The sequence below is a fragment of the Methanosarcina sp. 2.H.T.1A.6 genome (assembly GCF_000979455.1).
Lineage (GTDB): Archaea > Halobacteriota > Methanosarcinia > Methanosarcinales > Methanosarcinaceae > Methanosarcina.
The window spans coordinates 24,682-123,655 of sequence record NZ_JJOY01000038.1; the positions used below are offsets into that span (position 1 = coordinate 24,682).

The window sequence follows — 98,974 nt, forward strand, 5'->3', positions numbered from 1 at the left end:
TCAAAACATATGGATTTGTAAAGGTGTTTCGGATTGTTTCAAAAGATGGAGACACGCAACACCGGGTTACAGATGTGCAGGATATGGGTTAATCAAAACGTGAAGATTTGGCAAATGTAGGTGTCAGGGAACTTTCTTCAGGGCTTCACTGAAGAGCCTCTGCCAGTTTTTTACCCGCTTCAAACGCTTTCCTCAGAAGTTCTTCATCTCTAACCGCTCCCCTATGAAAATACCCGGTCACCGGAAACTTTTCCACTACCTCATAACCCAGAGATTCAAGGGGCATCCCGAGCGCTCCGAGCGTAAAACCCATTTCTTCGATTTCCAGCTGCTCGCAGACTGAAAAAACAATCGCCTTTCGTTCCTGCCCGGCAAGCCTGCTTGAATACCGCCTGGGGAGGTCGTTCGTGAAATTGTAGTAAGGATAGAGCCGGTCGATGAAGGCTTTCATCTGGGCGGTTACGTTGTAGTTGTAAGTGGGAGAGCCGAGGATAAGGCCTTTTGCAGCTTCGATCTCGGGATAAAGGAGTCCCATTCCGTCGTGGAACTTTATGCAGGTCCCGGCTTTCCTGCACGCTTCGCAGCCGATGCAGGGTTCGATCGAATATTCCCTTAACAGGACTTTTTTCGTTTCAGCTCCTGCCGATTCCGCTCCTTTCAAAAAGCTGTCAAGCAGGATGTCGGTATTTCCTCCTTTCCGGGGGCTTCCTCCGACTCCGAGAATTTTGACCTCATTCACCTTATTTCCCCATATTGTATCGGGGCTGGCAGGTTAAATAGGTTCCAGAAAGAAGTCCCATCCTGTTGTAGAACCTGAGTAGAAGTTCAAGTCAGGATTAATGAACCTGATTAAATCTCAGAACATTATTTATTATAAAACTCCAGATATTTATCTGGACAATTATCAGGTTTAAAAAACTAATTTTGAATGCAAATTCCGGATAATACAGTTTCAGTTACGAATCCGAATACCGGTGATTCTAATACTTATGGATGAGGCAAAAATGGCAAAAATGGCAAACACACTCAGAGACCTTGACAGATTCGCCGAGGAGAGCTACGGCAAAGCCAGGGTCTTTTTCCAGATGGGCAAATATGAAGAGGCTCTTGCTACTTATGGGAAAGCTGCTGATGCCTGGAATAAAATGGCAGACCTGCTTTTTGAAAAAGGGAAGGAGGACAGCGGACAAGAGTTCTTTGACAAGGTTATGGAGGTTCGGTCCTGTTGCGGAATGTCTCTTTTCAAGCTCGGAAGATATGAAGAAGCTCTTGAGATTGTTGATGCTCTCCTGGAAGTTAAACCAGACAGCCCGACCGAATGGTCCAACAGGGGTTTTGTGCTCTCTGCCCTCGGCAGGAATGAAGAAGCTCTTGAAGCCTTTGAAAAAGCGCTTTCCCTTGACCCAGCATCTCCCAAAATCCTGACCAGCAAGGGAGTTGTTTATTTCAGGATGGGGCTCCTCGAAAAAGCCCTGGAGACCTTCGATAAAGCCCTGTCAGCCAAACCCAAAAAGGCTTCTGACTGGGCATGCAAACTTCCAAGGTTCAGTTTCTTTTCCCGAAACAAGGCTCCCATCATGAGGCCTGACAATGCTGAGACCTGGCACTGGAAAGGCAATTTGTTTATGGAACTGGGGGAAAGAGAAAAAGCCCTGGACGCATACAAAAATGCTCTAGAAAGCGATCCTGACCACCTGAACTCCCTCTTCCGGGGTGGGGAACTCCTCTGCGAGATCGGGGAATATAAGGAAGCTTACAAGTGCTATGCGCGGACCCTTAAGTTAAGCCCCGGAAACGAGGTTGCAAAGAAGGGAAAAGAGCTCTGTGAAAAAAATATTACGTGAGCCTGGGAAGGAGGGAGAACTGTTATCCCGGAAAACATAGCTTCCTTTTTTCCGGATTATCTGTTAGCAGAGTTTTTCCGGATCATTCTGTAAGCACGGATTTCGTTTTTCAGGAAGAACAAAGCTTCCTTTCCGGCGGAGGTTTCTTTTTATGGCAAAAACAAGAGAAAACAAGGAGCTGATTTTAAGTAACAGGCTCCCTGTTTGACATCACTGCCTTAATCGGTTTGTATGTCAGCATTTGCTGCTGTTTTTTGTGCAACTTCTTTTGGGTCTTCCACTTTTGTCCTGTACCAGTAGAGGGGGAACACGAGTAACAGCACAAGAATTCCCGTAAGTACGTTTTTCCACCCGTAGGACATGCTGCCTACAACCAGGAAGATCATGTTGATTATCCCTATCAGGATGCTGACATAAACCATGTAGTCAGGGACCCGGTAGGGCCTGGGCAGGTCAGGGAAGTCTTTTCGCATGAAGTATATAGAGAAGTTGGACAGGATCACGGTTATGAAGTAGCCGATACTGCCTGCGACCACCATGAAGACAGGAGATTCCCCTGCAGATATTATAAGGCCCGAGTTAAGCAGCATGATGAAGAGCAGCGAGGTCGAAGGTGCCTGTTTTTCATTAAGCTTCATGAACCATTTTGGCATGTATCCGAGTTTTGAGGACTCAAACAGGACCCTTGAGGAAGCCACGTAACACATGTTGACGCCGTTCATAAGCCCTATGATTAGCAGGACCCCGAAAATTTTGGTAAACGCCGACCCGAAGACAGCTTCTGCAAGCGGAAGCAGGGGAGTGAAGGGGTCATTTAAGACCACATCGAGCGGCAGGTACCAGGTCATGGCCAGGCAGATTGCAACAGTCATGAGCATCATCAGAATTGCGCTGTAAGCGACCGCTTTTTTTGTGTCCTTTACCGGATCCTTGTATTCCGCCGTAAGGGTAAGTACGCATTCCAGGGCAAAAGCTGACCAGGCAACCAGGTAACAGGCCCCGAGGAAGGTCATAAGGTGGTTGGCCCCGGGCTGGTTGAAGTCCACCACACTGAAATCCGGGGACAGGACCGGAAGTTTTCCAAATGACCCGATAAGGAGGGCTACAGTGGTGATGATCAGCGGGACCATCAGGGACTGGGCTTTTCCTGAAGCCTCGATTCCCCTGCAGTTCAGGACATAGCAGGCAACAACAATTGCAATTGCTCCGAGTACGATATCGAACTCGGGAATGAAGAACTGGATGAAATATCCCGCAAAGGTTGCAATCGCAGCCACTGCAAGCCCCCAGCCCATCACGTAACCCCATTCTGAAATTGCTCCCGGGATGGGGCTGCGTTTTTTATACCCTTCCATCACGTACATGGCAAGCCCCCCGGCGCTGTCTTTGAACATGAGCGCCATTTCAAGGTATATGAAGCAGGAAATTGCCATGATCCCGACGGTAATGATCCAGGCAAGAGGAGCCCATTTTCCTACCATGGACACGGCCGGGCCGCTCAGGTAAGTCCAGTCCAGGATGCCTGTTGCAACCATGAACATGCCTATTTTCCAGGTAACGGCCCGTCTTAAGACGGGCTTGCCGGAATTTTCTTGTGACATAAGGTTTCCTCCTTTACCTCAATTTTTCCACGCAGGGGATCTCTATTCCCAGGATATCGGCGATCCTGGCTTTGGCCCTGAGCCCTTTTGCAGCCCCGGGGACAGCCATGACGGTGCCGATATCCAGTTCTTCCCGGACTTCCTTCATGCGGTACTCGTCCGAGAGTTCAGGGACGCCAACGCCGAGTTTCCCGGCCACGTACTCTTTTGCTTCCTTTATCTTCATGCCTTTCATTTCCATTCTCATGACCAGGTCCCCGGCCGTCCTCATCCCGTTCATCCCGGAGGCCATGCCGTGGGCCACTGCCATGCCCATGGGGTCTCCGACTCCGATCTATATGCCGTCGACTCCGGCAAGTTCCACCATTGCCTTAGAAGCTTTTGTCACAGCATCCAGAGGGGGCATTTCTGCCATCGGAAGCCCACCCACCCCCATTCCCATGTTCGGGTGGAGGGGGATGTTCGCAACCCTGCTGCATTCTTTAGTGAAAGTGATTGCCCTTGCAATGTTCCAGGGTGTTGACTGGCGGGTATTTGTGTTGACAACCGGACCGAAGATGTCCACTCCGGCTTTTTCAGCCATCTTCACCTGCTTGTGGGGATACATGCCAGCAAGCACATTGCCATCATATTCGAGCCCTCCGTGGATGCCCATTACGAACTCCGAAGCCATCCCCATTTCTATGGAAAGGCCGGTTTGCTTTTTCAGCTCTTCGCAGGCCTTAAGAGAGCTCAGGAAATCCCCGTCCCCGGCAGCTCCGGTAGTATCTATATTAATACAATCGACACCGACCCTGGTAAGCTGCTCGCTTACCCAGACGATATCCTCTTTTGCATGGTCCACGAGCCTTTCATAAACCTCCATGCCTTCCAGGATTTTACCTTCGGCCATGAGATCCCCGACGTTTTCGAAAGGCCCGTCAGGCTTGTAGTACCCTCCGAGGTTTGGCATTGCCCCGTAGATGCAGGGGCTGACCGTGTTCATAAGGATGGACTCAAGCTCCTGCTGGTGCTGGGTGATTACGGCTTTTGCGGCTTTGAAACAGAAGTCCAGCCAGCCGTAAAAGACCGAATCAAATCCAAGGGCCCTTTCCATCAGCATGTTTGCGGTAACGCTGTGGATAGGAAGCCCCACGCCCCCGGCTTCGCTAAAGTTGCCGTAGAGGCTGTGGCAGCCGTTATCCGTGCTGAACACCACCGTGTTTTCGGGCTCCACACTTGCAACCCTTTCCGGAGAGATCATGATGTCCAGGAGGCGTTCCTGGGCGTCTTCGCTCAGGGCAGAGATTTTACCCCTTTCGGCAGCATCATTGCATCCGGCTTCGATATCCCTTATCATCTCCTCTTTTGACATTTCGACTAATCGTCCATCTCCCATTCTTTCCTTATACGCCATGCTTTTCAACCTCCTTTGAAAATCTCCCTTTTTTCACTGTGCAGCCATCAGTTCCCTGGCTTTAGTTACGGCTTCGCTGGCGTTTTCGGCGTATGCGTTTGCCCCGATCTTGTCAGCCCAGTACTGGGTACAGGGAGCTCCTCCCACCATGGTTTTTACCCTGTCTCGGATGCCGGCTTCCTTCAGGAGTGTTTCCAGATCTCCCTGGGCCTGCATGGTTCCTGTCATCAAAGCGGATGAAGCCACAATGTTTGCATTGAACTCTTTTGCCTTTTCGACGAATCTGCTCAGCAGGGCATCTCTACCCAGGTCGTGGACTTCGAACCCGTTCACGGAAAGCAGGATCTTCACTATGTTCTTTCCTATGTCATGCACGTCCCCTTCCACGGTACCTATGATCACAACTCCATTCTTTTTAGTAGTCTGTTCAGGGGACATTTTATCCTGCAGGCTTTGCACGATCTGAGTCATCAGGCCTGCAGCCATCATGACCTGCGGTAAAAACAACTCTCCCCGCTCGAAGAGATCCCCCACTTTCTGCATTCCGGGAGACAGGCCTTTTTCAATGACCTCAATTGCTTGCAGCCCCTGGGCCAGCGCGCTTTCGACCGTCTGAACCGCGGTTTCCCGATCTACTTTCACAATAGATTCGCGGATGATTTCCAGTAAGTTTTCATTGCTCACTTTACATTCCCTCCATACTTCCTGATTTTTCAGAATTAGTTTCGGTTCGAACTCCTCAGGTTAAGTCTAAAATTTTCTGTAGATCCCGAACATCCCCGGTGGAATATGGGCCGAAGAGCGACAGCATCCGCTCGATAAATGCCTATTCCTACCCCTTTTCCTTCATTCCCTGTCCCTATTCCATAAGGGACGGCTCAACGCCCTGTCCGGAGCCCTTAGAAAGGGCAGGGGACATTGCACCTCGAAAAGAATTATATGGTGATGCAGAACCACAATACTTATTAAAAACCTTCTACATCACTTCATTTACTTGAGAAATTCCTTGTCTCGCCTGGCAACGAATGCCTCAAGGTCCTTTACCACATCCCTGTCTAGGCCGCAGGGGTTGTGGTTTTCCAGGATCCACTCTACTTTTTCATGGGCTGCAAGTGCAGCATCCTTTGCCCCATTTCTTTCCCAGGACCCGCGCATGTTGCGGTCGAAGATCAGGGGATTGGACTGCTCATTCATGTTTTTCCTTGTGGATGCCCTAGAAATGAAGTGTCCTCCTATCCCGACTTCTTCTATCTCGTCCAGAGACAGGCGGCTTTCCGTCACATGCATCCCCTTAAGCAGGTTTTTGATCATGCCGATTACGTCGTTGTCTATGACCAGCTGTTCCAGGGAAATCGTCTGCCCCATTTCCAGCAGGCCGCCTCCGAAGATCAGGTTGGCTCCGGCAAGGGCGGGAATCATTCCGGTCATGCCTTTTTCGAACCCTGCCTGGGCATCGGGGACCTTGCTGTCGGTCCAGCAGCCTGCCGCATCCCCGCAGGGAATGCCGTAGAACTGGGAGAGCCGGGCAACGGCAGCACTTAAAAGCGCCATTTCCGGAGCCCCGCCGGATGCGGTTCCCCTTCTCAGGTCCATGATGGTGGTTGCGGAACCGTAAGTCACAGGTGCCCCTTTGTTTGCAATCTGGGCGAGGGTTATGCCTGCCAGCACCTCCGCATTCTGGGTAAGGAGCGTGCCTTCCAGGGTGATCGGGCCCGTTCCGCCTGCCATAGACATGCTGATCACAACATCCGGGATCATGCGCCGTGCAGCTTTTATCGTAATCTGGGTGCTGTTTTCGCAGATCTGGAGAGGGCTTGTGGGACAGTTGCACACATTGATAAGCGGCCTCTTCCTGGCAAGTTCTTCATCCCCTCCGTATACGATCTTTGCCATTTCGAAATAGTCATCAAAACCATCGGACTCAGGTTCCCCGAAGGTAAAGGGCTTTGTGGTATTGCAAAGGGCAATCTGGACCTCATGCAGGTCGGCCCGCCCTTTCTCTGTCCAGTCCCTGGCTGCAATGGTGGGATCGGCTACGCTGAAACCGTCGCACCAGTCGCAGATGGTCATGGATTTCTTAAGGTCGGCTTCGGTGGAAGCCCGGACCTTGTGCTTCCCGTTTGCATCGAATTCCAGGCACTGGATCCCTACTCCGAAGGGCGCCCAGTTGACATAGGGCCCCGAGCGCAGGACAAGGTTCTTCTTTTTGTCGATAGCTGCAAGCCTCACCCTGCCAGGGGCGGACCGGAGAGCGTCTCCTACCAGATATTCCGGGATTTTGGCCACACACTTTTCAAAGTCCACTTCACAGCCCGCATCCGCATACAGCTGCAGGGCTTCAGGGTCTTTTGTTTCAATCCCTACATTCTCCAGCACGTCCATGGTAATTTCATTGATCAGCTTCAGGTCTGATTTATTTAGCATTTCAAGCCCGAGCCCTTCAATATGTTCCAGGCCGGCCGGAATGTTTGCCCTTAACATATTTTGTAACCTCCTTTTTATGCTACCAATGCCTTTGCTTTGGCAACGGCATCGTTTGCGTTTTCCGCATAGATATCCGCACCAATCTGGTCTGCCCATTTCTGGGTACAGGGAGCCCCTCCAACCATCGTTTTTACCTGGCCGCGGATTCCGGCTTCTTTTAGCTGTTCCTCAAGCTGGACCTGGCAGACCATAGTGGTGGTCATAAGGGCGGAGGAGGCAACAATATCCGGTTTGAACTTCTGTGCACTTTCAACGAACCTGGAAATTGCCACATCCTTTCCGAGGTCGATTACCTTAAACCCTGCAATCCCGAGCATCGAGGCCACAATTTCTTTTCCGATCGAGTGGATGTCGCCTTCGATCGTACCGATTACTACTTTGCCCAGGCTCTTACTTTCTTCAGACCGTTTTTCCATTTCGGGTTTCAATACGGCAATGCCCGCGTTCATGGCTTCCGAAGCTGCAAGCACATGCGGTAAAAAGAGCTCTCCTTTTTCGAACTGCCCGCCTATGAACTCCATTGCCGCAGTAAAGCCCTTTTCAATAACTTCAAGGGGGCTTATCCCCTCTTTAAGGGCTTCATGTGCTGCCTTTTCAGCCATATCCTCATCAAAGTCCAGAATCGAATTTTTTGCTTTTTCGATAATTTCGTCTTTTACTGTCATTTTTTCATATCCTGTTTAATCGATAGTTAAAATCCTCCTCAGACCAGCTGCCTGAGAAATTCTTTGTCTCGCCTGGCAATGAATGCCTCAAGTTCCTTTACCACGTCCCTGTCTAGGCCGCAGGGGTTATGGTTTTCCAGGATCCACTCTACTTTTTCATGGGCTGCAAGTGCAGCGTCCTTTTGCCCGTTTCTTTCCCAGGACCCGCGCATGTTGCGATCGAATATCAGGGGATTGGACTGTCCGTTCATGTTTTTCCTTGTGGATGCCCTGGATATGAAGTGCCCTCCGATTCCGACTTCCTCTATCTCGTCCAGAGACAGGCGGCTTTCCGTTACATTCATTCCCTTAAGCAGACTGTTGATCATGCAGATTATGTCGTTGTCTATGACCAGCTGTTCCAGGGATATCGTTTGCCCCATTTCCAGCATGCCACTGCCGTAAATCAGGTTTGCTCCCGCAAGGGCCGGTAACATTGCGGTCAGGCCTTTTTCAAACCCGGCCTGGGCGTCCGGCACCTTGCTGTCGGTCTAGGAACCGGCTACATCACTGCAGGGAATTCCGTAGAACTGGGAAAGCCGGGCAACAGCAGCTCCGATAAGGGCCATTTCAGGTGCTCCTACAGATGCGGTCCCTTTTCTCAGGTCCATGATGGTGGTCGAACAGCCGTATGTAACCGGGGCGCCCCTGTTTGTGATCTGGGCGAGGGTTATGCCTGCCAGCACTTCCGCATTCTGGACCACGAGGGTGCCTTCCAGGTTTACCGGACCCGTGCCTCCCGCAAGGGCCATGCTCAGCACACAGTTAGGGATGTTCTGCCTTGCGGAGTTGATAATCACCTGGGACCCATTGCTGCAGAACTCAAGAGGGCTTGTAGGGCAGTTGCACATGTTTATTAGAGGTCTTTTTCGGGCAAGTTCCTCGTCTCCCCCGTAGATTATCCTGTTTAGCTCAAAATAGTCATCAAAATGTGTTCCGTCGGCTTCCCCGTAGGTGAACGGCTTGGTGGTGTTGCAAAGAGCGGTGCCCAGTTCATGGAGGTCAGCCCTACCTTTTTCCAGCCAGTCTCTGGCCGTGACCGTGGGGTCTGCTACATTATAACCCTCACACCAGTCGCAGACCGTCATGGACTTTTTGAGGTCAGCTTCGGTGGAGGGCCGGACTTTATGGTTCCCACTGCGGTCGTATTCGAAGAACTGGATCCCTACCCCGAAAGGTGCCCAGTTTACGTAGGGTCCCGAGCGCAGGACAAGGTCCTTCTTTTTGTCGATGGCTGCAAGCCTCACCCTACTAGGGGCAGACCTAAGGGCCTTTTCAACCACATATTCCGGGATTTTTACCACATGCTTTTCAAAGTCTACCTCACAGCCCGCATCCGCATATAGCTGCAGGGCTTCGGGGTCAGTGGTTTCAATTCCGACGTTTTTCAGTACATCAAGGGTGGCTTCGTGAATGGCCTGCAGGTCCGATTTCGTTAATATGTTCAGGCCGAGCCCTTCAATATGCTCCAGGCCTGCAGGAGTGTTTGATCCTGGCGTTTTATCACCTCATTAGAATATACCCAAATCTATGCGTTGTGGTTTTTTCGTATTGTTTGGGATTTTAACACAGTTTGCTCATTCAGCCAGTTGTTTTCTGGCTGGTTACTATATTAGATATTTATATGTGTCCCGGGAGGATTAAACCTCGGTTCTTCGGGTATTTTTTCCACAAATATCATTTTCTGAATTATACTATATAAATATAACTTTTAAAAAAAAAGACATGCATATATAGATTTCGTTTTATCATTCAAAAGGTTTATATCAAATAAAAAGAAATTTAAATTTGTAGTCTGAAAAGCGAATCCTATAAATATCATAAAAAATTGAAAATGGTTTTGAGACCGAATTATCAGGCATAAGGAGAGATTTAAGATAGAAATTAACGAATTAAAGATCAGCTAACTAAGATTCATTGGTCATCGGTTAAGGAATTTTCTTGCCCGAAAGCTATCGATTTTGCACCAGAAGTCTACCTTAAGTTTTGGCCTATTAACATGAAATCGATACCCTGTCCCAGCTTACAATAGGATCAAATATTTAATAACTGTTGTGAAGTGGAGGCAATTTATTACGATTCCTCACTTAACCGAAGACGCATGAACTAAGATTAACTAAAGATCAGCTAACTAAAGATTAACTAAAGATCAGCTAACTAAAGAGATCGGGAACATGTACCATATAATAGAACAGATGTTGAACGGGGAAAAAAGAAAAGAAAATGAACACGATGAACTGATCTACAGAACCAGTTCGGAACTTGTCAAAACCCATGACATCTCCTTTGATCCCGGGCATCCGGTACCTTCGGATGTAAAAATGGCTGACAGGGTTTATACTGCAGCCCTTGAACTTCTGGAAAGGGTAGGCGTTTATTCGATAGATACCGGGAGGGTTATTAAACTCGAGAAGGATGAAATTATCAGCGGCATCCAGAATACCCGCAGTTCGTATATGATAGGAAATGGCATTGACAAAACCGATGTTTTCTTCAGGGAATTGCTTGACGACAGGAAACCCGTTATCATGGGTGGGCCCTGTGGAACTCCGATTTCGGTTGATTCCTATATCCCGGTTCACCGCTCCTATGCAAAGCTGAACTGTATTGATATCATAGCCCCGGCTACGATATATGAGACGTTTGACCCCCACCTTATGAAAACCCCTCTCAGCCTTTACACCGCCCACACTGCCGTTACACTCGTAAAAGAGGCGTGTGCCCTTGAAGGGCGCCCTGATATGGGTTTTACAGGACCACCTTCTATCTCGGATTTGAAAGCTGCAATGGCCATAACCCATCCCAGGTTCATGCGCGAATGGGATGTCCAGGAAATCTACCAGCAGCTTGACCTCAAAACCAATTTCGATGCCATCACAAAGGCTGTCCATTACAGGAGCATAGGCTGCGTTTATCTGTGCGACCAGGGTTTCATCCTGGGGGGCAGGACGACGGACAGGCCCGAACAGATGGCAATTGAAGTGGTGGCAGAGGCGTTGAAAGCCAGGCTCATCCACCAGGGACACATGTACTTTAAGCAGGTCGACGACCTTCGGACAGGAGCAGGGTCAACCCTGGAGGCCATGTGGGCTTCTTTCATAGGATCCATGGCTCTCACAAGGAATACCAGATACATCCATGGAACCGACATCAACAATTCGGCAGGCCCCTGCACAGCCATGATGATGTACGAGACTGCAGCCCAGACTATAGGCAACGTTACCTGCGGCACGGACATTCTTGCAGGCCCCATGCCGAATGAGGCCCATGTAATTGACCATGCCGGAGGCCTTGATGCCCAGTTGATGGCAGAAGTGGCCGAACTTGCAACAAGTTTGTCCCCGGAAGATGCAAACTTCCTGTGCCTTGAACTCTTCAAGCTGTACGAAAACAAGCTGAAAAGGCCGGATTACGGGATGCCCTTTGGGGAATGTTATAATCCCAAAACCCTCGAACCTTCCATGGAATACCTGGAAAAATACCGCCGGGTGCTGCAGGATATTTATGAGCTTGTGGGTATGGGTTCCGAGTGAGCCCAGACCTCCTACTCCCGATCCTCTCTAAAAAAAGGCAATTTTTCTTCGATTTGTGACTGACCACCAGGCAAGCTGACTAAGGCGCTTCTGACTAAGACGCTTATATGTACTGTGAATTGAAAAGTGGTTTCCGGGGGAAAGGAAAGTATTCTCTTAGACCGTGGGATTTTTTCAACATAATGCCTTTCTTACATAATGCCTTTCTTAATTGCGGCACCGGTTTTTCGATTGTTTTTTTAGCTGGTGGCAGGCCGGCCCAGTTCCGTGCAGTGCGGGGGGAGGAAATGATAAATCTCCTCCCGGATTCCGGAATAGATCAACCAATTAATCAGGGACCACCACATTTTTTGATCAGTATTTTTTGATCAGTGTTTTTTGATCAGTATTTTTTGATCAATGTTTTTAATCTGCATTGTCAGCACATTTTTCCGGACCTATCTGCTTTCCGGGCAGCGCCCCGTCTTAGACTGTATGGTGATGCACTGCTGAGATGGCAAAATAATAAATACAGGGATGCGCTCGTGTATACCGGATATAAAGGACAGAAAAAAAGGTGTAATCATGTGCGGAATAGCAGGTTTGTTCGGAACCCCTGACAGTAATATAAAAGTAAAGAAAATGCTTGCGGCCCTGGGACACAGGGGACCTGATGCCTGCGGAATCTATACGGCGGGAGACCTGAGCATAGGAAATACCCTGCTTAAAATAACAGGAGATATGCCCCAGCCCCTCACAGGGATAGGAGCTCTCGTACTCAACGGGGAGATATTCAATTTTCGCGAGCTTGCAGCCGAAATTAGGCTAAAAACCGATTCTGATACCGAACTGCTTTTTTCACTTATAGAAACAGGGGTAAAGGAGGGGAGCACGCCGATAAAAGCAGTCTTTTCCGCGCTTTCTAAAGTAAATGGGGACTATGCCCTTGCATATGCCTGCGGAGGAGAACTTGTACTTGCGAGAGACCCTTCAGGAGTAAAGCCTCTTTTTTATTGCTCCGGGGAAGGAGCAGAAAAGCCAGAGATAGCCTTTGCCTCCGAAAAAAAAGCCCTTACCTGCATTGGCAGAAAAGCAAGGCCCTTTCCTCAGGGAGGGATTCTGGGGTTCAATACCGAAAACGGGAAAATCAAAGAAAAAACCCCGGAAGGATACCTGAAGACAAAATCGCCTGAAAAGAGAATCCATGCAGAAGAAGAGGCTTTATTTCACCTGAGGGTAGCCCTTGAAAAGGCTGTGGAACTCAGGCTTACTCCAACTGCCGGAATTGCATTTTCAGGAGGAATCGACAGCACCTTTTTAGCAGCCCTTGCAAAGCGAATTGATCTTGATATTCCCCTTTATGCGGTTGGGCTTCCGGATTCCCATGACGTTGCCCAGGCAGAGAGCGCAGCTGAGGCTATCGGTATGAAGAGAAACCTGAAAGTTCATTTCCTTTCGCCTGAAGAAATAGAAGCTGCAGTCCCTCAGGTAATTTATGCAACCGGATCTACTGATCCGATGACGGTTGCAATAGGGCTTCCTCTTTACATAGTTGCAAAAACTGCAAGAGAAAATGGGAAACGGGTCCTTCTGACCGGGCAGGGTGCAGATGAACTCTTTGGAGGGTACAGGAGGCATGAAGGATTTCTCGAGCAGGGCCCTGATGTACTTGACAGGGAGATCTACTCTGACCTTGAAAGCATCTCAACAATCAACCTTGAAAGAGATGATATGGTTACAATGGCCAATTCCGTGGAACTCAGGGTGCCCTTCCTGGATAAAGAAGTAATTAAAATAGGGCTTGCAATAAGTCCGGAACTTAAGGTCCTGAAAAAAGGTGGCCTTTATACTCGAAAATATATCCTCAGGAAGGCGGCAGAAGGCCTGGTCTCTCCGGAAGTTCTCTGGAAAGAGAAAAAAGCAATGCAGTACGGGACAGGAGTACAGAAGGTACTCGACTGGCTTGCCAGGGATTCGGGCTTTTCTAAAAAGCAGGGGAACCATATAGAAAAATACCTCATGAAAATTGCTTCGGAAAAAACCGGTATAAATGAGTAAGTATAAACAGTTTGATGGTTATATCCGAGTAGAAAATTATTACGTTTAATTTATAATCTGATTAAGTTTAATTTATAATCTGATTAAGTTTCATTTAGAACCAAAGTTTCATTTAGAACCAAAGTTTCAGGGGGAATTCAAATAAAAATAGCAATTACCGGAAAAGGCGGCGTTGGAAAAACTACTCTCTCAGGTACTCTGGCAAGACTGTTTGCAAGGGACGGATACGAAGTCCTGGCAATAGATGCAGACCCGGATATGAACCTGGCATCTTCCCTGGGGATAGAAAACCCCCCAAAGCCCCTCACTGATTTCAAAGACCTTATCCAGGAAAGGGCAGGTACCGAAGGCGGGGCTTTTATCTATAACCCGAAAGTGGACGACATTGCAGGCAAATACGGAGTAATAGGGCCTGATGGAGTCAGGATGCTTGTTATGGGTACTGTGGATAAAGGAGGAAGCGGGTGCATGTGTCCGGCATCAGCTTTCCTCAGGGCTCTCCTCAGGCACCTGATGCTTAAGGAAAAGAGTGCAATTATCCTGGACATGGAAGCCGGAATCGAGCACCTTGGAAGAGGCACCACGCGCGGGATGGACCTTATGATTGTAGTGGTGGAGCCGGGAGCCAGGTCCCTTGAAACAGCCGAACGGATAAAAAAACTCTCTTCCGAGATCGGGATAAAACATATTGCTGCCGTAATTAACAAAGGAGGCGCCGGAAAAGTCAACGCCAGGCTTGAAGAGCTGGGCATCCCGGTACTTGGAGAAATTCCCTTTGACCAGCAGTTAATGCAGGCTGACCTGGAAAAAAGGGCTCCGATTGAAGCAGGCGGCGAAGCTGTTAATGCCATAGTGAAAATCAAAGAAAAACTCATGGAAACCGTTGAGGAAATCAGGAAAGAAAATGAGGCAAGTAAAAAGTAAAGGCTGAAAAACAGCCCTCTACACTTTTTTTACTCAATTTTCTTAATTTTCTTAATTTTCTCAAATTTTTTCCTGCAATTTTTTTATATTTTTCAGGCTCAGTTAAAATTGCTGTCCGGGGAATCTGTTAGAGTTCCTTTTTTATAAATAAGCCCCAGAAGCCTCATCTGTTTCTCCCTGATAAGGACATCAGTAGGGTCTATTTCCAGAGCTCTTTCATAAGATTTCATAGCCTCTCCGTATCTTCCAAGATTTTCCAGGACCGAGCCTTTCTGGTACCAGGAAAAAACATCTTCGGAGTTGACCTTAAGGACTTCGTCATAACACTCTATGGCTTTTTCAAAATCCTTCAAGTTATTGTAGGCAAAACCCTTGAGGCACTTTATTCCCAGGTGATCGGGATCGATTTCAAGAGCCCTATTGTAACAGGTCAGAGCTTCCTCAGACCTCCCTATCCTATCCAGGACAAAACCTTTCTGGAGCCAGGCATCAAGGTACATAGGGTCCAGATTTAAGGCTTGATCATAGAGCCTGAGTTTGTCTTCATAATTCTCAACTTTGCCTGCTGTGATAAGGAGCTGCCTGGGGTCCTCGGTTTCTTCGGTTTTTCCTGCCGCTTCCAGCTCCTTTTGCTTCATCTTAGCGCTTTCGGTGGTATTTTTTTCCTCTGCCATTTCGGAATCCTCCGTTTTCAGATAAAGATTTATTCGGGCCCCTTTCGGAATCATGTCCCATCCTTATTTTTTCCATCTTATGTATGGAATCAGGGTTAAACTGGTATTGAGCACTTTCGTTTTCAATGAGATATACCTTTTCTGATTCGAATTTTACTGGATACAAAGCAAGACATAAGTTTATGCAGAAAAAAGTTATCAAGAGTCACTGGCTTTTTGCCGGCTGATTCTCGAAAGGATTTCGATCTTGATTTCAAGAGCAGGAACAAAGCCCGGTTTCAATTCGAGGGCTCTGTTGCAGCTTTTCAGGGCTTCTTCTTGTTTGTTCATTTCTAAAAGGACAAGTCCCCTGCCTGCCCAGAGGCCGGGATCTTCCGGGGTAGACTGAAGAGCCGTATCGTATGCTGCCAGAGCCTCCTCAAACCTGCCCAGCCTGGAAAACAGGCTGCTGATACATTTCAGGGCTTCCAGGTAATCAGGCCTGATTTTGAGGGCTGAACTGTATGCTTCAAGGGCTTCTTCTTTCCGGTCAAGTGCAGAAAGGATTGAGCCTTTTCCTGCCCAGGCTTCGGCGTATTCGGGGTTCCTCTTGAGCACTTTTTCGTAGCCTTCAAGCGCTTCTTCAAGTCTGCCAAGCCTGGCAAGAATAACTCCTTTATTGTCCCATGCAATTTCAAAAGCCGGTTCAAGCTCAATTACCCTGTCATAAGCACCTATTGCTTCTTCAAGCCGCCCCATTTCCGAGAGGATTACACCCCTGTTGTACCAGACCCTGAAGTCATCAGGGACTATTTCAAGCACTTGCTCTGTAAGCTTCAGGGCAGCTTCAAACCTTCTTGCCTTATAGAGCAGTATGGCTTTCTGAAAGAGCGCTGTGGCGTTCTGAGAGTCCTTTTCAAGCATCTCAGTACAGGCCTGAAGTTCGTCGAAAAAAGGGAGGGAAGCATAAAGGTCCCTTACAGCCAGAAAAAGGGGAAGGAGTTCATACTTTTTTCCATCAACCATCAAGGTTTTTGTTCCGGGATCGTATGAAAAAACCGCTGGCTCCTGCTGGCTGGGGTTTTCTTCCAGGGAATTTCCTTCTATTCTTTTACTTTCTCCTTCTATTCTTTTACTGTCCCCTTCTATTCTTTTACCTTCTCCTTCTATTCTTTTACTGTCCCCTTCTATTCTTTTACCTTCCAGTGTACGTTCCATTTCTTTAAACACTGTTTCCAGTCCTGAGAAAGCAGCAGGGTAAAAGAGAGAATCGTTTTTAATATAAAGTACTGATCTCAGATATTTCCTGATCTTTTTATTATTGCTGCTCCAGAGGACCTTTGAGATGTCTTCTGCCTCCTTCAAAAACTTCTGCAGACAGAGTCTCAAGGATAAGAGACTTTCTGAACGCTCAAGGGTGTTGAAAGCTGAAATCGCTGCTCTGGAATGTTCTCTGAGTTCGCTCAGATAATTCTCTGTTCTGGAGGGATTAACTTCCATCTTAAAGCCCTTCTTACCCTTTTCTTAATCGTTGTCGGAAATATAGCTGCATACCGATTTTCTGTCAAGGGAGGGCAAAGACTTACCTTTTGATGCAACAACCAGCTTTACGGATGATCCTGCTGGCAGTTTTGTCCCTGGTTGTGGTTCCTGCCTGAGCACTTCCCCTGCCATAACTCCTATAGGTAAAACCTCTTTCTTTTCAACGACCTCTCCTGCTGAAAGCCCCGCCTCTTCCAGAGTTTTTCTGGCGTTTTCAAGGGGCTGCCTTATAACATTGGGAACCTCCACATTTCCTGTAAAAGTTCCGGGACTGGCTTTTATTTCCGGCCCCTGCGCACCTTCGCTTTCTCCGAGCACTTCTTCAAGCAAGTCGATTGCCCCACTGATCCTTAGAAGGGTTTCGCCCAGGGCTTTCTTCCTGTTTTCGAGTTCTGCAAGCTTTAAATCAATATCTTTGAGGATTTTCTGCCCGGATTCATATTCTGCTCTGAGCTCCACTAAACGCTTTTCAAGTTGTGCATCCATAGTGCTTGTAAACCCCTTTAAATTTGTTATTTTTATAGTAAATGCGAATCGGTCTTCAGTTTTCAATCAGTTTTCAGCTGTGGTTTATTATTGACATTTAGCTGTTTGCTTTCGACTTTTCCACTTTCTGCGGTTCTATATTCTCTTTTTCACGTTCTACGCTTCAATTAGTACTTAACCCATTTGTTTTATTCTCTTTACAATTTCAACCCAATACATTTTAAGTTTTATATTTTACACATGAGCGAGAATTTTATGGAAGTTAGTCAATTTCACCGCATGAGTCAGCCATACCCTGAATGATTTATACGGAAACAACCCGGTCCAGAAAACGGATCATCCGGCTTTCTCTTCTTCTGCCACACAGGTTGTGGCCGGCCTGCTGCCAGGTAAGAAAAAACAATGTCCGAACTTATTGGTAATACAATTAAGAGAACACGGATATCTTAAAAGAAGTAAAGGATTACAGGCAGTAAAATAACGCCCATTGCATGGGATTTCCTGACTTTCATAAAAGACGGGAGCATGCCTATGGGGGTAGAAATTACAAAGAGGAAGAGCCCGAAAAACCCTGTAAAAAGAAAGACCGTTATTGCAAGCCCTGCAAGGACACCGGCACAGAGTTTTGTGTAGTCAAGTTTTTGAAGCATATGGTGGGCGTTATTCCCTATCCAGACTGTGGAAAAATACGAAAACAGGGAGGTAAGGAGGATAGCGGTAAAAAAGAGCAGTATTACCTGAAAACCAAGTGACCCGATACCCAGGATTTCATTCACAGCAGCCATTGCACCGCTGCGGGTCTTTCCTATAACCAGGAGGGCTACCAGCCCGAAAATAGCATTTGAAGTATTTACTCCGGAAACCGAGACAATGAACTCCTTTGAGCTTTCAAGAGTTTGGCGATCTGCATAGGGGTCGGAAAAAAGAGAGGATTTTTGTCCTCCGGGCACAGGTTCGGAAGTTTCTTTATTTATGGACCTTCTGTCGAAGTCAGACCTTACAAAGAGCCCTGCCAGAAGGGCAGCAATAGCAGAAGAAACTCCGGGCAGCCAGGCTACAAGGGAACCTGCAGTGCTGCCAGTAAATACTCCTCTCAGGATCCTTTTTCGAGAAAGTTCAAATCTTGAGACGGATTCTTTGGGAATCTCGGAGCTTGTGAGGAGGCTTATAATGAGCTGGGATGCCCCGAAAAGTCCGCTGAGGAGAGGTAGGAGCACGGATGCCTGCCCAAGGCTTATGAAGGGAACCAGCAGGTTTTCTCTGGAAAAAGCAAAGAGCCCCAGAGCTCCTGTGATCAAAAACAGGAAGAGGGCAAAAGCTTTGGACCTGTATTTTGCAAGTGGGCCCTGCCCCTCTACTTCCTCGCCTTTCTCGCTCGCAAGCATGATAAATACAATCGTGAGCAGAACCCATGCCATATACTCTTGCAGGTAAGGGTAAATAGCCCCGAAGAAAAGAGAAAAAGGCAATACAAAGAGCATGGATGCAACCACCGAGCCTGCACTCCCGAGGGCAGAGAGACGTACCGCTTCTGCACCTGCGCCTTCAAGTAAAAGCCTGTGCCCTGGGAGGACTGCAAGCGCTGTGTCTCCGTCAGGTGCTCCTAAAAACACAGACGGAATTATGTCATGAAACGTATGTGAGACAGCGTTTGAGAGGATTATAAGGGCAATGTAAAAAGGGGCAATTCCTTTCTCAGCCAGAAAAGGCGCAAGAGCTACAAGTGCAAGTGCAAAATTATTTGTATGTATGCCAGGCAAAAGCCCTGAAAATATGCCAAGCAGATAGCCTGCAAGAACAGAACAAAGGAGCAAGAATAAAGAAACTTCTTCCACTCAGCAGGCACCCCAGAAAATAATCTCTTTAAAATCCAATCAACTTATTAGAAGACTTTATACACTTACTATTAATAATTAATCTTGCTACGGAATATATTTTGTTTCAGAGAATGTATATTTAAAGTCTGAAACGGTTTATTTGAAACTGATATACATATTCATACAGCGAAGAAATCAGAATAAATAAATTGTAAGAGAACAGAACTAATAAATAGAAAGAGATTGAACAGAGAATGAGAAACATAGAACATAAGAAAGAGATGAAAGAAGAAACAAGAAGAATCCGAAAAAATAACTTAAGTAAACTTGATCAAAATATAAATTTAAGAACAGAAATTTTGGATTTAATATTATAAATAGGTTTCCTTTATAATAATGCCCTTTTACTGGACGGATGGCTCTCCGGCGGAAGATATAAATAATAGGATTTGCCAGCGCAAACAATTTTAGTTTACCGATGCGATCAGCCACTTGAAAATTTTGAAGGTGCTTTATTACATCAAAGAAAAAGAAAAATCATTTCCACTTATGTTTTATATCTAACAGTTATACTATAACACGTAGTTCTAAATGCTAATATTGAATGGGGTTCATGAGAGCATTTAGCAAAAAACAGCAGATCAGGACAAATGAGGTTCGCCATTCCTCAATCCTGTTATGCGCAACCCGGAACCCTGCCCGTATGAGGTGACGATCGAGGTTTTTTGCCATTCCTCAGTCACCGACGCCGGGAGAGGTTTCACAGCCGGAAGCCGGTTGGGGTTCGCCATTCCTCAACCGGCCCCCGCAGATATCAGAAGCAACGGAGAAGTGAGAGGCAAATCCCTCTCCAAAACTATTTTTACCTCTCACTTCACCCTGTTTTCTAAACTATCCCACTCTGTTATTCTGACTGTGAAGTAAATCCTCTTTCTATTTCCAGATGTACGGCTTGCTCCGTAACCACATCCCATGATTTTTGCTTTCGGAAATTTCCTCAATCTTCAGCCTCGATCTTTCAATCTTTACACCTTTAGGTCAGTCTTCTTTTTGTTTTCTTTTATCTCCCTCTCTGATTACCTCTGCCTCTCCTGACTCTCCCCTGCCCGGATGCTCCTCTATAATATCACTACCTCTCCCAGGCAGTTTCTCTTTTTTGTCACTTCCCCTTCCCAGTTGATTATGCCTCTTCTCATCCCCTCTTTTCGGTCTTTTTACTTTATTCCCAGGATTTTTCCGATCTATTTTTTGTTCTATGATATTTTCTCTTACTCAAAAGAACTTATCCGGCTTCGATTCTTGCCGCTGTTCCAGAGAGTGCTTCTCTTTACCTGAAAGAATCTCTTTTTTCAGCTGCTTTCATCTTTTTGCCTGTTTTTTGGACCCTTGCCGGGGAACATCAATAAGGAAAAATTCTGCAGGCGTGCCGGAAGAAACAGCTTCCATATGGATAGCCTGTTCCAGGTCAATGCGAGCCTGATCTCCCTGTCCTATCCTCTGGCCATTGACAGAGAGCTCACCGGCAGAAATGTAAATAAAAATGCAGCGTTTCTCCTGTGAATTAAAGTGGATAATGTTCCCCTTTTCGAGACAGGATCGGAAAATTGTTGCATCGGCATTTATCTTCAGGGCGTGCTCAAAACCCTGACCTGAAGCAAGGGGAAGTAACTGGTTCTTCCACCCCGATTCCTCAAATTTTTTCTGCGAGTACGCAGGCTCAAGGCGGCTTCCTGAGGGTAAAATCCAGATCTGGTAAAAATGTAGAGGTTCCTTTCCTGTGTTCAGCTCAGAATGCTGTATTCCGGTACCTGCGGTAATGCACTGCACCTCTCCTTTTCCAAGGACTCCTTTATTCCCCATATTGTCTTCATGCGTTATCTCCCCTTCAAGCACAACCGATATAATTTCCATCTCGGAGTGCGGGTGAGTTGAAAAACCTCTGCCCTGCTGCACAGTATCGTCATTAAAAACGCACAGGCTTCCGAACCGGACATTATCCGGATCATAATAATTTGAAAAAGAAAAAAGCATGTAACTCTTCAGCCATCCGGAATCCTCAAGATGCCTGGTTTCTGCCGGAATGATTCTTATTATAAAGAAGCCCCCTTTCCTATTTCCCCTGTAATTATTTGAATACTGAGTAATAAGTAAGGTTTGATTGCTGAAAAGGATATACCTTTTGGAAACATAGTTTAGGAATTAAGTTGAGGAAGCCTTCTGAGGCAGATATAAAAAATACTTCGGCTTCTCCAAAAGGCACGTAAAAAACCATATATACGAGGTGTCCCTTTCCTAAAGCAGCCTGTCACAATTAAAATTCTTCATATCAATGAATAATTATTTAAAATGCTCCTAAATCTCTCTAAATACTCTTTAATCTCCCCAAACCTCTCTAAATACTCTTTAATCTCCCTAAATACCCTTTAATCTCCCTAAATACTCTTTAATCTCTCTAAATGTCCCTTAATATCTCTAAATGTCTCTAAATACGTACGGCTATTTATAAATGTGCCCTGTACATACGTATCTCCCGTTTTTTCCAGATTATTCATAAGTAGAAAAAAGGATTTCAAAAGGATTTCAAATGACAATTAAATGTAAAAAATGTAACCATGAAGCTGTTATTTTTCAAAAATACTCCGGTATGCATCTCTGCAAAAGACATTTTATAGAGGACGTTGAAAGGAAAATAAAGCTGACAATCCGGAAAGAGTACAACATCAAGAAAAATGATGTAATAGCCGTTGCTCTGAGTGGGGGAAAGGACAGCTCAGTTGCTCTCTATATAATGCATAAAATTCTGGGGGATAGGCCTGATATTCAGATCGTGGCAGTTTCAGTCGACGAGGGCATACACGGATATCGTCCCCACTCCCTTGAACTTGCAAAACAGCTTACAGAAACGCTCGGAGTCCGGCACATCATAAAGTCTTTTAAAGACGAACATGGGGTTACAATGGACGAACTGGCTGTAATGAACCGGGAAAAAGGTACATGCAGCTACTGCGGAGTTCTCAGGAAAAGCGTCCTTAACAGGGCAGCGCTTGAAATAGGGGCAACGAAACTGGTAACAGGGCACAACCTGGACGATGAAGCCCAGACCATTCTCCTCAACCACTTCAGGGGAGATATGGAACGAATGGTCAGGCTTTCTCCTTCTGCAGCAATCGAAGGGCTCGTAATGAGGGCAAAACCCCTGCGGAATATTCCTGAAAAGGAAGTGGCACTCTATGCCCTGATAAACTCCCTGCCTGTGGACTTCAGCGAGTGCCCGTATGCGGGAGAAGCCCTTCGAGGGGAAATCAGAGAACTGTTAAACAGCTTTGAGAAAAACCATCCCGGCACCAAGTATTCCCTTCTCCGCGGCTTTGACAAGCTCGTAGGAGCCCTTGCAAAGGAGCTCCCTCCTGCAAAAATCGACAAGTGCAGGATCTGCGGGGATACCTGCACCGAAGATATCTGCCAAGCGTGTAAACTGCTCGGCAGGACCTGAATAAAAGCAGAAAATATAGAAAGCAGAATAAATAGAAAAGAAAAAAAATCGAAAAAAAGCAGAAAAAAAGCAGAAAAAATAGAAAAGAAAAAAAATCGAAAAAAGTGTGGATTTCAGGAGCCTTTTAGAACCCATCCGGATCGGAAAGCAGGTCATAATGGTTATAAAGCTCCCTTTCCTCCCCGGCCAGGTAAAGGCGCGTCCACAGGACAGCAGTAAGCGGCTGCAGTACGAGCAGCGGGATGATATATGTAATTCCTGAGATCAGAGTGCTTTCCGAACCCAGAAGCTCCCCGACAAGACCATTGGCTAAAGCCAGCCCGACGGTAATTATCCAGATTAAGAAAACATCGAGTTTATTCTTCTTGAAAAACCTGTAACCTGCTTTTAGAGCGTCAAGAGGATCAAGTTCGTCGATCACGAGGGCGTAAGGGGCAAGGGAAAGTACGATATTTATGGTCAGGCTATAGATTCCCCAGACAAGGATTCCTATAGCGAGTGCTCCCATACCTTCCACAACTGCTTCCGGATTCATTATCAGACCGCTCAGGTCCCCGATTGTAAGGGCTCCAGGCACTATGAATACAATGCCCGCAAGAAGCATCAGGGTGACCAGCAGGCTTGTGAGGAAAAGCCTGAAAGCGTTTTTCGAACCGGACCTGAACATATCGGATAGTACGGTATCTCCGGTCTCAGAAGCCTTTTTTGCCATCCCGATTGCCCCTGCTGTGAAAAATGCCTGTAAGAACATGCCAAGCAGGGAAAAAACGATAATTGCCAGCACCGAGACTGCCATGTTGTCCCTAAATCCTTCCCAGAGCATATTATAAAGTTCTGCGGGAGGGAGAGTAGAAGGGTCAGCTATGCTTCCTGTGTTTGAGGCAAAGAGCAGGAAACCCATTAAACCAAAGAAAAAGACATAAACAATTAAACTAACAAAAAAATTAAGGATAAATGGAATACAAATGTTTAAATTCCTGGTCCAGGTCTTGAAGCCTCTGTTAAGTGTTGTTCCAAAATCTTCATGCATGTGAAATGACCTTCCGCTTATAAAGGCAGTGTTCCTGCCTGCCTCCTGGAATTCCGCTTTTACTTATTGTAAAAATCGGGCTGGTATGAAGGCTTACAGATACCATTTTCGGATACATATGCAGAAGATAAATATATAATCTCTTATTCAGGAAAAAACTAAATAAACAAACGCAGTAAGTGATTATATGAAAAAACTTGAATATTACAGAATTTCACAGGGCCATGAAAAATTCGAAACAAGCGACACTATTGATGAAGTTATTGTCGTTGGCCACTGCCTGCTTAACCCCCTTGCAAGACTCAAAGGAGCAAAACCCGCCACCCCGGTTGACCCCAAAGGCGCAAACGTGATCCAGCTCCCCTGCCCCGAATCCATGTACCTTGGAATGAGGCGCCGGGAAATCACGAAAGACCAGCTCGACCACCCCTCCTACAGGCGCTTCTGCCGAAAAATCTTCACCCCCCTTGCCGACATGCTTGAAGACCTCGCAGCCAACGGTATAAAGCTCAGGATTATCGGCGTCCCCAAAAGCCCCTCCTGCGGCGTATGTATTACAAGCGTCGGCGGCGAGCCAGGAAAAGGAACAGAATTCCACCACAGCCATGCCCCGGGACCGGGTGTGTTTATGGAAGAGATTATAAAAGAGCTTGAAAGGCGCAATGTAAAGTTTGAGATAGAGGATGCCCACCAGTAAAGAAATTGAGTAAAAATGCCAGCGTGAAAAATAATAATCCATTTTTACTTCAGTTCACCAGAACCACCGGAGTGAATCGGCTCGAAAAACCCCGGGCTCTCACCTGTTGTCGGAGGCGACCGGCTTTTCCTTGAAAATTTGCAGTCAATAAAGTAGAAGTCTGACCGTCCTTTTCACCTGAAGAAGTAAGGGAATGGCAGGGGTCTATTTTTCAAAGAGATTGATTTTTCAGATAAAAATGGTGAAACCAAATTACGCTTTTGATTATCTTAAGCAAACCATACTGATAATAGGTTAGAAGCCTTGCTTCGAAAAGTAAATCTTCCATTGAGACTTTTTATTATACAAATAATTAAATAAAAATCGAGTACAATTTTAAAATTCAGATGAACTTCAGTGGGGGAAACATGTCGTCTGATAATAATGACTTGGTCGCAAATGAGACGGTGACCGCAAATGAGATGGCGCTAAAAAAGCAAGGCCTAATTGTTTTTTTCTTAGTCATGTCGGTTATATCAATCGGAGGAACTCTTGCAATATACTATATCCCAGATGAGTCTGGTGACTTAGGAATAATTAAATTGGGATTTATATTGCTAGAAATCCTGGTTTTATCCCTACTCACGTTTGTAACTGTAAATTATCTGTCTCATCCAACCTGCTGGTCTGAAAAGATGGTCTGCAGAGGCCGTACTCTTGAATACCTTACTGTGATTTTAATAGTTGGAATCGTATTAGTGCTGGCTTTAATGCCAGATGAGGTTTTAAGCAGCGAGACTGTCGGAGCAATTCTTGCAGCAATCGCCGGCTATGTATTGGGGAGGTCGACCAGACCAAAAGAGGGGTCGGAAGAATTTGTGCCGAAATCAGGAAACCAGTGAATGGTCAGATCTGTAACTCAGTGCCGGATACGCCGGTTTCAAAGGCGTAATGTAAAGTTTGAGATAGAGGATGCCCATCAGTAAAGAAATTAAGTAAAAATGCCAGCATGAAAAATAAGATCCATTTTTTACTTCAGTAAGCCAGAATCACCGGAGTGAATCGGCTCGAAAAACCCCGGGTTCTCACCGGTCGTCGAAGGCGACCGGCTTTCTCATAAAAATACGTAGGCAAAAACGTAAAAACCGGAACATTCCAACTTCGCGGTTAATCTAACTTTTTTGTATGACAGCAGCCCGAATTACCGTATTTTCAAGACTGCCGCCTTTTCCGTTTAAGATATAATTTAACAATTCCACCAAGGTCCAACCCCACACCACAAAATGTGGGATTCACTGAAACAACACTACGATTTTTTTTCTAGCAGAGTTTCTTCAGTATAGATTTTTCTTTGAAGTCCCTGCATAAAAAAATAATTGAATTTGAAAAATAGAGAGGGTTGTCAGCTAAATACTGTTTATATTGTGTATCATAAATAGCGGAAAAGCCGCGCAAAGCGCGGGAAATGAACGGTTTGAGATGCTAATCAGGCTATTTCAGTAATTAGAAAACAGATCAACAACGTTTTACCGGAGTTTTATTACAGTTTCACTTTTTCCACCGCAGATCCAATCATACTCTCAAGATCTTCAACTGTGTTAATATTCGCAAAAGTCCTCAACTCAGGATCAATTTCCCTAATTTCCGAAACCTCAACAAAAACAACATTATGCATTTCAAAAACCGGCGCAAGCACTGAATGTTTACCTCTCTCAAAGGCTTTGTCGATTTCAGGAATCAATTTTCTGGAATAAACTGCATGCAGAGGCTCAAACATTTTCTCCTCCCACCTCGGGAGAGCAGCGTCATTACCTTCTGCTTTCTCAAACAGCAGGTCTACAACCCTGAAGTTTACAAAGGGCATATCCCCGGCGCAGACAAAAGAGTACTCTGACCATGATTCAAGCAGCCCTGCCCGGATGCCTTCCAGGGGACCGGCATCCTCTTTGGAATCAAAACAGAAACGGATTTCACGGGAAGGGAATTTTTCAAGCACAGGGATGAGTTTTTCTTTCTGAGCACTGTCTCGGACCGAGAGGATTACCTCATCCACAACCCGGAAGAGGTTTTCAAGCAGGCGTTCGAGAATCGTTTTTCCTTCGAATTCGAGGAGGGCTTTTTCGACCATACCCATCCGGCGGCCCCGGCCTCCTGCCAGCACGATCGCGCTTCTGGCTTTTGTTCTCCCCGGTTTAAGTTCTGTTTTTCCGCTCATTCAATTCCCTTCCCGGTTTTTGCTGCTTTTAGCTCTCGTTTTTAATCGGCTATTCTTCTCTTCTTCTCTTCTTCTTTTCTTTCTTCTCTTCCTGTTACATTTTGCATTCAGGCGTGTTCCCGGTCGTGGACCCAGAACTCTTCTTTTTCCGTGAACTCTTTTTTCCAGATCGGAGCTTCGGCTTTTACCCTCTCGATGGCTTCGCTGAGGGCTGGGAAAAGTTCGGTCCTGTGGGCGGATGCGATCACGATGTAGACTATGTCTTCTCCGGCTTCGATGACGCCGGTTTTGTGGTGGATCAGGACTTCGAGGATGCCTTCTTTTTTCTTGATTTCGTCACGGATTTTGTCCAGGGCCTTTGAGGCTTCGGGTTCGTATTTCTCAAACTCGAGCCGGGCTGTTTTCTCCTCTCCTGCAAGCTCGCGGACGATGCCTGTAAAGGTGCCGATTGCTCCTGCTTTCCGGATTGATGGGTTTTTCCTAGCTTTCTTTATAAGTGCGTCCAGGGTGTAGCGATCAGGCTGAGCAAGGGCCATTCCGACCAGGGAGGCTCTAAGTTCCTCATGAATATCGGAGTTTTCCGGAAGCCTCATAACGACGTTGGAGACGCCTTCAAGGTCGCCAAGTACGAATTTAGGGAGATTGCTTTCCTTAAACCCTTCCACAACCGCAAAATCAAGCCCCCGGTCGCAGAGCATATCAAGGGCATCTTCAAGGTCGGAGTCTCTGGAAAAGCTGACAAGTTCAGAGCCTGTAATCCCTATTACCGTGTCAGCCCCAGCATCAAAGTGTCTGCCGGTGTCGGTTTCCTCGGGGTTGAGGCGCTGTTCTCCCATGTGCTTTACAGTACCTACTGTCCCAAACCCGGAAAGTTCCCGGACCAGGGCTGAAACAAGGGTTGTCTTACCCGATTTCTTATACCCTACAACAGAAATGACCTTCATCAAAGAGCCTTATGGGCTTACCGGTATAAGTAAGGGTCGGCTCCTTTTCACCATCTCGGTTTAAAAATAACCATTTGAATGTCGAGAGATTATTCACAAGCTTCCAATTGGTAACATCAATGTGTTTTTTTGGACAAACTGGCCCATTTCCAAAAAGATTCAAATATTAAAAATGCCAATAATAATTGTTACTAATATAACTTACTGTAAGCCCGAACAGTTACTACCCATAAGGGCACAGTTTAGTGCTCTGCACAGATTAGTTGCTCTGTATACAGCAGGTATGCCAGTAAGGAGTACCTGTTCGGTCAGGATGAAAGAGGGGGATGGAATATGGAAGTAACAAAAATAAGGATTCATGACATTCCTGAGGAAGAGCGTCCCAGGGAGCGGCTTATTAAGAACGGACCGGAGTCCCTTTCAAACGCCGAACTTCTTGGGATAGTCCTGAGGACAGGGTCAAGGGAAGAAAATGTTGTCAGCCTGTGCAGCCGGATATTATCTGAATACAGTATCAAGCAGCTTAGCCTTGCAAATGTTTCAAGGCTTACCCAGGTCAAGGGGGTTGGAAAAGCAAAGGCTACCCAGATAGCTGCAGTTTTCGAACTTGCCAGAAGGCTTGAAACCTTTATAGAAGAGCCAAAAAGGAAAATCTGTTCTCCAAAGGATGTCTATACCCTGATGTATCCAAAAATGCGCGAACAAAAAAAAGAAAAATTTATAACACTGTATCTTGATACAAAAAACCAGATCCTTAAAGAAGAAGTGGTATCCATAGGCAGCCTGAATGCCAGCATCGTACATCCTCGTGAGGTTTTTAAGTCGGCTCTTCTTGAATCTTCTGCCTCTGTAATCATGGTCCATAATCACCCCTCCGGAGACCCGAGCCCGAGCAGGGAGGACATAATGGTTACTGAAAAACTGGTTGAGGGAGGAAAGCTCCTCGGGATCGACATCCTTGACCACATAATTATAGGGGATGGCAGGTACGTGAGCCTTAAAGATGAAGGGTTTGTAAGGTAAAAAATTTGAAATTGACGAGACTCTTAAAATACCGAAACCCTCAAAATACCGAAACCCTCAAAATACCGAAACCCTCAATGTACCGAAACCCTCAATGTACCGAAACCCTCAATGTACCAAAACTCTCTATAGAACTTATTTTTTGCAGAAGTCCACAAAAATCACTTATTTTTCTTAATACGGGAGTGTTAAAATCTCCCTACTTAATTTCAAAGAGTGGGGGGGGCTTGATTTTTTTCTGTTAATTTTTCTTTGTAAGGATGAACGGGAAAGTCTCATTGAAGTCTAAATCTGAAATAAATTAGTGATTAAAATAATTAAGCTATACTTTGTAATTAATAATCTCATTAGAGGGGTAGAAATTATAGCAAAACTATCTTATAAAAACCGTTTTAAGTCTTTTTTTGATTTTTTATGCCATTTTTGTAACTGATATATGACCCACATCTCTGGAATACTATCTAAATAATATTAGCTCAATGAGATAACTATTTATAATAAGTATATGTACTTTATATCAGGGTACAATCAAAAAAGAACTTTACAGTGGGGGAAAATCATGAGAATAAGAGTTGTCAGTTCCAGAGAAGAAATCTTTACACTTAATCCGAATGAGCGCGTTGTTCATCTTGCCTTCAGGCCTTCGAACAAGGACATCTTTGCACTGGTTGAGACCTGCCCGAAGATTGAGGTAATTCAGTTACCTAAATCTTACATGCATACAGTCTCAAAGTCCATAGAGATGTTCCTTCAGATGCAGAGGGTCCAGCTCCTCGAAGGAGATGTCTGGGGGCACAGGAAAGACATTAATGAATATTACGCAATTCCATCCTCAGTAATTGAAAAGATTAAGGAAATGAAAATAGAAGGTAAATCCGCTGAGGAGATTGAGAAAAAGATTTCAAGGGAAAGCAAGCTGAACTCTGGAATGGTTGCTTATATCATGATAAAAGAAACTCCTGCCTGAACTTAGCAGGATATGATGGGTTAGGGGTGTTTTACTGGAGATTAGAACGTACCGAAATAGGGGTATATCTGTCGTTCTCTAATCTCCAGCTTAATAGTGGGTGTACCTGAACTTTAGCAGGATATAACGGGTTAGTGGGTGTTTACTGGAGATTAGAACGTACTGAAATAGGGGTATATCTGTCGTTCTCTAATCTCCAGCTTAATAGTGGGGTATGTCTACTTTAGCGGGATATAACGGGTTAGTGGGTGTTTACTGGAGATTATAACGCACAGAAACAGGGGTATATCTGTCGTTCTCTAATCTCCAGCTTAAATCTTGCGACTTTTCTTTCGTTTATGGCTTTTTTGATCCCTGTTTCTTTCTTGAAATCGTGCACATGTAGATATCGCCGTTCCCATTGCGATAATCATCCCAAAATGTTCTGTTACCGTAGATCGCAGGGTATTCCTGTATTGATTCATTGGTAATCGGAGTTTCGGTGCAGGTAAAGAGATCGTGCATATATATATCTAAGCCTTCAGTTTCCCACACTATTCTGCCTTCATAGATTTCTCGCCTGTTGCAGCAATTCTTCGGGTGTTTTTCCAGGAAAACAGGTATAGTGTTGCACCGACATTAGATAGCTGCGGCGAGTGTTTTGCGAAGGATTTATATTGATAAGCCAATTTAATATTGTTTCAGCCGATTCTAACTCTTAAACTTTAAAATATATTATGTCATGTAAATCAGGTTAAAAATCCTGATATTTTAAATAATACCTTAATATACCTACATATATTTACAGGGAATGGGCTTTTCGATCAAACGATTCATCCTCCCACTTTCTATCTCCATAAAAAGGAGGTCTTCGGCATTACAAAACATATAAACGCCTGTGCACTGGATAACAGACAGACTGAAGAACTTACTCTGGACGACCCCTATACTGTGCCTTACCGGGGCATTTATGCGGTCTGTGACGCGAAAAACGAGTATGCGGAAATTATTGAACACTCCAACTGCTACAGCGGGGCAGCCTGGTCCCTTTACCATTATGCAAAAGCTCCTCTTATCCTGAAAGCCCGTTCAACGGGAAATATGATCCGCTATTTTATGAAAACCGGAACCTCAAACCTCGAACTCAAACCCTCGGTTGCAGCCGCAGGCATAGAATCAGTGATCGTGCAGGGAGACGAAGTGGAGATCACCTATGCAGGACTGGGAGGCGGAGGGGTTGGTGCAACCCGCTGCAGAGCACTTGCAGACGGAGTTCTGAGCTACAGGATTTCCGAATCCGGAGGAGAGCGCTGTGCTAAGGGGACAGTTGTGGTTCCCCGCAGGGATCGCGTCCTTATAGGCATAGATGACACAGATTCAAAGGACATCGGAGCCACCTGGACCCTGACCCATAACATCGCAAAGGAACTGGACTGCCAGGAAGCCGTTTACCTATCCCATGCCCTTGTCCAGCTCTTCCCTGTTCCGGAAAAAACCCAGAACTGCATGTCAACGGTCCTGGAATTTGGCTGTGTGGACGAAAAAGCGAAGTCAAGGCTCGTAGACTCTTTTAAAAAAGCCCTTGAAAAATACAGCGCGTCCAGAGAAACAGGGCTTGTAGTGCTATCTGATTTTTATGCAAAAGGGCTTTACTCGTACAGCAACCGCTGCCGGACCGAAAGGGTCTCGAAGGCAGACACCCTGCGCTGCGCCGAAGAAAATAATGTGGAAGTCCTGCTTGACGGCAACGGGGTAATAGGTGCTCTTGCCTCCCTGCCCTGGTTCGGAAGACCCGAAGAATCTATTGTCCCTGGAACCGAGATAAAGCCAATGAGCATGGAAAAAACGAATTAAAAACTTATTGAACACGAATTAAAAACGAATTAAACGGTACCGGAATCTACCGCAACTTCTATAATTCCCGGACGGGGGGGCCAACTTGAAAGAAGAAGCAACACTATGTAACGGGTTTGAAGCCCTTTATCTTGCAGCCATTGACAGTGATGTTACACTTATAACAGGAGTCCCCGGATATCCTGTTACCTCCCTGATGGAACTTTTTTTGAAAACAGATAACTCATCAACTGAAACAGATAATTCATCAACTAAAACAGATCACTCATCAACCAACGCCCACAGTTCAACTTATAGAGCCAGATGGCTTACAAACGAGAAAGTTGCGCTGGAAATAGCACTCGGAGCGTCGGTTTCAGGCAAAAGGGCTCTTGTGCTTGTAAAACACGTTGGGATGAATCTGCTTTCCGACCCCCTTATAACCTCAGTTACGCACACTATAGGTGCAGGTCTGGTAATCATTGCAGGAGACGACCCGGGTGTAAAAGGTTCTCAGAATGAGCAGGACTCCCGCTGGTATGGCAGGATAGCTGAAGTTGCGGTATTTGATCCGGCTGACCCCGATGCTGCATACAGGACTCTCAGGCGGGCTTACGAACTTTCGGAGGAAATCCGGGCTCCGGTAATTCTAAGGGTAACCGCAGGCCTGGAGAAAAGTAAAGGAAAAGTCCGTCGCCTTCCCGCATCTTCAGCTGTCCACCCCGGCTTTGACCGTTCTATCTGGGGACTCCGGATGGTGGAAAAACACCAGCATTTCCATTCTAAAGTTTATCCGGTACTTGAAGCAGAAGCCGAAAATACTGACCTTAACGAAATTAAAGAAGGAATAGAAGAGATCGAAGCGGAAGCACAGACTTCTGAACAGAAAAGAGTCGAACGGGTTAAAGGAATTAAACGGGTTGGAATTATCTCCTCGGGTTTTGCGGCTTCAATTGTGGAAGATACGCTGAAAAAATCAGGCTGTTATCATGGAGTTTCTCATCTTGTCCTCAACCTTGTAAATCCCCTTCCTCTGCAGAAAATAGGAAACTTCCTTAAAAATAACAGGAGAGTACTGGTAGCTGAAGAGTCAGAACCTTTCATAGAAGAGCAGATCCGGATTTCAGGCAACGTCTACGGTAAAAAGACGGGTCACCTCCCATACGGGCAAATAATGCCTGAAGATATCGAGTTTGCTCTTGAGCATATCGAAGAAGAAAATGTCTCAAAACCTGAGGATTTCAAACTTATTGAATCCAGAAAGAAAGGCAGGGCTTCAATCTGCGAAGACTGCCCCTATCTTCCTCTCTACAATTTCCTCCGCATACCTGACATTCAGGTCGCCGGAGATATGGGCTGCTCTGTCCGGAGCGCCCCAGAACCTCTTGCTGCAGTTGATGTCAGCTTTGCACTGGGCTCGGCAATTTCGGTTGCCTGCGGCTTTGAGAAAAAAGGCATAGCAGTAATCGGAGACTTTGCCCTTGCACATTCCGGCATCCTCGGGCTCTTAAATGCTGCAAGCGAAGGTTATGAAGTACTTGTGCTTGTGCTCCAGAACGAAGTCGCAGCCATGACAGGAGGGCAAAAAGTCCCTGCCCTCAGGAAAGTGGTAGAATCGATAGTGCCTGATGTGTCTTTTTTTGATTTAGATGGAGAATATGGAGAAGAAGGAAAAGAAGGCGGAGACAGAGAAAAAGAGGGTGAAAGTAATACCTGGCAGGAAACAGTAAAGGAGATGGAAAAGGAAGGAAAAAAGCTGACTCCCGGTTCAGAACTTTCGGACCTGATCCTGGAAAAACTCGCCCTTCCGGGAATTTCAGTTATTTTTATAAAAGGCCGGTGCAGAAAATATTGAGGCATCAGGCTCTTTAATTTTAACTTAAACTTTTTACATGTTGGCATGAAAGTACTGTAATTTGAAAAGTACTATCATTTATTTGTGCCTGTTATTTGAAGAATTTCATGTTTGTTTTTACTCAAAAACATCAACAATGTAAAGGTGGATGACCATACTTTTGGTGGATGACCATAATTTTAACCTGAATGAAATTATATGTTAGTAATCAGCATACACTTCTTGAAATTTTGTTAATTCCCAATCAGTTATTATTCTATTTTTGGCAGGAAAATAGTCAACTTCATTCTCTGAAAATGGCTCAACTTTTTTCTCACATAACCCAAAAATATTCACCCTTATTTTTTTGGAGCTGGCTTTCCATAGAGACTTCAATAAACAAGGTTTGTTTTCATATTCAGATTCATAAGCCTGTTTTCTTCAAAACATAACTTCAAAATGGTTTGAAGTTTAATAAAGAATTAAATGCTTTGCGGAAAAATAAATAACTAAAGAGAAACAATTAGTTATAGGGAATCAGGGTATATTTTAACGACTTAAATAAATAATTTAAACAATTTAAAAATCAAAATGGGATGTAAAGGGGATAAAAAATTTGAACAGAAAATTCCAAATTCTGCTGTTAATAGGGGTTTTACTACTTATTGCGGGCACACTTCTTAATATAACCAGAGATCCGCTTCTCTTGAGCTCAGGAGCTGTGGCTGCACTATTCATGATTCTACTTTTCAGAATAGACCCTCTGAGCCCTAACGAATAACAGGGAAAGAGGGGTTTTATCTTTTTTACATACAAAAAACTTAATAATTTTACGTTAAACTTATTTTTTACTGGTTTTGCCTGAGGTATAGAGAATGGATCTTAGAATCAAATTTGCATCAATCTTCCTGATGATTTTGCTTTTCGTTTTTTTTGCTGGCTGCTCCGGACAGGAGACAGAGCAGGACACGCCCGGCTACGCCGCAGATGTACTCAAAACAGAGGCTGTAACTTATTCGGGGCTTCTGGGCCAGGGTGCCTCCCTGCCGATAAATTATAATCTGGAAGCCCTCGATGTCGAGTTAAAAGCGCCTTCTTATGAGTTGCCCCTGGAAAGAAATAAAATCTCCAACTATGGAAACTTTTCAGGCAGAATCCCTCTGAACGAATCCGCTCTTAAAATGCTGGAAAGTAATGGTTTTGTGGTAATGGAAAACCCTTACAACCCCGCAGAAGAGGACATAACTTCAATGTACATTACCCTCAAAGAAGAGGAAATACCTGTTTTTATTACTACGGATTCACTTCTGCATCTCTATCACATTCAGTTTGATGAGACCCTGCGCCAGATAGAGGAAAAGGAGTTTTACGATACTCTCTGGGAAACCGACCTTGCCCTGCTAAACGCCTCGGTAGAAGAATATAACAGTGATTTGAACAGTGATTCTAACAGTGCTTCAGGAGAGAAAAAGGAAGCCGCAAGAAGAAACACAGCCTACTTTGCGGTTGCTTTGAGCCTGCTCCAGCCGAAGCCTGAGCAGATACAGGCAGCAGAAGACCCTTACGGCTTTGTTGATGAGGCTCTTTTCCCGGCAGGTTCGGCAGAAAAATATCAGTTTGAGGTCCCGTCTTTTGTAAAAGAAGAGGTTGAAGCCGAACTCGCTCTGATAGAAGCTCACGGAGGTTTTGCCCCCTCTCCGATTTTCCTGTACGAAGAAGACTATTCCCAGTACGTGCCGAGGGGCCACTATACCCGCTCCGAGAAGCTGCAAAACTACTTCAGAGCCTTTATGTGGCACGGCAGGATGAGCATGCTCCTGAAGGACCGACTGATTAAATCCGAAGACCCTGCAAAAGATGCCCGCATCCAGACCATCCAGGCAAGCCTGATTTCTTCTCAGCTCGAAAACGAGCCTGAGCTTCTCAAAAACTGGGACAGGATCTACGGGGTTACGGCTTTTTATGTGGGCTTTTCCGATGACCTGGGGCCTTACGAATATATGGAATCAATGGACTCTGTCTTTGGCAATGGAGAAAGGGAGTTTAACGAAACAACGGTAGAGGAGCTAAAGACCGTACTTGCCGAAAATCAGGGCCCGAAGATCTACGGAGGCACAGGAAACTGTGTCCTGGAGCCGCCCTTCACCCCGGAGCAGGCTGACGAATGCCTCGAAAATACCACAGGCTTCCGTTTCATGGGGCAGCGCTTCATCCCGGACTCTTACATGTTCTCAAACCTGGTCGGAGCCTATACAGGAGAATATCAGGGAGAGAGGGAAGAGCCCTTCACTTTCGTAATCTCAGGAGCAGGAAGACCTATAAGGGGTTTCCCGCGCGGGCTTGATGCAATGGCTCTCCTTGGCTCGGAAAGGGCGGTTTACTGGCTCGACGAACTGGACGATTCCAGCTACGAAAATTACAGTGGCCGGTATGGGGAACTGGACTCGGAGTTTTCGAACTTCAGCGCAGCCGAGTGGAACAGGAACCTCTACTGGTCCTGGCTATATTCCCTCCAGCCCCTCCTGAAGGACTATGGGGAAGGATACCCGACCTTCATGCAGACCGATGCCTGGCAGGACAAGGAACTGAGCACCTCGCTGGCTTCCTGGACCGAACTCAGGCACGACACTATCCTCTATGCCAAGCAGAGTTACACTATAGTTGAAACATCTATGCCCATGCCTCCTGAAGAAAAACCGGTTGTAGGCTATGTGGAGCCAGTCCCTGATTTCTACGCGAGGCTGCTTGCCTTAACGAAGATGACAAACCAGGGCCTGGACGAAATAGGCGTGCTTGACCCTACATCCAGAACAAGGCTTACAGACCTTGAAAACATACTTTCCAGGCTCCAGGCAATCTCGGAAAAGGAACTCGAAAACGAGGAACTGACAGCAGAAGACTACGACTTCATCAAGAATTTTGGGGACCAGCTTGAAGGGGTCATAGCTGACGTAGACGATAAAGCCAGAAAAACAACAGTTGTGGCTGATGTCCATACCGACGGCAACACGGGAGCTGTACTGGAAGAAGGAGTCGGATACGTGGAAATGCTCGTAGTAGCATATGAACTTCCCGACGGGCGGATTCTTGTAGGAGCCGGACCCGTTATGAGCTATTACGAGTTCAAGCAACCCATGTCCGATCGCCTGACCGATGAAATATGGAGAGAAATGCTGGAGGAAAACCCGCCGGAAAAGCCGGAGTGGGTTTCCACATATACCTCTTAATTTTGCTCTCAACTATTTTTTAATTTTTTTATTTTTTTCAGCTTTTTGTGGTCTCTCATTAACTGTTTGATTTCTTCTATACCCGGAGCTGGAAGCTTTCAATCCGTCTCCCCCACGCCGCGTTGGGCCTGGGCCGACCTGTCAGCCAGATAAAATATAACCCAAAAATCGACATCTCAATAAAGAGATGCAAACATTGAAGGAAATAGCCCCAGAACCGAGAGAATACTTTCATTTACCCAGGACCGGCTTTTCAATTTACAGGGAAATATCAGCGCCTCCGCCAGCTTGTCTGGCGGCCCTACCCAGAAAGTAGAAAGAAGCAAAAAGAAACAAAATAATTACAGGTTTCCACGGTTACTTCTACTTATTTTTTACAGGTGCACTCAATTGTTTTTACTTTTCTGCTTTTATCTCCGTCCTTTTCTTTTTTTCGCGGGAAAGACCGCTCTCCTGCGTCGAGCGGAACAAGAACGGTTCGATATAGCGAATAGGGTTGTATGGGTCAGATACATTTTTTAATTTTTCATTTTATCAAAAAAGTCAACCCGGTAACAGGGAATGGCCTGTTTTTTATTTCTCAAATTTTTTAGCTGGATATGACTTAACCGGATTTTGAATAGATTGAAATATTGTAATGAGAATAACATATGGAAAAGTTAATTTTTTAAAAAGTTTGGCCCCCTATACGAACCTTCGGTTGCAAAACAGGAATAATCTGAACCCTGACTTAGAAGGTAAAACCCCACCTTTCTGAGCGAGCAAAGCTCGAATCCGATACTGATCCAAAGCGACCGAGATGAAATAATGAAGAACCAAACTCAGACAGTTGTAGCCCTTTTGATGTTTCTTATTTTTTCAGTCTCCCTTTTTACTGGAGGATGCCTGGAGCAAAGTTCCGGGTTAAGCGGGGAGAACGGGACAGAACAAGGAGAAGAAATGGGTAATGAAATCGGTAATAATAGAAGCTCTTCGACAGGTAATCTGAAAACCGAAGCAGTAAATCTTTCCGGTCTTGAGGCAGGAAATTCATCTCTTGCAGGAAACTACAGGCTTGAAGCTCTTGATATAGAGTTAAAAGCTCCCCAATACGAACTGCCCCTGCAGGAATCGGATGTTACGAATTACGGAGAGTTTTCTCAGAAGTTTTTGACAGATGAAGCAGCCCTGGAGAAGCTGAAAGAAAACGGATTTGTGGTAATTTCTAACCCTTACAATCCGAAAGAAGAAGATATCACTGTTATTTATGACAGGCTTGGAAGGGAAGGACAGCTAATTTTCATAACTTCAGATACCCTTCTCCACCTCTATCACGTCCAGTTTGACGACAGCATGAGCCAGGTCGAGCAAAATGAATTATATGACCTTTTGTGGGAACTCGATAAAGCCCTGCTTAATGCATCTGTAGAGGATTATAATAGAGTTTCAGGAGAAGAAAAGGAAGCCGCAAGAAGAAACGCAGCCTACTTTGCAGTTGCATTGAGCTTGCTCCAGCCAGAAGAAGAGCAGATAAAAGAGATTAAGGACCCTTACGGCCCGGAAGCTGGAATATACTTTGACCCGGCAGCAAAGGAAAAATATCAGTTTGAGGTTCCTGTGTTTGTAAAAGATGAAGTCAAAGCCGAACTTGCCCTGATAGAATCCCACGAAGGCTTTGAAATCTCTCCAATTTTCAGTTATAGGGAGGACTATTCTCAGTACGCGCCGAGAGGTCACTACACCCGCTCTGAGAAGCTGCAAAACTACTTCAGGGCCTTTATGTGGCACGGCAGGATGAGCATGCTCCTCAAAGGTAAATTGATCCAGGCCGAAGACCCGGAAAAAGAATCACGCATCCAGACCATCCAGGCAAGCCTGATCACCTCCCGACTCGAAGACAATCCGGATCTCCTTCAGAAATGGGATAGGATCTACGCGATTACTGCTTTTTACGTAGGCGTTTCTGACGACCTCGGACCTTATGAATATATGGAAGCAATGGAAACAGTATTCGGAAGCGGGTCAAGGAATTTTAACGCAACAACGATAGGAGAGCTGAAAGTGGAGCTTGCCGGGTACCGGAGCCCGGAGATCTACGGAGGCACAGGAAGCGGAACTCATGAACCCATTCTAACGGCCGAGCAGGCCGATGAACTCCTTGAGGATACGAAAGGCTTCAGGTTTATGGGCCAGCGTTTTATCCCGGACTCTTATATTTTCTTCAGGCTCACCGGCCCCTATACTAAAGATTACACAGGAGATCAGGGACAGGTGCCATTTACCTATAGATATTCCGAATACGGAAACAACAGGGGTTTCCCGCGTGGGCTTGATGCAATGGCTCTCCTGGGATCGGAGAGGGCGGTTTACTGGCTTGACGAACTGAACGATTCCAACTATAAAAATTACAGTCTTCGGTACGGGGAACTGGACTCGGAATTCTCGAACTTCAGTGCAGCCGACTGGAACAGGAATCTCTACTGGTCCTGGCTTTATACTCTCCAGCCCCTCATGAATGATTATGGTGAAGGCTATCCCACCTTTATGCAAACCGATGCCTGGCAGGACAAAGAATTGAGCACCTCTCTGGCTTCCTGGACCGAACTCAGGCACGATACGATTCTCTACGCTAAGCAAAGCTATGGAATAGAGGATTCGCTTCCTGTGTTTGGGGACAAAACCGTGGGGTACGTGGAACCTGTGCCCGAACATTATAACAGGCTGCTGGCCCTTACCCGGATGACTGCAGACGGGCTTGAAGAACTGGATGCGCTTGATGAAGATACTGGAAGAAACTTTGAAAGCCTCGAGAGAGTCCTGGAAAAGCTTATCGAGATTTCCGAAAAGGAACTTGAAAATGAGGAACTGACAGAAGAAGATAAACTTTACATCTTCAAGTTTGGAGAAATAATCAGAGCGAGCGTGAGTGTCGACGAAGAAGCCAGGAAAACTACCCTCGTTGCAGACGTCCACACCGAACCGAATGACGAACTTGTGCTTGAGGAAGGGACAGGATACGTGGATATGGTGATTGTGGCTTACAAGGTTCCTGACGGAAGGGTTTTCCTGGCTGCAGGGCCTGTTATGAGCTATTACGAGTTCAAGCAGCCAATGTCCGACCGCCTGACCGATGAAAAATGGAGAGAAATGCTGGAGGAAAACCCGCCGGAAAAGCCGGAGTGGAGCTCCACCTACATTTCTTAATTTTTATATTTTTCAAAGTCAAAAAGATCGATATTACCTGAAAAATTTCTGGAGAGCATAGTAAGGACTGACTTGCATGGATTCGTTTACTGCGGTCAGAAATTGCCCGGAGATAGACATAGAAAGATATTAATTGTATAAGTATGAGTAATAATATGTGGGTTATATCATTATAGTAAGCCCCTTGATAAAACCATGAGGTAATAATTATGTGTAGTGTTGGAGATTCGTTTGATATCGATATGGAAGGGAAATTGCCGTTTAAACAGTATGCATGCAAGGACTGTGGGAATAAATTCAAAGGTATTGGCAAGAATGTGAAGTGTCCTTCCTGCCAGTCTGCAAATGTAGCAGAGTCCTGATAATCAACTGGATTTTTTAGATACTTATTTTTAACATGGAAAAACCGACTTCTTCTAAAGACATTTCACTGAAGGAAAGTGAAATGCTTCTCCTGCGCGGCACGGCAGGAATAGTGGCTATTGTGAAAGCAGGTCCGCATGGGCAGTACTTTCTGGAAACTGAAAACGAAGAAATTGTACTCGGACTGGAACCTCATGACCTGATTGTTGCTTCTGCGTTTTCGGTGGATGAGAAAACTGAAAAAGGTCTTAAATGCGTTCTCTTCATGATTCGGGAAATCAGGTCCCCATTAATAGTTCTTCCAAAGAAACATCCTGCATCACCAAGGCTTCCAATCGTAGTTTCGGCTGGTAAAAAGACCGTGCTGAACTGCAATATCACACCTGGCACGCACCCGAATCAGGACGTGCTCTGCGGTTCAAATGAATTTGATAGCCTGGAGGTAACGGGAACACTGGAGGGCGTGCAAATTAAAAATATGCCACAGTGTGAGGTATTAAAAGTTAACTTTGATATCTGACCAACCCATTTCTTTAATCCAATTATCCCTAATTCTAATATCAGATGTCAGCTTCCTTTTTTTAGTACTCTCTGATTAATTTGTGTATATATTGATAAATATACTCCAGAGCCCGAGACAGAATTTTTCAGTTTCTCTTCGCGCCGCAGTGGGCTGGAGCCGGCCTGTCAGGTTAAGACAAAAACAATATTAAGCCAACCGCAGGTAGGGATCCTGGATAACACTTATAAACAGATCACGATCTGAAATGATACTTTTTCTTAACCCCGAACCTGTATTTAAATCCAGGTAAAAATAAGCTCCTCCGCCAGCTTGTCTGGCGGCCCTGCAAAAAAAGTAGAAAAGAGTAGAAGTAAGAAAGAAGAAGTTTGAAAATACAGTAAAAAGCAAATTTAGATTACTACTTGCCTTTTCTCTTCTTCATATTGTTTTTAAGTCTGCTGTCCTGCATCGAGCGTGACAAAAACGACACAGTACAGCGAAAAGGTTGTACGGGTTAGAAAGATCTGTAATACACTTCATATAGAGTAATACACTTCAGATCGAAATCTTCTCTTCCCCTTCAGGTTTACTTGTTTTCTGTTCCTGCCTGACCTGACCAATTAGCTTTTCAAGCTGCTCCCGCGAGATGCTTTTACGCTTTTCTTCGGTGCAGACCTTGACTTTTTCGATCAGGGCACAGAGTTCATCCCGTTCGAGGCAGAAACCGATGCTATTGAGGATTCCTTTCAAGGCTTTTGTGCCCGTGTGCTTTCCGACAACAAGGTTACGCTTTCCGCCAACCATCTCAGGGAGGAAGAGTTCGTAGGTCCTCGGCTCTTCAAGGATTGCAGCGACGTGGATTCCGGATTCGTGGGTAAAGGCATTATGTCCGACAACGGCTTTGTTTACCGAGGGTGTAATGCCTGAGTATTCCGAGACCATTCTGGAAAGTGCAGTCAGCTTTGTTGTATCATAGCGGTCGATCCCGTACTGTACTCTGAGAGCTACCATCACTTCTTCAAGGGAGGCGTTTCCTGCCCGTTCTCCTATTGCATTGACTGTTGTATGGAGCTGCTTTGCTCCGGCTTCGGCGGCTACAAGGGTGTTAGCGGTAGCCATTCCGAGATCATCGTGGCAGTGGATGCAGATTGAAGTGTTTACGGACTTAAAGATCTCACTCACAAGGTAGTGGGTTGTGATCGGGTTCAGGATGCCAATAGTATCTGCGAGGCTTACATACTGCACTTTGTACTCGCTTTCAACTTCCTTGAAAGCCTGCTTGAGACGGTCAACCGGAGTACGGCTTGCATCTTCGGCTGCAAAACGCACTTTTAAACCGTGGTCAGTTGCATATTCAATGGCTTCCTTGGCACAGCCGAGCATTTCCTCAAAACTCCTGTGGTATTTGTATTTGAGGTGCATGTCGGACATTGCAATGAAAATGCTTACAATATCGACGTCACATTCAAGGGCAGCGTCAACATCCCCTTTTACTGCTCTTGAGAGACAGCAGATCCTTGAATTAAAGCCCTGGCTTGCAATTTCCTTTACGATTTCCTTTTCGTATGCGGAAACTACCGGAAATCCGGCTTCTATAACCTCAATACCCATGGAATCAAGCTCATTCGCCATTGCCAGCTTCTGTTCTTTCGTGAACACAACGCCAGGGGTCTGTTCCCCATCGCGCAGAGTCACGTCGCAGATTTCGATATCAAGGGGGCGATATTTGACGAAGTCCATAAGTGTATTTCTGGAGTACTGCTCGCTCTCTGACATGGTTATTGTTTCCCGTGATTTTTATCATTTTGAGGAATTTATGATTATTTTTAATGATATTTGTATCAACTGCCCTGAAAAATAATTCAAAGGCCTGGATAAGAAAGTACGAGGCTAAAACGCCATTAAAAGTCAAAAAATCTAATATTTAGTAGAATTAAGCATTAGCTTTACCTACACATGTATAAATGTTTTCCTTGGAGGAAAAGAGTTTCCGAGACCAACGTTCCCATATTCGGGGTAAAAAAGACGCTTTCAGTTCTTTAACCTGAGAGCTGAAAGTGTCAGGGAATAAATTTCAGGGAATATCAGGTGTAAAACCCGGATTTTAAGGAAAAAGGTTCTAAAAAAATTGTGGCCATAAGACAAATTAAAGTTAATGAGAAGTCAAACCTGAAAGAAGGCTTTTCAGGAAAGTTTCCGCTGAACCCTCTCGTAAAAGCAGGTATCTGAAATCCTTACAAAACGCGCAGGGAATTTTGATTTCTTCAGTTTGACAACATCATCAGCCCTGATCCTGTAAGACTTCTGCCCGTCAATTGCAATTACAGCCTCTTTTTTAGGGTCTGACAATTTTACTGTAATCTCGCTGTCCGAAGGGATAACCCAGGGTCTTGACGATAGCTTGAAAGGAGCAACAGGGACTACCACGATTGCATTTACCCTCGGGTTTACGATAGGGCCTCCGGCGCTCATTGCATAGGCTGTTGAGCCTGTGGGGGTTGCAAAAACCACACCATCCGCGCGAATATCATCAAGCCGGCAGTCATTAATGTGGACTTCAAACTGAATAATCTTTGCGGGTTTTGCAGACATTACAGCGACCTCGTTAGTGGCTGTTTCAAGCATCTCCCCATTAAGGAAAACGTCTACCCGCATCCTTTCGAGATACGAAAAACCATAGAGAACTTCCTCTATGGCCTCAATTGCATCTTCAGGCTCCACATCTACAAGGAAACCGAGAGTGCCCATATTAATTCCCATTATGGGAAGAGGGTCTTTCATTTTGGCAATGTTCCGCAGGACTGTCCCATCGCCTCCCACAGTTATGATAAGTTCGACTCCCTCGTCCCTCATTCTTTCGACAGGAGTCCCCTCAATTCTCAGGACATCGGCTGTGGCAGTGGAAACATAGATCTGCACCTTCGACTGGAAGTTCGAGATAATATTCCTTACCATCTCAAGTACTTCAGGACTATCACAGCGCGATGCGAGCCCTATTTTTTTAATTGCCAAATTATCCCTCTGCGAGTAAGCTTAAAAGTTTTTTATGTACGTGTCCGTTGGACGCGACCATCTCCACTCTGGCAGTAACATTATCAGGAAGTCTTAAAGTCTTTCCGTATCCGTCCGTAACAAGCCCACCGGCTTCTTCAAGGATAAGCTGGCCTGCTGCCACATCTGTTACACGCAGAGCCTTTCGGACATCCACAAAGGCATCAAGCCTGCCTGAGGCTACATAACACAGTTCAAGCGCCACGCTCCCAAACAGCCTCACGCGGCGGACATTACTGTATATCTTTTGGGTCCTTTCCACGTTTTGCCTGTAGCCGTATACACTGACACAGAGTTTATTCAGGTCCGAATTCGCGGAGGGTTTGATTTTATTCCCATTCAGATATGCGCCCTTTCCGGCTTCTGCATAATACTCTTCCTTGAGGGCAAGGTTGCTCACATACCCGAACCTGAGGTCTAAGAGGTCGTGAGAGGCAAAAGCTATTGAAACGCTGTAGAAAGGAATTCCTGCAGAAGCATTATATGTCCCGTCGAGGGGGTCAAGCACAACAGAAAACTCAGGAGACTTCCCGATAACAAGTTCACCAAATTCTTCACTGAGTATCCTCATGGACCTGCCGTCCGCCTTAAACACCTCGATAATGGCATCCTCTGCTGCAAGATCTATACCGGTAGTCGGCGTCCCGTCAGCTCCCATACATACGAAGCTGCTTGCCGAATCAGTGCCCACAAGGTCACAGGTTGCATCGTATGCAGCCTTGAAAGCCTCCCTGCACAATTTTAAAAAGTTTGAATCTGAAGTCATTAAGGGTCGGATCCTTCTTATTTCAGGGTTCCAGGTTCCACATACCAGGTTTTCGGGTACCTGGAACTGAGGTTTCGTAAATCAGGACTCAGGAAATTCGTCAGAAATTTCAATAGAAAGTTCGTCCGAAAGTGTATCAGATACCCTGAGTCCCGGAAATCAAGAGCTTCGGGAAGGCTCAGAGCCCAAGGGCTTTGTTTGTTTTCAGGATTGATTTTGCGCCGTCGCTCTCAAGCTCCATCATTGCGCGGATAGCATCCACGTTTTCAGGGACCACAATGGATTCCTGATGGATAGCCTGGAAGAAGTAGAGTTCCCCTTCGTGCATGGTGACGGAATCAGTCCAGACGCAGTTTTCCCACATATCGTTTCTGGGACGCTTAATATCCCTGGCAACTTCCATGATTTCAGCCGTGGAAGATATGCCCTGCCCTACGAAACGGACTCTGGACTGGGAACCAAGCACTTTCCTGACGTCTTCGGCAGTGCACTCGTTCTTAAGCTCCATGTTCACTGTGTGCAGGTGCATTAAGGTCGTCGGGATTTTCATTGCGGCTGAGGTGATATTTATATGGGGAATAACAGTCTTCACATCGGGACCGTGGTGGGAAGGCAGCTTGATCGGGTCCGGCACGATTGCATTGATCGGTCCCTTCTTTATATCGTTGGGATCGGCTGATCTCCGGGCAAGGGTTACCCTGACCTTATTTACCCCAAAAGCTTTGTCTATGGGATAGATGACCCTGCAGAGCCCTGTGGTGTTGCAGGAAACAACCCTCACGAAGTCAAGGCCCAGGGCCCCTTCGTAGTTTGAGACGGCGTTAAAGGAAAAACCCGTAAGTTCGTGCTCCTCACCACCCTGCCAGATGGCCTTTACCCCGGATTTTTCGTACAGGGCTTTATTAGCTTCCCCCACTCCTCCAGGAGTGCAGTCCACAACCAGGTCGGCTTTTTCCACCATTTCCTCAATGCTCCCGGCGGCAGGTATTCCTGCCTTTTCAAAAGCTCCCAGATTGGCGGCAGGGGCATAGATATCATACCCTAGCTGGTGGGCTACTGCAGCCTCATAGTTTGGCTTTGTCTTGGAAACGCCTATGATTTCCATGTCATCCTGAGCCTGTACGGCGTCTGCAACCCTTTTCCCTATAGTTCCGTAACCGTTTACTGCAATCTTTGCTTTAGCCATTTATTATCCTGTCCTGTTTATCCTGAACTATCCAATTCAGGATTAGTCTAAATTATATTAAATTAGTCTAAGTAAATTAGTCTAAGTAAATTAGACTAAATTAAAGTGAATTACAGTCTAATAGCCTGAACAGCTGAAAATTATTTTTTATACGTTTGTGATTTCCGGGCAGTGAATTACACTAATCTAAATATATGCATAAATTTAAAGTGTTTCATGGATTTATAATGTACGTCTGAAATTAAGAGATGCTAAAAACTGCCCGATCTTCGAACTAAGATACTGATTTAAATGATAAATATTTTGAGTGCTTTAAATTTACGCCTGATTGTTGATTGTTATATATCAGGTAACATTGAGGTTATAGAGAAGAATAGATAAATGCTTTTCCCGGGTAGTTATTGCAAATTAAAGAAACTGATAGAGAGATTCAGTGCTTTCGGAGCTTCCAGATGGTTTTCCGAAAGGTTAGATATTCACCGGTTCTTCAGTAAATTAGCAAGACTCCTTATCAGAACTGTCTTCCCACTAAAACAGATGATCTAATTCCTGCTAAAGAAAAAAGGTCAATAAGCAGGTAAAACTAAGGAAGAAGTAATGTAAAAAAAGTAAAAAAATCAATTTGACAGAATAAGGGCTTCCCCGCGTGAGAAATTGATTTCCTTTATCGAGCCTTCAACCGTCATTTTATCTCCGAGGATTCCAGTAAGCTGAATTGATTTTCCTTCAACCAGAATCTTTGCTACAGATTCCATGACCTTCTCTCGGTTTTCTCCACGAAGCATAATTACATTAAGTTCACACATCTTAGATCTCTCCTTATATTGTTCTACTTATACCGTTTAAATAACATATAATTATAAATCAATAAATATCTGGCTGGTCTGTATTTTGAAACTGTCAAATCTTATAAAATTCCGCACTGACATTATAAAATTCCGCACTGACCTTAAAGTATTTTTCATTAACTATATTTAATTTGTAGCCCTGCTCAATAAAAAGTTGCCGAAAAAATCCGGCAGCCGGAAAATCTGAAAAAAACATGAAATTCTTCAAATAACACAAAGAAATGAAAGTACTTTTCAAATCAGTACTTTCATGCCAAATATACCACGAAATATCAGGACAAAAGATCCGGCGGGCGCGAACTTCAGGGGAAGTTCATCAGTTTTGCAACCGACAGGCCCTGTTCAAGCCCGAGGTCTTCAGCCACACACTCGCATTTTGTAAGGAGCATATAGGCAATCGGCCCGAAATTATGTTCGGAGAGAGTCTCGTAGTTTGCCATGCCCTTGCTGATGATAAGGGTTGCATCTTTCATTACGTCGAGAAGTTCGGCAGGGGCTTCTTCGATCAGGATACCTACAGCGTTTGAACCTGTGGTCATTATCCTGTCAACCTTTTTGTCGATTTCAAACTCTTTTACCTCTTCTAATGTAACATCTGTGAGAATGGGACCTCCTCGGACCACCAGTGTGATATTTCCGCCGAGTTTTTTAATCACGTCGAAAACAATAAGATCAAAAAGGATCTCTCCGCAGTTGTCAGCAATGTAGACAACATCCTTAAGGAGCCCCATCATCTTTGGGGTATCATCAACGTCAAGTCCATGTTCGAAAAGTTTTAGAAAAGCAGCTTCAAATTTATCTTCGCTTGCATCAAAGCCCATAATCCCGAAATCAAAATAATTCGCGATAACCGACGCAAGCACTGCCCGCCTGAAAAGTTCTCTGTCATCAGGAGAGTTTTCGTAAATTTTTTCTTTTGCTGCGGGCAGGACTTTTAATGCAGCCCGGTTGATGAGCTTTTTTGTGACTTCATATGGATCATTGTCTTCGAGGATTTCGTAGCACTTTCGATGAATTTTAGTAGCTACGGATGCTGATACCGCCTCAGGGTCATAGTGTTTATTCATGACGTCAAGGCATTCATGAATCGTCTTGCAGATCAGATCTTCATCATCCGTTGAAAGCTTTGATTGAAAATGTACTCTAGAAAGCAGGCAGTATGTACAGCGTGGGTTCATCTTCATGGGGAATCTCCCTGTTTTTTGGATTATATGATAGGGTTTTTCAGAATGTTACTGGTATGCGTGGCAAGTGTTATACCTTTACTCCTTCTGGTACAATAAACCTTTAAAAAAATAAACCTTTAAAAAGGTAACCTTAAACCTGGATCTGAAAAAAATTTAGGTATGGAGATTTCACTACAGCCTCGTATTTATGTCCTCTGCATCTCACAAAATGGATAAGGCAGTGAACTTTGCCAGCAGATTTTTTTGAAAAGGGAAATTCTTTATAGCTGATGAATCTAAAATAATTTACGATGATTCCAGGGATCCGAAACTTCAAATTATTTCCAATTCTGGTTTTACTTACAACACTGTTGATCCTTTCTGCAGCTTTTCCAGTTCCTGCATCTGCACTTACCGAGGTTGAGATAAACCCTGTCAATACACCCGACGGTGCAGTCGTGTTGATCGTTGACGGCTTAAGCGCTCCTTTTATCTATCCGGAGCTTACACCGCATGCACTTGACGGTACACCCCTTGAAAACGCCAGGCTTGAGAATATTCCGGAAATAGGCAAAACCAGTGCCCGGATTCTCGAGTTTCGTGCTCCTCAGACATTTACCGAAGGAGGGCACTCGGTCCTTGTTACCGGAAACCCGGGTGCAGACAGTGAATTTGTCAGTTTCAAAGATGCAAATATTTTTGATGTTTTACACAGCGAGGGGTACTTTTGTATTGCTGTTATGGAAAAAGGGGATTCCTGGTCAATCTGCGCCGAACAGGATGCTGTCCTGAGGGATGAAAACAACTCTATAAAGAAGATGGAGATCGTGCTTGCGCAGTATGAACATTCTCAGGATAATCCTGTGCCATCCGGGCTTTTGCAGCTAATGGAAGCGGAGGCTGACCTGGCTCCGGGATATGTCACCTCAAAAGAGACTGGGGAAAAGTATAACGGATATAACAGGTGGGGTATTGAAGCCGCCTGTGCTGTTGTAGAGTACATGGAAAAAAACTGTCCCGGGCAAAAATACCTGCTGACTGTCAATGTAGGGGCAATTGATATGAGCGGGCACTACAGGGGCAACTATGGATATATAGACTGCATAGAAAACCTTGATTCGGAGCTTTTATCCCTCTATAAACTATGTGAAAAAAACAACCTTGCTTTTGTCCTGACCTCAGACCATGGGATGGCTTTTTCGGCAGATGGTTCTAAAGGAGGGCACCAGTCCGAAAAATACTCGGTATCGGATGAAGCGCAGATGGTCCCACTCATCGTATATGCGCAGGATGTCGAGAGCGGGGTTATCAGGGGAGAATTCGGGCAGGAGGACTTTGCTCCCACCCTTCTTGGAATCCTTGATGTCCCGGACAGGCCCAGGTTTATGCAAGGAGAGCAGATCCTGCTTACAGGGCACGTGAACCTGAAAGTCAAACTTCCGGAAAAAGGATCCGTAGAACTCATGAAAGATGGAAAAGTAATCTCATCTCCAGGAAACGATGACCAGTTCCTTTTCCTCGGCCTTGAGCCGGAGAACTCCTATGCTGTCGGGGCTGTTCTGAATTCCGGAAATAGCCTTGAAGAAAAGGAGAAAGAGGTTTTTCTTAAAACTGATTCGGTGGTCGAATTCGGGAGTAAAGGAGCCAAAACAAAGGAAAGCGAATCCTCCCCGGAGGGAGCAAAAGAAGAAACCAGCTCTGCAGGTGTTTTCGGAGAAGGAGATTCGATTTTTGGCAGGAACTCAAAGCACCTGATAGGATATTTCCTGATAGGAGCAATAAACCTTGCAGGGTTTTTTATCATTATGAAAATTCTGAAAAAACACGGTTGATATTTTTGGATCAAAGTTTCTGTTCAGCTAATGCTTTCGTTTTTACCTTATTATATGCAGGCAGACTCAGGAGGGCTCAGGTAGACTCAGGAGGGCTCAGGCAGACTCAGGCGGGTTCAGGCAGGCTAAAGCGGCAGGTGAGATTATGCGCTGGATAAAAGATACATCTGTATACCTATAGGGAGTTAAATCTAATAAATGGGCTTTATAAATACCAAAAGGGAGTTAAAAAGAATGTAACGGAACTGTCATTCAGGTTTCCCGGAATAACATCAACAGATTTCTCAGGCACTTCCAAAAAAGCGATAAAATTGATGAAATTATAAAAACGATCAAAATAGCTAAAAACAGTATAAACCTATGGTTTACTTATGGTTTACCTGCTGTTTACCTCTAATTTGATACAAACCAGTTATTTTTAAATGTTGAATTTATGCCTTAGTAGAAATTATTTAATTCCTTTCCCCTCTGGCTAATACTATCATTAGATATGCTTTTCTTTTCTATTCGTATTTTTATTTATTTAGTTTTCGTTTTTCCATACCAGTTAATAGTAACATTTTTTATGTTTTTATAGTCAATGATATATTTTAATCACGTATTCTGCCCTACCTCTCTTGTTTTTTATCCTGCAAAATATATTTTTTTAGAAAACCGCTGTCGTTCAATGCAATCAGCTGTTTTATTTTGCGTAATAAAGGGATAGAATGTTATATGATAATTATAATATTATACTCGGCCTCTTATACACTATTCAAACACTAATGGTATGTCTAATAATCTTACGCAATATTCACTCACTAATATATTCAATTAAGCGTAAACTATACTCCGGATGTTACACTGACAACCCCCCTACCAGAACACTCACTTTTCTGAGGTGCCGGATACATGGACTTTGATGCTATTGACGATTTTGTGTACGATGTTATTGGAATAATCGGATCTGACCAGAAAAACCTATCCTGTGCAGCTGATTTTGCTCTGAAAAGCTCAAAAGAAAAATCTTATCCCCCAAAACTTCTACTTGAACTCTCTAACGCATGCAAGCAGCAAAAAATGCATCTGGAAGAATACGTTTTTGCAAAGGTCTGCTTAATGCAGGCTTCCGGAAAGCTCCGCGAAGATTCCTGCTATGCGCTGGGTATTGCAGCACATGTACTGGGTTTTTCCCCTGAAGCCGAAGCAAGCTATCTTGAAGTCCTGAATGAAAACCCTGAAAATGCAGATGTAAGATGTGCTTACTCTGAGCTTCTTTTAGAGCTCGGAAGAGTTCAGGAAGCCGAAAATGAGTATAAAACCGTACTTGAAACCTCGCCCGAAAATGTAAAGGCAAATACCGGGTACGCTTACCTTCTGGCCGAATACGGGCATGTAGATGAAGCAGAGGAATGTTACTCGAGAGCACTTGCCGGTAACCCGAACTATGTCCCTGCCAGAGGTGGGTATGCAAACCTGCTTTTTGAGCTTGGAAGACTAAGAGAGGCCGAAAAAGAGTACAGGCTTGCCATGAACCTTGACCCTGAAGACCCAAGCCTCCACCACAATTTCGGTGTCTTGCTCTCATTCCTTGGCCGCTCTTCTGAAGCCGAAGTTGAGTACAGGAAAGCTCTTTCACTTAACCCCAGGCACAGAAGAACTCTTTTCAACTATGGGAACCTCCTTGCGAGGGAAGGCAGGGTCTCGGAAGCTGAAGAACAATACATGGAAGCCCTTTCCCTTGACCAGAATGATGCAAAAGTCCATTCCAATTATGCAAACCTTCTTGCCCGCTTCGGAAGAAGGTACGAAGCTGAAATGGAATATAAAAAAGCTCTAAGTCTTGACCCGGAAAGCGTTGAGGGACATTACAGCTACGGAAACCTTCTTTCGGAACTCGGGCGCTTACCTGAAGCAGAGGACGAATACAAGAAAGCCCTTGTTCTCAATCCATATTATCCTCCACTTCACTACAACTACGGACTGCTCATGAGAAAAATGAGTCGTTTTGACGAAGCTAAAATCCAGTATACAAAAGCAATGCAACTCGACCCGGATATAGGGAACAAAATGACCGATTCCTGGATTATTCTGGATTAAGAGCAATTAACCATCAAATATAACCATCAAATATAAGCATCAAATATAACCAAATAATCCGAACCAAAATATTCCGACATTCAAAAATAACAACTATCGACAATCCGGCATATATAAAGACTCCAGTTTGAAGTAGTGACTCAGGCTGGAGCAACTTTTCATTGATTTTAACTGATTTTTTGCTTTAATCCGGCTTTTTCTTTCCTGTTCAGGCTAAATTTTCGGTTTTACTGAGAACGATTTCCAAAGGTAATAATTTTCAGTTCTTCATTTTCGAGCAGGGCAAAAGCAGCAGCATTTCCGAGCCCCACATAATCCGGGCAGGAAAATAGGGAAAGCAGTTTACCGTCGAACCACCATTCATATCCGGTTCTGAGAGCTGTATGCCCTCTCACAATCCTTTTCAAACCATTTGTTTCTAAAAAGCCGTCAACAATCTCAGGCCCGAATTCCTTAACAGTAGAACCTCTTGATGAAGTGCTCAGCCCCGGATGTTTCGAAGGGTCATTCCATAGATAAGGAAAAGCGCCTTCTTTTGTGATGGCATCAACACTTTCGGTTCCATTGATTCCTCCGTGTACGCAGAAGGTATGCCCCGAGATTATTGCTGCTACCGGCAGCCTGTCATATGTCCTGCTGACATTCAGGAGAAAAACCTGGTCAAAGCCAATTTCCTCAAAAAAGCCGTAATAGAGGTTCATATCCACAGTTTCATGGTTCCCTCTGAGCAGGAAAATGTTTTGAAGCTCTTCAAGTTTCAGCCGGAAAAGCCTTATAAGGACTTCTGTGCCCTGCATCCCGCGGTCCACATAATCACCCAGAAAAAGCATGTATTTACAGCCAAGTTCTTCTCTCATTTCCATTACAAAGTTAAGGGCATCAAGGTCCCCGTGGATATCTCCAATAAGCATAATAGACTCCGTAAATGCCGGGTCAATCCGGAGCACGGCAGGTTCGGACTCAAGTACGTTATTTATCTTCGGGAGGAGAAGGCTAAGTTCTTCTTTTGTTTTTGTCTTCTCAAGGTCATTTACTGATGTTATGGAACCACCCCGATAAATCCAATTAAACAATGTCTGAAGAGGTTTTAAAGATTGTAAAGACCGCCTGTCGGAAATTTTTCTAATGAGATTAGAGGGAGTTTTACTCGATAAGCATTTCTGAGCCAGATACAAAAGATCAGTATACAGCTCATATTCAATAATAAATTCCTGCAAGAATGTGCAGCTATTAAGCCTGATTACCTGCATATACTAAAACAGGAAAAACCAGTTCAAGCAGGGAAGACCGAAAGCAGGAATGACCGAAAGCAGGAAAAAGCGGTTAAATAATAAAGAATGAAAAACAAATATATTTGTGAAGTTTAAGGATCTGAACGGGAGTACAGGACAATGGAACTTGATATAAGTGAGCAGGACCCGGAAGAGATGGACCTTGCCGATGTTGCGCTTGAGTATGAAGAGCTTGTCTCTGCAATATCCATTCTGGAAAAGAGGCGGGAAGAACTTAGAGCCCGCATTATGGATACCTTTGCAGAAAAAGAAATTGATGTCCTGAGAATAGGGCATGTGGAGCTCAGGCGGCAAAAGGCGGATTGGAAGCTCTGGCACATTAACAGGCTAAAGCCTTATCTTGTGGAACGTGAACTCTGGGATATGGTCGAATCAGTTGACAGGAAGAACCTCAGTAAGCTAATTGAGAAAGGTTTCCTGACTGAAGAAGAACTCAAGGGTATGTATGATGTGGAAACAAGGTACAGTTTGCGTGTGAACAGAGTTTAATTTAGTGATCGGATCTTTGCGGCACTGACTTTCAATTTGTTACTTCATCTGGCTGGCAGGTCGATCCAGAACCCGCGAGGTACATGACGAGAATAGTGAAAGTAACTTGTGGAGAAAAGTGGGGAATCGTACCAGCCTGTGCATGATCTCACAGCCAGGGGCTGTAAAGTAGTTCAAGAATACTATAAGTCAATACAGGTATTGGCTTAGTATATTTTATTTTGTGTTACTTCTGATATTTATAATATGCAGAATATGGTTGTAGTCGAGTATTCGTTATATAGTTTCTGGCCAGATCATCGAACTATCAACGATCAGGAGATAACTTCAGATTCAAAACAGGTATGAAAAACGGATAGTTAGAGAGAATGGCCAGAAAACTTATAAGGAGTTAGATCGAAGGGATTTATGGAGTTCAGAAGTGCTTTCCAGGTACCGCCCGAACTCCACAAAACACGCCCTGAAGGCATGAGTTATGTTAGCTTTGTCTGTATTTAAGGCTTAGCTTGCCTGATCCTGCCTCCTGGGTATAAGATACACAGGAGATTAAAGTATGAACCGTAATAAAATTGGAGTAAGTATACTTGTTTTAGCAACACTGCTGGTTGGTATGGTGTTAATACCGGCAGTAAGTGCACAGGAAGAAAAAGATTATTCTGTAACTGCTGAGGAAGCTTTTAAGCATGCCAATGCGAACATGATAAACTTTATCGCAACTAACACATCAGGATTTGAAAACTGGACAGGAGCATCTATTGATTCCAAACCACTGGAGCTCTACGATCCAACTGGTCAAAAGTTGTATTATCAATTTTCTGTATTAAAAAATAAAACCCTGATAGGTATAATCGACATTGCTGCAGATAAAAGGCTTGGGCAAACAGTCCAACTTGTTTTATTTGAGCCAAAACCTTTTGATGCCACTACAGCTATGAATAAATCAAGAGAAATCGCTAAAAATGAATACCCTGAGGGGGAAATCAAATCAACACAGATGGTTGTATACGATTATCCTATCGTAGGAGCAATGACTATAGTAAAGGACAAGACTACAGGAGTTGAACATCGGATATTTGTGGATGCATACACTCTTGAAAAAGTAGAAGATAAACCTGCAACTGAAACTGAACCCGGAATATGGTCAATATATGAACAGAGATTGAAGAATGGGATAGACAACAACCTAAGACACTGGCAAAAAAGTGATGAACTTGCTAAATCTATAGAACAAGCAGCAGTTAATAAGGGGGTTAGTATTAATGCGGCAGTCACTGAAGAAAATATTAAAAAACTCAGTGCCGATATAACAAAATCGAGAACTGATGTTGAAGTAGATCTTGGTGCTACTGTATATGCGCAAATAACGAGCTACTACTGTGGTCCAGCAACTGCCAAAATGCTTACTGAATATTACAATGATGAAAATCCTCACCAAACTACTATATATGAAATGATGAACGGAGTAGCTCCTAACGGGGTTACTAATTCCCAGCAGTTACTTTATTATCGTTCAAGCAACGGAATGAATAAACCTGATTCATTCAGTACAACCACTGTATCTTTTGCTGGAGCTATGAATGAAATTAACAATGGTGGACCCTTCAAGAGTGGAGTTCCAGGTCATGCTCGAATGTGTCGTGGATACAAAATAAGTGGTTCGAATGAATATTTGCGTATAGGTGACCCTAATCCCATATATTTCTGTGTACCTTATTGGGAAGCATTCGGTTCTGAAGATGACCGTATATATGTGAGGAGTTAAAACTCCTCATTTTTTTGGTGATTGATGTGAATAAAATTAGCAAAGTAGTAGTTGTTTTTATTGCTCTTCTAACCTTCTTAGCACTGATGATTCAATCTCAAGAAGTTAAAATAGCTGGTTTATTTATTCAATTTGAAAATGAAACTAGTGAGGCGGAAGTTAAAGCCATTCTTGAAAATTACGACATACCCGTGAATTATACCATAGACTATAATTCTAATATTGGGCGAGGAATGTACTACATAGAAGTTGATGAAGATAAAATATATGAATTAAGGAAAGATGAAAACTGGACTTCTGTAGTTGAAATCAAAAAAGGAAATTATAACATAATTATGTTATCTGAAGAATTTGTTCCAGATGAAAATGTTCTCGCAATGCTGGAAAAAAATAACCTTCAGTTGAAAAAGGCTGTTGTGTGTTATATCCATTTTGGAGTTGGACCAGCGGACTGGGTTGTGGGAAAGAATTGTATTCTGGAAAAGGATGCAATAAGGATCAAAAATGAGCTTGAAACAAATGAGAAAATTTTGATTGTAGGCCTGGATGATATTGAAGGGTAATACTCCAAGCTTCGTCATTGGGAAGCTTGGCTTGCCAATATGGGAGTGGAAGTTCAAAAAGAAGTTACAGTGTATTGGATAAGCAAAAGTCGTTGGAAAAGTATATGCATTTAGATTCTGGTTCGAAATAAAAATAATTGAAGTCTCTGATTCAAAAATCAACCGTATATAAGTGGGATTTATGCTCCCCTCATTTTTTAAGTACTGGTATGAATAGAATCTATGAGGCAGTCGATGATGTTGTTGCTTTTTAATAAGTCCATAAGTTGGGATTTGAAATGGAAGAAATAACATTTGATAAAACATATCGAGAGCATACTCTCATAAAAGTTTTGGGAATGACAGCACTTACGATTTTAATATTCGCTGGTGTAGCAGGTGCGGCTCCATTTGCATATGTGACAAATCTGGGAGATTATGATCAGAGAGGTTATTATTACGATACGAATTATAATGGTACTCTTCCTACTCATAATGTCGCTGTAATTGACACAGCAACTAACAATGTTACAGTTAGAGTGCCTGTAGAAGGCTGGCCTAGAGATATTGCAGTCAACCCTGCAGGAACAAAGGTATATGTGGCAACTCCAGCAGGACTCGATCCAACTATCTCGGTAATTGACATAGCGACAAATACGGTTAGTGATACAGTGAATGTAGGAGGTTATCCTATGCAAGTTGCAGTCAACCCCGCAGGAACAAAAATTTATGTGACGGACCGTGATAGCACCAATATCTCTGTAATTGACACAGCTACAAATACTTTAATGGAACAGATTAATGTGGGGATGATTACTCGTAATGTTGTCATTAGTCCTGACGAAAAAAAAATTTATGTTACGAACACTTTCAACAATACTACTTCTGTAATTGACGCAATTACAAACAAAGTTACAACCACTATATCTGTAGGAGACAGTCCTTATGAAGTTGCAATTGCTCCTGATGGAAATAAGGTTTATGTGGTTAATTCAGGCAGCAACAATATTTCTGTAATTGACACAGCTACAAACAATGTTACAGGAACTGTACCTGTAGGGAATGGGCCTGGTGACATTGCAGTCAGTCCCGATGGAAAAAAGGCATACGTGACAATTTCTGGTAAATACTATGATCCCGGTAACACTGTTTCTGTAATTGACACAGTAAATAACATTGTTACAGCCACAGTTCCTGTAGGAATTACTCCTTCAGGAGTTGCAGTTACCCCAGATGGAAAAAAGGTATATGTGACAAACGCCAGAAGTGACAATGTATCCGTAATTGACACAGACACAGACACTGTTACGGCTACGGTGAATGCAGGAGTCCACCCTACTAATGTTGTAATTGTGCCTCTTAAGGATTCCAATATGACTGCCAAAAGTACAGGGACAAACTCCAATGCAACTGAAAATTCAGAAATTGAAAAAACTAATTTATCCTCCTATGAAAAAAATGCTGTCGAACTAAATAATTCAAACAATAATAATTCTGAATCTAATAATGGTAGTAGCTCAGGTGGAAATGAATCAAGTAAAAATAACTCTACTCCAGGTTTTGGATTATTGGGAAGCTTGATCTGCCTGTATGGTGGATGGAAACTCAGGAAGAAGTAATAAAGGACCTGGATAACCCGGAATTATTGGCATTAATGATCCAATGACTGGTGGGTCGAATGGTACACCAAAAATTGAATTCACCACCAGTCAAGAAAAAAACGTATATATAAACCAAACTTCCTCAAAGAAGTTCGAGAAATCTCTGAAACAGTTGCATATACACTTTATATATAACCAGTCAAAAAGTAGGGTTTATCAAAATTCTCGCCACATTTCAATATATTTGCTAAAATTTAGATACAAAATACTAATTAGGCAGTAAATAATATTTTCTCCTGAAATTTTTTGTCTTGTAGCTCGTTTGTTTTATCCTGAAGTTGACTTAAATTAACGAAGATTTTTAGAAATATATCTTAGTCCAATTTTTTAATAGTGGCACTGGTATAAAAGGCAAACATTGCTTGGGGATAAATGATGAAAAATAAAAGTATATCAACAATACCGATTGACACTTTTTCTATTACAATTCCATCTGTAGTGATGTCTAATAAAGCACGCAGAAAAAATACTCTCATAAGAGTTTTAGGAATAACTGCACTTATGATTTTAATACTGATGGGTGTCGTAGGTGCAGCTCCATTTGCCTACATTACTAACTACGACAGTAATAATCTCTCTGTAATTGACACAGCCACAAATAAGATTACAGCCACAGTAGATGTAGGAGAACATCCCTCGGGAGTTGCAATCAGTCTGGATGAAACAAAGGCATATGTTGTGAACTCACGTAGCAACACTGTATCTGTAATTAACACCACCAAAAATAAAGTTATAGCCACAGTGAAAGTAGGAACCTATCCTCAAAAAATTGCAGTAAGTCCAGATGGGACAAAGGCATACGTGACGAGTTTCAGCAACAACACTGTTTCTGTAATTGACACAGCCACAAATAAGATTACAGCCACAGTGCCTGTAGGAAACTTTCCTTTCGGAGTTGCCGTTAGCCCGGATGGGAAAAAGGTATATGTGGCGAATTCTGGCGGTTACTCAACTAACTTTACAGGTACAGTCTCTGTAATTGACACAACCGCAAACACTGTTGCAGCCACGATACCTACAGGAAACAATTCACTTGGGGTTGCAATCAGTCCGGATGGGAAAAAGGTATATGTGGCGAATATGGCAAGCAGCAGTATTTCTATAATAGATACAATTTCAAATGCTGTTGTAAGTACGGTTAAAACAGGAAGAAATCCTAAGGGAGTAGCGGTAAGTCCGGATGGAAAAAAGGTATACGTAGCGATAAATCCCATCACTTCACTTACAGGTGCTGTTGATATTATTGATACAGCCACAAACAAGGTCACAGCCACTGTGCCTGTAGGAAAGGCACCTTGTGGAATTGAAGTTACCCAAGACGGAACAAAGGTATATGTGGTGAATTATGCGAGCCACACTGTTTCGGTAATTGACACAACCACAAACACGGTTATAGACACAGTAACAGTAGGAATATATCCTACAGGAGTTGCTATTGGGCCCTCTGTAGATTCCAATATAACTAATCAAAGCGCAAAGGCTACCTCTAACGCAACTGAAGGTACAGAAGTTAAAGAAACTAACTTATCATCCTCAGAAGAAAAAAACGCTGTCGAACTAAATAATTCAAACAATAATATTTTTGAATCCGATAACGGTAATCGCTCAGGTGAAAATGAATCGAGCAAAAATAACTCTACTCCAGGCTTTGGATTATTGGGAAGCTTGACCTGCCTGTATGGTAGATGGAAACTCAAGAAAAAGTGATGCAGGATTGGATAATCAGATTGCAGGTTTTTTAATTAAACAACGTGACTGAGAGGAAAATTTGTAATTAATATCATTGCCCGGATCGAATAAGTTACCCTCTATTACTAATTTTTTATCCCGTTTAAATTGTCCGGATCTCAGGATGGATGGACAACAGTAAATGGTCAGCTTTTTACAGGAGAAGGAACGTACGAGGTATAATATGAAATCCCACCCATTAAAACCGGTGGTTTCCTGATTAATTACCTGTTGTTCTTATTACATACAAGTATACCATAATTAATCCTAATGCTTTACTTGCTGAATTTACTCAACAAGTTTCAGAACACATAGTATTCTTTTTATTGGATTTTTTACATATCATGCTATTCTGACTTCAAAACATCTTAACATTTGCTATTTTTGATTAGCCCTGGTGTGGTCTTGCAAAACCGCTTGATGCGGAAAATCGTCTATATGCGGATTTGTGGGTGGTGCTGTGGGTGCTATGCAGCAGCCTCAAAATGAGATATATCGCCCAATTGATGGTGAACAACTAAGCATATATTAAAATCCTGAACGTACTCGTTTTGAAATCAATATAGTAAAACCACATTTATTTATACTGTGTTCCATAAATATAATAATGTTTTTAAGTAAAACCAAACAACTGCGCCTATAATAGTCGGACGAATATAAATGGGTATTTATTTATAGCCTGCCAAATAAATTAACTGTATAGGTAAAATTTAGGAGGTTTTGGGCATGGATATAGATGCCGTAGACAAGCTGGTTTTTCATGTAATCGAAAAGGTTGCAGAAGATGAATGTGATCTCGATGAGGTCGTTGAGTTTGTCATTTCTTTTTCACGTGAGCACTCGCTTTTGACAGAGACTCTGCTGAAACTCTCCTTTATTTTCGGCAACGATAAGATGTACAGGGAAAAGTATGCATTTTCCAGGGCATGCGCGTTACTTTTATCAGGGAAAATGCGGGAAGAAGCCCACATGGAGGCGGGGAAAACAGCTTCTTTGCTGGGGCTTGGGGACCTTGCTGCCAGGGAATTTGAAGAAGTGCTTGAGGAAAACCCGGAAAATATAGAAGCTCTCTGCGGATACGGAGCTATGCTAGCCGAGCTCGGGAAACTTGATGCTGCAAAAGTCCAGTATGAAAGAGCTCTTGAAATCCACCCTTTCCATGTCGATACGCTCTGCAATTACGGATGCCTGCTTTACAGGCTCAAGGACCTGGACGGCGCTGAAGAAGCGTACAAAAAAGCCCTTCTCCTTGACCCGAGGCATGTGGGAGCTCACTGCGGGTATGGAATCTTGCTTTACAAATGCGGGCAAAAAACCGAAGCTAACTACCATTATATCCGGGCGCTTGAACTTGATCCCGGGCATGTGGAGTCCAATTTCCGCTATGCCCGCCTCCTTAAAGAAAAAGGGGAGCCCCTGGAAGCTGAAGCTCACTACATAGAAGCCCTCAAAGCAGACCCGGAAAGCCCGAAGCTCCACCTGTTCTATGCCCGTCTGCTTGCAGACCATGGAATTATTCATGGGGCAAGGGTACACTTCAGGTATGCCCTTAAAATTGACCCCGGGGATGTGGAAACTCACTGTGAATATGCAAAGCTGCTTGCCCGGTTCGGGCACAGGCACGAAGCCGAGGTCCAGTACAAAAAAGCCCTTGAACTCGATCCCGGACATTTCGGGAGCCTTTGCGGATACGGAGATCTGCTGAAAGAAAAAGGGCAGTACGCAGAAGCCGAAGAAATCTACAGGCAGGCAGAATATTCCAGACAGAGTTTCTGGTAATTAATTAATGAATCTTGCCTGCTCAGTCAAGTACAATTTCAGGTTCGTGGAGCCTCAGGTTAGTAGAGCTTCAGATTAGTAGAGCCTCAGGTTAGTAGAGCTTCAGATTAGTAGAGTTTCAGATTAGTAGAGCCCTAATTTAATACAGCCTCACAGGCTCAATTCCTATTTTTTCCATGAGGCAAGCCGGAATATCAAGTACCTGAAGGACTGAGTCAATTACGATTCCGTCGGAGGTTGCTACAACGAGGTTATTTTTGGAATTTCTGCCTTCGGTTTTCAGGTCGAAATCCGTAGTTTTTGAGGTACGAGCCTCGCCCGAAATCCCATGTTCTTTGAGTTTGTAGCGGATAAAGCCGGCAAGTTCTCCGCTTCGGCTGATCTGGGCATCAAGCAGGAAGGTTACTGACTTCGGGCGAGCTTCTGATAAAAATTCAAGAACAGAATCCAGAGCCTCCTCGATATCTTCAGCCTGGCGTGCCTTGCTAAAGTAATAGCGGGTGTCCCTGATATATCCGTCGTCGCAGAACCACATAGGTTCGTTTTTCAGCAGGCTGTCCACGCTGAGGAGGACATTGTACCCGTCAAGGAGGAGGTCCCTATCTTTTATATCGTCGCAGGTTATTTTTTTCCTGACTCTGGATACGACTTTATCCGGGGGCATAATCACCCTTGTGAGAATATTTCGTTCCTTGACACTGAGCTGAGAGTGGTCAGCCACGAAGCGGATGGTTGCAAATTTAGGATAACCCCAGCGCAGAATGCTTCTGATGTCTCTGGCGGGCTTCAGCAGTTTTTCTTTCAGGTAGGGTCCGGAAAAAGCAGCAGAACTCTCTTGCATAATTTCTCCTTTAAGGAAGGAAGTTCTTTAAATGAGTGAAGATATATGTTATATATACATATTTGCGCGAATAAAAATAGCAATTTGTGCTGTCTGGCAATCGATGTGACTGTTTGCTTGCCGGTTTTTATTCCGGTTTTATTCGAGATAAGCTTGGTTTTCAGCCGGAAGCCAGCTTATGGTTCGGATGTGAGAAAGGTCTATGGCTCCGGTGGAGGGTTCTGTTATGGAAGTTTTGTGGCTGTCTCAGGAAGAGGTAAAAAGCGTTGTGGATATGCATTCTGATATGCAGGTAGTGGAAAGAGCTTTTAGACAGCATGGGCTTGGCAAGGTGCAGATGCCCCCAAAATCCTATCTTTACTATACAGCTTACAACGGTGACCTGAGGACAATGCCTGCATATCTTGAAGAAGAGGACATTACAGGCGTAAAAATCGTAAACGTCCATCCCGGAAACCCCACGCTCGGCCTTCCTACAGTAATGGCGCTAATTATTCTCATTTCCCCAGAAACCGGAGCCCCTGTGGCAATTATGGACGGGACTTACCTTACCGACATCCGGACAGGAGCAGCCGGAGGTATTGCTGCAAAATACCTTGCAAGAAAGGACTCTAAAATTATCGGCCTTGTAGGCGCGGGAAACCAGGCAAGGACGCAGCTTGAAGCCCTCTGTGAAGTTTTTGAGCCCGAAACTGTGAAAATCAGTTCCAGGACAAAAGAAAGCTGTGAACAATTTATAAGGGAAATGGCAGACTTCGTGCCCTGTGAAATCCTTTATGAGGAAAGCATTGAAAAGGTATGCGACTGCGATATCCTTGTCACGACAACTCCTACCCGAAAACCAATCGTAAAAGCCAGCTGGATTAAAGAAGGGACCCATATAAACGCAATAGGCGCAGATGCGGTAGGAAAAGAAGAACTAGACCCCGAACTCCTCCTCCGCTCCAAGATCATTGTCGATGATATGGTACAGGCGCTCCACTCAGGGGAAGTAAACGTGCCCCTTTCAAAGCACTACATCTCGGAAAATGATATTCACGCCCAGCTTGGAGAAGTTATCGCCGGACTCAAACCCGGCAGGACAAGTGAAGAGGAGATTACGATCTTTGATTCCACAGGGCTTGCGATTCAGGACGTCGCAACTGCGCACATGGTTTATGAGAGGGCTGTCCGGGAAGGGCTTGGCAGACAGGTCCGGATGTTCTGAAACCTGTTTACTATTTCCTTTTCTACTTCTTACGGTTTTACTCTTTTTCGATTTTCGATTTTCTACTTCTTACGGTTTTACTCTTATTCGAGTTTCTACTTTCTGTCTCTACACTTTTTTCAATTGTTCTATTTTTTCGGTAGTCTCTGATTAACTGGTTTATCTATCCGGAATCCGGAAAAGGAATACCTCAGTTTTCTTTCCCTGCGCCGCGCGGAGCCGGAGCCTGCCTGCCAACCAGATTAAAAAACAAATCTTGTACCAGTACCGCAACTAAGAGTGACAATATCCGGGGTATTGTTCCGTTAGCCTGCAAACGGCTTTTCCCGCAAAAAAATAGGAGACGCAATTTCACCATCTACAAACCCAGCGAGGCTCCCGCCTCCAATACCGCATTTCCCAAAGACTGCATCAAGAACGATTGCATGGCCAATTTCAAGGATATCGGCTTCGTGTTCTATGCTGGCAGGAGAAGGGGATACTCATCGTCAAAATCAGAAATGCCATCTCGCGATCAGCAGCGTCTGCAGAAAGGAAAAGGCAAATATAAGTTTCTCAACCAGCTTGTATGGAGGCTATTCCTTATTGTGCTCATCTATTGTTTTCCCTTTCTGGCGATTATTTTTAGCTTTTCTCTTTTAATCCTCTTTTTATTGAGGGAAAGGCCGCTCTGTTCAAGTTTTCTATAATTTTGAACGTTCTTTACTATTCTTAGAAATATTCACTGTCGGTCAGCCTTTAATTTTTTTAATTTGTATTTTTTTCAGATGAGTTGCAGCCACTTGATATATCTTTATTTAAATATTTTTTTTTGCTATATTTATAATTATTTATCATGATAAATATGCGAAACTTTTAAGTATATTATTATAATATTACCCCCCGACTTCCTGAAGATGATTTCTGAACAGGGGGCCTGTTTAACCTGCCTTTTTCAGGTAGCGAAGGTCAATGTATGAAATTGTACACATTGCATGAGTGCATTCCTGAGAACGGGCAAAATATTTGAAGAATTATCCAAAATCTGAAAAATCATCTATATGAAAAATCATCTAAAATCTGAAAAATTGCTTATTTACGTCAAATATTAAGAGTTGTATCAGGGATGAATCTATGAAACACCCTATAAAAACCTCAGAATCCGATCCTACCTTTTTTGAGGAGATCAAAGAGGAGACCGGAGCCGAAAAGATTCTGATGTGTTTTAACTGCAAGGGCTGCTCTACAGGCTGCCCGGTTACCGATGTTGTACCTCAGTACAACATAAAAAAACTTCTGCGCATGTCTGCAATGGGGCTGCGGGACCGTGTGCTCAACAGCGAGCACCTCTGGTACTGCACTACCTGCTTCAGGTGTCAAGAACGATGCCCAGAGGGAGTAAAAACCGTGGACACCATGCTTAAGCTTCGAAGTATTGCCGTAAAAAACGGTGTCATGCTTCCAGCTCATAAAAAAATCGCAGAGTACGTGATGCGTACTGGGCATGGTGTTCCGATTGATGAGCAGAACAGGAAAAAGCGAAAAGAGCTTGAACTGGACGAACTGCCCGGAACCGTACACTCCTGCCCGGAAGCCCTTGAAGAAGTAAGGCATCTCATTAAAGCCTGTGGGTTTGACAGGCTTGTCGGGTTTGACCAGCAGTCTTTAGCCTGAAATACGAATCCGCCTGAAACACAAAATTGCGATAAGAAGCTGAAAACATGACAAAAAACATTACCGATAATTCAAAACGTAACCTTTCTCTCTTTTTAGGTTGTATCGCCCCAAACCGTTATCCTGGCATTGAAAGTGCCACCCGGAAAGTAATGGAACGGCTTGGAATTTCCCTGAAGGAACTTGAAGGAGCTTCCTGTTGTCCTGCTCCCGGAGTCTTTCAGTCCTTTGACAAAAAGACCTGGCTTACCCTTGCAAGCCGGAATCTCTGTCTCTCTGAATCTCTGGATGCGGACATCCTGACCGTGTGCAACGGCTGTTATGCCACGCTTGCGGACACTAACCGGATCTTAAAAGAAGACCCTGAGGCAAAAGCCGGGGTCAATGAAAAGCTTTCTGAGATCGGAAAGGAGTTTTCCGGGAAGATTGAGGTCAGGCACATAGTCGAATACCTGTTCAGGGAAGTCAGTCCAGAAAAAGTCCGGGATGCGGTCATCCACCCTCTCGACCTAAGGGTCGCAGTGCACTACGGCTGCCACCTGATAAAGCCGGCCCATGAAAGAAAACTCGGAAGCGCGGAAAACCCCTCTTTTTTTGATGAACTGGTAGAAGCTACAGGAGCCCGCAGCGTGGAATATGAGGACAAAATGGCCTGCTGCGGTGCAGGTGGTGGAGCCCGTTCTGCTGTTCAGGACGTGGCTCTCGCACTTACTGAAAAAAAGCTCGAACACATGCAGAGCGCAAACGTGGACTGCATCGTAGATGCCTGTCCTTTCTGCCACCTTCAGTTTGACCAAGGGCAAATTGAGCTTGCAGACCGCCTGGGAAAGGAGTTCAATATCCCGGTACTCCATTACTCCCAGCTCCTCGGGCTTGCTCTCGGGTATTCCCCTGAAGAACTGGGCATCCACTTAAACCGCATCCAGAACAGTGAGTTCTATACAAAGCTCGGAGAAAGAGCCGAAAGCAGGTTTCCGGGCAGGAAACTCGGTGCAGGTGCCGGAATTGGAAAGGGCGGAGTGCCAACATGAGCTTCAGGCTTCTCTGGAGTAAAAGCTAAAAAACAATGTGTTGAAGCCGAATTTATCTGAAAAACATCTGTAGGAGCTGAAAGCATGAAAACGGACATAACCGGGGCAGTTGCTGTCGTCGGTGGAGGGATTGCCGGGGTACAGGCTTCCCTTGACCTTGCAAATAGCGGGTATAAAGTTTACCTTATCGAGTCCGGGCCGACAATTGGGGGAAAAATGGCCCAGCTTGATAAAACGTTCCCGACTTCAGACTGTGCAGCCTGTATCCTTTCTCCCAAGCTTGTTGAAGCCAGCAGGCACCCGAACATAGAGCTGCTCGCATACAGTGAAGTCCTTGCCATTGACGGAGTTGCCGGGGACTTTACAGTAAAACTCAAGAAAAAAGCCAGATACGTGGACGAGACGAAGTGTACAGGCTGCGGAGATTGTATTGAAAAATGCCCGAAGAAAGTCTCAGACGGGTTCAATGAAGGGCTTGCCCCGAGGAAAGCAATTTATCTTGCTTTTCCGCAGGCTGTTCCAAGGGTAATGACCATTGACCCTGATAATTGCATCTACCTTAACAAAGGTAAATGCGGAAACTGTGCAAAGGTCTGCAAGCGAGGAGCTATTGACTACACCCAGAAAGACCTCGAACTTTCCCTCAAGGTCGGAGCTGTAATTCTTGCTGCGGGTTTTGAGGCTTTTAACCCGGCAGGGCTTGAGGCTTACAGGCCCGAGCACCCCGATGTTGTAACTTCCCTCCAGTTTGAGAGGCTTCTGAACGCTTCCGGGCCCTATCACGGGCATCTCCAGACCTCGAAAGGAAAGGAGCCAAAGAAGATTGCTTTTATCCAGTGCGTGGGGTCAAGGAACCAGAAATTATCGAGAAAGTACTGTTCTTCGGTTTGCTGCATGTACGCCGTAAAGCAGGCCGTGATTGCAAAAGAGCACGACCCGAAGATTGAATGTGCAATCTTCAATATCGATATCAGGGCTTTCGGAAAAGGCTTTGAGGAATTTTACCAGCGGGCAAAAAACGAGAAAAAAGTCCGTTTCATCCGTTCACGCCCTTCATGTGTTGAAGCCGACCCTCTGAAAGGCGAATTGAGGATCCCATATGAAGAAGAAGACGGCAGCATAGCTCACGAAGAGTTCGATATGGTCGTCCTCTCCATAGGCATAGGGGCTTCCGAGTCAGGTAAAGAACTTGCCAGGCTTGCAGGGGTCGGGCTTACGGGAGCCGGATTTATCAGTACTCCAATAGAGGAACCGATGAGCACGAACAGGCCTGGAGTTTTCGCTGCAGGCGCCGTGCAGGGGCCAAAAGATATTCCGGATACAGTGGCTCAGGCAAGCGGGGCTGCTGCAAAAGCCGGAGCTCTGCTCTCTTCTGCCCGCGGGACTCTGGAAAGCAAAAAGGAGTTCCCACCTGAAAAGGTAGTAGAAGGCAAACCGAAGGTAGGTGTGGTTGTCTGCCACTGCGGCACGAACATAGGAGGCTTTGTTAACGTCCCTGAAGTTGTCCGTTATGCCAGCACGCTTGAAAATGTGGCAGTTGCAAGAGAGGAAATGTATGCCTGCTCCGAAGATGCCCAGGAGCGGATCAAGGAAATGATCGCGGAACACGGGCTGAACAGGGTACTTGTTGCTTCCTGCACTCCGAGAACTCACGAACCCCTCTTTCAGGAAAGCTGCAGGGCTGCAGGACTGAACCCATACCTCTTTGAGCTTGTAAACATCAGAGAACACTGCTCATGGATTCACCAGCAGGAGCCTGAAAAAGCCACTGAGAAGGCAAAGGATATTGTAAGGATGGGGGTTTCCAGGATCAGGCACCTTGCTCCACTTTATAAACAGGAACTCTCGCTCGGGCACAATGCCCTGGTGCTTGGGGGTGGAATCTCAGGCCTGAATGCAGCTCTCGAGATCGCAGAAAACGGGTTTGAAGTCCTGATTGTGGAAAAAGAAGCCGAACTCGGCGGGCTCCTCAGGGATATAACAGCCCTGCAGGACGGCAGGAAAACCAGGGAAATCCTTATCCCTCTTATCGAGAAGGTCAGGGTTCATCCTCTTATCAAAGTCCTGACAGGTTCCGAACTGGTCGAGGTCAGCGGCTCGGTTGGAAACTTCAAAGGCCGGGTCAGGGATACAGCAGGCAGGGAACAGGAAGTTAAGTTTGCTGTTGCGGTTATTGCAACAGGAGCCGAGGAGCTTTCACCTGCAGGATACTTCAGTTACGGGGAATTCCCGAATGTTATCACCCAGTCCGAACTTGAAGCGAAGCTCGAAGGCGATTTTAAGGCAAAACATGTGGTAATGGTCCAGTGTGCCGGAAGCAGGAATAAAGAGCGTCCGTATTGTTCAAGGGTCTGCTGTATAACTGCAGTTAAAAACGCGCTCCGCATCAAGAAAATGGACCCGTCGGCTACCGTGCATGTGCTGTACAGGGAAATGCGTACTTATGGGGCATGGGAAGAGCTCTATTCAAGAGCAAGGGCTGCAGGAGTCCGCTTTATTGCTTACTCCGACACCCGGCTTCCCTGGATAGGGGAGAAAGAGGTCCGCGTATATGACGAGATTACGGGTTTTGACCTGGAAATCGATGCCGACCTTATAGTCCTGAGCGCTCCGCTTGTAGCTCCTGCCACAAACAGGCAGATTGCTCCTATGTTCAAGGTCCCTCTGGACTCAAACGGCTTTTTCCTGGAAGTCCACATAAAGTTAAGGCCTGTGGACTTTGCAACCGAAGGGGTTTTCCTCTGTGGGACAGCCCAGGCTCCCAAACTTGTAGACGAAAGCATCGCCCAGGCAGCAGCTGCGGCTTCGAGGGCATGTACAATCCTCTCCAGAAAGTCTCTGGAATCAAGTGCTGTCATCTCAAAAGTCAATGCCGAACTCTGCGTGGGCTGCGGGGCATGTGAAGCGGTCTGCCCTTACGGGGCGATCAGCTTAAAGGAAGTATGGATCGAAAAACAGGGTATTTCTTATAAGGTAAGGAAATCCGGGGTTAATCCTGCCCTCTGCAAGGGCTGCGGGGCATGTGCGATGAGCTGCCCGACAGGTGCTCTCGACCAGCAGCATTTCAGAAATGACCAGCTCCTTGCCCAGGTGAAAGATGTCTTTACTTATTCTGAGGAGGTCCGCTAATGGAACCTGACAAAAACGAAATCTCTGAGGCATGGGAACCCAGGATTGTAATGTTCTGCTGTAACTGGTGTTCCTATGCAGGTGCAGACGGTGCTGGAATCGGGCGTTTCCAGCAGCCTGCGAGCATGCGCATCATCCGCGTGATGTGTTCGAGCAGGGTAGACCCTGTGCATGTATTCTCCGCTTTCCTTGAGGGAGCCGATGCCGTGATGATCACAGGCTGCCACCTCGGGGACTGCCACTACATAAACGGAAATGAAAAGACCCTTGTAAAATTCAATTTCATGCGTTCGATGTTAAAAGAACTCGGCCTGGAAGAAGAAAGGCTGCAGCTTAACTGGATCTCGGCATCAGAAGGCGAAAAGTTTGCCGAGGTTGTCCGTAAGGTTACGGAACAGGTCAGGCAGCTTGGTCCATGTGTCTTAAAACCCGAAGGGGTGGCCTGAAATGTCAGAACTGAAAGTTGCTGCCGACATTAAAGTCGGGGACAGGCTGCTTGGCTGGGCTGCATCCGAAGAGGTGCGGGCGCGCGGAGCTTCAGGAGGGCTTGTGACAGCAGTGCTTGCATCTGCCCTTGAAACAGGGCTTGTGGAAAGGGTGCTCATCCTGAAAAAAGTCAGCGAATTCGAAGCCTATCCGGTGTTTACCTCGGACGTGAAAGAGGTCCTGGAGTCCGCAGGTTCCATGCACTCCGTACCCGTAAACCTTGCCAGGTACTTAAAGCCTGAAACCTGTTCCGGAAAAATAGCCCTGCCTGCAAAACCGTGTGATGCAAGGGCGGTTGTCGAGAGGGCAAAAAGAAATGCCCTGTCCCCTGAGGACACCTACGTTATAGGCCTTAACTGCGGGGGCACAATGCACCCTGAAAAAGTCAGGAGAATGCTTGAGACCGTCTACAGGCTTGGGCCCGAAGAGATTGCAGGAGAAGAAATCGTAAAAGGAAAGCTGGTTTTCTTCACAAAGGACGGAAAAGAACATGCAGTTCCCATTGACGACCTTGAAGCCGACGGGCTTGGGAGGAGAGACTCCTGCCGCTACTGCCAGGTAAAGATCCCAACAAATGCCGACCTCGCCTGCGGGAACTGGGGTGTTTCCGGCGACCTTGCAGGCAGAGGCACCTTTGTGGAAGTAATGACTGAAAAAGGGGCAGAGCTCCTCAGAAATGCTGTCAGTGCAGGCTTTGCCGAAGTTATGCAGGCTGATGAAAAAAGTATTTCTGTCCGGGAAAAGGTCAATAAGGTAATGCTCGGGATGAGCGAGAAACGGAAGGCTGAGGTTTTTTCCACGATTGAGAATGGGGAAGAACGCTTCGAGTACTTCAGGAAGGAGCTTGAAAACTGTATCCACTGCGGAGCCTGTAAAGCAGTCTGCCCGGTTTGCACCTGCGGAGAGGATTCCAAATGTACGGCGTACTCGTCCCTTGCAGACAGCTACAAAATGTCCCTTTTCCATATGGTGCGCTTCCTGCACCTTTCGGATTCCTGTATTGGCTGCGGGCAGTGTGAAGACGTCTGCCCCGCGGAAATCCCGCTCACACGCCTTTACCAGCGCTTTGCCGTTCCCGTCCAGAAAGAATACAGGTACCTTCCGGGCATGTCTGACAGGACTCCGCCCTTTTTTGCCCTGAAGCCCGAAGACAATGAGGATAATGAAGGAGGTGGCTGCTCATGCAGGTGAAAAACAGGGAGAATGTGTACTCAAGTATATGTCCGGGCTGCGGGCTTGCCTGCGGGCTCTATATAAGGGAAATGGTCTCAGGAACCGGGGAAACTTCGGTTTCAGTGGACTTCCGGAAAAGCTCCCCGGTAAATGCAGGCAAACTCTGCAGGTTCGGGCTGAAGCTTCCGGTCTATTATACAGAGCCTCAGGCCCACACAGAGCCTCAGGCCTCAATGGTTAGAGGACAGAAGTCAGAGCTAAAAGCCGCTATATCAGCAGCATCCGAGGCTCTGAAAACCGCGCCTGCAGAAAGCCTGGCTTTCTTTTCGGTGGGAAACACTACAAATGAAGAGCAGAAGGCTTTCTCAGCCCTTGCAGGTGCGTTTGGCGCCGGAGTAGAGACCGGGATGGGCATTTACTCTTCACTCCCTGCAAAAATGCACTCTGCACTTTTCCAGGGTATGTCCCTTGAGGGACTCGAAAAAGCAAAACAGGTCTTTCTCTTTGTTGACCCCTATTCCCAGTATCCCCTGCTTCTCAGGAGGGTTATCAGGGCAAAAGAAAACGGGGCGAAGGTCGTCTGCATAGGTCCCAGACATCTGCCCGTTGCTGATGAGCAGTTCTGCCTGAAGCCGGAAGAGTACGAAAAGGCATTATCCCCTTCCCGTGACTCCGTGCTTATAGCCGATATTCACCCTTACTCCGATCCGGCACATATTAAAGCAGTCCTGGACCTTGCACAGGCTTCCGGTGCAAAACCCTTCTTCCTCAGGCCCTTTGCAAACTCTGCAGGAACAGCGCTGCTTTCAGCCCACACAAAGCAGCGTACGCTGGATAAGCTGTTTGAGGACATCAATTCCGGAAAAATAAAGACCCTCTTCTGCCTGGAATCCGATCTTCTCGAACTTGCTCCTGACAGGGAAGCTGCATTACAGGCTCTCTCGAAACTGGATACCCTGATAGTCCAGACATCCGGACAGGGAGAATTTTCCGGGCTCGCCGACATATTAATCGCGTCCGAACCTTTTTACCGCAAACATGGCACAGTACTCAATGCGGAAGGAAGGCTTCTTTCGGTAGGCGGAAACTCCACTTCAGGTTTTGATGCCCTTTCCGGCCTGGCAGCAGCTTTCGGAAAACAGCTCGATTTTGAATCGGCCCGGAAAGAGGTGTTTGAAGTCATCGGACTAAAGGAAGCAGATGAGTTTGCCTTCCGGAAACCCGCTGAGTCGTTCCCGGTGACGGCGGAAGTTGAAACCCCGTGTTCAAAACATGAAACTGGTCAGGAATCCTGTTCCGTGTCCAATTCAGAGGTGTCCAATTCTGAGTCCTGCCCGGAGAAATCCTGTCCTGAATGTTCTTCAGCTTCGCTCGTTTATTCTCTGTCCCCCTTCATGTGGCACGGGGTTGAAGACTGCAGCGCCTTTGTAGAACTGAACCTGAGCATGGTCCGCAAGCTGGGGCTTGTAAAGGGAGGCAATGTAAAAATCAGGGCTTCAGGAAAGACGGTTGATATGAAGTTCAGGATCTCGGACATTGAGAACGGTTATTTGCTTTCACCCCTGAGACTCCCGGTTTCAGGCATTCCGGGGGCTGAGGTGGAGCTTTCCCGTTAAATGAATGAAAAAAAGTTCTGGAAATAAACATACAGAAAGTTCTGGAAATAAACATACAGAAAGTTCTGGAAATAAACATACAGAAATAAACATACAGAAAGTTCTGGAAATAAACATACAGAAATAAACATACAGGATATGAATTTGCAGCAGATGAAAGGTGTGAAAGAATGGCTCCTTTGAATTATTTCTGATTCTATGGAGTCAAATTCCCTCTTTCCTGCTTTCCCTTTCTGCAAGTACCTTATTACTCAAAGTGATGCTTAAAGAAGCTGCTTAAAGAAGCTACTTAAAGAAGCTGCTTAAAGAAGCTGCTTAAAGGCATTTTCCCTGCTTCTTTTTTCCCACGGAGTCTTCTGCAGGGCTGAGGTAGAACTCCCCCTGATTGTCGATTCCATCTATGGTGTTCTTTATAGTTATTGTGTAGTTGCCCGAGGGAAGGGATTTTGTATCATAACTGAATTTGAAATTCCCTTTCTTGTCAGCTTTTGCAGCTTCGTATTCGGATTCGAACACAAGACTGACATTGCCCTTTGGATTCCCTTTGACATTTCCATCGATTTTCACGAAATAGTTCATCCAGGAGGGCACATTCGACTGAGAAATTTTCGCAAAACCGTCTGAGGCATCAGTATGCCTGGAGAACCATCTCCCCTTCTTTACCCTTACATTGATGTCCTTTACTTCAATGCAGTCATTTTCTCCACTTGCGTTGACACTAAAGAAACTTTTTCCTCCACGTACAGCCGGGGGGACCTTCAGATTGTTTATCTGATAAATGTAATTTTTTCCTGAAACCGGAACAAGTTCTTCATGCAAAATGGATACTTCAATTATTTCTTTAGATGCGGCCTCTCCAGATATTTTTATAACGTCTCCTACGCTGGAATTATCCGGAGATATGCTCCAACTTGTAATATCTGCAGATGCAGGTGCTATTAAGATTCCTGCGGTTGCACAAAACAAGATTATCATAAAGAGAGTCTTTCTCTGAAATGCGTATTTCAATATAAATCCTCCAATTAATGTTTACCTGGCTCTTCATGCAGATATAATCAATAATATTTTATGAGTTTGGATTCCTCATAATTATCTTTGAAAAGCATTTTTATTATTAGATCACACTTCATTAGTTTTAAAATTTTTGCTTACACTGAACTGGGGATAACACTCTTTAAAACTTTAGACTATTTTGTTTTGACATTGTGTTAATTCAGAAGGGAAAACCGGATAAGATTCCTGGAGCTTTTTCTATAAAATTCGGGACCGGGTAAACCATGTAAAACCCTACCAGTGAGACTCTTACCTGTGATATTCTTATAGATCAGATAGAAATCCGAAGGGAAACAACTGCAGTTATTTAAATATGAGTAAAAATAAGGGCTTGAAGGAATTGTTGTACTCAGCCGGGTTTCATATATTAAATTTTTAGATATTATTCTTCATTTTTCCGGGGTTTTTGTGAATAAAATTTAATTTATTTAATGATAGTTATGGATTTTTGAAGTCTGAGTTTAGTGATCTTAGTTCAGTATGATTAATTCATAAGGCATAAATACTTAGCAGCAAAAATAGGTACTGTTGAGTGGTTAACCTTCTGGGATTTATCGCCCTCTACGAGCATGCATACCAAGCCCCAAATGGTATCAAATTTTCTTTCAAAAATACTCCCCATATTCTAACCCCCTAACCGCTCAACACCCTTTTTTCAGGCACAGGATTTCAAAAAGCATTGTAATATTTCTTTTTTCGGACTGCATAACTCCTGGTTTCTTCTGTCTATTACTCTCAGTACATACAAAAACCGAAGCTACAGATCTCCTATAAAAATTCAAACCGGCAGTGTGCCGAAAGTTCTGAAAAATCACAATTATCAAGAAGTTATTGTATAGAAAATTCAATACGTTTCCAAAATCTGAAAAACAGCTATTTTTTAACCTGAAATGTTGCTACTTCTCTTTATCAGGTTTGGTTCATCGAGATAAAATGCAAAAGAAGATAAAACTTGTAAATCACTAATTTACTTTTTATATCCAAACTTTTTGTCATATTTTTTATGGTCAATTATGTCAAGAACCAGTACGATAATTTCAATGCCTGACTCTCCTGCTGTAAGCGTGTAAAGCATTCTCCAAAAATTAGGAAGCTCCACTCTAAACAGGTTTGTAATTCCATATCTGGTCCTGTACTCGGCAGGAATCAGTTTTTTGGCAATAGGCTGCCCATAGTGAACATTATCCTTTAGTAGCTCTACTTTCTGAATGAATGCGTTAAGGATAACTTCCTCCTGCTTTGAGTCTGCTGCTTTGCTCATGAAATTATGATATACATTTGCAGCCTCTGGAGTAAGAATTACTCTGACAGCTTTCATAGTTCAAGTCCCTGAACCACGGCCTTTCTTAAGTTTTCATTCCTGCTGTGAATCCAGGTTATTCCCTTAAGTCCAACAACAATTTTATTTCCTTGCTCTAAATAATCCAGAATGACCATCAGTGTATTGTGATTTACCTGCCTTGGCAGCATTCTCTTGAGTTCCGCAACTGTTACAACGCTGTCCGGGCTGTTTTTAAGAGTATCTTCTACCATAAGAATTGTATTGAGAGTTGGGGAAGGTTTTGCTTTATCAGAACTTGCTGCTTCTGCCATTTCTTTGCCTCCGGTAGATTTGGAATATACTGTAATATTTTGTTTTTTAGTTATTTTTTCATAACAAAAAGTTATTGATTAATAACTAATTGATATTTGTAAATACATGTCTTTTATGGTATAAGGTTCATTGGGCCATTCTGAATTATTATAATTCACGATAGCTGCCGGACCGGACATTCAAATCATCACTGGCTGGAACCTCAAATCCCGATAATTGATTCGGCGCGGCTCTTGCGGAGAGAGTTTTGCACAAAATGACCCCAGCAAAAACAGCTTAGCCTATGATTTCCAGGAGCCTTTCAGGTTCCTTGTGGATCTGGCAGTTATCAGCCTGGTTGAAAGTGGAGCTATGGAAAGTAAAGATCTCATAAGGACTGAAAATTACAATCTAAGGCTAAAACCTACAGGAGCCAGAAAGATTGTTAATGAATTTTCCAATATGCTGAATAAAAAAGTAAGTTACCAGGGAAAAGAAAGCACATGGAGCTATGTTATCTTTCTGAAAGTAAGGGAATTAGCCCATTACCTTACAAGCAAGAAGGACAAACTGGTCTTTGTTAAGCCTGAATATGAAATTGAGAGAATTGATTCTTATGATATAAGGCAAAAGATTCTCAATATTTCTTATGTTGATTGGAAGAAGTTAGGTTTTCTAAAGGTACTTTGCATTATATGAAACAAAATGCCAAGTCAGATAAACCGTTTACTCTCAATGCTCATGTTCTGGACAGAGTAAATAAGTGGGAGGCGTTGGTTTCAAGTCAAAAGTAAAAAACGTATGTTTTTATTGTAAATTGTAAAAACGTAAATTTTACAGTAATATTGTAAAAAAGGTATCAAGAGAAATTGTATATTTTTCAGTAAAATAGTAAAACGGTATCAATAGAGGTTGTAAAAGGGTTGTAATATTAAAAATTGGCTCTTCGCTGTTTCGAGTGGGTAACTTGCATTCATCCCTAAATGTTGAAGTAGCACATCTAAAATATAGAAACATTTGTTGTTGAAAATCACATTCATTTTTGATGTTTCTCTTTTTGGCCTGGCTACTTTAGACTAAGCAATTATTTTCAACCCACACAAAACAGCGAAGAGCCATTAAATTTCATATCTCTTAGTAAAATTTGATAATATAGTTCAATATGGAGAGAGTTAAAGCTTGGAAAAACTTGGTTTTATTAATCATTGACAAATTAACTATTGAAATTTAATTTTTTGGATTTTATCATTATAACTAAACTCAACAGCATTAAAATAATAATAATTAGTAATGTCGGTAAGACAAATTCAAATCTTGTTGGAATCAAGTAAACAGTTGTAACTATTAAAAAGAGAATGATTCCTAGCCACTTATTTGGTTTGTTTACAAAGTATTTGTTGTTGCTACACTTGCAGAGTATATGTAATATGAAAAATCCTGATACGTATAAATAGAAAAGAATAGATGTAAATAAACTTGACCAATAAAATATTCCTACCCATGCCATTTTCCCATTAAAAGTAATAGCATCTAAAAAAATAGTTAGATCACCATTTAACATTGGAACTAAAAGATAAATAAGACTCGATGTCAATAGGTCTAAAAATATAAATAAAACCAATGTTCCCTTCGATCCTGATATTGCTTTGTTTAACATATAGCGGGTTTCCAATATACTAAGAGAATCGGCAAGTACATTTAGAAAGAAAAATGGAACGAAATTATATAAAAAGAAACGATTCTCTTTTAGAAGTGGTAATATTAAATTATATTTAAATACAGAACAAAGTACAATTGTAATAAATGAGCTTATTATTACAATTAATGGTGATATTTTAAAAAATGATTTATATTTTTCCATAGCTGAAAAAACAATATACATATAAGCAGCAGGGAAAAAGAAAACGGCGACGATAATTAAACTGATTAAACCATAAAACTTTATGAATTCAGTATATCCTAGATGGAAGATGGGTATATCGGGAAAACCACTACTTGTTATTAACGATTCAGGGGCTAGTTGAATTATTATACCCATTGTTAAAAAAAAGATACCAAAAGACATTGCCCAACACATACTTGCAAAAACACATTTTTTTAAAGAAATTTTTTCATTTCGATATTCGCTATAAGGTTTGTTTTTTAACTTTAACTTGTGTTTTATAAAATATGTTAGCTGATCATATAAATTGTCAAGGGTTGGGATGCTTTCTTTAAATCCTATTGAACCACCAAATGTACTTAAAATAGCCATAAGAGAGCCAAATACTAAACTAATTGATAAAACCTGTATTGTGTTGACGTATTTATCGGTAGCTCCGAATATGCTGAATAAAAACACAATTCCCCAATAAATAAAAATAGAAACCCACAAAAAATTAGAGAATGCAGGGTGTTTGAAGGTGTCAGAATAATATTTATCGAATATATCAATAAATATTTGACAAACGTTTTTTATATCGGAATAACTAAAGCGGGTACTCTGTTTGAGAACATTTTTCATATTTATATTCACTAAGTCATCTTCCTCGTTAAAAAGCTGAGCATAAGCTATACATAGAGTAGCAATAAAACCATAAAATGTAAAATTGAATATCATATGCACTCTACAATAATTCTTCTGATTTTTTCTTTTATATTATACTGATAAATAGAATGTATAAACTGAGTTTATTTGCTTATATTTTGTATTTTCGAATCTTAAATTATAATATCCAGGATCTAATGATGTTGTATTGATATCAATTTTATATTTTCCTGCATCAATTGCTTTTCCAGTCAAACATCCGCTGGATTTTAATGTATTATTTATTTGATTTTTTGAATCTCTTGAATTTAAATTTAAAGAAGATATTTCTTTTAAGTCTCCAGGCTTTTCACTTGATACTGTTATACACAAACCAGTATCCGGTCCTCCCATATTTACAAGAGTGCTAACCAGTGATCCGATTTTATACTCCGAATCAATATCACAAGATACACGTCCAATAGTTAGATTTCCATCATAAGAAGTTACAGATAGTGTACAAAAAAATATAAAACAAAAAAAACTAAGAAAAACAACAAACGTTCTTATTACCCCGATTATATCATTTACATCCTGATAATAATCATCAGGTAATTTAATATAACCATTAAATCTTAAACTAACTAAAAATAATAAAACTGCTATTAAAAATAATACTATTGTCCAAGTAATTACGTCCATCTTAGTAGGTGCGTTTATTTGTGAAGGCCCCATAATATCTAACCGTGGAACCACCAAAAATTCTGCCCAAAAAATAAAAGCAATAACAAATATCAATAAAGAGTGATTTTTAAATAAACCGTATTTAAATCTATATCTATTAATCACATAAAATATTATAAAGATTATAAGAAATGTGATAAAATAAGGATACCATTTTCCTAAGTAAATATAGAGATGCTGAGGAATAGGATAATTTGGAAAATAAGTTATAAATTTGACTATAGATTCAAGAATTTGAACATAATCCATAAGCTCGGTCCTTCTAATTATAGTCGATTAAATCTATTTGTTAATAACTTTTTCGATATTCGTCTGAGTCAACGCTGTACCTATTTTTAATTTCTGTTATAATATTCTTTTAAAAACACATTTGTTTCAAAAATTATAGAGATATACAAATTATAGCCAATTACCGCAGTAGATGCAAACTATGTAGAACTTTTTACAGCATTTTGTAAAAAGAGAAATAGTTTTATTTATATTAACATATTAAATCAAAAATTGTAGAAAAAGAGTTTTTTTAGTTGAGGCAATTTTTAAATTTATGATTGTGCATAACTCCTACAAAAGCGTACACTTTTTTTGAGTTACCTATATCCCATTGAATTAGTGCGAGGGATGTAATCGAATCTTTTGAATTGAAGCAAAAAAACAGGCACTCCTTAAATTAATCAAGGGTGCGATATATCGTCCTTACCCAATTAAGTAGAAAAAATTCTAAAAAATAGTTCGCGAGAAAATTATTGAACGTTGAGTGGGTTCTGGCGAGTAATTATGCCTCCGCGAGCATTATACTTTAACCCGAGTACCATTTTTTTCAGTTTCGATATTCCAGTATCTTTTCCGGAACCCGCTCAACACCTATTTTGAATTATACCTCAACTCCAGCTTTTTTCAGGTAAAATTGCTATAAAGGCTTCAGGTACTGCGGAATAAGCAGCACCTGTTTGAGCGTGTTTCCGGTAATTTATTTCTCTTTGCGGGGGAGGGGATTTTCAGACCCCTGAAATCTCGTAGAACTTTTCCATGTCAATGTTTTGCTCAAATACACTTGCGAGTTCGTCATAGGCGTCTTTTTCGCTTACGATCTCTTCAGGCGTGTACTCAAGCCCTTTTTTCTCGCAGAGATATTGAACAAGGGCATTTCTTATATTTCCGTTATCAAAGAGGCCGTGAAGATATGTGCCGATTACCAGGCCTTCTTCATCAATAGCTCCGTCGTCTCCGAAAACGGTGCGGGCTGAATCCGTAACTCCCATGTGGATCTCGTAACCTTTTATCTCTTCACCGTCAATGGGGTTCAGGATGGGACCGTGGCCGTTAACTTTCTTTGTTACCTGGACTGTTCTCTTTTCATAGGCTCCGAATCTGGTCCCTATATCCAGGAGGCCGAGGCCTTCAAATTCGGCTTCGACTCCATTTTCCACTCCGGAATCAAAGATGGTCCTGCCAAGCATCTGGTAACCGCCGCAGATCCCGAAGATTGGGATTTTTCCTTTGAAGGCCCGGATTTTTTTGTCCATGCCGCTTGCCCTGAGGTCGAGAAGGTCATTGACCGTGTTCTTCGTGCCGGGGATCATGATCGCATCAGGGGTTCCGAGTTCTTCGTCAATGTCTACGTAACGGACTTTTACGAGCCCCTCAAGGGGTTCGAAGTCCGTAAAGTTTGAGATCCTGGGCAGGCGGATAACTGCGATTTCAATTTCTTTTTCTGTCTTTGAACCTTCTTTATCCCCGAGTGAGACCGAATCTTCTGAGGGGATGCGGAGCTTGAAATGGGGAAGGACTCCGAGCACCGGGATTCCGGTTTTTTCCTCAAGCTGCTTAAGTCCGGGCCTCAGGATTTCAGGGTCTCCCCTGAACTTATTGATTATAAGCCCTTTGACGTTCTTTTTTACATCTTCGGGCAGAAGGGCAACCGTGCCGTAAAGGCTTGCAAACACGCCTCCCCTTTCAATATCCCCTACAAGGATTATGGGAGCCTGAGTGAGCCTGGCAGTACCTATATTTACGATATCCCTTTCATAGAGGTTGATCTCTGCAGCCCCTCCGGCTCCTTCCATAACAATGATGTCGTGTTCTTTCCAGAGCCTTTCGAGAGCCCCTTTAAGGACTGCATGCATCTCCTCAATGGAATCGTAATACTCGCCTGCACTCTTGTCAGCATAGGGTTCGCCCAGCAGGATTACCTGGGAAACACGGTCCCCTTTTGGCTTCAGGAGGACAGGGTTCATGTCCGCAGTAGGTTCGACACCTGCGGCTTTTGCCTGGATTGCCTGTGCAATCCCGATTTCCTTTCCGTCTTTTGTGATCCAGGAATTCAGGCTCATGTTCTGGGCCTTGAAGGGGGCAACCCTGTAGCTTCTGGACAGGATCCTGCATATGGCAGTCACAACTGAACTTTTACCAACATGAGATGCGGTTCCCAGGATTAAGAGGCTTTTCTTCTCCATTTTTACCATACCTTCTGGTCGAACACGTGTTTTTTATATAATTCAGGTGGAACTAAAAATATCATTAAAACCGACAGTGAGATTTTTGTTCTCAGGGTAATAAATCAAGTAAACTTGCTTAGATTAAATAATTGTCTTCTTATACTTCAACTAAAGAATAAATACTTTCGGATTCGCTGCAGGTTTTGTTTATTTAGTTCAAAAAATTATTTATTTCTCAAATTTTTTATCTGCTCAACCATCTTTCCTTTAATCTTTATTTTGTGACCCCCTATTAACCGGTTGATTATCCCTAAATTTCTGGCTTCTGATTTTTTCTCTGTTATTTCAGGCTTCTAATTTTTTCTCTGTTATTTCTGGCTTCTGATTTTTTATCTGTTATTTCAGGCTTCTGTTTTTCTCTGTTATTTCAGGCTCTGATTTTTCTCTGTTTCTACTTGCGGGCTGGAGAGAATAATATGTTAATCCATATGTTTATCCGGCTGCATTTCGTTTAAATAAGATCAGAACAATCTTTTTGTTATTGAATCGGGGAAAAAAGACCATGAAAGCCGTGCTTTTCTTACTTGTTTTATTTCTTATTTCGGTCCTCCCGGCCTCTGCAGCAGATGCCTCTCAGGTCGATGGAACAGGTTCAGCCCGCATAGCCGAACTCTACAGCGACCTCGAGTCCTTTGATGTAACACTCTACTCAAGCCAGCCGGAGGAGAACCTGACTCTTGAGGTCTCTCTGCTCAGGCCGGAAAGGGGGAATGAAGAGGTCATTGCTGAACAGGCCTTTTCAACTGGCAGTTTTCCTGCGAATACGATGGTCATGAAAGTTGGCTTCTGGGAGATCAGGAATGCCGAACGCGGGGCTTACACCCTGAAGGCAAGGCTTCTGGAACAGGGGAACGTGCTTTCAGAATCGGAATATAGTTTTGTTTACGGCAGCAACTCCGCTTCCAGACTTCAGGTCGATGACCTTGTCCCCAACTCCGAAGGGATCACTGTTGCGCTCTCCCCCAACCAGGCTTCACTTTTTGATCTCGAATACATGCTTATAGATGGGCACGATGTCATTTACAGTACAAAAACTGAAAAGGCATCCCTGACAAGTTTCCCGGAAGCTTTTTCCGCATCCTGGGGTACCCTCCTCGAAAACAATAAAGAGTATACGGGAAGGGTGAAGGTCCGGGTCTATTCTCCCAGTAGAGGGTTTATCGCTTCAGCAGAGAATTTCACTTCCAGAGACGATGCAGAGATTACTGATATCTATCAAGATGAGACCGGAGCAAGTGCAACTGTTTTAGGGCGTTCCCAGGTGCCTTTTGGAGGAAACCTGGTTTTTTCCGTATATAAACTGCAGGGAACCTCAGGATCTGGCAGATCCGTGTTTGTTGAATCCGTCCGGGAAAGAGTCCCCGTACTGCTGAATGATGATGATGAGACCGTTGAGGTTGCCTGGAAAGAAAGGCTCACGGAAGGGGTCTACAGGCTTGAGATCGAACTTTTCGGCAACAATGGAGATGTTATCGAACGCAGGGAAACCATTATTGAGTCCGATCTTTCCCCCTCAAATGCAAGTAAGGTAAGCCCCGGCACAGGGAACGAAACCCCGGGAGAAAACGGTGGAAACGGCATCCCTGGCTTTTCGGTTGCTGCCGGGGTTGCAGGGCTTGCCATGGTTTTCGCCCTTTTCAAAAAGCTGCATTAAAACCCGTTTGTGTAAAAGCACAGATGTACCACAGATGTACCAATCAGGAAAAAATCCTGAACAACATCCGAATAAAGCTCAAAACAGCTAAAAAAGCTCAAAACAGCTAAAAAAGCTCAAAACAGCTAAAAAAGCCAAAAAAGCCGTGAATCCCATGCGCTATGAACTCTTTATTGCCCTAAGGCAGATCCGGGCAAGAAAATTCCAGACTCTCCTTTCGGTAGGCGCAATAGCTCTTGCTGTGATGGTACTCACGGTTTCCCAGGCTCTCATGGTTGGTTTTACAGGGGAGCTTTACGACACTACCGTAAACAAACTCCCTCAAGTCTCGGTCTCTCCGCAGGAAGGTGAAGATCACATCTACCTCTACAGGAATCTCATGGAGGAGATCAGTTCAATCGAAGGAGTTACTGCAGTTTCTCCTTTCCTTACGGGGCAGGCTTCTTTCCGGTTCAAGGACAATTCCCTCAATGCTGAGCTTAAAGGGGTGGTCCCTTTAAAGGAAAATGAAATCAGCTTGATTGAAGAAGATATTGTAGAAGGCAGTTTCCGGGAACTCGAGTTCTCAAGAAATACAGTGGTTATCGGCTCAAGGCTGGCAGATAAACTTGAAGTTAATCTGGGCGATTCCGTAGATGTATCTTTTCCGAATGCAAATCCTCTTTCTCTTAGAATTGTGGGGATTTTTCATACTGGCTCCCCTCTGGACGAGTCTCTGACCTATACTTCCCTGGATACTGCCCAGCAATTCTATGATGTCCCGGATGTGGTTAATGGCATTTCAGTCCGGCTCAGGGATTTTAATACGGATCGGGAAATCGCAGCCGAGATCGGGAAAACCGGTTATAAGGCAAAAGGCTGGACCGAGACAAACCCTGCAATCCTCCGTACCATTGCTATCGAAAGCACTTCAAACAACGTTATATATGGCCTTATTATCGTAATAGCCTCTTTTGGCGTGGTCAGTACCCTGAACCTTTCGGTTATCGGTGCAACGGGCCAGATAGGCATGCTCCGCGCCATGGGTGCCCCGGTCTCAAGCATCCAGAAGATTTTCATTCTCCAGAGCGGGATTCTCGGCCTGCTGGGCGCCCTTTTCGGTACTTTTGCAGGGGTCCTTATAGCCCTGGCAATAGGTGGGTATGAAATCCCGGCAGCTTCTTCAGATGTCTACGGGGGTATTACCTTTATCCCGATTGTTGTCCGCGCTCAGGACATCGTGTTAATTATTGCTGCCGTTTTCCTGCTGAACCTGATTACCGGAATTTATCCTGCGCGACAGGCAGCGAAGCTGGACCCTGTAAAAGCAATAAGCACACGGTGAAAAAAACACAATGTTACAATTCCGGAGGTTACGTTGGAGTACATTCCGGAGGTTATATGTTGGAACACAATATTTGCAGAGAATGCATCAGATTTGTTGACAGTAATCCTTCATAGATGCGGAATTCAAAGAACTTTTGAAACTATAATGAGTGTTATATGAAAAATGAGCGGATATGAAAGTCAAGCATTGGATCTGCATGTAAACAGAGAAAAGTTTAGAGATGAACGGGGTTGGACAAGAAATGAAGTGGTTTGAATATACAATGAAGTGATTTGAATACAAAATAAACGGGATTGAATTATAAATAAAGTTGTTCGAATAATAAATGAAAGTTGTTTGAATAAGAAATAAAGGGGTTTGATCCAAAAAAAGAGTGCAAGGGGAAGGAAATAAATCCTTAAACGATGACCAATGAAGAAATAATAAATAATTTACAGCCTTTCCTCAACTCATTCTTCCATTATTCCTTTGCCTGATCTTTTCTGGTCAGATCTTCTGCATTTACTTCTTTTTTGAATTTTCAGGAAGTTTTTTGTCAGGAGTAACTCCGTAATATTTCGTCCTTGCAGCTCCCCAGATACAGCCGTTTTTCCCGAATATCTTCAGTTCGAGGTTCTGGATAGATTTGCAGATACTGTTACCTGATCTTGCTCCTTTGCAGACAATACAGAGTTTTTCACAAAAAACAGGGGGATTCCCCTTATTTTCAACCATTTCCTCGTCCCCGATTATTCGCGTTCTTCAGATATTGCACCATTACTTTTCATTAATGTACTTATTTGACCGGGTGCCTATATGAAAAGTATTTTGATCGAACCATTTTATTTCAGGTATATTTTCATTTCACAGAAGTTTCTTTCCAGCTGCAGGACCGGGAGCACACTGGAATACGTCGCTGATCCTGACTTCGATGAGGGTTTTTGCAGGAAGACCTGGCTTTGCAGCATTCACGATTGCTTTCATCTTATCGAATTTTTCGCCTGAACTGATAATTGCAGCTTCCCCTTTTATCTGGAAGCAGCCGCCTGTTTCCGGTCCCCATACATAGATTGCTACATTTGGGTTTTCTTCCAGGTTTGCCAAGGATTTAACCATGAAGTTGTCTGCAATCCAGATGGTCTCATCATCTACAAGCTGACAGAAACCTATAGGAACTACGTTAGGAACTCCCTCTTTTGAAGCTGTGGCAACAGGAAAGATCTTTACTTTTGAAAAGGCAGTTTTCATATCTTCATTTAACTTTACCATAATATTTCACCATCAGGATGATTTGCAGTACAAATTTATATATTTAAGCGTTAGAATTCTGTACCTGAGGAGTTATTTGTGTATTTTAATGACCTGTTAGGGCAAAAACCTGTCTAACAGGCTGTCTCAAAACCATACCTGATCGTACATTTGGGTAAGAAATCTCGGAATACTTATCTTCTTTAAAAATATATATTACATAAAAACTATATTTTTTAAACAAATTAATATAGGTGTTTCACCAGGTTCAAAAGGTACGATCAAAAGCAGCAATTTTTACTTCCCTTAAACTTGAGCCTTTTTACCTCCATTTGGCAGGTAGACATTAGATTTCGAGACCTTTTAATGATGGCGTTTTTCATACATTCTGCGAATATGTATCTGGTTTTAAGCTGGCTAACATATGCCCCAAATCTCACGACCTATATAAACAAAGTAGAATATACATTATTTTTCATAGTTAGGTTTTCATAAATATTCATAAACATGGGTTTTATACAAAAAGTCTCCAGATACAAAAATTAACCTGTAACGCAAAACAGTCTTTTGATTATGATAACATGTCTCTTGAGTAAAGCTAAACATTTTAGATTCAGACTCACAGATGGCTGAATATTTGTCAAACAGAGAAAAAAAATTAAATATTGTGAGGACATTTGTAAATACATGGAAACAGAATTCAGAAATAATTTACTATCAGCTATTGGATGGTTTATTATCTGGCTTGTTGTCAGGGCGTATTTGAAGATGTAAGTTACTTAACTTATTTCCATAGTGCAGGAGAATTCCGGGAAGATCCAGAATACGGATTGAAAATGGACATTAAGAAATTTACTGAAATTTAGATTTCATGGAGAAACTGTGCTACTCTTTTATTATTCCGTGTCTTCCATGATTCCGTGGTTTATGTCTCTTCTTTACCGGGCCTTCACCTGTCATCTTTCCTGCGGCCTGCAGCAGGAGGTAGTTTTGATACTCTACCGGGTGCCGGCCTTTCCGTATTTCTTGCTGTACTTCTTGCAGCACTTCCTGCTTCCGGCCTCGATACCGAATCCCCGGAAGCCTTTGACTGACCCCTGGGTTCGGTTCTGTTGCCTGTTTTTTTCCAGTATTTTATGCCTTCCGTGCAGCGCCGGTTTACGCAGAAATCCTCTTCCGGACTTTCACCCTCTTCTTTTAACCTGAACAGTTTCCAGCCGCAGGTCTGACAGGTTTTATCAAGCAGGGTAAGTTTTCCGGTCTTCGGGACCGAATGCGTGTACCCGCAGCGCTTCGTACAGCCCAGGAAACGGCTGTCTTTAAAGGAGATCAGGAACATGCTCCCGTCACATTGAGGGCAGGGCCCTACGGTCTCAGGGGGATAGCATTCCTTTTCAAGGTCGCATTTAAAGCAGGGCCCTATGCCAACAGCCCAGTTGTATTTGTTTCCTACCTTCAGGACGGCTGCTCCGTCCTTTTTGCATTCTTTGCTCCTGAGTACTGTGAATGCTCCCGTTTTCGGCAGAGGGAACGAGTTTCTGCAGTCTGGATAGCCTGTGCAGCCTACAAAACGCCCCGTGTCCGTCTGTACAATCTTGAGCACGTGCCCGCAAGCCTTACAGGTCCCGATGTAATTTTTCTTGTCTTCAAGGGCAGCTTCGTCCTTGATCGTGCCTGCAATGCTTGAAGTCAGCTCCTTTTTGTTTGCTTCAAGCTGGGCATACATCTCTTTTATCAGGGCTGTGCCCTCATCAAGGGCAGCTTCGAACTCTTTTTTCCCATCTTCTACTTCCTGGATCAGGGCTTCGATCTTTGAGCGGATGTCTGGCCTGACGAGGATCGGCACAGTCAGGGAGAGCCCTTCCATCAGGGTAAAGCCTGTATCAAGGATCGAGACCGTCTTTCCTTTTGTCTCGAAATACCCTCGCTTCTTGTTTGTTTCTATATGGGACGGAGCTGTTGCTTTTGTTCCTATCCCGTGCTTGTCCATAAGGGTAAGGAGTTCGGCTTCGGTCAACTTCTTCGGGGGGCTGGTTTTGGACTTTATGTTGCTCAGCTTTTTTATGTCTACTTTCTCTTTTTCCTCTACAAACGGGAGAAGCTTATCTTTTTTATTTTCAAAAGGATAAACCTCGAGCCAGCCTGAATCTTTAAGCACTGTCCCTGAGGAGTCGAAAGGTTCTTCCTGAACCTGCAGGTGAAGGTGAGTCTTTTCAAAAACAGCTGCAGGCATCAGGTTTGCCAGGAAATGCCTTGCGATAAGGTCATAGACCTCTGCCGCCTGCGGGATGTTTACTGCAGCACTTATTTCTCTCCTTGCAGCCGCCCGGATAGGATGTATAGGAGGGTGGTCATGTGCGTCCTTTTCCCCGTTTTTCGGCACTATCGGGGCAGCGAGGATTGACTCGGCAAAGGGCTTATACTCGGTCTGCCTTGCAAAATCAAAGACCAGAGACTTAAAATCAAAATCATCTGCGTATTTATTGGTCTCTGTCCTCGGATAGCTTGTAAACCCTGCAAGGTAGAGTTGTTCTGCTACTTCAAGGGCAGCTTCCGGGCTGATTCCCAGGAACTTTGAAGCCCGTTTCAGATACTCTGTGGTGTTAAGCGGGTTTGGAGGGCTGGTCTTTGTTTCCTTTACCGTCTTCTTTACTACAAGGCCTTCTTTTGCCCCCTTTAACCTCTTGAAGATCTCAACTGCTTTTTCTTTGTCGTGGATGTTTCCTGCCCTGTGGGTACCCTCAAATTCCCCACCTTTTGCAGCGAAAATTGCAGTAATCTTCCAGAAGTCCTTTGTCTCAAAAGCCCGGATGGTCTTTTCCCGCTCATAAACAAAACCACAGGTAGGTGTTTGGCACGGCCCTATTGAAAGGATGTCTTTTGTCCTTGCTTTTTCCCTGACCGAAAGCGTGACGAAACGTGTAAAAGCTGCCCCCATCTTCAGGTCAAGGATCTGGCGGGCTTCCGCAGCCATTGCCATGTTGTAGTCAGGGTCTACAGGGTTTTCAAAAGCTTTCTTGACTTCTTTTGGGGAAAGAGCCGAAAAACGTGCCCTTGAGACCGGTACGTTTGTAACCTCCTCTGAAAGGGTCTTGGCCTCAAACCCTATGTTTTCCCCTTCCCTGTCGTAGTCGCATGCAAGGATAATTTTGTCTGCCCTTTTTGCCAGGTTTTTCACTGCGGCTGCATACTCTGCCCTGGTCACGAACTTTTCAGGGTAAACTCCAAGGAGTACACCGGGGTCAACCTCATTCCACTTGTTATATTTTTCAGGAAAATCATAGTTCATGATATGCCCGGATAAACCCATCACGAACCATTCTTCCCCTTTCCACTTGAACTCGTAAGCAGGCAGCCCTTCCACTGAGATTTTATCTACTTCCCCCTCGCCCAGGATACTAGCAATCTGGGCCGCTGCCTTATTCTTTTCTGCAAATGCGACAACTGTCATGATGAAAAACCTGAACTCCTGTGATACGGATAAAAGATGAAATGCGGAAAGATCTTCGGGTTTCTTTCTTACAGAGTTTGCTTATAAGTACTTCTGTAAAACCTCAACTCTTTATAATACAATTCCTGCAGGCAGTTTTCTTTGCTTTTTGCGGCAAACATGTAATATACAAGCAATGTGCACGTAATATACACATCACATATGTAATGTGCAAATGTAATGTACAGATCAAAACACAATATGTACATTAGATATCCGTGATTAGATATCCATGTAATGTATCCGCACATGATTTATATATTTCGCCATTTATAGATTATTGGTGGCTTTCCGCAGAATGAAAAGTTATATATCAGTATACCGTTTGTTCTACTTTGCAACCCCGGGCCATAGAGATTAATCGTTATAGTCACAGAGATTAATCGGTGTAGTTAATTATTATAGCTGGGTCGTTTTGTACAACTGATATATTCTTATACTTACCCCCATTCCCCCTCATCATACGGAGTAACAATGACGCTGATGGAAGACGCTAAAAAGGGAATCGTCACCCCCTCAATAGAAGCCGTGGCAAAAGCCGAAGGAATCGACCCCGAAACTGTCCGCTCCTGCGTGGCAAAAGGGCTGATAGCCATCCCCAAAAACAACAGGCGAGAAACCCTCCCTGTCGGGATTGGCAAATACATGAGCACAAAAATCAATGCCAACATAGGCACATCAAGGGACTGCATCGACATCGATGCCGAAATCGAGAAAGCAATAGCTGCAGAAGCCTTCGGGGCTCATGCAGTAATGGACCTCTCCACAGGCGGGGACCTGAATGAGATCCGTACCCGTATCCTTAAAGCCGTAAACATCCCCGTAGGGACCGTCCCGATCTACCAGGCTGCAGCTTCCCAGAAAGTTGTCGTGGAAATGACCTCTGACGACATGTTCAACGCTGTCAGAAAGCATGCAGAACAGGGCGTGGACTTTGTAACCGTGCATGCCGGGGTCAACTTAAATTCTCTCGAGCGCCTGCGCCAGAGCGACAGGATCATGAACGTGGTAAGCCGCGGAGGTTCTTTTACCCTTGCCTGGATGCTCCACAACGGGGAAGACAACCCCTTCTTTGCCGAATTTGACTATCTCCTTGAAATCGCAAAAGAGTACGACATGACCCTGAGCCTTGGAGACGGCATGCGCCCGGGCTGTATTGCCGATGCTTCCGACCGCCCAAAGTTTATGGAGTTCATCACCCTCGGAGAGCTCGTAAAGCGGGCCCGTGCCGTCGATGTCCAGACCTTTGTGGAAGGTCCGGGCCATGTCCCCTTAAACGAGATTGAACTCAGCGTCAGGGGCATGAAAGAGCTCTGCGACGGAGCCCCCCTCTACCTCCTCGGCCCTCTGGTTACCGATATCGCTCCTGGCTTTGACCACATCACCGGGGCAATAGGAGGCGCAGTTGCCGGGATGTACGGCACGGACTTCCTCTGCATGGTAACTCCCTCCGAACACCTCGCTCTCCCCTCCCTTGAAGATATTAAAGAGGGTCTGCTCGTAACAAAGATTGCAGCCCACACTATCGACCTCCTGAAAGAAGGCCAAAGGGAAAGCGCCTGGAAGCAGGACACAGCCATGGCCTATGCCCGCAGGGACCTTGACTGGGAAAAGCAGTTCGAACTTGCAATCGACGGCGACCGCGCCCGCAAAATCCGGGACGCCCGAAAGACGGAAAGCGACGCCTGTTCCATGTGCGGCGAACTCTGTGCCGTTAAGATTGTAAAGGAAGCCTTCGAGGAAAAGAAGGCCGAAGAGTGAAGACGGAAGAGTGAATTCTTTCATTTCTTTTTTCTTCCAATTCTTTTTCTCCTTTCAATCCCTTTTCTTCTTTCAATTTCTTTTCTTCTTCTCAAAAGGATTGGCGGTTTTTTATCAGTTGGCGGGTATTATTCAGAGCATCCGAAGATGGAATTTTCATTTTTTTCTTTTGCATCCTGCGGGACTGAAGCCTACCTCCTGGTGTAAGAAAAATAACAGGTGAATTCATGCTGGTATCAAGAGAACCCAATTACTCAAGAGAAATGTCTCCCTTGCCCGAAAAATACTTTCCCATACCCTGAAAACCGTTATTTAATCCACAGGCAAATATAAGAGCCTCCGCCAGCTTTTCTGGCAGTCTGTCTAAACAAACCGAAATAAACAGAAAAACAGAGAGTTCTCGGTTTATCGGGTCATTTTTACATGTTAGTTTCTTACAGGTGTCATCAGTTGTTTTTACTTTTCGGCCTATCTTTTTGGTCTTTTCTTTCTCTTCTTTTCTTTGTTCAAAAGACCGCTTTCCTTCGTCAAGCGTGGCAAACCAGATAATAGAGGACGACTTAACAGTTTACCTTAACAGTTTATCTTATCAGTTTATCTTATGAATTTATAACTTATCAGCTCGTTAATTTTATTCTGGGAGCACAATTTCGTGGGGACTGCGTGCTTTTTCAGAGAGTTGCCAGTTACCTGTGTTTTTTGTATAACTATTGGGAGCTTTTCGGGTATTTAATAATTGATGTGCTGGTTATTATGAGCAAAGTGTTGTTTCGTTTATTTTTTAGTGTCTTTCTGGTCTCTGTTTTTCTGTCAGGAACTCTGATTTCCTGTTTTTCAGACATGCAGAGGGCTTCTGCAGTTGAATTCACCCTGACTGAAAACAACAATGAAAACAGCAGTATTTCCGCAGACAAGGGATGGCAGGCTGTTTCTTCCAGAGAGACTTTAAACCCTGCACAGAAGAAGCTCTCAAGTGACCTGCTGCAGTTGAGTGATAAGCGCTATCTGTCCGGAGAAGAATCTTCTGAGACTCTGAGAGCTCGTATGGTTAAGCTGGGACAGTTGAGTCAGGCTGATCCTGTTTCGAGAAGGGTGGTTCTTTCAGGAGAAAACCCGGAGAATGCTGAGAATACTGAGAATACTGAGAATCCTGCAGGTTCAGGGGAAAATGCCAGCGAAGCTTCTTCTTATCCGGATGAAAAAGTTTATGTTTACGTTTATCTGGAGTTTTTTGCAAACAGCAGCATACTTGACGGGTACTGCGAGGTTACGGACAGGGATGAAGAAAATCATATTGCAGTAGCATGGGTCCCGCTTGAATCTCTTGAAAAGCTGGCTGCTCTTTCTGAGGTAAGGAATATTCAAACTGTCCTGCCCCCTTTTATCAGGCAGGGGAGCACGGTTTCGGAAGGGGACTCAATTCTTAACTCTTCCAGCCTCAGGGAACTCTACGGCGTAAATGGGACAGGAATAAAAATCGGAATAATATCTGACGGTGTGGACAGCCTTGAGGATGCGCAGGCTACGGGCGATATTTCTTCCGATGTGCATGTTCTGAGCAATAAGATCGGAGGAAATGAAGGCACGAATATGCTTGAAATTGTCCATGATATCGCGCCCGGAGCAGAACTGTATTTCCACGACTGCGGAAACAGCAGGCTCGAATTCAATGGAGCGGTCGATGCCCTTGTTAACGAAGGATGTACTGTTCTCTGTGACGATATAGGCTGGCTTTCCGAACCTTTCTTTGAAGACGGGATAGTGGCAGACCATGTAAAAGAGGTTGTAAAAGAGCATGATCTCCTTTACGTAAGCTCTGCAGGAAATTCCGGAGACAGCCATTACCAGGGGTCTTTCTATGACAACGGGAGTGGCTGGCATGATTTCAGTAGTGGGCAGGGAGAGGTAGATAACCTGCAGCTCGAAATCCGGCCCTCAGGAGAAGTCTGGGTTTTTCTCCAGTGGGACGACAGGTGGGAACATTCGGGAAATAACTATGACCTTTTCCTTAAAGACAGGAATACTTTAGAGGCCATCGCGTCCAGTAAAGTTTATCAGGATGGGGACAATCTGCCCCTTGAATATATAATGTATACCAATAGTGGAAAAAACACCCTTAACGCTTCTATCGAGGTCCGAAAAACTTCCGGAGAAGCCAGAGAACTCGAGCTCTACGTTTACTACTGGCCTGGGGTAACACTCAGGTCTGCAAACATCGTTGCCGAAGATTCTATTTTCGGGCACCCGGCACTGCCTGAAGTAATAACTGTAGGGGCAGTCGGTACAGGGGAATCCGGAGATTATTATATCGAGTACTTTTCTTCCGTTGGCCCGGTTACGCTCTCCTATCCTTCTCCGGAAATTCGCCCTAAAACAGACCTTTCAGGGATTGATGGTGTAAGTGTCACAGGTGCAGGCGGGATTTCAGAGCAGTTTTATGGTACAAGCGCCTCTTCTCCTCACGTTGCAGCCATTGCAGGGCTGGTCTGGAGCTCGTTTCCGGAAAAATCAGCTATGGATATAAGGCGACTGCTTTACACCTCATCAACCGACCTCGGTGAGCCCGGATATGATCCTGTTTTCGGACACGGGCTTGTAGACGCTCTCAGGATGCATGAACAGGCATCAGCAGATCCTTCCACTTTTACTGTGAAAACAGACGGGAGCGGGGATTTTCCCTCAATTTCGGATGCCATAAACAGCAGCAAGCCAGGAGATTCTATTCTTGTGTATCCGGGAACGTACAGGGAAAACGTGGATGTGCCCTGGGCTCTCAATATAAGTTCTGCTTCCGGAAAGCCTGATGATACTATTCTAGAAACTGAAAACTCAGCGAAGCCTGCCTTTCATGTGACTGCAAATTCTGCAAAGATAAGAGGATTTGGGATAAACGGCTCTGGCAGGGCTGGCGTATATCTCGAAAGTGCAGCTGCCTGTATGCTTGCGAATAATAAGGTGTCAAGCTGCAGTCCGGGAGTCCTGCTGGAAGAGTCCTTTAACAACACTCTTACAGGAAATAACATCTCAAACAATGCGGAAGGGCTCAGGTTAACAGACTCTTTCCTGAACACGATCCTTGAAAACGAGTTTGATAACAGTATTAATATCAATGAAAGTTCTGCAGGAGAAAAAGGGCTTTCAAACACCTGGAACACGGTTGAAGAGGTACGCTATCTTTATAATGGGGGGGTTTATGGGAGTCGATTTGGAAACTTTTACTCCGATTATAAGGGCCCGGATGCAGACGGTAGCGGGATAGGTGACATCCCTTATGGCAGTGATTCCTCTCCTCTTATTGCCAGATTGGCAGCATACTCCAGGGGTTTTGAGGTAGGGAGTACAGCTCCTGCCCAGGATACGGTTTCAATTGAGGGGGAGACCCTGGAATTCGCAATTAGGTCTACGAGAAACTGCACCTTCAGCTGGTTGCTAAACGGAGTCCTGCTGCAGACAAACGAATTTGCTTCTTCTGCCGTTCTTTCCATAAATACTGGCGAACTTACAGGCAGCATAACAGAGAGCAACACTTCCACCCCTCTCCCGACTGAATACAATCTGACAGTTATTGCGGCAAACGGTTCTTCAACCCTGCAGCACAGCTGGAACCTGACCCCCTCTCCTGCAGAAGAAGAGACGGACACGCCGGAGAACACAAATGAAGATAATGTAACCAGGGGCAGCATTTCAGGAGGGGAAAACGAAAAGAGTGCAGGAGACGGCGGCAGCGGTGGCAGCGGAGGAAGCGGAGGAAGCGGTGCAGGCGGTTCCCCTGAGCCCTCAAGTAATGTCGAAAGCAAGGAACTGGCGCAGAATTTCGTTGCCAGTGGAAGCCATATTCGGTTCGGTTTTTCCAGAAACGCAACACCTGTGACAGCCGTGGAATTTGATTCCAGGAAAAACGCCGGAAAAGTTACAGTCACCGTGGAAATGCTAAAAAACCGGTCAGTTCTGGTTTCAGGCCTGCCGGAAGGCGAAGTTTACAGACACTTCAATATCTGGGCTGGCAACAGTGGGTTTGCATCTCCGGAAAATATTGAGAATCCGACCGTCAGCTTCAGGGTAGAAAAAGACTGGCTTTCAGAAAATGGAATTGATCCGTCTTCAGTTTCTCTCTACAGGTACTCGATCTCAAACTGGAAAAAACTTTCTTCCGGGGTTACCGGAGAAGATGAGTCATTCTTCTATTTTGAATCGGAAACTCCGGGTTTTGCATCTTTTGCAGTTGCCGGCCAGAAGCAGAGTGAGTCTTTACAGTTTTTTACTCATACAGGTATGCAGAATAACTCTCCTGAAACAGGCCCGGACGGAGCTCCGGAAATCCGGATCACGCGTGAAAATGCAGACAACTCCACAGAAGAAGGCAACGAAGAAGAGGGCAACGAAGAAGAGGGCAACGAAGAAGAGGGCAACGAAGAAGAGGGCAACGAAGAAGAGGGCAACGAAGATAACAGGAATATTTCATCCCCTGGTTTTGTGATATGTATCGCCCTCTTTCTCGCAGGCGCACTGTGGATTAAAAAACAGTGAACGATGATGGAAAAATAAGAGAAAAAATAGGGCAAAAATATAAGCCAGAATGTGAAAACAACTGATGACGCCTATAAGAAACTCACAGGTAGAAATGACCGGGAAGTCCGATAAGAGATCAACAAAAAAACAGCAAGTAAAAGCAACCTAAAAACCTTTAAAGATGCCAAAGAAAGATAAATCAATTATTATCTGAAAAACATTCTTTTTTCAGTTTCTTTTTGCCCTTTTTCTTCGATCTTTTGTCTTCTTTTTTAGAGAGCCGCCAGACAAGCTGGCGGGGGCGCTTATATTTAATGTGGATTTTAATGAGGTTCCCGTGGTCAAGGGGAGCATTTCTCGGGCTGGGGAGGCATTAACCGATGAATTCAGAGATTCTTTAACACAATATTTGGAAACTCTTTTAAAGGAATATCCATTTACCTGATAATATATTTTTAAGAAGAGAGGATTGCAAATGACAGAAGTGCTTTACTTCCTTAACTGTTACCTGAGAGAATTTGAAGCAACCGTCGAAAAAGTAACGGATGATAAGTATGTTGTTCTTGACCGCACGGCTTTCTATCCCGAGAGCGGAGGCCAGCCCAGTGATGCCGGAAAGCTTGTCCGTGAGTCCGACGGTGCTGAGTTTGAGGTTGTTTATGTAGGCAAGTTCAATGGGGATATAAGCCATGAAATCGCTCCGGCAGGAGAAAACGCAGCTTCAGGCCTGAAAGTCGGGGACAGCGTAAAAGGGGTCATTGACTGGGACAGGCGCTATCAGCACATGCGGACGCATACGGCAACCCATGTAATAGCCAATGTGATCGAAAAAGAAGCCGGAGCCCAGATCACCGGGAACCAGCTCGGGCTTGACCAGAGCCGGGTGGATTTCAGCCTTGAAGCCTTTGACAGGGACAAGTTTTCCGAATACGAAAAAATTGCAAACGAAGTGATCGCCCAGAATCACCCTGTAAATTTCTACCTGGTCAGCCGCGAAGAAGCCGAAGAAAAACTCTCAAGGCTTACCACGCTTGCCAAAGGTTTCTCCGAAGAGATCACCGAAGTCCGCCTTGTAGAAATCGAAGGTGTGACGATTGAAGCCTGCGGCGGGACGCACCTGAAAAACACAGGAGAGATAAAGGGAATAAAGATCGAAAAACTTCAGAACAAGGGGAAGAGCAACAGAAGAATGTATTTTACGCTAGTGGACTGAATAGGGATATTTCTTCAATTCAGTCCAAATTTTCTTTTTTCAGGATTTTCGAAGAACATTCACCCGCATCTCTTAGATATCAAGTATTATTTCTCAGATATCAAGTATGATACTATTCTATCTTGAGCCTGATTATAACTCCTAATGAGGAACTATAATAATATTTAGTCAAGTTTATATATAAGGACTATTCAATTTATACTTCGTAGATCTTTTCTTACTATAACTTGTATAATCCTATACTGTAAAAATGGTTATGCTATTTTGAGAACATGGTGACATTAAACTATGAGTGGTATCAGGAATATCACTGAAAAGGAAAGGGAAGAAGAATTTATTGCAGCTCAGGAAGAGGTGCATTTGCAGGAAAAACTTAAACTGCTTAGCTGGGCAGTCGAATCCTCAAATATTGTCCTCATTACTACGGATTTTGCAGGGAACCTGAAATATGTGAATCCTGTGGTGCCCAAAATATGGGGATACGAAGCTGAAGAAATTCTGGGGCATCCTGCTTCTCGATTCTGGAACTCTCAATCAGAAGTAATGAATGCCGGAGATGAATGCAGGACCAGAGGTGAATGGGAGGGTGAACTGGTTGCCAGAAGAAAAAACGGGACATTGTTCGATGCGCACGTATCTTTAAATATATTAAGAGATGGTGATGGAAATGTCCTCGGGATTGTAGGCTCGCTTTTTGACATCACTGAGAGCAAGCGGGCAGAGAATGAATTGAAAAAAAGAACTGAAGAGCTTTCGCTGGCAAAACAACGGCTCGATATGGCACTCGAGGCCGCAGGGATGGGGATCTGGGAATTGGACTTTCTCAGCAATAGAGTAACATGGGACGGCACCCTCTTTCGTCTGGCGGGCATATCAAAGGAAGAATTTCTCCAGACTCATGAAAATTTACTTGAACTCTCTAATAGAGCTCTGTCTCCTGAAGATAATATACGGATGCTGGAAATATTACAGGAAGTTGTAGACGGAAAGACCGACAACTATGATTTTGAACATGATTTACTCCATCCTGATGGGACCATACGCCATTTTCTGGTTAAAGGGAAAGCTCAGCGGAGCCCTGAGGGTAAACTTTTACATTTGATCGGGACGGCAATGGATGCCACGAAAAAGAAAATTGCTGAAGACGCCCTGAGGAGAAGTGAATCAAATCTCGCCAGAGCCCAGGCAATGGCTCATCTGGGCAGTTACTCCCTTGACATCCGGACGGGGGAAGTTTGCTGGTCAGAGGGACTTAAAGCTATATGGGGCTATGAACCCGATCAAAAGCTTTCATTAAAAATGACTACTTCCCGGATTCATCCTGAAGACAGGAAACGCATTTGTGAAGCATTGCAAACTGCAGTAAAGGAGAAACATCAATTCAATTCTGAGTACCGGATTGTAAGGCCTGATGGTTCGGTTCGCTACGTCCATGACCAGGGAGAAATCAGCCTTGACGAGAATGGAACCCCGATCAGGATGTTCGGGACAACTCAGGACATTTCGGAAAGAAAACTCCTGGAAGAACAGCTTCTTAACGCAAAAGAAGCAGCAGAAACTGCAAACCTGGCAAAAGGAGATTTCCTTGCCAATATGAGCCATGAAATACGTACTCCTATGAACGCAGTTCTGGGAATGCTTGACCTGCTGCTGGAAACCAGCCTTAAGGATGAGCAGAGGGAATACCTCCAGCTTGCCCACTTCTCGGCAGAATCTCTTCTTTCTATAATCGACAACGTGCTTGATTTCTCAAAAATTGAAAAAAATAAAACCGAGCTTGAAAAGATCAGTTTCGATCTTGAAAGCCTCATATCCCATATCATTAACTTACTTTTTGGAAAAGCAAACTCAAGCGGACTAAAACTGGCTTTTCATATTGAAGAGAGCCTCCCGTCCACCTTCATAGGGGACCCGGTTCGCCTCAAACAGGTTCTGTTTAACCTTCTAGGCAATGCAATAAAGTTCACTAAAGAGGGAGAAGTTGCCCTTTCAGTTGAGGCATATACGCCATCTGATAGGGAATATGATGGGCTGTCGAACCCTGATTTAGAAGAAGAGATGACACTCCTTTTCAAGGTCAGAGATACTGGAATTGGAATCCTTCCTGAAAACCTTTCCAGAATATTCGATTCCTTCACGCAAGCTGACGCCTCTGTCACAAGGGAATACGGTGGGACCGGCCTCGGGCTTGCAATATCTTCTCAACTTGTCGAGCTTATGGGCGGCAGGTTATGGGTGGAGAGCGAGGTAAGGAAAGGAAGCACTTTTTATTTCACTGTCAGGGTAATAAAACAGACAGGCAAAGAAGGCCAGGAGCAGGAAAAAAGATCTCCGGAAGAAAACCCATTACCATGCCCGGAAGATGCAGAAAATTATGGAAAAGGAATATTCGGAAAAAGCCTGAATATCCTTCTTGCCGAGGATCACCCGATAAATCAAAAATTAATTGTGAGTCTTCTTGAGAAAAAGGGGCATAACCTTACCCTTGTTACTAACGGAAAAGATGCGCTTGATGCCCTCTCCAGAAGAGATTTTGACGCTGTGATGATGGACGTCCAGATGCCTGGCATGGATGGGCTGGAAGCTACTCGAAGGATAAGGGACCCTTCTTCCGGAGTGAGATGGCATGAAATTCCGATAATAGCTTTTACTGCCCGGGCTCTGAAAGAAGATAATGAAAAATGTATTGAAGCAGGTATGAACTATTATATTTCAAAGCCCCTGAAAAAAGAAAAACTCTTCATGGTACTGGAAGACATCAGGTCCGGAAAAATTACTCCTGAAAGAGTATCTTCAGATACAAAATACGAATCCTCTTATTCGGGCAGGACAAAGGAATCTACTGGGATGGAGAAAATATCCCCTTACACAGGGACAACAACCACGGAAAGTATAGGTTTTGATTTTCCGGAAGACCTGGTTTTTGACCTGAAAGAAATGCTTGAAAGGACAGAGGGTGACGAGACACTCTTAATGGAAATGGTTAAAATTTTCCTTGAGACGTCGCCGGAGTTGCTGGCCTCCATAAATAATGCTATAAGAAAAGGAGAGGCTGAAGAACTCAGTCAAAGTGCACACATTTTAAAAAGTGCAGCAGGAAACATAGGGGCAAACAGGGTCTTCAGGGCTGCTTATTACCTTGAGCAGATAGGGCGAAAAAACCGAATGGATTTAGCCTCAAAGAAATTTGAAGAAATTAAATTCCGGCTTGAAGAACTTGAACCGATCCTTATCAGGTATCTTGAAAGCCAGGCCTGTTAGTTCGGCTGGCATTTTCCAGTTTTGCTTTTAGTTTCCGGCTTTCAACGGGAGGCAAGCTTGTGAAAGTTCTGATTGCTGAAGATGAACCGATTTCCAATTTGTGGCTTAAAAATATGTTGACCAGATATGGTTATGAAGTCATTTCCACACGCAATGGATGCGAAGCCTGGGAGGTTTTGAAAGGATGCGACCCTCCAGGAGTTGTAATTCTCGACTGGGAGATGCCAAAAATGAAAGGCATAGAGGTCTGCGAAAAAATAAGGAAAGATCCCCGGATAAGCAGCACATATATAATTCTCATAACCGGCAGAGACCTGAATGAGGATACAGAGACCGTTTTCAAGGCAGGTGTCGATGATTACCTCAAGAAGCCTTTTGATAACCAGAAACTAAAAGCAAAACTGGAAATTGCCAGGAGAACTCTGGGACTCTAATTTATATCTGTAATTACACTTTTTCATAAACCCTCAGCATGAAACCCCTGAGTCTTTAGCTCAGGGGAGGAATGCGTAAACTTCCCCGTCCTGCTCTGTTGAATTAATGTACTTGTCCTG

At 44.2% G+C, this 98,974-nt stretch carries 71 protein-coding genes and 3 pseudogenes; 41 read left to right on the forward strand and 33 right to left on the reverse strand.

The window, feature by feature from the left end; all coding sequences use genetic code 11:
• Positions 1-145: 145 nt before the first annotated feature.
• Positions 146-739, reverse strand: a complete 594-nt coding sequence (locus tag EO98_RS10690) for a flavodoxin family protein (RefSeq protein ID WP_048140292.1) — start codon at positions 737-739, stop codon at positions 146-148.
• Between the two features lie 250 nt (positions 740-989).
• Here EO98_RS10690 and EO98_RS10695 point away from each other — a divergent pair, with 250 nt between their 5' ends.
• A complete protein-coding gene (locus EO98_RS10695; protein WP_235283592.1) occupies positions 990-1,844 on the forward strand; it encodes a tetratricopeptide repeat protein in 855 nt (284 codons plus the stop codon).
• 218 nt (positions 1,845-2,062) lie between these two features.
• Here the strand turns inward: EO98_RS10695 and EO98_RS10705 are convergent, their stop codons facing one another.
• The 3 genes and pseudogenes from EO98_RS10705 to EO98_RS10720 all read right to left on the reverse strand — a co-directional run bounded on the left by EO98_RS10705 (position 2,063) and on the right by EO98_RS10720 (position 5,525).
• Entirely contained in the window at positions 2,063-3,445 is a 1,383-nt protein-coding gene (locus EO98_RS10705) for an APC family permease (RefSeq protein ID WP_048140296.1), read from the reverse strand.
• Between the two features lie 13 nt (positions 3,446-3,458).
• A pseudogene (gene mtbB / locus EO98_RS10715) lies at positions 3,459-4,841 on the reverse strand ([dimethylamine--corrinoid protein] Co-methyltransferase).
• Positions 4,842-4,874: 33 nt separating this feature from the next.
• Entirely contained in the window at positions 4,875-5,525 is a 651-nt protein-coding gene (locus tag EO98_RS10720; protein ID WP_048140300.1) for a B12-binding domain-containing protein, read from the reverse strand.
• A gap of 98 nt (positions 5,526-5,623) precedes the next feature.
• Between EO98_RS10720 and EO98_RS18490 the strand changes: the two genes are divergently transcribed.
• Complete coding sequence (locus EO98_RS18490) at positions 5,624-5,839, forward strand: hypothetical protein (protein ID WP_156161114.1); 216 nt, start codon at positions 5,624-5,626, stop codon at positions 5,837-5,839.
• Here the strand turns inward: EO98_RS18490 and EO98_RS10725 are convergent.
• The 3 genes and pseudogenes from EO98_RS10725 to EO98_RS19200 form a co-directional block, all read right to left on the reverse strand.
• Positions 5,832-7,322, reverse strand: coding sequence for a trimethylamine methyltransferase family protein (locus tag EO98_RS10725; RefSeq protein WP_048140302.1), 1,491 nt, complete (start codon positions 7,320-7,322; stop codon positions 5,832-5,834). The genes EO98_RS18490 and EO98_RS10725 overlap by 8 nt on opposite strands.
• Positions 7,323-7,339: 17 nt before the next feature.
• The gene (locus EO98_RS10730; RefSeq protein WP_048140304.1) at positions 7,340-7,990 is read right to left on the reverse strand and encodes a methyltransferase cognate corrinoid protein; all 651 of its coding nucleotides are present in this window, start codon (positions 7,988-7,990) and stop codon (positions 7,340-7,342) included.
• Positions 7,991-8,028: 38 nt separating this feature from the next.
• Positions 8,029-9,501, reverse strand: a pseudogene (locus EO98_RS19200) (trimethylamine methyltransferase family protein).
• Positions 9,502-10,203: 702 nt separating this feature from the next.
• Here EO98_RS19200 and EO98_RS10745 point away from each other — a divergent pair.
• The 3 genes from EO98_RS10745 (at position 10,204) to EO98_RS10760 (ending at position 14,523) form a co-directional block, all read left to right on the forward strand.
• A complete protein-coding gene (locus EO98_RS10745) occupies positions 10,204-11,562 on the forward strand; it encodes a monomethylamine:corrinoid methyltransferase (RefSeq protein ID WP_048140308.1) in 1,359 nt (452 codons plus the stop codon).
• Between the two features lie 564 nt (positions 11,563-12,126).
• A complete protein-coding gene (locus tag EO98_RS10755; RefSeq protein WP_048140312.1) occupies positions 12,127-13,599 on the forward strand; it encodes an asparagine synthetase B in 1,473 nt (490 codons plus the stop codon).
• Positions 13,600-13,734: 135 nt separating this feature from the next.
• Positions 13,735-14,523, forward strand: coding sequence for an AAA family ATPase (locus EO98_RS10760; protein WP_082098575.1), 789 nt, complete (start codon positions 13,735-13,737; stop codon positions 14,521-14,523).
• 98 nt (positions 14,524-14,621) lie between these two features.
• Here the strand turns inward: EO98_RS10760 and EO98_RS10765 are convergent, their stop codons facing one another.
• The 5 genes from EO98_RS10765 to EO98_RS10795 form a co-directional block, all read right to left on the reverse strand.
• Entirely contained in the window at positions 14,622-15,197 is a 576-nt protein-coding gene (locus EO98_RS10765; RefSeq protein ID WP_048132342.1) for a tetratricopeptide repeat protein, read from the reverse strand.
• 198 nt (positions 15,198-15,395) lie between these two features.
• A complete protein-coding gene (locus EO98_RS10770; RefSeq protein ID WP_048140316.1) occupies positions 15,396-16,676 on the reverse strand; it encodes a tetratricopeptide repeat protein in 1,281 nt (426 codons plus the stop codon).
• A gap of 24 nt (positions 16,677-16,700) precedes the next feature.
• Entirely contained in the window at positions 16,701-17,204 is a 504-nt protein-coding gene (locus tag EO98_RS10775; RefSeq protein ID WP_048140318.1) for a PASTA domain-containing protein, read from the reverse strand.
• A 446-nt stretch (positions 17,205-17,650) separates the two neighbouring features.
• Complete coding sequence (locus EO98_RS10780; RefSeq protein WP_048140320.1) at positions 17,651-19,039, reverse strand: tripartite tricarboxylate transporter permease; 1,389 nt, start codon at positions 19,037-19,039, stop codon at positions 17,651-17,653.
• Between the two features lie 1,341 nt (positions 19,040-20,380).
• Entirely contained in the window at positions 20,381-21,052 is a 672-nt protein-coding gene (locus EO98_RS10795; protein WP_052734512.1) for a pirin-like bicupin family protein, read from the reverse strand.
• Positions 21,053-21,605: 553 nt separating this feature from the next.
• Here EO98_RS10795 and EO98_RS10800 point away from each other — a divergent pair.
• The gene (locus tag EO98_RS10800) at positions 21,606-22,514 is read left to right on the forward strand and encodes a TIGR00269 family protein (RefSeq protein WP_048140329.1); all 909 of its coding nucleotides are present in this window, start codon (positions 21,606-21,608) and stop codon (positions 22,512-22,514) included.
• A 124-nt stretch (positions 22,515-22,638) separates the two neighbouring features.
• Here EO98_RS10800 and EO98_RS10805 read toward each other — a convergent pair whose 3' ends face one another.
• On the reverse strand, positions 22,639-23,544 hold the full coding sequence (locus tag EO98_RS10805; RefSeq protein ID WP_048140331.1) for a hypothetical protein: 906 nt from the start codon (positions 23,542-23,544) through the stop codon (positions 22,639-22,641).
• Positions 23,545-23,731: 187 nt separating this feature from the next.
• Here EO98_RS10805 and EO98_RS10810 point away from each other — a divergent pair, with 187 nt between their 5' ends.
• Both EO98_RS10810 and EO98_RS10815 read left to right on the forward strand, forming a co-directional pair.
• On the forward strand, positions 23,732-24,241 hold the full coding sequence (locus EO98_RS10810) for a DUF523 domain-containing protein (protein WP_052734513.1): 510 nt from the start codon (positions 23,732-23,734) through the stop codon (positions 24,239-24,241).
• A gap of 407 nt (positions 24,242-24,648) precedes the next feature.
• Positions 24,649-25,122, forward strand: coding sequence for a hypothetical protein (locus tag EO98_RS10815; protein ID WP_048140333.1), 474 nt, complete (start codon positions 24,649-24,651; stop codon positions 25,120-25,122).
• A gap of 638 nt (positions 25,123-25,760) precedes the next feature.
• Here the strand turns inward: EO98_RS10815 and EO98_RS10820 are convergent.
• Positions 25,761-26,435 (reverse strand): molybdenum cofactor guanylyltransferase, encoded by a 675-nt coding sequence (locus EO98_RS10820; protein ID WP_048140335.1) that lies wholly within the window; start codon positions 26,433-26,435, stop codon positions 25,761-25,763.
• 107 nt (positions 26,436-26,542) lie between these two features.
• Positions 26,543-27,379 carry a molybdopterin synthase gene (locus EO98_RS10825; protein ID WP_048140337.1) on the reverse strand — a complete coding sequence of 279 codons (837 nt, stop codon included), beginning with the start codon at positions 27,377-27,379 and terminating at the stop codon, positions 26,543-26,545.
• A 333-nt stretch (positions 27,380-27,712) separates the two neighbouring features.
• On the opposite strand from EO98_RS10825, the gene radC reads away from it, so the two are divergent.
• Positions 27,713-28,402: a DNA repair protein RadC gene (radC, locus tag EO98_RS10830; RefSeq protein ID WP_048140339.1), complete on the forward strand. Its 690-nt coding sequence runs from the start codon at positions 27,713-27,715 to the stop codon at positions 28,400-28,402.
• Between the two features lie 559 nt (positions 28,403-28,961).
• Positions 28,962-29,369 carry a DUF1699 family protein gene (locus EO98_RS10835; RefSeq protein WP_048140341.1) on the forward strand — a complete coding sequence of 136 codons (408 nt, stop codon included), beginning with the start codon at positions 28,962-28,964 and terminating at the stop codon, positions 29,367-29,369.
• A 336-nt stretch (positions 29,370-29,705) separates the two neighbouring features.
• On the opposite strand, the gene EO98_RS10840 is transcribed toward EO98_RS10835, so the two are convergent.
• Complete coding sequence (locus EO98_RS10840) at positions 29,706-29,903, reverse strand: hypothetical protein (protein WP_048140343.1); 198 nt, start codon at positions 29,901-29,903, stop codon at positions 29,706-29,708.
• 396 nt (positions 29,904-30,299) lie between these two features.
• On the opposite strand from EO98_RS10840, the gene mmp11 reads away from it, so the two are divergent.
• From mmp11 to EO98_RS10865, 6 genes are all read left to right on the forward strand, one after another.
• A complete protein-coding gene (mmp11, locus tag EO98_RS10845) occupies positions 30,300-31,202 on the forward strand; it encodes a methanogenesis marker protein 11 (protein WP_200895245.1) in 903 nt (300 codons plus the stop codon).
• Positions 31,203-31,287: 85 nt separating this feature from the next.
• On the forward strand, positions 31,288-33,036 hold the full coding sequence (locus EO98_RS10850; protein WP_048140347.1) for an indolepyruvate ferredoxin oxidoreductase subunit alpha: 1,749 nt from the start codon (positions 31,288-31,290) through the stop codon (positions 33,034-33,036).
• A gap of 854 nt (positions 33,037-33,890) precedes the next feature.
• Entirely contained in the window at positions 33,891-36,242 is a 2,352-nt protein-coding gene (locus tag EO98_RS10855) for a DUF3160 domain-containing protein (RefSeq protein WP_048140349.1), read from the forward strand.
• An 807-nt stretch (positions 36,243-37,049) separates the two neighbouring features.
• A complete protein-coding gene (locus EO98_RS10860; protein ID WP_048140351.1) occupies positions 37,050-39,425 on the forward strand; it encodes a DUF3160 domain-containing protein in 2,376 nt (791 codons plus the stop codon).
• Positions 39,426-39,634: 209 nt separating this feature from the next.
• Positions 39,635-39,787, forward strand: a complete 153-nt coding sequence (locus EO98_RS18890; RefSeq protein ID WP_200895046.1) for a hypothetical protein — start codon at positions 39,635-39,637, stop codon at positions 39,785-39,787.
• 35 nt (positions 39,788-39,822) lie between these two features.
• Positions 39,823-40,308 (forward strand): hypothetical protein, encoded by a 486-nt coding sequence (locus EO98_RS10865; protein WP_048135033.1) that lies wholly within the window; start codon positions 39,823-39,825, stop codon positions 40,306-40,308.
• Positions 40,309-40,845: 537 nt separating this feature from the next.
• On the opposite strand, the gene EO98_RS10870 is transcribed toward EO98_RS10865, so the two are convergent.
• The 6 genes from EO98_RS10870 to EO98_RS10895 all read right to left on the reverse strand — a co-directional run bounded on the left by EO98_RS10870 (position 40,846) and on the right by EO98_RS10895 (position 47,325).
• Positions 40,846-42,066 carry a homocitrate synthase family protein gene (locus tag EO98_RS10870; RefSeq protein ID WP_048140353.1) on the reverse strand — a complete coding sequence of 407 codons (1,221 nt, stop codon included), beginning with the start codon at positions 42,064-42,066 and terminating at the stop codon, positions 40,846-40,848.
• A 408-nt stretch (positions 42,067-42,474) separates the two neighbouring features.
• Entirely contained in the window at positions 42,475-43,302 is an 828-nt protein-coding gene (locus tag EO98_RS10875; RefSeq protein WP_048135038.1) for an NAD(+)/NADH kinase, read from the reverse strand.
• Position 43,303: 1 nt separating this feature from the next.
• Positions 43,304-44,107 carry a bifunctional fructose-bisphosphatase/inositol-phosphate phosphatase gene (locus tag EO98_RS10880; protein WP_048140355.1) on the reverse strand — a complete coding sequence of 268 codons (804 nt, stop codon included), beginning with the start codon at positions 44,105-44,107 and terminating at the stop codon, positions 43,304-43,306.
• A gap of 178 nt (positions 44,108-44,285) precedes the next feature.
• Entirely contained in the window at positions 44,286-45,293 is a 1,008-nt protein-coding gene (locus EO98_RS10885; protein ID WP_048140357.1) for a type II glyceraldehyde-3-phosphate dehydrogenase, read from the reverse strand.
• A gap of 617 nt (positions 45,294-45,910) precedes the next feature.
• A complete protein-coding gene (locus EO98_RS10890; protein WP_048140359.1) occupies positions 45,911-46,099 on the reverse strand; it encodes a CooT family nickel-binding protein in 189 nt (62 codons plus the stop codon).
• A gap of 344 nt (positions 46,100-46,443) precedes the next feature.
• A complete protein-coding gene (locus tag EO98_RS10895; protein WP_048140361.1) occupies positions 46,444-47,325 on the reverse strand; it encodes a DUF89 domain-containing protein in 882 nt (293 codons plus the stop codon).
• A 293-nt stretch (positions 47,326-47,618) separates the two neighbouring features.
• Between EO98_RS10895 and EO98_RS10900 the strand changes: the two genes are divergently transcribed.
• Together EO98_RS10900 and EO98_RS10905 are read left to right on the forward strand one after the other, a co-directional pair.
• Positions 47,619-49,139, forward strand: coding sequence for a sulfatase-like hydrolase/transferase (locus EO98_RS10900; protein ID WP_048140364.1), 1,521 nt, complete (start codon positions 47,619-47,621; stop codon positions 49,137-49,139).
• 891 nt (positions 49,140-50,030) lie between these two features.
• Positions 50,031-51,218, forward strand: a complete 1,188-nt coding sequence (locus tag EO98_RS10905) for a lipopolysaccharide assembly protein LapB (protein ID WP_048140366.1) — start codon at positions 50,031-50,033, stop codon at positions 51,216-51,218.
• A 227-nt stretch (positions 51,219-51,445) separates the two neighbouring features.
• Here EO98_RS10905 and EO98_RS10910 read toward each other — a convergent pair whose 3' ends face one another.
• Positions 51,446-52,291 (reverse strand): metallophosphoesterase, encoded by an 846-nt coding sequence (locus EO98_RS10910; protein WP_235283594.1) that lies wholly within the window; start codon positions 52,289-52,291, stop codon positions 51,446-51,448.
• Positions 52,292-52,609: 318 nt separating this feature from the next.
• Between EO98_RS10910 and EO98_RS10915 the strand changes: the two genes are divergently transcribed.
• The 6 genes from EO98_RS10915 to EO98_RS10940 all read left to right on the forward strand — a co-directional run bounded on the left by EO98_RS10915 (position 52,610) and on the right by EO98_RS10940 (position 60,471).
• Positions 52,610-52,999, forward strand: a complete 390-nt coding sequence (locus EO98_RS10915; RefSeq protein WP_235283595.1) for a hypothetical protein — start codon at positions 52,610-52,612, stop codon at positions 52,997-52,999.
• A 553-nt stretch (positions 53,000-53,552) separates the two neighbouring features.
• Positions 53,553-54,761 carry a C39 family peptidase gene (locus tag EO98_RS10920; protein ID WP_200895246.1) on the forward strand — a complete coding sequence of 403 codons (1,209 nt, stop codon included), beginning with the start codon at positions 53,553-53,555 and terminating at the stop codon, positions 54,759-54,761.
• A gap of 26 nt (positions 54,762-54,787) precedes the next feature.
• Positions 54,788-55,324: a UPF0228 family protein gene (locus tag EO98_RS10925; RefSeq protein ID WP_048139687.1), complete on the forward strand. Its 537-nt coding sequence runs from the start codon at positions 54,788-54,790 to the stop codon at positions 55,322-55,324.
• Positions 55,325-55,602: 278 nt separating this feature from the next.
• On the forward strand, positions 55,603-56,922 hold the full coding sequence (locus tag EO98_RS10930) for a beta-propeller fold lactonase family protein (RefSeq protein WP_048160057.1): 1,320 nt from the start codon (positions 55,603-55,605) through the stop codon (positions 56,920-56,922).
• A 417-nt stretch (positions 56,923-57,339) separates the two neighbouring features.
• Positions 57,340-58,671: a cytochrome D1 domain-containing protein gene (locus tag EO98_RS10935; RefSeq protein ID WP_048137573.1), complete on the forward strand. Its 1,332-nt coding sequence runs from the start codon at positions 57,340-57,342 to the stop codon at positions 58,669-58,671.
• A gap of 747 nt (positions 58,672-59,418) precedes the next feature.
• On the forward strand, positions 59,419-60,471 hold the full coding sequence (locus EO98_RS10940; RefSeq protein ID WP_048137576.1) for a lipopolysaccharide assembly protein LapB: 1,053 nt from the start codon (positions 59,419-59,421) through the stop codon (positions 60,469-60,471).
• A gap of 139 nt (positions 60,472-60,610) precedes the next feature.
• Here the strand turns inward: EO98_RS10940 and EO98_RS10945 are convergent, their stop codons facing one another.
• Positions 60,611-61,312: a DUF434 domain-containing protein gene (locus EO98_RS10945; RefSeq protein ID WP_048137578.1), complete on the reverse strand. Its 702-nt coding sequence runs from the start codon at positions 61,310-61,312 to the stop codon at positions 60,611-60,613.
• Positions 61,313-61,538: 226 nt separating this feature from the next.
• Here EO98_RS10945 and ala point away from each other — a divergent pair, with 226 nt between their 5' ends.
• The 7 genes from ala (at position 61,539) to EO98_RS10980 (ending at position 71,607) form a co-directional block, all read left to right on the forward strand.
• The gene (ala, locus tag EO98_RS10950; protein ID WP_048137616.1) at positions 61,539-62,519 is read left to right on the forward strand and encodes an alanine dehydrogenase; all 981 of its coding nucleotides are present in this window, start codon (positions 61,539-61,541) and stop codon (positions 62,517-62,519) included.
• A gap of 1,113 nt (positions 62,520-63,632) precedes the next feature.
• Positions 63,633-64,172, forward strand: a complete 540-nt coding sequence (gene hdrC / locus EO98_RS10955) for a CoB--CoM heterodisulfide reductase subunit C (protein ID WP_048137580.1) — start codon at positions 63,633-63,635, stop codon at positions 64,170-64,172.
• 47 nt (positions 64,173-64,219) lie between these two features.
• Positions 64,220-65,203: a CoB--CoM heterodisulfide reductase subunit B gene (gene hdrB / locus EO98_RS10960; protein WP_082098578.1), complete on the forward strand. Its 984-nt coding sequence runs from the start codon at positions 64,220-64,222 to the stop codon at positions 65,201-65,203.
• A gap of 84 nt (positions 65,204-65,287) precedes the next feature.
• Positions 65,288-68,332, forward strand: a complete 3,045-nt coding sequence (locus EO98_RS10965) for a CoB--CoM heterodisulfide reductase iron-sulfur subunit A family protein (RefSeq protein WP_048137582.1) — start codon at positions 65,288-65,290, stop codon at positions 68,330-68,332.
• Complete coding sequence (locus EO98_RS10970; protein ID WP_200895247.1) at positions 68,332-68,778, forward strand: hydrogenase iron-sulfur subunit; 447 nt, start codon at positions 68,332-68,334, stop codon at positions 68,776-68,778. Before EO98_RS10965 ends, EO98_RS10970 begins: the two co-directional genes overlap by 1 nt.
• A gap of 1 nt (position 68,779) precedes the next feature.
• On the forward strand, positions 68,780-70,009 hold the full coding sequence (locus tag EO98_RS10975) for a Coenzyme F420 hydrogenase/dehydrogenase, beta subunit C-terminal domain (RefSeq protein ID WP_048137584.1): 1,230 nt from the start codon (positions 68,780-68,782) through the stop codon (positions 70,007-70,009).
• Positions 70,000-71,607, forward strand: coding sequence for a hypothetical protein (locus tag EO98_RS10980; RefSeq protein WP_048137586.1), 1,608 nt, complete (start codon positions 70,000-70,002; stop codon positions 71,605-71,607). Before EO98_RS10975 ends, EO98_RS10980 begins: the two co-directional genes overlap by 10 nt.
• Before the next feature lie 315 nt (positions 71,608-71,922).
• On the opposite strand, the gene EO98_RS10985 is transcribed toward EO98_RS10980, so the two are convergent.
• The 3 genes from EO98_RS10985 to EO98_RS10995 all read right to left on the reverse strand — a co-directional run bounded on the left by EO98_RS10985 (position 71,923) and on the right by EO98_RS10995 (position 74,253).
• A complete protein-coding gene (locus EO98_RS10985; RefSeq protein ID WP_048137588.1) occupies positions 71,923-72,615 on the reverse strand; it encodes a hypothetical protein in 693 nt (230 codons plus the stop codon).
• Positions 72,616-73,627: 1,012 nt separating this feature from the next.
• Positions 73,628-73,978, reverse strand: a complete 351-nt coding sequence (locus EO98_RS10990; RefSeq protein ID WP_048137590.1) for a hypothetical protein — start codon at positions 73,976-73,978, stop codon at positions 73,628-73,630.
• A complete protein-coding gene (locus EO98_RS10995; protein ID WP_048137592.1) occupies positions 73,975-74,253 on the reverse strand; it encodes a hypothetical protein in 279 nt (92 codons plus the stop codon). Before EO98_RS10995 ends, EO98_RS10990 begins: the two co-directional genes overlap by 4 nt.
• A 313-nt stretch (positions 74,254-74,566) precedes the next feature.
• On the opposite strand from EO98_RS10995, the gene EO98_RS11000 reads away from it, so the two are divergent.
• Complete coding sequence (locus tag EO98_RS11000) at positions 74,567-74,932, forward strand: CRISPR-associated protein Cas1 (RefSeq protein ID WP_235283456.1); 366 nt, start codon at positions 74,567-74,569, stop codon at positions 74,930-74,932.
• A 514-nt stretch (positions 74,933-75,446) separates the two neighbouring features.
• Here the strand turns inward: EO98_RS11000 and EO98_RS11005 are convergent.
• From EO98_RS11005 to EO98_RS11015, 3 genes are all read right to left on the reverse strand, one after another.
• Positions 75,447-76,832, reverse strand: coding sequence for a hypothetical protein (locus EO98_RS11005; RefSeq protein WP_048137594.1), 1,386 nt, complete (start codon positions 76,830-76,832; stop codon positions 75,447-75,449).
• A gap of 39 nt (positions 76,833-76,871) precedes the next feature.
• Positions 76,872-77,732: a hypothetical protein gene (locus EO98_RS11010; RefSeq protein WP_048137597.1), complete on the reverse strand. Its 861-nt coding sequence runs from the start codon at positions 77,730-77,732 to the stop codon at positions 76,872-76,874.
• Positions 77,733-78,478: 746 nt separating this feature from the next.
• A complete protein-coding gene (locus EO98_RS11015; protein WP_048137622.1) occupies positions 78,479-79,936 on the reverse strand; it encodes a cobyric acid synthase in 1,458 nt (485 codons plus the stop codon).
• A 544-nt stretch (positions 79,937-80,480) separates the two neighbouring features.
• Between EO98_RS11015 and EO98_RS11020 the strand changes: the two genes are divergently transcribed.
• The 3 genes and pseudogenes from EO98_RS11020 to EO98_RS17920 all read left to right on the forward strand — a co-directional run.
• Complete coding sequence (locus EO98_RS11020; protein WP_048137599.1) at positions 80,481-81,632, forward strand: hypothetical protein; 1,152 nt, start codon at positions 80,481-80,483, stop codon at positions 81,630-81,632.
• 154 nt (positions 81,633-81,786) lie between these two features.
• The gene (locus EO98_RS11025) at positions 81,787-82,956 is read left to right on the forward strand and encodes an ABC transporter permease (RefSeq protein ID WP_048137601.1); all 1,170 of its coding nucleotides are present in this window, start codon (positions 81,787-81,789) and stop codon (positions 82,954-82,956) included.
• Positions 82,957-83,016: 60 nt separating this feature from the next.
• Positions 83,017-83,214: pseudogene (locus EO98_RS17920) on the forward strand (hypothetical protein); the annotation flags it as partial.
• Between the two features lie 246 nt (positions 83,215-83,460).
• Here EO98_RS17920 and EO98_RS11030 read toward each other — a convergent pair.
• The 3 genes from EO98_RS11030 to EO98_RS11040 all read right to left on the reverse strand — a co-directional run bounded on the left by EO98_RS11030 (position 83,461) and on the right by EO98_RS11040 (position 87,637).
• Positions 83,461-83,673 carry a hypothetical protein gene (locus EO98_RS11030; RefSeq protein WP_048137603.1) on the reverse strand — a complete coding sequence of 71 codons (213 nt, stop codon included), beginning with the start codon at positions 83,671-83,673 and terminating at the stop codon, positions 83,461-83,463.
• 129 nt (positions 83,674-83,802) lie between these two features.
• Positions 83,803-84,207 (reverse strand): pyridoxamine 5'-phosphate oxidase family protein, encoded by a 405-nt coding sequence (locus EO98_RS11035; RefSeq protein ID WP_048137605.1) that lies wholly within the window; start codon positions 84,205-84,207, stop codon positions 83,803-83,805.
• Between the two features lie 928 nt (positions 84,208-85,135).
• On the reverse strand, positions 85,136-87,637 hold the full coding sequence (locus tag EO98_RS11040) for a DNA topoisomerase (RefSeq protein WP_048137608.1): 2,502 nt from the start codon (positions 87,635-87,637) through the stop codon (positions 85,136-85,138).
• 513 nt (positions 87,638-88,150) lie between these two features.
• Between EO98_RS11040 and thiC the strand changes: the two genes are divergently transcribed.
• From thiC to EO98_RS11065, 6 genes are all read left to right on the forward strand, one after another.
• Positions 88,151-89,437 carry a phosphomethylpyrimidine synthase gene (thiC, locus tag EO98_RS11045; protein WP_048137610.1) on the forward strand — a complete coding sequence of 429 codons (1,287 nt, stop codon included), beginning with the start codon at positions 88,151-88,153 and terminating at the stop codon, positions 89,435-89,437.
• Between the two features lie 840 nt (positions 89,438-90,277).
• A complete protein-coding gene (locus EO98_RS11050; protein WP_048137612.1) occupies positions 90,278-93,964 on the forward strand; it encodes a PGF-pre-PGF domain-containing protein in 3,687 nt (1,228 codons plus the stop codon).
• Positions 93,965-94,262: 298 nt separating this feature from the next.
• Positions 94,263-94,391: a hypothetical protein gene (locus EO98_RS19425; protein ID WP_255350274.1), complete on the forward strand. Its 129-nt coding sequence runs from the start codon at positions 94,263-94,265 to the stop codon at positions 94,389-94,391.
• A 30-nt stretch (positions 94,392-94,421) separates the two neighbouring features.
• A complete protein-coding gene (gene alaXM / locus EO98_RS11055; protein ID WP_048137614.1) occupies positions 94,422-95,159 on the forward strand; it encodes an alanyl-tRNA editing protein AlaXM in 738 nt (245 codons plus the stop codon).
• A 288-nt stretch (positions 95,160-95,447) separates the two neighbouring features.
• A complete protein-coding gene (locus EO98_RS17525) occupies positions 95,448-98,420 on the forward strand; it encodes a PAS domain-containing protein (RefSeq protein WP_052734435.1) in 2,973 nt (990 codons plus the stop codon).
• 59 nt (positions 98,421-98,479) lie between these two features.
• Positions 98,480-98,854: a PleD family two-component system response regulator gene (locus tag EO98_RS11065; RefSeq protein WP_048137626.1), complete on the forward strand. Its 375-nt coding sequence runs from the start codon at positions 98,480-98,482 to the stop codon at positions 98,852-98,854.
• The last annotated feature ends 120 nt before the right edge of the window (positions 98,855-98,974 follow it).

Coding starts and splice junctions, on each gene's coding strand:
- EO98_RS10695 (WP_235283592.1), top strand. CDS start 990: ATGGATGAGGCAAAAATGGCAAAAATGGCAAACACACTCAGAGACCTT.
- EO98_RS10705 (WP_048140296.1), bottom strand. CDS start 3,445: ATGTCACAAGAAAATTCCGGCAAGCCCGTCTTAAGACGGGCCGTTACC.
- EO98_RS10725 (WP_048140302.1), bottom strand. CDS start 7,322: ATGTTAAGGGCAAACATTCCGGCCGGCCTGGAACATATTGAAGGGCTC.
- EO98_RS10730 (WP_048140304.1), bottom strand. CDS start 7,990: ATGACAGTAAAAGACGAAATTATCGAAAAAGCAAAAAATTCGATTCTG.
- EO98_RS10745 (WP_048140308.1), top strand. CDS start 10,204: ATGTACCATATAATAGAACAGATGTTGAACGGGGAAAAAAGAAAAGAA.
- EO98_RS10755 (WP_048140312.1), top strand. CDS start 12,127: ATGTGCGGAATAGCAGGTTTGTTCGGAACCCCTGACAGTAATATAAAA.
- EO98_RS10765 (WP_048132342.1), bottom strand. CDS start 15,197: ATGGCAGAGGAAAAAAATACCACCGAAAGCGCTAAGATGAAGCAAAAG.
- EO98_RS10770 (WP_048140316.1), bottom strand. CDS start 16,676: ATGGAAGTTAATCCCTCCAGAACAGAGAATTATCTGAGCGAACTCAGA.
- EO98_RS10775 (WP_048140318.1), bottom strand. CDS start 17,204: ATGGATGCACAACTTGAAAAGCGTTTAGTGGAGCTCAGAGCAGAATAT.
- EO98_RS10795 (WP_052734512.1), bottom strand. CDS start 21,052: ATGCTTTTTTCTTTTTCAAATTATTATGATCCGGATAATGTCCGGTTC.
- EO98_RS10800 (WP_048140329.1), top strand. CDS start 21,606: ATGACAATTAAATGTAAAAAATGTAACCATGAAGCTGTTATTTTTCAA.
- EO98_RS10805 (WP_048140331.1), bottom strand. CDS start 23,544: ATGCATGAAGATTTTGGAACAACACTTAACAGAGGCTTCAAGACCTGG.
- EO98_RS10810 (WP_052734513.1), top strand. CDS start 23,732: ATGAAAAAACTTGAATATTACAGAATTTCACAGGGCCATGAAAAATTC.
- EO98_RS10815 (WP_048140333.1), top strand. CDS start 24,649: ATGTCGTCTGATAATAATGACTTGGTCGCAAATGAGACGGTGACCGCA.
- EO98_RS10820 (WP_048140335.1), bottom strand. CDS start 26,435: ATGAGCGGAAAAACAGAACTTAAACCGGGGAGAACAAAAGCCAGAAGC.
- EO98_RS10825 (WP_048140337.1), bottom strand. CDS start 27,379: ATGAAGGTCATTTCTGTTGTAGGGTATAAGAAATCGGGTAAGACAACC.
- radC (WP_048140339.1), top strand. CDS start 27,713: ATGGAAGTAACAAAAATAAGGATTCATGACATTCCTGAGGAAGAGCGT.
- EO98_RS10835 (WP_048140341.1), top strand. CDS start 28,962: ATGAGAATAAGAGTTGTCAGTTCCAGAGAAGAAATCTTTACACTTAAT.
- EO98_RS10855 (WP_048140349.1), top strand. CDS start 33,891: ATGGATCTTAGAATCAAATTTGCATCAATCTTCCTGATGATTTTGCTT.
- EO98_RS10860 (WP_048140351.1), top strand. CDS start 37,050: ATGAAGAACCAAACTCAGACAGTTGTAGCCCTTTTGATGTTTCTTATT.
- EO98_RS18890 (WP_200895046.1), top strand. CDS start 39,635: ATGTGTAGTGTTGGAGATTCGTTTGATATCGATATGGAAGGGAAATTG.
- EO98_RS10865 (WP_048135033.1), top strand. CDS start 39,823: ATGGAAAAACCGACTTCTTCTAAAGACATTTCACTGAAGGAAAGTGAA.
- EO98_RS10870 (WP_048140353.1), bottom strand. CDS start 42,066: ATGTCAGAGAGCGAGCAGTACTCCAGAAATACACTTATGGACTTCGTC.
- EO98_RS10880 (WP_048140355.1), bottom strand. CDS start 44,107: ATGACTTCAGATTCAAACTTTTTAAAATTGTGCAGGGAGGCTTTCAAG.
- EO98_RS10885 (WP_048140357.1), bottom strand. CDS start 45,293: ATGGCTAAAGCAAAGATTGCAGTAAACGGTTACGGAACTATAGGGAAA.
- EO98_RS10890 (WP_048140359.1), bottom strand. CDS start 46,099: ATGTGTGAACTTAATGTAATTATGCTTCGTGGAGAAAACCGAGAGAAG.
- EO98_RS10895 (WP_048140361.1), bottom strand. CDS start 47,325: ATGAAGATGAACCCACGCTGTACATACTGCCTGCTTTCTAGAGTACAT.
- EO98_RS10900 (WP_048140364.1), top strand. CDS start 47,619: ATGATTCCAGGGATCCGAAACTTCAAATTATTTCCAATTCTGGTTTTA.
- EO98_RS10905 (WP_048140366.1), top strand. CDS start 50,031: ATGGACTTTGATGCTATTGACGATTTTGTGTACGATGTTATTGGAATA.
- EO98_RS10915 (WP_235283595.1), top strand. CDS start 52,610: ATGGAACTTGATATAAGTGAGCAGGACCCGGAAGAGATGGACCTTGCC.
- EO98_RS10920 (WP_200895246.1), top strand. CDS start 53,553: ATGAACCGTAATAAAATTGGAGTAAGTATACTTGTTTTAGCAACACTG.
- EO98_RS10930 (WP_048160057.1), top strand. CDS start 55,603: ATGGAAGAAATAACATTTGATAAAACATATCGAGAGCATACTCTCATA.
- EO98_RS10935 (WP_048137573.1), top strand. CDS start 57,340: ATGAAAAATAAAAGTATATCAACAATACCGATTGACACTTTTTCTATT.
- EO98_RS10940 (WP_048137576.1), top strand. CDS start 59,419: ATGGATATAGATGCCGTAGACAAGCTGGTTTTTCATGTAATCGAAAAG.
- EO98_RS10945 (WP_048137578.1), bottom strand. CDS start 61,312: ATGCAAGAGAGTTCTGCTGCTTTTTCCGGACCCTACCTGAAAGAAAAA.
- ala (WP_048137616.1), top strand. CDS start 61,539: ATGGAAGTTTTGTGGCTGTCTCAGGAAGAGGTAAAAAGCGTTGTGGAT.
- hdrC (WP_048137580.1), top strand. CDS start 63,633: ATGAAACACCCTATAAAAACCTCAGAATCCGATCCTACCTTTTTTGAG.
- hdrB (WP_082098578.1), top strand. CDS start 64,220: ATGACAAAAAACATTACCGATAATTCAAAACGTAACCTTTCTCTCTTT.
- EO98_RS10965 (WP_048137582.1), top strand. CDS start 65,288: ATGAAAACGGACATAACCGGGGCAGTTGCTGTCGTCGGTGGAGGGATT.
- EO98_RS10970 (WP_200895247.1), top strand. CDS start 68,332: ATGGAACCTGACAAAAACGAAATCTCTGAGGCATGGGAACCCAGGATT.
- EO98_RS10975 (WP_048137584.1), top strand. CDS start 68,780: ATGTCAGAACTGAAAGTTGCTGCCGACATTAAAGTCGGGGACAGGCTG.
- EO98_RS10980 (WP_048137586.1), top strand. CDS start 70,000: ATGCAGGTGAAAAACAGGGAGAATGTGTACTCAAGTATATGTCCGGGC.
- EO98_RS10990 (WP_048137590.1), bottom strand. CDS start 73,978: ATGAAAGCTGTCAGAGTAATTCTTACTCCAGAGGCTGCAAATGTATAT.
- EO98_RS10995 (WP_048137592.1), bottom strand. CDS start 74,253: ATGGCAGAAGCAGCAAGTTCTGATAAAGCAAAACCTTCCCCAACTCTC.
- EO98_RS11005 (WP_048137594.1), bottom strand. CDS start 76,832: ATGATATTCAATTTTACATTTTATGGTTTTATTGCTACTCTATGTATA.
- EO98_RS11010 (WP_048137597.1), bottom strand. CDS start 77,732: ATGGATTATGTTCAAATTCTTGAATCTATAGTCAAATTTATAACTTAT.
- EO98_RS11015 (WP_048137622.1), bottom strand. CDS start 79,936: ATGGAGAAGAAAAGCCTCTTAATCCTGGGAACCGCATCTCATGTTGGT.
- EO98_RS11020 (WP_048137599.1), top strand. CDS start 80,481: ATGAAAGCCGTGCTTTTCTTACTTGTTTTATTTCTTATTTCGGTCCTC.
- EO98_RS11025 (WP_048137601.1), top strand. CDS start 81,787: ATGCGCTATGAACTCTTTATTGCCCTAAGGCAGATCCGGGCAAGAAAA.
- EO98_RS11030 (WP_048137603.1), bottom strand. CDS start 83,673: ATGGTTGAAAATAAGGGGAATCCCCCTGTTTTTTGTGAAAAACTCTGT.
- EO98_RS11035 (WP_048137605.1), bottom strand. CDS start 84,207: ATGGTAAAGTTAAATGAAGATATGAAAACTGCCTTTTCAAAAGTAAAG.
- EO98_RS11040 (WP_048137608.1), bottom strand. CDS start 87,637: ATGACAGTTGTCGCATTTGCAGAAAAGAATAAGGCAGCGGCCCAGATT.
- thiC (WP_048137610.1), top strand. CDS start 88,151: ATGACGCTGATGGAAGACGCTAAAAAGGGAATCGTCACCCCCTCAATA.
- EO98_RS11050 (WP_048137612.1), top strand. CDS start 90,278: ATGCAGAGGGCTTCTGCAGTTGAATTCACCCTGACTGAAAACAACAAT.
- alaXM (WP_048137614.1), top strand. CDS start 94,422: ATGACAGAAGTGCTTTACTTCCTTAACTGTTACCTGAGAGAATTTGAA.
- EO98_RS17525 (WP_052734435.1), top strand. CDS start 95,448: ATGAGTGGTATCAGGAATATCACTGAAAAGGAAAGGGAAGAAGAATTT.